113 protein-coding genes and 1 tRNA gene (2 of these 114 only partly in view) are annotated in these 113116 nt (G+C 59.7%); 76 read left to right on the forward strand and 38 right to left on the reverse strand.

All coding sequences use genetic code 11. The features are described from left to right. From IMCC20628_RS21570 to leuC, 6 genes are all read left to right on the forward strand, one after another. Nucleotides 1-419 carry the 3' portion of a transporter substrate-binding domain-containing protein gene (locus IMCC20628_RS21570; protein ID WP_245307973.1) on the forward strand. 361 nt of this gene lie to the left of the window's left edge, so only the last 419 of its 780 coding nucleotides appear in the window; its start codon lies off the left edge, out of view; its stop codon occupies nucleotides 417-419. 7 nt (nucleotides 420-426) lie between these two features. Beyond that, nucleotides 427-945, forward strand: a complete 519-nt coding sequence (locus tag IMCC20628_RS21575) for a GNAT family N-acetyltransferase (RefSeq protein ID WP_245307836.1) — start codon at nucleotides 427-429, stop codon at nucleotides 943-945. Then, nucleotides 942-1778 (forward strand): amino acid ABC transporter permease, encoded by an 837-nt coding sequence (locus IMCC20628_RS21580; RefSeq protein ID WP_047031914.1) that lies wholly within the window; start codon nucleotides 942-944, stop codon nucleotides 1776-1778. The genes IMCC20628_RS21575 and IMCC20628_RS21580 overlap by 4 nt, the downstream gene beginning before the upstream one ends. 159 nt (nucleotides 1779-1937) lie before the next feature. Next, the gene (locus IMCC20628_RS21585; RefSeq protein ID WP_047031915.1) at nucleotides 1938-2216 is read left to right on the forward strand and encodes a hypothetical protein; all 279 of its coding nucleotides are present in this window, start codon (nucleotides 1938-1940) and stop codon (nucleotides 2214-2216) included. A 47-nt stretch (nucleotides 2217-2263) separates the two neighbouring features. After that, nucleotides 2264-2389: a hypothetical protein gene (locus IMCC20628_RS25840; RefSeq protein WP_280949423.1), complete on the forward strand. Its 126-nt coding sequence runs from the start codon at nucleotides 2264-2266 to the stop codon at nucleotides 2387-2389. A 57-nt stretch (nucleotides 2390-2446) separates the two neighbouring features. Continuing rightward, nucleotides 2447-3856 carry a 3-isopropylmalate dehydratase large subunit gene (gene leuC / locus IMCC20628_RS21590; protein ID WP_047031916.1) on the forward strand — a complete coding sequence of 470 codons (1410 nt, stop codon included), beginning with the start codon at nucleotides 2447-2449 and terminating at the stop codon, nucleotides 3854-3856. Nucleotides 3857-4135: 279 nt separating this feature from the next. On the opposite strand, the gene IMCC20628_RS21595 is transcribed toward leuC, so the two are convergent. Then, nucleotides 4136-4573 carry a hypothetical protein gene (locus tag IMCC20628_RS21595; RefSeq protein ID WP_156174609.1) on the reverse strand — a complete coding sequence of 146 codons (438 nt, stop codon included), beginning with the start codon at nucleotides 4571-4573 and terminating at the stop codon, nucleotides 4136-4138. A 247-nt stretch (nucleotides 4574-4820) separates the two neighbouring features. Between IMCC20628_RS21595 and IMCC20628_RS21600 the strand changes: the two genes are divergently transcribed. The 7 genes from IMCC20628_RS21600 to creD all read left to right on the forward strand — a co-directional run bounded on the left by IMCC20628_RS21600 (nucleotide 4821) and on the right by creD (nucleotide 11370). Then, nucleotides 4821-5285: a GNAT family N-acetyltransferase gene (locus IMCC20628_RS21600; protein ID WP_047032865.1), complete on the forward strand. Its 465-nt coding sequence runs from the start codon at nucleotides 4821-4823 to the stop codon at nucleotides 5283-5285. Nucleotides 5286-5509: 224 nt separating this feature from the next. After that, nucleotides 5510-5905, forward strand: a complete 396-nt coding sequence (gene sdhC, locus IMCC20628_RS21605; protein ID WP_047032866.1) for a succinate dehydrogenase, cytochrome b556 subunit — start codon at nucleotides 5510-5512, stop codon at nucleotides 5903-5905. A 20-nt stretch (nucleotides 5906-5925) separates the two neighbouring features. Further along, a complete protein-coding gene (gene sdhD, locus IMCC20628_RS21610) occupies nucleotides 5926-6309 on the forward strand; it encodes a succinate dehydrogenase, hydrophobic membrane anchor protein (RefSeq protein WP_156174610.1) in 384 nt (127 codons plus the stop codon). A 12-nt stretch (nucleotides 6310-6321) separates the two neighbouring features. Next, on the forward strand, nucleotides 6322-8157 hold the full coding sequence (sdhA, locus tag IMCC20628_RS21615; RefSeq protein WP_197078499.1) for a succinate dehydrogenase flavoprotein subunit: 1836 nt from the start codon (nucleotides 6322-6324) through the stop codon (nucleotides 8155-8157). 140 nt (nucleotides 8158-8297) lie between these two features. Beyond that, entirely contained in the window at nucleotides 8298-9002 is a 705-nt protein-coding gene (locus IMCC20628_RS21620) for an FkbM family methyltransferase (protein ID WP_197078360.1), read from the forward strand. Beyond that, entirely contained in the window at nucleotides 8995-9774 is a 780-nt protein-coding gene (locus IMCC20628_RS21625) for a succinate dehydrogenase iron-sulfur subunit (protein ID WP_047031920.1), read from the forward strand. Before IMCC20628_RS21620 ends, IMCC20628_RS21625 begins: the two co-directional genes overlap by 8 nt. A 207-nt stretch (nucleotides 9775-9981) precedes the next feature. Continuing rightward, on the forward strand, nucleotides 9982-11370 hold the full coding sequence (gene creD, locus IMCC20628_RS21630) for a cell envelope integrity protein CreD (RefSeq protein WP_047031921.1): 1389 nt from the start codon (nucleotides 9982-9984) through the stop codon (nucleotides 11368-11370). Nucleotides 11371-11390: 20 nt separating this feature from the next. Here creD and IMCC20628_RS21635 read toward each other — a convergent pair whose 3' ends face one another. Both IMCC20628_RS21635 and IMCC20628_RS21640 read right to left on the reverse strand, forming a co-directional pair. Then, nucleotides 11391-12536: an aminotransferase class I/II-fold pyridoxal phosphate-dependent enzyme gene (locus IMCC20628_RS21635; RefSeq protein WP_047031922.1), complete on the reverse strand. Its 1146-nt coding sequence runs from the start codon at nucleotides 12534-12536 to the stop codon at nucleotides 11391-11393. Between the two features lie 129 nt (nucleotides 12537-12665). Then, nucleotides 12666-13646 (reverse strand): NAD(P)-dependent alcohol dehydrogenase, encoded by a 981-nt coding sequence (locus IMCC20628_RS21640; RefSeq protein ID WP_047031923.1) that lies wholly within the window; start codon nucleotides 13644-13646, stop codon nucleotides 12666-12668. A gap of 90 nt (nucleotides 13647-13736) precedes the next feature. On the opposite strand from IMCC20628_RS21640, the gene IMCC20628_RS21645 reads away from it, so the two are divergent. From IMCC20628_RS21645 to IMCC20628_RS21730, 18 genes are all read left to right on the forward strand, one after another. Further along, nucleotides 13737-14636, forward strand: coding sequence for a LysR family transcriptional regulator (locus IMCC20628_RS21645; protein WP_156174611.1), 900 nt, complete (start codon nucleotides 13737-13739; stop codon nucleotides 14634-14636). 151 nt (nucleotides 14637-14787) lie between these two features. Further along, complete coding sequence (locus tag IMCC20628_RS21650; RefSeq protein WP_047031925.1) at nucleotides 14788-15858, forward strand: NAD-dependent epimerase/dehydratase family protein; 1071 nt, start codon at nucleotides 14788-14790, stop codon at nucleotides 15856-15858. 112 nt (nucleotides 15859-15970) lie between these two features. After that, nucleotides 15971-17308 (forward strand): MFS transporter, encoded by a 1338-nt coding sequence (locus IMCC20628_RS21655; RefSeq protein ID WP_047031926.1) that lies wholly within the window; start codon nucleotides 15971-15973, stop codon nucleotides 17306-17308. A gap of 96 nt (nucleotides 17309-17404) precedes the next feature. Beyond that, the gene (locus tag IMCC20628_RS21660; protein ID WP_047031927.1) at nucleotides 17405-17746 is read left to right on the forward strand and encodes a carboxymuconolactone decarboxylase family protein; all 342 of its coding nucleotides are present in this window, start codon (nucleotides 17405-17407) and stop codon (nucleotides 17744-17746) included. Nucleotides 17747-17858: 112 nt separating this feature from the next. Then, entirely contained in the window at nucleotides 17859-18461 is a 603-nt protein-coding gene (gene msrA / locus IMCC20628_RS21665) for a peptide-methionine (S)-S-oxide reductase MsrA (protein WP_047031928.1), read from the forward strand. 252 nt (nucleotides 18462-18713) lie between these two features. Then, complete coding sequence (locus IMCC20628_RS21670; RefSeq protein ID WP_047031929.1) at nucleotides 18714-19238, forward strand: protease inhibitor Inh/omp19 family protein; 525 nt, start codon at nucleotides 18714-18716, stop codon at nucleotides 19236-19238. A 35-nt stretch (nucleotides 19239-19273) separates the two neighbouring features. Continuing rightward, nucleotides 19274-20455, forward strand: coding sequence for a cell division protein ZapE (gene zapE, locus IMCC20628_RS21675; RefSeq protein ID WP_047031930.1), 1182 nt, complete (start codon nucleotides 19274-19276; stop codon nucleotides 20453-20455). Nucleotides 20456-20610: 155 nt separating this feature from the next. Next, nucleotides 20611-21573, forward strand: a complete 963-nt coding sequence (mdh, locus tag IMCC20628_RS21680; protein WP_047031931.1) for a malate dehydrogenase — start codon at nucleotides 20611-20613, stop codon at nucleotides 21571-21573. 36 nt (nucleotides 21574-21609) lie between these two features. Then, nucleotides 21610-22806, forward strand: a complete 1197-nt coding sequence (gene sucC / locus IMCC20628_RS21685) for an ADP-forming succinate--CoA ligase subunit beta (RefSeq protein WP_047031932.1) — start codon at nucleotides 21610-21612, stop codon at nucleotides 22804-22806. 3 nt (nucleotides 22807-22809) lie between these two features. Beyond that, complete coding sequence (gene sucD / locus IMCC20628_RS21690; protein WP_047031933.1) at nucleotides 22810-23712, forward strand: succinate--CoA ligase subunit alpha; 903 nt, start codon at nucleotides 22810-22812, stop codon at nucleotides 23710-23712. Between the two features lie 9 nt (nucleotides 23713-23721). Beyond that, nucleotides 23722-24063 carry a DHCW motif cupin fold protein gene (locus tag IMCC20628_RS21695; RefSeq protein ID WP_047031934.1) on the forward strand — a complete coding sequence of 114 codons (342 nt, stop codon included), beginning with the start codon at nucleotides 23722-23724 and terminating at the stop codon, nucleotides 24061-24063. An 18-nt stretch (nucleotides 24064-24081) separates the two neighbouring features. After that, a complete protein-coding gene (locus IMCC20628_RS21700; protein WP_047031935.1) occupies nucleotides 24082-24492 on the forward strand; it encodes a nuclear transport factor 2 family protein in 411 nt (136 codons plus the stop codon). Nucleotides 24493-24555: 63 nt separating this feature from the next. Continuing rightward, entirely contained in the window at nucleotides 24556-27546 is a 2991-nt protein-coding gene (locus IMCC20628_RS21705) for a 2-oxoglutarate dehydrogenase E1 component (RefSeq protein WP_047031936.1), read from the forward strand. A gap of 54 nt (nucleotides 27547-27600) precedes the next feature. Then, nucleotides 27601-28836, forward strand: coding sequence for a 2-oxoglutarate dehydrogenase complex dihydrolipoyllysine-residue succinyltransferase (gene odhB / locus IMCC20628_RS21710; protein ID WP_047031937.1), 1236 nt, complete (start codon nucleotides 27601-27603; stop codon nucleotides 28834-28836). 74 nt (nucleotides 28837-28910) lie between these two features. Beyond that, nucleotides 28911-29366, forward strand: coding sequence for a hypothetical protein (locus IMCC20628_RS21715; protein WP_047031938.1), 456 nt, complete (start codon nucleotides 28911-28913; stop codon nucleotides 29364-29366). Nucleotides 29367-29377: 11 nt separating this feature from the next. Continuing rightward, on the forward strand, nucleotides 29378-29872 hold the full coding sequence (locus tag IMCC20628_RS21720; protein WP_052766585.1) for a hypothetical protein: 495 nt from the start codon (nucleotides 29378-29380) through the stop codon (nucleotides 29870-29872). Nucleotides 29873-29896: 24 nt separating this feature from the next. Then, nucleotides 29897-31303 carry a dihydrolipoyl dehydrogenase gene (lpdA, locus tag IMCC20628_RS21725; RefSeq protein ID WP_047031940.1) on the forward strand — a complete coding sequence of 469 codons (1407 nt, stop codon included), beginning with the start codon at nucleotides 29897-29899 and terminating at the stop codon, nucleotides 31301-31303. 33 nt (nucleotides 31304-31336) lie between these two features. Then, entirely contained in the window at nucleotides 31337-31807 is a 471-nt protein-coding gene (locus IMCC20628_RS21730) for a DUF2867 domain-containing protein (RefSeq protein WP_047031941.1), read from the forward strand. A gap of 94 nt (nucleotides 31808-31901) precedes the next feature. Here IMCC20628_RS21730 and IMCC20628_RS21735 read toward each other — a convergent pair whose 3' ends face one another. From IMCC20628_RS21735 to IMCC20628_RS21745, 3 genes are all read right to left on the reverse strand, one after another. Further along, on the reverse strand, nucleotides 31902-32228 hold the full coding sequence (locus IMCC20628_RS21735) for a hypothetical protein (protein WP_047031942.1): 327 nt from the start codon (nucleotides 32226-32228) through the stop codon (nucleotides 31902-31904). Between the two features lie 89 nt (nucleotides 32229-32317). Then, a complete protein-coding gene (locus tag IMCC20628_RS21740) occupies nucleotides 32318-33409 on the reverse strand; it encodes a TraB/GumN family protein (protein WP_047031943.1) in 1092 nt (363 codons plus the stop codon). Between the two features lie 205 nt (nucleotides 33410-33614). Further along, nucleotides 33615-34550: a tyrosine recombinase XerC gene (locus IMCC20628_RS21745; RefSeq protein WP_047031944.1), complete on the reverse strand. Its 936-nt coding sequence runs from the start codon at nucleotides 34548-34550 to the stop codon at nucleotides 33615-33617. Nucleotides 34551-34713: 163 nt separating this feature from the next. Between IMCC20628_RS21745 and IMCC20628_RS21750 the strand changes: the two genes are divergently transcribed. Further along, nucleotides 34714-35622, forward strand: a complete 909-nt coding sequence (locus IMCC20628_RS21750; RefSeq protein ID WP_082128272.1) for a 1-acyl-sn-glycerol-3-phosphate acyltransferase — start codon at nucleotides 34714-34716, stop codon at nucleotides 35620-35622. A 137-nt stretch (nucleotides 35623-35759) separates the two neighbouring features. Here IMCC20628_RS21750 and fsa read toward each other — a convergent pair whose 3' ends face one another. After that, the gene (gene fsa / locus IMCC20628_RS21755) at nucleotides 35760-36413 is read right to left on the reverse strand and encodes a fructose-6-phosphate aldolase (RefSeq protein ID WP_047032868.1); all 654 of its coding nucleotides are present in this window, start codon (nucleotides 36411-36413) and stop codon (nucleotides 35760-35762) included. A gap of 94 nt (nucleotides 36414-36507) precedes the next feature. Here fsa and IMCC20628_RS21760 point away from each other — a divergent pair, with 94 nt between their 5' ends. After that, nucleotides 36508-38712 carry a primosomal protein N' gene (locus IMCC20628_RS21760; RefSeq protein WP_047031946.1) on the forward strand — a complete coding sequence of 735 codons (2205 nt, stop codon included), beginning with the start codon at nucleotides 36508-36510 and terminating at the stop codon, nucleotides 38710-38712. Between the two features lie 170 nt (nucleotides 38713-38882). Here IMCC20628_RS21760 and IMCC20628_RS21765 read toward each other — a convergent pair whose 3' ends face one another. From IMCC20628_RS21765 to IMCC20628_RS21775, 3 genes are all read right to left on the reverse strand, one after another. Continuing rightward, on the reverse strand, nucleotides 38883-39335 hold the full coding sequence (locus IMCC20628_RS21765) for a thioesterase family protein (RefSeq protein ID WP_047031947.1): 453 nt from the start codon (nucleotides 39333-39335) through the stop codon (nucleotides 38883-38885). A 12-nt stretch (nucleotides 39336-39347) separates the two neighbouring features. After that, complete coding sequence (locus IMCC20628_RS21770; protein ID WP_047031948.1) at nucleotides 39348-40394, reverse strand: methyltransferase; 1047 nt, start codon at nucleotides 40392-40394, stop codon at nucleotides 39348-39350. Between the two features lie 231 nt (nucleotides 40395-40625). After that, nucleotides 40626-40838: a DUF2061 domain-containing protein gene (locus tag IMCC20628_RS21775; protein ID WP_047031949.1), complete on the reverse strand. Its 213-nt coding sequence runs from the start codon at nucleotides 40836-40838 to the stop codon at nucleotides 40626-40628. A gap of 129 nt (nucleotides 40839-40967) precedes the next feature. Between IMCC20628_RS21775 and IMCC20628_RS21780 the strand changes: the two genes are divergently transcribed. Further along, nucleotides 40968-41813: a helix-turn-helix transcriptional regulator gene (locus IMCC20628_RS21780; protein ID WP_047031950.1), complete on the forward strand. Its 846-nt coding sequence runs from the start codon at nucleotides 40968-40970 to the stop codon at nucleotides 41811-41813. Between the two features lie 17 nt (nucleotides 41814-41830). Here IMCC20628_RS21780 and IMCC20628_RS21785 read toward each other — a convergent pair whose 3' ends face one another. Continuing rightward, nucleotides 41831-42739 (reverse strand): LysR family transcriptional regulator, encoded by a 909-nt coding sequence (locus IMCC20628_RS21785; RefSeq protein ID WP_047031951.1) that lies wholly within the window; start codon nucleotides 42737-42739, stop codon nucleotides 41831-41833. Nucleotides 42740-42836: 97 nt separating this feature from the next. Here IMCC20628_RS21785 and IMCC20628_RS21790 point away from each other — a divergent pair, with 97 nt between their 5' ends. The 11 genes from IMCC20628_RS21790 (at nucleotide 42837) to IMCC20628_RS21840 (ending at nucleotide 52278) form a co-directional block, all read left to right on the forward strand. Further along, entirely contained in the window at nucleotides 42837-43493 is a 657-nt protein-coding gene (locus IMCC20628_RS21790; RefSeq protein WP_082128273.1) for a DsbA family protein, read from the forward strand. A 28-nt stretch (nucleotides 43494-43521) separates the two neighbouring features. Then, nucleotides 43522-44418: an MBL fold metallo-hydrolase gene (locus IMCC20628_RS21795; RefSeq protein WP_047031952.1), complete on the forward strand. Its 897-nt coding sequence runs from the start codon at nucleotides 43522-43524 to the stop codon at nucleotides 44416-44418. 2 nt (nucleotides 44419-44420) lie between these two features. Continuing rightward, the gene (locus tag IMCC20628_RS21800) at nucleotides 44421-44810 is read left to right on the forward strand and encodes a nuclear transport factor 2 family protein (protein ID WP_047032870.1); all 390 of its coding nucleotides are present in this window, start codon (nucleotides 44421-44423) and stop codon (nucleotides 44808-44810) included. A 120-nt stretch (nucleotides 44811-44930) separates the two neighbouring features. Continuing rightward, on the forward strand, nucleotides 44931-45386 hold the full coding sequence (locus IMCC20628_RS21805; protein ID WP_047031953.1) for a hypothetical protein: 456 nt from the start codon (nucleotides 44931-44933) through the stop codon (nucleotides 45384-45386). 125 nt (nucleotides 45387-45511) lie between these two features. Beyond that, on the forward strand, nucleotides 45512-46450 hold the full coding sequence (locus IMCC20628_RS21810; RefSeq protein ID WP_245307837.1) for a DMT family transporter: 939 nt from the start codon (nucleotides 45512-45514) through the stop codon (nucleotides 46448-46450). A 151-nt stretch (nucleotides 46451-46601) separates the two neighbouring features. Next, complete coding sequence (locus IMCC20628_RS21815) at nucleotides 46602-46991, forward strand: DUF4345 family protein (protein ID WP_156174612.1); 390 nt, start codon at nucleotides 46602-46604, stop codon at nucleotides 46989-46991. Between the two features lie 247 nt (nucleotides 46992-47238). Continuing rightward, nucleotides 47239-47799, forward strand: coding sequence for a F0F1 ATP synthase subunit delta (locus IMCC20628_RS21820; protein ID WP_047031954.1), 561 nt, complete (start codon nucleotides 47239-47241; stop codon nucleotides 47797-47799). Beyond that, nucleotides 47799-49328, forward strand: coding sequence for a F0F1 ATP synthase subunit alpha (atpA, locus tag IMCC20628_RS21825; RefSeq protein WP_047031955.1), 1530 nt, complete (start codon nucleotides 47799-47801; stop codon nucleotides 49326-49328). Before IMCC20628_RS21820 ends, atpA begins: the two co-directional genes overlap by 1 nt. Nucleotides 49329-49356: 28 nt before the next feature. Further along, entirely contained in the window at nucleotides 49357-50235 is an 879-nt protein-coding gene (locus tag IMCC20628_RS21830) for a F0F1 ATP synthase subunit gamma (RefSeq protein ID WP_047031956.1), read from the forward strand. A gap of 24 nt (nucleotides 50236-50259) precedes the next feature. After that, the gene (atpD, locus tag IMCC20628_RS21835; RefSeq protein WP_047031957.1) at nucleotides 50260-51801 is read left to right on the forward strand and encodes a F0F1 ATP synthase subunit beta; all 1542 of its coding nucleotides are present in this window, start codon (nucleotides 50260-50262) and stop codon (nucleotides 51799-51801) included. Between the two features lie 78 nt (nucleotides 51802-51879). Then, the gene (locus IMCC20628_RS21840) at nucleotides 51880-52278 is read left to right on the forward strand and encodes a F0F1 ATP synthase subunit epsilon (RefSeq protein ID WP_047031958.1); all 399 of its coding nucleotides are present in this window, start codon (nucleotides 51880-51882) and stop codon (nucleotides 52276-52278) included. A 76-nt stretch (nucleotides 52279-52354) separates the two neighbouring features. On the opposite strand, the gene IMCC20628_RS21845 is transcribed toward IMCC20628_RS21840, so the two are convergent. From IMCC20628_RS21845 to IMCC20628_RS21920, 16 genes are all read right to left on the reverse strand, one after another. Then, nucleotides 52355-52882, reverse strand: coding sequence for an N-acetyltransferase (locus IMCC20628_RS21845; protein WP_047031959.1), 528 nt, complete (start codon nucleotides 52880-52882; stop codon nucleotides 52355-52357). Next, the gene (locus tag IMCC20628_RS21850) at nucleotides 52875-53582 is read right to left on the reverse strand and encodes an amino acid racemase (RefSeq protein ID WP_047031960.1); all 708 of its coding nucleotides are present in this window, start codon (nucleotides 53580-53582) and stop codon (nucleotides 52875-52877) included. The genes IMCC20628_RS21845 and IMCC20628_RS21850 overlap by 8 nt, the downstream gene beginning before the upstream one ends. Next, nucleotides 53579-54115: an RNA pyrophosphohydrolase gene (locus tag IMCC20628_RS21855; protein ID WP_047031961.1), complete on the reverse strand. Its 537-nt coding sequence runs from the start codon at nucleotides 54113-54115 to the stop codon at nucleotides 53579-53581. Before IMCC20628_RS21855 ends, IMCC20628_RS21850 begins: the two co-directional genes overlap by 4 nt. 11 nt (nucleotides 54116-54126) lie before the next feature. After that, complete coding sequence (locus IMCC20628_RS21860) at nucleotides 54127-55377, reverse strand: divergent polysaccharide deacetylase family protein (protein ID WP_047031962.1); 1251 nt, start codon at nucleotides 55375-55377, stop codon at nucleotides 54127-54129. Between the two features lie 97 nt (nucleotides 55378-55474). Beyond that, a complete protein-coding gene (locus tag IMCC20628_RS21865; protein WP_047031963.1) occupies nucleotides 55475-56797 on the reverse strand; it encodes a S41 family peptidase in 1323 nt (440 codons plus the stop codon). Next, on the reverse strand, nucleotides 56787-58247 hold the full coding sequence (locus tag IMCC20628_RS21870) for a murein hydrolase activator EnvC (protein WP_052766586.1): 1461 nt from the start codon (nucleotides 58245-58247) through the stop codon (nucleotides 56787-56789). Before IMCC20628_RS21870 ends, IMCC20628_RS21865 begins: the two co-directional genes overlap by 11 nt. 107 nt (nucleotides 58248-58354) lie before the next feature. After that, nucleotides 58355-58837 carry a 23S rRNA (pseudouridine(1915)-N(3))-methyltransferase RlmH gene (gene rlmH, locus IMCC20628_RS21875; protein WP_047031964.1) on the reverse strand — a complete coding sequence of 161 codons (483 nt, stop codon included), beginning with the start codon at nucleotides 58835-58837 and terminating at the stop codon, nucleotides 58355-58357. Nucleotides 58838-59031: 194 nt separating this feature from the next. After that, a complete protein-coding gene (gene rsfS, locus IMCC20628_RS21880; protein ID WP_245307975.1) occupies nucleotides 59032-59445 on the reverse strand; it encodes a ribosome silencing factor in 414 nt (137 codons plus the stop codon). Between the two features lie 97 nt (nucleotides 59446-59542). Next, a complete protein-coding gene (locus tag IMCC20628_RS21885) occupies nucleotides 59543-60148 on the reverse strand; it encodes a nicotinate-nucleotide adenylyltransferase (RefSeq protein WP_047032875.1) in 606 nt (201 codons plus the stop codon). A gap of 35 nt (nucleotides 60149-60183) precedes the next feature. Next, nucleotides 60184-61467, reverse strand: coding sequence for a glutamate-5-semialdehyde dehydrogenase (locus IMCC20628_RS21890; RefSeq protein WP_047031965.1), 1284 nt, complete (start codon nucleotides 61465-61467; stop codon nucleotides 60184-60186). A gap of 83 nt (nucleotides 61468-61550) precedes the next feature. Then, nucleotides 61551-62672, reverse strand: a complete 1122-nt coding sequence (gene proB, locus IMCC20628_RS21895; RefSeq protein ID WP_047031966.1) for a glutamate 5-kinase — start codon at nucleotides 62670-62672, stop codon at nucleotides 61551-61553. A 2-nt stretch (nucleotides 62673-62674) separates the two neighbouring features. Next, nucleotides 62675-63724 carry a GTPase ObgE gene (obgE, locus tag IMCC20628_RS21900; RefSeq protein WP_047031967.1) on the reverse strand — a complete coding sequence of 350 codons (1050 nt, stop codon included), beginning with the start codon at nucleotides 63722-63724 and terminating at the stop codon, nucleotides 62675-62677. A 138-nt stretch (nucleotides 63725-63862) separates the two neighbouring features. Then, on the reverse strand, nucleotides 63863-64399 hold the full coding sequence (locus IMCC20628_RS21905) for a DUF3833 family protein (RefSeq protein WP_047031968.1): 537 nt from the start codon (nucleotides 64397-64399) through the stop codon (nucleotides 63863-63865). A 71-nt stretch (nucleotides 64400-64470) separates the two neighbouring features. After that, nucleotides 64471-65163: a GNAT family protein gene (locus IMCC20628_RS21910; protein WP_047031969.1), complete on the reverse strand. Its 693-nt coding sequence runs from the start codon at nucleotides 65161-65163 to the stop codon at nucleotides 64471-64473. 126 nt (nucleotides 65164-65289) lie between these two features. Continuing rightward, nucleotides 65290-65559: a 50S ribosomal protein L27 gene (gene rpmA, locus IMCC20628_RS21915; RefSeq protein ID WP_047031970.1), complete on the reverse strand. Its 270-nt coding sequence runs from the start codon at nucleotides 65557-65559 to the stop codon at nucleotides 65290-65292. A 79-nt stretch (nucleotides 65560-65638) separates the two neighbouring features. After that, entirely contained in the window at nucleotides 65639-66253 is a 615-nt protein-coding gene (locus tag IMCC20628_RS21920) for a 50S ribosomal protein L21 (protein ID WP_047031971.1), read from the reverse strand. Between the two features lie 327 nt (nucleotides 66254-66580). Between IMCC20628_RS21920 and IMCC20628_RS21925 the strand changes: the two genes are divergently transcribed. Both IMCC20628_RS21925 and IMCC20628_RS21930 read left to right on the forward strand, forming a co-directional pair. Continuing rightward, a tRNA-Ser gene (locus IMCC20628_RS21925) sits at nucleotides 66581-66670 on the forward strand. 644 nt (nucleotides 66671-67314) lie between these two features. Further along, on the forward strand, nucleotides 67315-69165 hold the full coding sequence (locus IMCC20628_RS21930; RefSeq protein ID WP_047031972.1) for an EAL domain-containing protein: 1851 nt from the start codon (nucleotides 67315-67317) through the stop codon (nucleotides 69163-69165). 110 nt (nucleotides 69166-69275) lie between these two features. On the opposite strand, the gene IMCC20628_RS21935 is transcribed toward IMCC20628_RS21930, so the two are convergent. Further along, a complete protein-coding gene (locus tag IMCC20628_RS21935) occupies nucleotides 69276-69752 on the reverse strand; it encodes a DUF305 domain-containing protein (RefSeq protein WP_047031973.1) in 477 nt (158 codons plus the stop codon). A 141-nt stretch (nucleotides 69753-69893) separates the two neighbouring features. Between IMCC20628_RS21935 and IMCC20628_RS21940 the strand changes: the two genes are divergently transcribed. From IMCC20628_RS21940 to otnI, 10 genes are all read left to right on the forward strand, one after another. Beyond that, nucleotides 69894-72299, forward strand: a complete 2406-nt coding sequence (locus IMCC20628_RS21940) for a heavy metal translocating P-type ATPase (protein ID WP_082128275.1) — start codon at nucleotides 69894-69896, stop codon at nucleotides 72297-72299. A 69-nt stretch (nucleotides 72300-72368) separates the two neighbouring features. After that, nucleotides 72369-72764 (forward strand): Cu(I)-responsive transcriptional regulator, encoded by a 396-nt coding sequence (gene cueR, locus IMCC20628_RS21945; RefSeq protein ID WP_047031974.1) that lies wholly within the window; start codon nucleotides 72369-72371, stop codon nucleotides 72762-72764. After that, the gene (locus IMCC20628_RS21950; RefSeq protein WP_047031975.1) at nucleotides 72761-73174 is read left to right on the forward strand and encodes a cytochrome c; all 414 of its coding nucleotides are present in this window, start codon (nucleotides 72761-72763) and stop codon (nucleotides 73172-73174) included. The genes cueR and IMCC20628_RS21950 overlap by 4 nt, the downstream gene beginning before the upstream one ends. A 139-nt stretch (nucleotides 73175-73313) precedes the next feature. After that, nucleotides 73314-73694, forward strand: coding sequence for a hypothetical protein (locus tag IMCC20628_RS25495; RefSeq protein ID WP_047031976.1), 381 nt, complete (start codon nucleotides 73314-73316; stop codon nucleotides 73692-73694). A gap of 67 nt (nucleotides 73695-73761) precedes the next feature. Further along, complete coding sequence (locus tag IMCC20628_RS21960; protein ID WP_047031977.1) at nucleotides 73762-73995, forward strand: hypothetical protein; 234 nt, start codon at nucleotides 73762-73764, stop codon at nucleotides 73993-73995. Next, nucleotides 73992-75506: a TolC family protein gene (locus IMCC20628_RS21965; RefSeq protein WP_047031978.1), complete on the forward strand. Its 1515-nt coding sequence runs from the start codon at nucleotides 73992-73994 to the stop codon at nucleotides 75504-75506. The genes IMCC20628_RS21960 and IMCC20628_RS21965 overlap by 4 nt, the downstream gene beginning before the upstream one ends. A 21-nt stretch (nucleotides 75507-75527) precedes the next feature. After that, nucleotides 75528-76895: a copper oxidase gene (locus IMCC20628_RS21970; RefSeq protein WP_047031979.1), complete on the forward strand. Its 1368-nt coding sequence runs from the start codon at nucleotides 75528-75530 to the stop codon at nucleotides 76893-76895. A gap of 39 nt (nucleotides 76896-76934) precedes the next feature. Next, on the forward strand, nucleotides 76935-77417 hold the full coding sequence (locus tag IMCC20628_RS25500; RefSeq protein ID WP_047031980.1) for a cupredoxin family protein: 483 nt from the start codon (nucleotides 76935-76937) through the stop codon (nucleotides 77415-77417). Nucleotides 77418-77456: 39 nt separating this feature from the next. Continuing rightward, nucleotides 77457-77744: a copper-binding protein gene (locus IMCC20628_RS25505; protein WP_047031981.1), complete on the forward strand. Its 288-nt coding sequence runs from the start codon at nucleotides 77457-77459 to the stop codon at nucleotides 77742-77744. 170 nt (nucleotides 77745-77914) lie between these two features. Then, complete coding sequence (gene otnI, locus IMCC20628_RS21985; RefSeq protein ID WP_047031982.1) at nucleotides 77915-78691, forward strand: 2-oxo-tetronate isomerase; 777 nt, start codon at nucleotides 77915-77917, stop codon at nucleotides 78689-78691. Between the two features lie 18 nt (nucleotides 78692-78709). Here otnI and IMCC20628_RS21990 read toward each other — a convergent pair whose 3' ends face one another. Next, on the reverse strand, nucleotides 78710-79903 hold the full coding sequence (locus IMCC20628_RS21990) for an MFS transporter (protein WP_047031983.1): 1194 nt from the start codon (nucleotides 79901-79903) through the stop codon (nucleotides 78710-78712). Nucleotides 79904-80124: 221 nt separating this feature from the next. On the opposite strand from IMCC20628_RS21990, the gene IMCC20628_RS21995 reads away from it, so the two are divergent. Both IMCC20628_RS21995 and IMCC20628_RS22000 read left to right on the forward strand, forming a co-directional pair. Further along, nucleotides 80125-81141: a fatty acid desaturase gene (locus IMCC20628_RS21995; RefSeq protein WP_047031984.1), complete on the forward strand. Its 1017-nt coding sequence runs from the start codon at nucleotides 80125-80127 to the stop codon at nucleotides 81139-81141. Between the two features lie 267 nt (nucleotides 81142-81408). Further along, on the forward strand, nucleotides 81409-81618 hold the full coding sequence (locus IMCC20628_RS22000) for a cold-shock protein (RefSeq protein ID WP_045650076.1): 210 nt from the start codon (nucleotides 81409-81411) through the stop codon (nucleotides 81616-81618). 249 nt (nucleotides 81619-81867) lie between these two features. Here the strand turns inward: IMCC20628_RS22000 and rpmF are convergent, their stop codons facing one another. The 3 genes from rpmF to mtgA form a co-directional block, all read right to left on the reverse strand. After that, complete coding sequence (gene rpmF, locus IMCC20628_RS22005; protein ID WP_047032877.1) at nucleotides 81868-82053, reverse strand: 50S ribosomal protein L32; 186 nt, start codon at nucleotides 82051-82053, stop codon at nucleotides 81868-81870. 285 nt (nucleotides 82054-82338) lie between these two features. Continuing rightward, a complete protein-coding gene (locus IMCC20628_RS22010; RefSeq protein ID WP_047031985.1) occupies nucleotides 82339-82986 on the reverse strand; it encodes a glutathione S-transferase family protein in 648 nt (215 codons plus the stop codon). 75 nt (nucleotides 82987-83061) lie between these two features. Then, nucleotides 83062-83727, reverse strand: coding sequence for a monofunctional biosynthetic peptidoglycan transglycosylase (mtgA, locus tag IMCC20628_RS22015; protein ID WP_047031986.1), 666 nt, complete (start codon nucleotides 83725-83727; stop codon nucleotides 83062-83064). Nucleotides 83728-84000: 273 nt separating this feature from the next. On the opposite strand from mtgA, the gene IMCC20628_RS22020 reads away from it, so the two are divergent. Both IMCC20628_RS22020 and IMCC20628_RS22025 read left to right on the forward strand, forming a co-directional pair. Then, nucleotides 84001-84918, forward strand: coding sequence for a polyprenyl synthetase family protein (locus IMCC20628_RS22020; protein WP_047031987.1), 918 nt, complete (start codon nucleotides 84001-84003; stop codon nucleotides 84916-84918). Between the two features lie 108 nt (nucleotides 84919-85026). Continuing rightward, the gene (locus IMCC20628_RS22025; protein WP_052766587.1) at nucleotides 85027-87495 is read left to right on the forward strand and encodes a response regulator; all 2469 of its coding nucleotides are present in this window, start codon (nucleotides 85027-85029) and stop codon (nucleotides 87493-87495) included. A gap of 84 nt (nucleotides 87496-87579) precedes the next feature. Here IMCC20628_RS22025 and ispG read toward each other — a convergent pair whose 3' ends face one another. Further along, nucleotides 87580-88827 carry a flavodoxin-dependent (E)-4-hydroxy-3-methylbut-2-enyl-diphosphate synthase gene (gene ispG, locus IMCC20628_RS22030; protein ID WP_047031988.1) on the reverse strand — a complete coding sequence of 416 codons (1248 nt, stop codon included), beginning with the start codon at nucleotides 88825-88827 and terminating at the stop codon, nucleotides 87580-87582. Nucleotides 88828-88932: 105 nt separating this feature from the next. Continuing rightward, complete coding sequence (locus IMCC20628_RS22035) at nucleotides 88933-89376, reverse strand: TspO/MBR family protein (RefSeq protein WP_047031989.1); 444 nt, start codon at nucleotides 89374-89376, stop codon at nucleotides 88933-88935. 269 nt (nucleotides 89377-89645) lie between these two features. Here IMCC20628_RS22035 and IMCC20628_RS22040 point away from each other — a divergent pair, with 269 nt between their 5' ends. Continuing rightward, the gene (locus IMCC20628_RS22040; protein WP_047031990.1) at nucleotides 89646-90428 is read left to right on the forward strand and encodes a DUF2189 domain-containing protein; all 783 of its coding nucleotides are present in this window, start codon (nucleotides 89646-89648) and stop codon (nucleotides 90426-90428) included. Between the two features lie 7 nt (nucleotides 90429-90435). On the opposite strand, the gene IMCC20628_RS22045 is transcribed toward IMCC20628_RS22040, so the two are convergent. Together IMCC20628_RS22045 and IMCC20628_RS22050 are read right to left on the reverse strand one after the other, a co-directional pair. Next, the gene (locus IMCC20628_RS22045) at nucleotides 90436-90765 is read right to left on the reverse strand and encodes a helix-turn-helix domain-containing protein (protein ID WP_047031991.1); all 330 of its coding nucleotides are present in this window, start codon (nucleotides 90763-90765) and stop codon (nucleotides 90436-90438) included. Between the two features lie 64 nt (nucleotides 90766-90829). Further along, nucleotides 90830-91675 carry a MurR/RpiR family transcriptional regulator gene (locus IMCC20628_RS22050; protein WP_047031992.1) on the reverse strand — a complete coding sequence of 282 codons (846 nt, stop codon included), beginning with the start codon at nucleotides 91673-91675 and terminating at the stop codon, nucleotides 90830-90832. A 129-nt stretch (nucleotides 91676-91804) separates the two neighbouring features. On the opposite strand from IMCC20628_RS22050, the gene IMCC20628_RS22055 reads away from it, so the two are divergent. From IMCC20628_RS22055 to IMCC20628_RS22100, 10 genes are all read left to right on the forward strand, one after another. Continuing rightward, nucleotides 91805-92599: an N-formylglutamate amidohydrolase gene (locus IMCC20628_RS22055; protein ID WP_047031993.1), complete on the forward strand. Its 795-nt coding sequence runs from the start codon at nucleotides 91805-91807 to the stop codon at nucleotides 92597-92599. A gap of 57 nt (nucleotides 92600-92656) precedes the next feature. Then, the gene (locus tag IMCC20628_RS22060) at nucleotides 92657-93184 is read left to right on the forward strand and encodes a TRAP transporter small permease subunit (protein WP_052766588.1); all 528 of its coding nucleotides are present in this window, start codon (nucleotides 92657-92659) and stop codon (nucleotides 93182-93184) included. Next, nucleotides 93181-94515, forward strand: coding sequence for a TRAP transporter large permease subunit (locus tag IMCC20628_RS22065; protein WP_047031995.1), 1335 nt, complete (start codon nucleotides 93181-93183; stop codon nucleotides 94513-94515). The genes IMCC20628_RS22060 and IMCC20628_RS22065 overlap by 4 nt, the downstream gene beginning before the upstream one ends. A gap of 43 nt (nucleotides 94516-94558) precedes the next feature. After that, nucleotides 94559-95611: a TRAP transporter substrate-binding protein gene (locus tag IMCC20628_RS22070; protein WP_047032879.1), complete on the forward strand. Its 1053-nt coding sequence runs from the start codon at nucleotides 94559-94561 to the stop codon at nucleotides 95609-95611. Between the two features lie 110 nt (nucleotides 95612-95721). After that, complete coding sequence (locus IMCC20628_RS22075) at nucleotides 95722-97086, forward strand: glutamine synthetase family protein (protein WP_047031996.1); 1365 nt, start codon at nucleotides 95722-95724, stop codon at nucleotides 97084-97086. A gap of 75 nt (nucleotides 97087-97161) precedes the next feature. Further along, the gene (locus tag IMCC20628_RS22080) at nucleotides 97162-98550 is read left to right on the forward strand and encodes an aldehyde dehydrogenase family protein (RefSeq protein ID WP_047031997.1); all 1389 of its coding nucleotides are present in this window, start codon (nucleotides 97162-97164) and stop codon (nucleotides 98548-98550) included. Beyond that, nucleotides 98547-99692 carry an iron-containing alcohol dehydrogenase gene (locus tag IMCC20628_RS22085; RefSeq protein WP_047031998.1) on the forward strand — a complete coding sequence of 382 codons (1146 nt, stop codon included), beginning with the start codon at nucleotides 98547-98549 and terminating at the stop codon, nucleotides 99690-99692. The genes IMCC20628_RS22080 and IMCC20628_RS22085 overlap by 4 nt, the downstream gene beginning before the upstream one ends. Nucleotides 99693-100111: 419 nt before the next feature. Continuing rightward, nucleotides 100112-100855, forward strand: a complete 744-nt coding sequence (locus tag IMCC20628_RS22090) for an autoinducer binding domain-containing protein (protein ID WP_047031999.1) — start codon at nucleotides 100112-100114, stop codon at nucleotides 100853-100855. A 182-nt stretch (nucleotides 100856-101037) separates the two neighbouring features. Then, the gene (gene pyc, locus IMCC20628_RS22095) at nucleotides 101038-104496 is read left to right on the forward strand and encodes a pyruvate carboxylase (RefSeq protein WP_047032000.1); all 3459 of its coding nucleotides are present in this window, start codon (nucleotides 101038-101040) and stop codon (nucleotides 104494-104496) included. 135 nt (nucleotides 104497-104631) lie between these two features. Beyond that, nucleotides 104632-105036 (forward strand): hypothetical protein, encoded by a 405-nt coding sequence (locus IMCC20628_RS22100; RefSeq protein ID WP_047032880.1) that lies wholly within the window; start codon nucleotides 104632-104634, stop codon nucleotides 105034-105036. A 15-nt stretch (nucleotides 105037-105051) separates the two neighbouring features. On the opposite strand, the gene IMCC20628_RS22105 is transcribed toward IMCC20628_RS22100, so the two are convergent. After that, entirely contained in the window at nucleotides 105052-105483 is a 432-nt protein-coding gene (locus IMCC20628_RS22105; protein ID WP_047032001.1) for a heme-binding protein, read from the reverse strand. A gap of 216 nt (nucleotides 105484-105699) precedes the next feature. Continuing rightward, complete coding sequence (gene phaR / locus IMCC20628_RS22110; RefSeq protein ID WP_047032002.1) at nucleotides 105700-106293, reverse strand: polyhydroxyalkanoate synthesis repressor PhaR; 594 nt, start codon at nucleotides 106291-106293, stop codon at nucleotides 105700-105702. A gap of 243 nt (nucleotides 106294-106536) precedes the next feature. On the opposite strand from phaR, the gene IMCC20628_RS22115 reads away from it, so the two are divergent. From IMCC20628_RS22115 to IMCC20628_RS22135, 4 genes are all read left to right on the forward strand, one after another. After that, nucleotides 106537-107712, forward strand: coding sequence for an acetyl-CoA C-acetyltransferase (locus tag IMCC20628_RS22115; protein ID WP_047032003.1), 1176 nt, complete (start codon nucleotides 106537-106539; stop codon nucleotides 107710-107712). Nucleotides 107713-107934: 222 nt separating this feature from the next. Then, nucleotides 107935-108660 carry an acetoacetyl-CoA reductase gene (gene phbB / locus IMCC20628_RS22120; RefSeq protein WP_047032004.1) on the forward strand — a complete coding sequence of 242 codons (726 nt, stop codon included), beginning with the start codon at nucleotides 107935-107937 and terminating at the stop codon, nucleotides 108658-108660. A gap of 96 nt (nucleotides 108661-108756) precedes the next feature. Continuing rightward, a complete protein-coding gene (locus IMCC20628_RS22125; protein ID WP_047032005.1) occupies nucleotides 108757-109467 on the forward strand; it encodes a glutathione S-transferase in 711 nt (236 codons plus the stop codon). 1446 nt (nucleotides 109468-110913) lie between these two features. Continuing rightward, a protein-coding gene (locus IMCC20628_RS22135; RefSeq protein ID WP_047032007.1) for a helicase-related protein crosses the window boundary here: on the forward strand, nucleotides 110914-113116 show its 5' portion. Its footprint extends 1019 nt past the window's final position; 2203 of the gene's 3222 nt are visible here — the first part of the coding sequence; its start codon is at nucleotides 110914-110916; its stop codon lies beyond the right edge, outside the window.

Below are 113116 nucleotides of genomic sequence, written 5' to 3' on the forward strand. Positions count from 1 at the left end.
GCGACGAGAGCCGGTTTGACGACGCGGTGTCTTTCGCAGCTTTCGAAAAAGGTCTCGTCGGCGCACAGCCCGGCACCACGCCGTTCTATGTTTCCGTCTATGACGTGCTCGACGGTGACGAAGCCAATCCGCGCATCAAGCTGATGGAAACTTTTGGCGCCACCGTTCAGGCGCTTAAGACTGGCGATGTCGACATGGTGCTGACCGACGGTGTCGCCGGCAAGGGCTATGTCGATGCCTCCGATGGTGGTCTCAAGCTGGTCGGCGGTCCGCTGGGCGCTGATGATTTCGGCTTCATCTTCCCGAAGGGTTCCGACCTGGTCGCTCCGGTCAATGCCGCGATTGCAGCGATGAAGGCTGACGGCACCATTGATGCGTTGAACAAGAAATGGTTCCTCGACTACAAGCTCGGCGGCTAGTCTGACCGTGTCGATCATCATCGACGGATACAGGCCGGGAGCGCTTGCCGGCGTTGTCGGCCTGCATATGGATTACTATGCGCAGGCCTGGGATTTCGGAGTGACATTCGAAACCAAGCTGGCGTCCGAGCTGGCGGAATTTCTTGCCCGCTTCGATCCCGAGCGTGACCTGTTTGTCGCCGCATGGCGCGGTGATGCGCTGGTCGGATCGATATCGATGGATGTCTCCGGCGGTGGCGCCGACGGGGCGCATCTGCGCTGGTTCGTGGTCTCCGGCTCCGAGCGTGGCAGCGGGCTTGGCAAACAGCTGATGAGCCTGGCCATCGATCATGCCGACCGCGTTGCGGCTGGCCGGGTCTGGCTCACCACCTTTGCCGGGCTCGAGGCGGCGCGCGCGCTCTACGAGCGCCATGGCTTCGGGCTCCGCTCGCAAAGCGACGCTGATCAATGGCATGGCGGTGTGCAGGAACAGCTGTTCACGCGCCCGGCGCCGGGCGATGCATCGATGGAAAATCCAAGCTCGTGACAGCAGCTCCGAAAAAGGCCGACAAGGCCGACTTCCCCTGGTGGTTGCTGGCTGCCGGCGCCATTGCGCTGTTTCTGGCAATCCAGATTGTTCTCAACGATCTCTACAGCCAGATTTTCTCGATTGTGTCGAAGGGCGTCTGGATCACGATCTTCGTGACGCTTGTCGGATTCACGCTGGCGACGGCGATCGGCCTGCTTCTGGCGGTGATGGGTCTGTCGAAATCACTGGTGCTCAGGCAGATCGCGCGGTTTTATGTCGAGATCATCCGCGGCATCCCGATCCTGGTGCTGCTGTTCTACATTGCCTTCGTCGGCGCGCCGGGCTTCGTGATCGCCTGGAACGGACTGATGACGCCGCTGATCGAGGCCGGGATTTTCGATCCGTTGCAGGTGCGCGATGTGTCGCTGATGTGGCGGGCGGTGATCGCGCTGACCATCGGCTATTCGGCCTTTATCTCCGAGGTGTTCCGCGCGGGCATCCTGTCGGTGGACTCAGGCCAGATCGAAGCTGCCAAGGCGCTGGGGCTGACCGGTGTGCAACGCTTCCGCTTCATCGTGCTGCCGCAGGCGATTCGCACCATCCTGCCGCCGCTCGGCAATGACTTCATCGCCATGATCAAGGATTCCTCGCTGGTCTCGGTGCTCGGCGTCGCCGACCTGACACAGATGGGCAAGATCTACGCCTCCGGCTCGTTCCGGTTTTTCGAAACCTATTCGATCGTCGCCTATGTCTATCTGCTGTTGACTGTCGGTTTGTCGCTCGGGCTCAGGGCTCTGGAAAAACGCTTGCGGCGGGCTGACGAGGAACGCGGCGGCGGCTCACATGGCTAATGCCTGTCGCGTTCAAATGGAATCATGTGAACCACAACCTACATGCTGTAACTGAGGAACACGAGCCTGTGATCGGCATGCCGGCCGCGGACCCTTGGCAATCCGCCCGGTTGCTCCCACATAGTCGGGAACCCGACGCGCGACCGAAAGGACATTTCCGTGAAACGCACACTTCTGATTGCCCTCATCAGTGCGATCCTGCTGCCGGCAGTCGCTTCGGCGGACTCCGAGCGCAGCGGCCGCAGGCTTGACGCCATCCAGTCGGGCCGGCTCTATGATCCGATCCTGACGCCGCAGATGAATCCGAGTTTCGAATTCAACGATTCCAACGCGGAAGCCCGGTTCCTGTTCGATCTGCGTAAGGGCCGCGTCAAGTCCGAGCGGATTCCGGAAAACCAGATGCGCTATTTCCAGATACAGCTCGACCGCGAGCGCTGAGCCGCTCAGATTGCCAAGGCTGCCAAACGCTGGTATTGAGCCCGACGATGGAAACGCTGTTTGAAATCCCGGCTCACAAGAGCATCGTGTTGCAGGACGCCAAGCGCCTGCCGGCCCGGTTTTTTGCCTGGATGTCCGGCGTCCGGTCCGGTCGAGCTCGTCTCCCGGCCTGATCTGCCGCTGCCGCGCCCGCCTTTCCCGTTTGCTTATACTTGCCAAGGACACCCCCCATGACCGCACCGCGCACAACCTACGACAAGATCTGGGACGACCATATGGTTGACCAGAAGGATGACGGAACCTGCCTGCTCTATATCGACCGCCACCTGGTTCATGAAGTGACCAGCCCGCAGGCGTTTGAAGGCCTGCGCACCACGCACCGCACCGTGCGTGCGCCGGAAAAGACGCTGGCTGTGGTGGACCACAATGTGCCGACTTCGCCGGACCGGGCGCAGGGCATCAAGAACGAGGAAAGCCGCATCCAGGTCGAGGCCCTTGCCACCAATGCGGCCGAGTTCAACGTCGAATATTTCAACGAGAACGACAAGCGCCAAGGCATTGTCCACATTGTCGGTCCCGAGCAGGGTTTCACGCTGCCCGGCACCACCATCGTCTGCGGCGACAGCCACACCTCGACGCATGGCGCCTTCGGCGCGCTGGCCCACGGCATCGGCACATCGGAAGTCGAGCATGTGCTGGCCACCCAGACGCTGATCCAGCGCAAGGCCAAGAACATGCTGGTCGAGGTCAATGGCGTGTTGCCCGCGCATGTCACCGCCAAGGACATCATCCTTGCCATCATCGGCGAAATCGGCACGGCCGGCGGCACCGGTTATGTCATCGAATTCGCCGGCGAAGCGATCCGTGCCTTGTCGATGGAAGGCCGGATGACGGTCTGCAACATGACCATCGAAGCCGGCGCGCGCGCCGGCCTGATCGCGCCGGATGAGAAGACCTATGAATACATCAAGGGCCGTCCGCGCGCGCCAAAAGGCAAGGCCTGGGACATGGCGCTCGACTACTGGAAATCACTGGTTTCCGACGAGGGCGCCCATTACGACAAGATCGTCCGTCTCGACGCCGCCAAGCTGCCGCCGATCGTTTCCTGGGGCTCCTCGCCCGAGGATGTGATCGCAGTCACCGGCGAAGTGCCGGATCCGGATCTGATCGAGGACGAAGCCAAGCGGACGTCAAAATGGCGGGCGCTGGATTACATGGGCCTCAAGCCCGGCACCAAGATCACCGACATCACCATCGACCGGGTTTTCATCGGCTCGTGCACCAATGGCCGCATCGAGGATCTGCGCGCAGCCGCCGCAGTTGTCGAAGGCAAGACCGTCAGCCCGAGCGTTGACGCGATGATCGTTCCGGGCTCGGGTCTGGTCAAGGACCAGGCCGAAGCCGAAGGCCTCGACGTGATCTTCAAGGCCGCGGGCTTTGACTGGCGCGAGCCGGGCTGCTCGATGTGTCTGGCCATGAACGACGACCGGCTCAAGCCCTATGAGCGCTGCGCCTCAACCTCGAACCGCAATTTTGAAGGCCGTCAGGGCTTCAAGGGCCGCACCCATCTGGTTTCGCCGACCATGGCGGCCGCTGCAGCCATCGCCGGCCATTTCGTCGACATCCGCGAGTGGGAATAGGCGGCGAGTGATTTGGATTGCGGGGACGACTTGCTTTCAACTGTAAGCCTGCCGTTCACCGGTCTGCGGCTCAAGGTATATCGTCCCCGGCCTTCCTGCTCGGCCTCTTGATTCTGCATTCTAAGTTTGATTCCCACCTCCTCCTTGAGGGGAGGTGGGCGACTGGCTTGCAACGCAAGACAGAGCCGGGGGGAGATATTTCTCTTGAAAACATCCCCGCGCCGGATTTCGATGTTACCGTGAGACCAAGCTTCGCCCGAGGCGCATGAAGGTCTATCCTTACGGCCTGATCACGCAGACGCCGCTACCGCTGCAGCCATTGTCTGTGTTCTTGTCGACGATGATCACTTTCGGTCCGGTGCTTGTCTTGCTGCCGGTCTTGCCTGTCTTGCGGGTCTGCCTGATGATGATCCGGGTGTTGTCATCGTCGCGGTCGATTCGGCTGCTTGGTGCGGGCACGGTCTTTCCGGTCTTGGCGCCAAGCTTGGGCTTGGGCACGGTAGAGCGGCTGCGGTCATCCTCATCGATGATGATGATGGTAACATCGCCCTTGCGCCATTTCTTCTGCTGATGGATGGATCTTGATTTGCCAGCAGGCGCCATCGGCTCATTGGCAAATGCCGGGGCAAGCACGGGCGCCGAAAGGCCCAGCCCGATCAGAAACGCCAGTGCTGCCCGAGCAGCGTGGCGGCGGCGTGGAGTCTGCATCTGGGTCATGACTGTGTCCTTGTACTGGTCGCGGTCGGTATGTGCTGCCGCAGTCTGGCGCCGGTGCTGTGAAGCAGCCAGCGTTTCAGATAAATTTGACTTCATTGTGCCGCAGAGCCGCGGCGGAGTCATCCATAGACGCCTGACATCGTTTGTTAACCTTAAGACCGGGCAGCGCCAGGTCGGTAACACACCTGTGGCGATGCGACTTTCGGCAGGCTTGACCGCAGCCGGACTTTCGATGAAACATGCCGCCATGAACATGCCAGACACGATCGACATCTCGCTGTTGCACCTCAAGGATGCACACCACTTCTCGCCACTGCTGGCTGCCTATGTGCAGTCACTCAAGCGCGGAGCGCCGCGTCGGCCTGATGATTATTATGCCGAGACGCTGCTGCAGGACCGGGTGGCGCAGGTTTTTGGCGCCCGGCTTGATGGCGAGCTGGTCGGTTTCGCCGTTTTTTACGATCTGCCGGATCCGGTCACCGGCATGCGTTGCGGTCAGGTTGATCATCTTTATGTCAGCCATTTGCACCGCAATGTGGGCATCGCCCAGGCCATGATCGACATGTTGGCCGAGGAAAGCGACTCGCGCGGCTGGTCGCGATTGGTACTCAATGCGCCGCGGCTGCCTGAAGACGGACGCAAGCTCTATGAAAAAATCGCCACAAAGGCTGATTTTTCCAGTTGGGAAGTCCGCTTCGATCATTCCGGCTGATCAGGCGCGGGTGTTCAGGGAGTGCGGTCAGTCAGCTTTGGCATATTAATCGATTGAAATGCTCTCTGGACTGATTAAATTCCCGAATTTTGTCAAAAGCTTGGCTTGAGAGGCTGGCGGGCTTTGACGCGGTGCAAATAAGGTCCTAAAACGCTGTCATGGTCACCGGCCCTGCTTCGCAGGTTCGAGTGACTTTCCTTGCGGGAAAGAAGGACAAGGTCCCGATGACCAATGTGACGCAGAACCGGCCATTGTCGCCGCACCTGAGTATCTACAAGCAAATACCGACCATGGTGATGTCGATCGTTCACCGACTCACCGGCATGGCGCTCTATGCCGGCACGCTGCTGGTGGCTTTGTGGCTGTTTGCGGCCGCCTCTGGCGAGGGCACCTTCGAATGGGTCAACGGACTGTTCGGGTCGATCCTCGGGCGGCTTGTGCTGCTCGGATACACCTGGGCGCTGGTGCATCATATGCTTGGCGGGTTTCGGCATTTCATCTGGGACACCGGCCGCGGATTTGATCCGCAGACCTCGACCAAAATGGCCTGGGCGACACTTGCCGGCTCGATCATCCTGACGGTCCTGATCTGGATCGCCGGCTATGCAGTCCGGTTCTAGGGCTTTAGAGGGATATGGATATGAAGGACATGCGCACGCCACTCTCCAGGGTCCGCGGACTCGGGTCGGCCAGAGAAGGCACGGATCATTTCTGGCGGCAGCGGCTGACGGCCATCGCCAATGTACCGCTGCTGATCTTCTTCGTCGGCTTTATCGTCATCTATAATGGCGAGCCCTATGCGGTGGTCGCCGGCGCGCTATCCAATCCGCTGGTTGCTGTGCTGATGGGCCTGGTGCTGATTTCCGGTCTCATTCACATGAAGCTTGGTATGCAAATCATCATCGAGGACTACATTCATGCCGAGGGCATGAAAGTGGCGCTTCTGATTCTCAATACGTTTTTCTCAATCGCGGTGGGCGCTGTGTCGCTGTTCGCTGTGCTCAAACTCGGCTTCGGAGGCTGACTGACCATGGTAATGACGTCGAGCGTCAACATTGGCGGACGCGACTACACGGTAGTCGATCACTCTTATGACGTGGTTGTTGTTGGTGCCGGTGGCGCCGGACTGCGCGCAACCCTCGGCATGGCCGAGCAGGGCTTCCGCACCGCCTGCATCTCCAAGGTGTTTCCGACCCGGTCGCACACGGTCGCGGCCCAGGGCGGCATCGCAGCCTCGCTGACCAACATGACGCCCGACAGCTGGCAGTGGCACATGTACGACACCGTCAAGGGTTCGGACTGGCTCGGCGATGTCGACGCCATGCAGTATCTGACCATGGAAGCGCCGAAGGCGGTCTATGAGCTCGAGCATTACGGCGTGCCGTTCTCGCGCACCGAAGATGGCCGCATCTATCAGCGGCCGTTCGGTGGTCACATGCAGAATTACGGCGAAGGCCCGCCGGTGCAGCGCACCTGTGCGGCGGCCGACCGCACCGGCCATGCCATCCTGCACACGCTTTATGGCCAGTCGCTGAAGCACAATGCCGAATTCTTCATCGAGTATTTCGCGCTCGATCTGTTGATGGAAGAAGACGGCCGCTGCACCGGTGTGGTTGCCTGGAACCTCGATGACGGCACCATTCACCGGTTTTCCGCCAAGATGGTGGTTCTCGCCACCGGCGGTTACGGTCGGACCTATTTCTCGGCAACCAGCGCGCATACATGCACCGGCGACGGTGGTGGCATGATCGCACGTGCCGGTCTGCCGCTTCAGGACATGGAGTTCGTGCAGTTTCACCCGACCGGGATTTATGGCGCTGGCTGCCTGATCACCGAGGGTGCGCGCGGCGAAGGCGGCTATCTGGTCAATTCCGAGGGCGAGCGTTTCATGGAACGCTATGCGCCATCGGCCAAGGACCTGGCTTCGCGTGACGTTGTTTCACGCTGCATGACGCTGGAAATCCGTGAGGGTCGCGGCGTTGGCAAGAACAAGGATCACATCTTCCTGCATCTCGATCACCTTGATCCGGCGGTGCTCAACGAGCGGCTTCCGGGTATCTCGGAAAGCGCCAAGATCTTTGCCGGCGTCGATGTGACCCGCGAGCCGATCCCGGTGCTGCCAACGGTGCATTACAACATGGGCGGCATTCCGACCAATTACTGGGGTGAAGTGCTCAATGCGACACCGGCTGAACCGGACCGGGTTGCACCTGGCCTGATGGCGGTCGGTGAAGCCGGCTGCGCTTCGGTGCATGGCGCCAACCGTCTGGGCTCGAACTCGCTGATCGACCTGGTGGTGTTTGGCCGCGCGGCAGCGATTCGCGCCGGCGAAGTGATCGATCGGGAATCGGCGATCCCTGCGGTCAATGAAGCATCGTTTGCGAAGATCATGACCCGGTTTGACGATATTCGTCACGCCGATGGCTCGACACCGACTGCCGTGCTGCGCGAGAAGATGCAGCGCACCATGCAGGAAGACGCAGCGGTGTTCCGCACGCAGGAATCGCTGGAATCAGGCTGCAAGCGGATGACGGCGATCTGGGGCGAACTTCCGGATGTGAAGGTCATCGACCGGTCGATGATCTGGAATTCGGATCTGATGGAGACGCTGGAGCTTCACAACCTGATGGCCAATGCCATCACCACGGTTTACGGCGCGGAAGCCCGCAAGGAAAGCCGCGGCAGCCACGCCCGCGAGGACTATGTTGGCGGGCCCTATGGCGGTCGCGACGACGAGAACTGGCGCAAGCACACGCTGGCCTGGCTGGATGACAAGGGCAATGTTACACTCGACTACCGCCCGGTCCACACCGAGTTGATTGCCGAAGGCATTGATCTTGCCAAGATCGCGCCCAAGGCACGGGTGTATTGAGCGAAGCGGTGGTATCGACACTTCCCATTCCGGCATTTGGCGCGCATGCTCCCAACGCATTGCAGGCCCTGGTGCTGGCAGTGGCCGGTTTGCCGCTGCTCAGGCGCGGGTTGTTCCGGCAGATGTTTTCCCCGCTTGTGATGGCGCTCGGCAAGGAGCCGATCGACATTGCGCGTGGAGGTATTCGCTACCGGCTCAGCCCTTCCATGAATGTGGCGGAGCGGGGGATCATGCTCAATCCGCTTTATCAGGAGGGCAGTTTGTGCTTCCTGCGCGAGCGGTTGCAGCAAGGCGGCCAGATGGTTGATTGTGGTGCCAATGTCGGACAGTTCAGTCTTGTTGGCGGACAGATCGTTGGCCCATCCGGCAAGGTGTTGGCGGTGGAAGCTTCCGTTGCCATGGCTACCCGTCTGGATGTGAATATCGTGCTGTCGAAAATGGAAGGGATCGTCACGGTGGCAAAGGTTGCTGTTGGTGACAAGGAAGGCGTGATCCCCTTCGAGGTCAACGAGAACGACGGCGCCTTGTCGCGCGCCAGCGCGACCGGTAGCCATATCGTTCCCATGCGACCGTTGCTGAAATTGGTCGAAGAGGCGGGGTTGTCGCGGATCGATTTGCTGAAGATCGATGTGGAAGGGATGGAGGACAAGGTCCTGATCCCTTTCTTTCGGGATGCCCCGACGCGGATGTGGCCGGATCATGTTATTATTGAAGACGAATTGTCAGATCAGTGGGACAAGGACATGTCGCAATTTCTGACAGAGCGCGGATATGTAGAAGCTGCCCGGCGCACCGCGGGCAATGCGTTCTTCTCTTTGCAAAAACAGGACAACTCGGATGGTTGAACTTACACTCCCGAAGAACTCGCAGCCGAAGCCGGGCAAGACCTGGCCGAAGCCGGAAGGTGCCAAGAACACCCGCGAATTCAAGATTTACCGCTGGTCGCCGGATGATGCCGAAAACCCGCGCATCGACACGTTCCATATCGATATGGATGATTGCGGGCCGATGGTGCTCGATGGTCTGTTGTGGATCAAGAACAAGATCGACGCGACGCTGACGCTGAGGCGCTCCTGCCGTGAGGGCATCTGCGGTTCCTGCGCCATGAACATCGACGGCACCAACACGCTGGCCTGCACCAAGGGTCTCGACGAGATCGACGGTGCGGTGAAGGTCTATCCGCTGCCGCATCTGCCGGTGGTCAAGGATCTGGTGCCGGATCTGACGCATTTTTACGCCCAGCACCGCTCGATCGAGCCTTGGTTGAAAACCGTCTCTCCGACTCCGGAGAAGGAATGGAAGCAGAGCCACGAAGACCGGGCCAAGCTTGATGGTCTTTACGAGTGCATCCTGTGCGCCTGCTGCTCGACCTCGTGTCCGAGCTACTGGTGGAATGGCGACCGCTATCTTGGTCCCGCCGTGCTGCTGCAGGCCTATCGCTGGCTGATCGACTCACGCGATGAAGCCACCGGCGAGCGTCTCGACGATCTCGAGGATCCGTTCCGGCTCTATCGCTGCCACACCATCATGAACTGCGCGCAAACCTGCCCCAAGGGTCTCAATCCCGCCAAGGCAATTGCCGAAATCAAGAAGATGATGGTCGAGCGCCGGGTCTAGGCCCACCTGGATCTGATTCAACAAAAAGGCCACCTTCGCGGGTGGCCTTTTTCGTCTCGTCGCCCGTGGTGGCCATTCTGACCGGGTTTTGGGCCAGCCGCCGTCATATGAACCCCAGTCTGCCCCGAAGTTTCCACTTTCGCACCGCCTGACGGCCATGATTGCGGTGAAAGTTGCGCCTCTCGAATTGTTTCAAGGGGACACATCATGTCAACGCAACCTCCTTCCGCAGTGCAGGGCGCGCTTCGCAGCCCGGGTGTAAAGTTCTTCGTCATCGGACTGATCGGATTCTTTCTTCTGATTCCGGCCTCGATGGTCTGGATGCTGGTCACCGAGCGGCAGGACCGCGCCGCTGGAGCGCAAGCCGAGGTGGCGCAAAGCTGGGGCGGCGAGCAAACGCTGGGCGGGGTGTTCATTTCCGTGCCCTACGAGACGCAGCAGGAGATGCACACCACCAAGGGCGTTGTTGTCCAGCAGGTCCGCAAAACCGCAATCTTCCTGCCCGAAGAAATCACCTACACTGTCGGGTCCAAGTCTGATGAACGCAAGCGCGGCATCTTCACCGTGCCGGTCTATGATGCGAGTGTTCAGGTCTCGGGCCGGTTCAAACGGCCCGCTCCCGGTGACATCGGTCATCTTGTTGATGCGGATATGGATTGGAGCGAGGCCGTTCTTGTCATGCCGGTGTCCGATCCCCGCGCCATTCGCGCCGGCGCCAAGGCCGAAATCGATGGCCGGTCCCGGACCATCGAGCCCGGAACCGCCTTGCCGAACCGCACGGTGCAGAAAGGCGTTCACATCGGCAAACTATTCGAAGACACGCCATCCGGCTTCAGCTTCCGGCTGGAGTTTGGCCTGAAAGGCTCCACCTCGTTTGCCGTTGTGCCGGGTGCGCGCACCACCCGTGTCGAAATCGCCTCGGACTGGGCCCACCCCAGCTTCAGCGGCGCTTATCTGCCTGACAGTTCAACAATTTCAGAGGACGGGTTTGCGGCTGACTGGACGGTGCCGCATCTGGCGTTGTCGATGCCGCTGGCGTTCGACGCAGGAATGGAGACCCGGTTCGGATTGAGTTCCGACCAGAGTCTTGGCGTGCGATTTTACCAGCCGGTCGATCACTACGCTTTGGTGGATCGGGCAATCAAATATGCGGTGCTGTTCATCGGCTCGATCTTTATCACCGTGTTTGTGCTCGAGACCCGTTCCGGCCGGGCGGTGCACGGCGCGCAATATGCTTTGATGGGTCTGGCGCTGGTGCTGTTTTACGTTCTGCTTCTGGCGCTGGCCGAGCATATCGGCTTCATGCTGGCCTATGGCGTGGCCGGGCTGGCGACCACGATACTGGTCTCGACCTATTGTGCCCGGCTGCTGGACAGCCGGTGGCTCGGAGCGTTGATTGCGGGGCTGCTGACCACCGTGTTCGGGCTGCTCTATCTGTTTCTGCAGATGCAGGATTTTGCCCTGCTGGCAGGCGCCATCTTCGCCTTCGTGGTGCTGGCGGCGGTGATGTTCTCCACTGCCTCGCTTGACTGGTCGGGCCGGGGCAGCGCCAACCCGGTGGCGCCCCCGTTGGGCGAGGGTGCGGCAGAGAGTTGAGATGGCTCTGCCTGCGCCACTCAGCCCAGTGCTTGCGCCAGATCAGCCATCAGATCGCCTGCATCCTCGATGCCTACCGATACGCGGATCAGACTTTCGGGAATGCCGGTGTGGGGTTCGATGGTGTGGCGGTGTTCGACCAGACTTTCGACGCCGCCGAGCGAAGTGGCGCGGTGAAACAGCTTGAGCTTGCCGACGACGGCGAGCGCTTCGGTTCCACCACCCTTGACCAGGAATGAGAACAGGCAACCGAAGCCGCCCTGCATCTGCTTAGCTGCAATCTCGTGGCCGGGATGGCTTTTGAGGCCGGGATAATAGACGTCGGCCACTTTGGGGTGGGCTTCGAGATACTCGGCGATTTTTTGCGTCGAGCGGCACATGCGCTCCACCCTGAGCGGCAAGGTACGCATGCCGCGCAGCAGCAGCCAGGCTTCGAATGGTCCGATCACGGCGCCGGCGTCGTGGCGGTCGGCCTTGATGTCGGTCCAGATCTTGGCCGCGGGTGCGGACGTGGCGAGCACGCCGGCGAGCACATCGGAATGGCCGTTGATCGCCTTGGTGGCCGAATGCATGACGATGTCGGCGCCGTGTTCCAGCGGCCGCTGCAGGATCGGTGTGGCGGCGGTGGAATCGACTGCCAGCAGACCGCCGGCGGCATGGGCGCATGTGGCCGCATGGGCGATGTCGACGGTCTTGAGCCAGGGATTCGAGGGTGTTTCGATGAATACGAGGTCCGGCATGTGCTCCGCGCAGGCCTGTTCGAGCGCGCCAGTATCGGCGGCGTCGACCTCGTGCAGGGCAATCTGGCGGCGGGCAGAAAAATCCCTCAGCCATTTGGTGGTGCCCCAGTAGATGCCGGATTGCACCAAGATCACCGCCCCGTTCGGCAAGGTGCGGAACAAGGCCGCAATCGCCGCCATGCCGGAGGGAAACAGCAGCGCTTCCTCGGCGCCTTCGAGCCGCGCCAAGACGGTTTCGGCGATGCGGACGATGTCGGAATTGTCGCGCAGATAGATATTGTCCGGATTGACCAGCGCGTAATCCTCGTCGCGCAGGAAGGTGGTCGACGGCTGCAGTGGCGGCACCACCCCGCCGGATGGCAGGTCAATGGCGCCGCCGGCCTGGGCTGCGATTGTGGAGGGCTTGAGATCATTGGGGAGCGTCATGCGAGATCTGTCTTTCCCTGGCCCCTGCGCCAGATTCCTGGGAGCGGGCCGCGTCCCGCCATTGCCCTCGTGTCTATGCACTCCCGAGGAGAAATTCAACGCTGTCGTGTCCGCTTTGTCTCTCCGGTCTCACGCCTGTTCCAGCGTGATCACCACATTGCCGTTTCGGCCCCGGCTTTCGAAATGGGCGTGGGCTTCCGCTGCCTGTTCGAGCGGAAAGCGCCGGTCGATAAGAGGGGTGAACTGTCGGCTTTCGGCGAGGTCTGCCAGAAAGTGCAGATCTTCGGCCCGTTCGGGCGCATAGCCGCCGATGGCCTTGCGGCCTCCGGACTTGCGGGCAAACACGCTGCCGAGCAATTGCCAGAGGCTGGCGGAGACCAGCAACAGCCTTCCGCCGGGCTTGAGCGACGCGCGATAGCCGGCATAGGTGGCGGTGCCGCTGGTGTCGAGAATGATGTCATAGGCGTCGCTGGCGTTTGCCGGATCATCGCGTGTGTAGTCGATAACGGTATCGGCGCCGAGGGTACGGACCATATCGAGGCTGGCGGTGGAGGCAATGCCGGTAACAATGGCGCCAAAGGATTTGGCGATCTGCACGGCCGCGCTGCCGACCCCACCGGCGGCGCCGATGACCAGAACCTCATCGCCCGGACTGATGCCGCCCTTGTCGCGCAGGAAGTTGAGCGCGGTGGCGCCGCCAAAGGACAATATGGCTGCCTGATCAAGCTCCAGGTTGTCGGGCGCGATGGCAATTGCCTTAGTCTGGCTGATCACGGCATAATCCGCATAACCACCGAAGCCAGCGCCGGGATAGGCAAAGACCCGGTCGCCGGGCTTGAAGCTTGTGACGTCTGCGCCAACGGCTTCGACGACGCCGGCAAATTGTGCGCCGAGGACCTGGCGGCGGGGACGAAACAGGCCGAACACCAGCCTGCCGATCAGGCCGAAGCCGGCCGGCATGTCGAGGCTGCGGGCGCGATAATCCGCAGCCGTGACGCTGGTGGCGTGGACCCGCACCAGCACCTCATCGGGCTTTGGATAAGGCTTGGGACGGTCGGTCAGGGTGAGGACTGCGGGCGGTCCATAGTTGCGATAGGTGATGGCTTTCATGGGAATGTTCTCCAGTTTCTGACCCGGATATACTCATGCGATCACGCAGAATAAATTGACCAGAGATGCCGATATGATATGCATTTTCGCATGGATTGGAAATCTGTCAATTTCGACTGGAACCGGGCGCGGGCGTTTCTGGTCACTGCCGAGGAAGGTTCGCTGTCGGCCGCGGCGCGGGCGCTCGGCATGGCGCAGCCGACGCTGGGGCGTCAGGTCTCCGCACTGGAGCAGGAACTCGGGGTGGCGCTGTTCGAGCGCGTCGGGCGCGGATTGACGTTGACGCCGAGTGGGCTCGACCTGATGGATCATGTCCGCGCCATGGGCGAGGCGGCGGCGCGGATGTCGCTGTCGGCCTCGGGCAAGGCGCAGGCCATCGAGGGCACGGTGTCGATCAGCGCCAGCGAAGTCGATTCGGCCTTCAGGCTGCCGCCGATCCTCGCAAAACTCAGGCAGACGGCGCCGGGGATCGATGTCGAGATTGTCGCTACCAATTCGGAAAGCGATCTGAGACGGCGCGAGGCTGACATCGCCATCCGCAACTACCGTCCGACCCAGCCCAATCTGGTGGCGCGAAAGATCCGCGACATTCATGGCCGGATCTATGCGTCACGCTTCTATCTCGAAAGCATCGGCAATCCGGCGACACCGGAGGGATTTTCCGGAGCGGATTTCATCGGTTTCAACCGCTCCGGCGAATTCATTGCCGCCATGACCCGGTTCGGGCTGACCTTGACGCAAGCCAATTTCCCGGTCGTGTCGGAAAGCCACCTGGTGCAGTGGAGCCACGTCCGCCACGGGCTCGGAATCGGCATCATGGCCGCCGACATAGGAGACGCCGAGCCGGATGTGATTCAGGTGTTGCCAGATCTCGATCCGATCGTCATTCCGATCTGGCTGGTCACGCACCGCGAAGTACACACCAGTCGGCGGGTGCGGCTGGTATATGATCTCATGGCCAGCGAGTTGGCGCGCCCCTTTGCCAGATAAGATGGAAGCACGCAGCAGCTGATTGTGGCATGCGGCCTTGCCTTTGCCGCGCCGGGACCACAGGTAGAGGTCGTGTGCTGCCTTGGGGCGGCGCGTTTCGCGCGGCAGGAAAATCCTGCCGCAGCTTCTGCAGCCGATTGGAAAAGACACCATGACCCAACCCGATTACACCACAGACCATCCCGTCCTTGTCACCGGGGCCACAGGATTTGTCGCGGGCTGGCTGGTCAAGCGTCTGCTCGAGGAAGGCTTTACCGTTCACGGGGCCGTCCGCGATCCTTCCAATGCTAAGAAGACCTCGCATCTGACAAAGCTGGCAGCCGAGCTTCCGGGGCAACTCAAGCTGTTCAAAGCCGATCTTCTCGATCAGGGCAGTTATGCCGAGGCCATGGCGGGCTGTTCGGTGGTGTTTCACACCGCCTCGCCATTCACCAGCAAGTTCGAGGATGCGCAGCGCGATCTCGTCGATCCGGCGGTCAAGGGCACCCGCAATGTGCTGGAGACAGCCAAGAGCACCGATAGTGTGCAGCGGGTGGTGGTGACCAGCTCCTGCGCCTCGATCTATGGCGACAATATCGATGTCGCCGCAGCGCCCGGCGGCGTCCTCACCGAAGAGGTCTGGAACACCACCTCGTCGCTGAGCCATTCGCCCTATTCCTTTTCCAAGGTGGAGGCTGAAACAGCCGCCTGGGATATTGCCAATGCGCAGGGCCGCTGGCAACTGGTCACCATCAATCCCTCGCTGGTGATGGGGCCGACCGTGTCGGGCGACTCGACTTCGGAATCACATAATCTGGTCAAGCAGTTCGGCGACGGCACCCTTAAGGCGGGCGCGCCGCCCCTGGAAATCGGCATGGTCGATGTCCGCGATGTCGCCGAAGCACATATGCGCGCTGGTTTCGTCAAGTCTGCACAGGGCCGCTACATCACCTCGGCGGATACCGTGTCCTTCCTTCAGGCGGGACAGATCCTGCGTGGCCATTTCGGCGACCGCTGGCCGTTCCCGACCCGCGAGCTGCCAAAGTGGCTGTTGTGGCTGATTGGTCCGCTGGCTGACAAGTTGCTGACGCGTGATTTTGTCTCCCGCAACATGGGTCATCCCTGGCGGGCGGATCATTCCAAGTCAGAGCGCGAACTTGGTCTTCAATATCATCCGATCAACACAGCGCTGATCGAGATGTTCCAGCAATTGATCGACACCGGCAGGGTCAAAAAGCGCTAGCCGCACCAGCCTGTCCGGCTCCGCGATGATCTGCGGCAAGCCGCGGAAAAACCGTCCGGATCACCGGTTAATGCTCTATCGCTGCAGGCCTGCAATGCGCTAGCTTGCGGCGATGATAGAGGTTCTCAAGCACCCGATTTATGCCCGGCTGTTTTCGGCGCAGGTGATTGCGCTGATCGGCACCGGCTTGCTGACCGTGGCGCTGGGTCTGCTGGCCTATGATCTGGCCGGAGACCGTGCCGGCGTGGTGCTCGGCACAGTGTTTGCCATCAAGATGATCGCCTATGTCGGTCTGGCGCCGGTGGCCAATGCGCTGGCCGGCCGCTGGCCGCGCAAGCGGGTGCTGATCGGCGCCGACATGGTCCGTGCCGCCGTGGCGCTGACCTTGCCGTTTATCGATTCGGTCTGGCAGATCTACGGTCTGATTTTTGTGCTGCAGGCGGCATCAGCAACCTTCACACCGGCGTTTCAGGCGACCATCCCCGACATCCTTCCCGACGAGCGGGATTACACCCGAGCGCTGTCGCTGTCGCGGCTGGCCTATGATCTTGAAAATCTGCTGAGCCCGGCGCTGGCGGGGTTTTTGCTGATCTTCATCAGCTATCACTGGCTGTTCGGCGGCACGGTTGTCGGGTTTCTCGGGTCGGCGCTGCTGGTTCTGACGACACCGGTTCCGGCGATCAAGCCGCAGGCCAAGGTGCGGCCGTTCCTCGACCGCTTGACCCGAGGCATACGAATATATGTGGCGACGCCACGTCTGCGCGGTCTGCTGGCGCTCAACCTCAGTGCCGCGGCTGCCGGCGCCTTCGTGCTGGTCAACACGGTGGTGATGGTGCGCGGCGAGTATGGCATGGGTGATCGTCAGGTGGCTTATGCGCTGGCCGCGTTCGGCGGCGGGTCGATGCTGGCAGCGCTGGCATTGCCGCGGCTGCTGGACCGGTTTGCCGATCGCCGCATCATGGTGACGTCCGGGTTTCTGCTGGCCGGCCTGACGCTCGGGCATGCCGTCTATCAGTTCAATCTCGGACAGCCTGGCTGGGGCGCGTTTTTGATCATCTGGGCTCTAAGCGGCCTGCTCTATGCGGCGATCCTGACGCCGTCGGGGCGGCTGTTGCGCAATTCGGCGCATGCGGAGGACCGGCCGTCGCTGTTTGCTGCGCAATTCACGCTGTCGCATCTCGGCTGGCTGATGACCTATCCGATTGCCGGCTGGGCCGGCAGTGCGCTTGGTCTGCCTATGGCGATGGCGATCCTCGGGGTAATTGCGCTAGCGGGCGCCTTGCTGGCCGTGGCAGTCTGGCCGGCTGATGACGCGAAGGTGGTTGAGCATGAGCATCGGGATCTGCCGCCCGACCATCCGCATCTGCGCGCCCATCCGGTCGCCGGCGCGCGTCACCGCCATATCTTCGTCATTGATGACGAGCACCGGGCCTGGCCAACCCACGGCTAAAGACAGTGAAATCGCCGATTTGACCGCGATCAAATCCGAGCATCGCCCGGGCTGGTATCAGTGATGTCTGACACTGAACAAAAACGGGGCGCGCACATGGCCGAAACCAACTGGAATTCCTTCATCGACCAGACCAATGACCGCATGGCGGCGCTGCGCAAGGCGATGCCGGAGCAAGCCAAGGGGCTTGGTCAACTGGCGCAAGCGGCGATCGCGCCCGGCGCGCTGGATTCCAAGACCAAGGAACTGATCGCGCTGGCCATCGGCATCACCGCGCGCTGTGACGGATGTCTGGCGTTTCATGCCAAGGCGGCGCACAAATATGGCGCAACCCGTGAAGAGATTGTCGAAACCATCGGGGTCGCCGTCTATATGGGTGGCGGACCCTCGATGATCTATGGTGCCGAAGCGCTGGATGTGTTCGACGCGGTCAGTTGAACGCATCTGCCTGCCGCAGACCGGCTTGGGGCCGCTTCACGGCTTTGTGCGGAACTGTGAGTTGTCATCAGCGCGCGCTGGACTAGGTTCTTGTCAGACAGAGGAGACTTCCATGATCAGACTGCTGCTATCGTCTGCCTTGATGACCTGCGCTTTGGCTATAGCACCTTCCAATGCCGAAGAGACCGGCGTTGCGGTGTTTGCCGGGGGCTGTTTCTGGTGCGTGGAATCGGATTTCGACCACGTCAAAGGCGTGACCGAAACGACATCGGGCTATATTGGCGGCAAGGCCGACAATCCGACCTACAAGTCTCATGTCGCAAATGGTGACCGGGAAGCGGTCGAGATCAAATATGATCCCGCTGTCGTCACCTATGCGCAGCTGCTCAAGACCTTCTTCCGGACCGTCAATCCGACCGATGATGGCGGACAGTTCTGTGATCGCGGCCACAGCTACACGACAGCTGTATACACCCTGAATGACGAGCAGGCGGATCAGGCCGAGGCGGCAAAGGCGGAAGCTGAAAAACTGCTTGGCAAGAATGTGGTCACCGCCATCGAGCCACCCGCAAGATTCTGGCCTGCGGAAGACTATCATCAGGACTTTTACACAAAGAGCCCGGTGCGCTACAATTACTACCGCCGAGCTTGCGGTCGCGACAACGAAGTCAAGTCCCTGTGGGGCGAAGAGGCGAATTTCGGCCTGGCCAAGTAACCGATATCGTCATGCTTGGCGCTGCGGCCGATGCTTTGCCCATGCGTGGAGAGGGGCGGAAATGGCCCCGAAGCGGCCTTGAAGGCTTTTGGAGCTGTACCCGATCAACGTTTTCCCAAACAAAATGGATGATATTGCCTCGTTGACGTGGTACCGGGGCGCGTAAAACTTGCGTTTACCATCCTATCACCATTTTATGCGTCTAATGGGACGAACTGCGAAGCGCCTGTTTCGCCTAACCGGAGCTATCTCATGAAAATGCACACCTTGCTGGTCGCAGTCGCTGTTGCCACAGTGCTTGGCGGATGCCAGCGGACATCATTCGGCGGTCTGAATACCCAGCAGCGGCCAGCCCCCTTGATGCCAGCGCCTGTGGGTGGCGTCCAATCGGGCCAGCTCGCGCCTCCGACGATGCCAGCGCAGACTGAATTTCCGACCGCGCCGACCGCACCGGATGCGTCGACGACGGCTCCGCAGGTTGCTGCGGCAAACGCTCCCGAGCTGACGCGCGAGGCTCTGATCGGCCGCTGGTCAGCGGGAACCGGTGGAACAACCTGTGATGTTTTCCTGTCGCTGACCAAATGGACCGGCGGCTATCGCGCAGCTTCGCGCGGTTGCGTCGGCAGTGCTGCGGCCATCTCGGCGTGGGACGTGCAGGGCAAACAGGTGATCCTGGCCGATTCAAGCGGAAATCAGGTTGCCCGGCTCTACCAGTCGGCAAACGAGCGCTATGATGGATCGACGTCATCGGGTCAGCCGATTTCGCTTTCCCGCTAAGAATAAGGCGCGACGCTACGCGATAGGCCCGGTTTATGACCTGGAAGAAACTGGATTCCGTTGCGAGCGCCTATGCGGCGCGCGTCAAAAGCGGTGAATTCTCCGAAGACCCTGCGCAAGTGCAATTGGCGCGGCGGCTGGATACGCTTGTACAAGAGGTGTCCAATCGCCGGCTGGCGAGCAAGTCGAGCGCGCTGGGCTGGATGTTCGGGCGCAAGCAGACATCTACAAAACCACCGCGCGGGCTTTATGTCCATGGCGCGGTTGGGCGCGGCAAGACCATGTTGATGGACATGTTTTTTGAACTTGTGCCGGCCAAACGCAAACGCCGGGCGCATTTTCACGATTTCATGGCCGATGCCCATGACCGGATTCATGCGCACAGGCAGAAACTGAAAAACGGTGAAACCAGAGAGGCCGATCCGGTGCCGCCGGTGGCAAACCAGCTGGTCGATGAAGCCTGGGTGCTGTGCTTTGACGAGTTCTCGGTCACTGATATTACTGACGCCATGCTGCTGTCACGGCTGTTCGAGCAAATGTTCAGCCAGGGCTGCGTGCTGGTCGCCACCTCCAATGTCGAACCGGAGCAACTCTATCGTGATGGTCTGAACCGGCAATTGTTCCTGCCATTCATCCAGCTTCTCAAGGATAATGTCGAAGTCATCAATCTTGACGCGTTGACCGATTACCGGATGGAAACGACGACCAGGCTGCCGGTCTATCACCGTCTGAGCGAAGGCGAAGGCGATAATGTCATGGACCTGGCCTGGACGCGGGCAACCGCCGGCAAGCTCACCGCCCCTGACACGGTTCGCGTCAAGGGCCGCGACGTGGCGGTGCCGCAGGCAGGCGCGGGTGCGGCGCGGTTTTCGTTTGATGATCTGTGCGAAGCGGCACTGGGCGCATCTGACTACGCGGCGATTGCCGATCACTTCCACACCGTGTTTGTCGATCGGGTGCCGGTGATGAACCAGGCCAACCGCAATGCGGCCAAGCGGTTCATCATCCTGGTCGACACCCTGTATGACCGCAAGATCCGGCTGTTCATTTCCGCCGCCGCCGATCCCGAGGGCCTGTATCTGGGCAAGTCCGGGACCGAGAGTTTCGAGTTTGACCGCACCGCGTCGCGCCTCAACGAGATGCAAAGCACCCTCTATCTGGAGACGAGCCGCGCAAGCGAAGCGGGGAATATGCTCAAAGCGGACAAAAAACTTTGACGTTTACGTAAGAATTTCAAAAGCTAACCGATTGAAAAGGCTCATGTCAAAAGATTGAGTTGCCAGTTTCCTTCAATAGGTCTATTCGAAATCGCGAAAACGGGACCAGGCGTTTTGCGGGTTCCAGAGCACACTGACCTGCGGAGAATTTCAATATGGCGCGCAACAAGATTGCTTTGATTGGTTCGGGAATGATTGGCGGCACGCTCGCCCACCTAGCCGCTTTGAAAGAACTCGGCGATGTCGTCCTGTTCGATATTGCCGAGGGCACGCCGCAGGGCAAGGCGCTCGATATCGCCCAGTCCGCTCCGGTCGAAGGTTTTGACGCCCGCATGTCCGGCGCCAATGATTATTCGGCCATCGAAGGCGCCGATGTCTGCATCGTCACCGCCGGTGTCGCCCGCAAGCCGGGCATGAGCCGCGACGATCTGCTGGGCATCAACCTCAAGGTGATGGAGCAGGTTGGCGCCGGCATCAAGAAATACGCCCCCAACGCTTTCGTCATCTGCATCACCAACCCGCTCGACGCGATGGTCTGGGCTTTGCAGAAGTTCTCCGGTCTGCCGAAGAACAAGGTGGTCGGCATGGCCGGCGTGCTTGATTCGAGCCGCTTCTGCCACTTCCTCTCCGAGGAATTCAATGTCTCGATCGAAGATGTCACCGCGTTCGTGCTGGGCGGTCACGGCGATACCATGGTGCCGCTGGCACGCTACTCGACGGTTGCCGGCATTCCCCTGCCGGACCTGATCAAGATGGGCTGGACCACCAAGGAAAAGCTCGAGGAAATCATCCAGCGCACCCGTGACGGCGGCGCCGAGATCGTTTCGCTGCTCAAGAACGGTTCTGCCTATTACGCACCGGCCTCTTCGGCGATCCTGATGGCGGAATGCTACCTCAAGGACAAGAAGCGGGTTCTGCCCTGCGCGGCTCATCTGTCGGGCCAGTATGGCGTGAAAGACATGTATGTCGGCGTGCCCTGCATCATCGGCGCCGGCGGCATCGAGCGGGTCATCGAGATCGAGCTCAACAAGTCCGAGCAGAAAGCCTTCGACAAGTCGGTGGAATCGGTCGCCGGTCTCTGCGAAGCCTGCATCGCCATCGCCCCGAATTTGAAGTAAGCGCGGCTTTGCAGCCCACTCAATCCAGGAGTTCCCATGAACATCCATGAATACCAGGCCAAGGCCCTCTTGAAGGGTTTTGGAGCGCCGGTGGCCGAAGGGGTCGCCATTCATTCCGCTGACGAGGCGGAAGCGGCGGCAAAATCGCTGCCCGGTCCTCTCTATGTCGTCAAGAGCCAGATCCATGCAGGTGGTCGCGGCAAGGGCAAGTTCAAGGAACTCGGCCCTGACGCCAAGGGCGGCGTCCGGCTGGCCTTCTCGATTGATGAAGCCAAGTCGCATTCAGCTGAAATGCTCGGCAACACGCTGGTCACCAAACAGACCGGCGACGCAGGCAAGCAGGTCAACCGGCTCTATATCGAAGACGGCGCCGACATCGAACGCGAACTCTATCTCTCGATCCTGGTCGACCGCACCGTCGGCCGCAATGCCTTCGTGGTTTCCACCGAAGGCGGCATGGACATCGAGGCGGTCGCTCATGACACGCCGGAAAAGATCATCACCGTCGCCATCGACCCGGAAACCGGTGTCACGGCGGCTGATCTGGCCAAGCTGAACAGCGCGCTGGAGCTTTCAGGCGAAGCTGCCAAGGATGGCGAAAAGCTTTTCCCGATCCTCTACAAGGCGTTTGTCGAAAAGGACATGGCGCTTCTCGAAGTCAATCCGCTGATCGTCATGAAGGACGGCCGGTTGCGGGTTCTCGACGCCAAGGTGTCGTTCGACAACAACGCCCTGTTCCGTCATCCGGACATCCTCGAGCTTCGCGATTTTAGCGAAGAAGACGCCAAGGAAATCGAGGCGTCGAAATACGACCTCGCCTATGTGGCGCTGGACGGCAATATCGGCTGCATGGTCAATGGTGCCGGTCTCGCCATGGCGACGATGGACATCATCAAGCTCTACGGTCAGGAGCCTGCCAACTTCCTCGACGTTGGTGGTGGTGCTACGACCGAAAAGGTCACTGCAGCCTTCAAGATCATCACCGCTGACCCGGCCGTCAAAGGCATTCTGGTCAACATCTTCGGCGGCATCATGAAGTGCGATGTCATTGCCGAAGGCGTGATCGCGGCGGTCAAGGAAGTCGGGCTCAAGGTTCCGCTGGTGGTTCGCCTCGAAGGCACCAATGTCGACCTCGGCAAGAAGATCATCAACGAATCCGGTCTCAACGTCATTTCAGCCGATGATCTGGATGACGCTGCGCAGAAGATCGTCGCCGCAGTGAAGGGGGCCTGATCCATGTCCATTCTGATTGACAAGAATACAAAAATCCTGGTTCAGGGACTGACCGGCAAGACCGGCACTTTCCACACCGAACAGGCGCTGGCCTATCACGGCACCAAGATGGTTGGCGGCATTCACCCGAAAAAGGGCGGATCCACCTGGGAAGGTTCGGGCGGCACCAAGCTGCCGATCTTCGCCTCCGTGGCTGAAGGCAAGGAAGTCACCGGCGCCGACGCGTCTGTGATCTATGTCCCGCCGGCCGGTGCCGCGGCAGCCATCATCGAGGCCATCGAAGCCGAGATTCCGCTGATCGTCTGCATCACCGAGGGCATCCCGGTGCAGGACATGATCAAGGTCAAGGCCCGCCTCGACAAGTCGAAATCACGGCTGATCGGCCCAAACTGCCCCGGCGTGATGACGCCGGACGAATGCAAGATTGGCATCATGCCGGGCTCGATCTTCATGAAGGGCTCCGTCGGCGTTCTGTCACGCTCGGGTACGCTGACCTATGAAGCTGTGTTCCAGACCACCAATGAAGGCCTCGGCCAGACCACGGCTGTCGGCATCGGCGGCGATCCGGTCAAGGGCACCGAATTCATCGACATGCTGGAAATGTTCCTGGCCGATGACGCCACCAAGTCGATCATCATGATCGGCGAGATCGGCGGCTCGGCTGAAGAAGACGCGGCGCAGTTCCTCATCGACGAAGCCAAGAAGGGTCGCAAGAAGCCGATGGTCGGCTTCATCGCCGGCCGGACCGCACCGGAAGGCCGGACCATGGGCCATGCCGGCGCCGTGATTTCCGGTGGCAAGGGCGGCGCGGACGACAAGATCGCGGCGATGGAAGCCGCAGGCATCACGGTGTCTCCGTCGCCTGCGCGTCTTGGCACAACGCTGGTCGAAGTCCTCAAGGGATAGAGCAAGCATATGCGCATGACCGACATTGCTTTCGGCATCACCGAGTGGGACGGCATCGAGCCGGTACGCCATTCCGGTGATGTTGGACATGCAATGTGGCGCACTCGCACTTTTGGTCCGGAGGATAACCCCGTCCGTGTTCGGATTGTGGATTATTCTCCGGGTTATGAAGCAGACCACTGGTGCGAAAAGGGACATATTCTGTTTTGCCTTGAAGGCGAGATGGATACCGTTCTTGCTGATGGTCGTGCGTTCAAACTGAAACCCGGAACAAGCTATCAAGTCGCCGACGGAGCGGAGCCACACCGCTCCAGTTCTGCCGGCGGCGCGAAACTGTTCATTGTCGACTGAACTTTTGAGGTCAACTCCATGAGCGACGCCGTGCGCGAAACGCTGGACCGCTACTACGCTGCGCTGAAAGCGGGCGACAGGGTGGCCCTGCGCGGCGTCGTGTCAGACGATATCGAGGTTCACTGTCCGGCGCCTGAGGGGCTTTTGCCCTGGGCCGGCGAGTGGATCGGGTTCGAGCGCTTCGAGGCGTTCATTGCGACCGTGGGCGATCATCTGGTGATCGACACGGTCGAACCGCTTGCAGTCCATGTCGCTGGCGACACCGTGATCACGGTGCTCAGGGGTGAATGGACGGTCAAGGCGACGGCACGCAAGGTGCGCACAGAAACAGTCAATATGTTCACGTTACGCGACGGCAAGATTGTCCGGTATCAGGTCTACAGCGACACCGCGGCGCTGGGGATCGGTTTGGGCAGGCTCGCGGCGTAAACGCGGCGCAAGCCACAGAGTCTAGGGAAAGGGCCGGATAGGGCCCGGGAAAAGGTGAAAACCATGGCACGCAACGACGAAGCCAACGACATCATGGCAGAGACCTCGTTCCTGTATGGCGGCAACGCTGCCTACATTGAGCAGATGTATGCGCGGTTCGAGGATGATCCGGGCAGCGTGCCGGCGGAGTGGCAAACATTTTTTGCCGAGCTGAAGGATGACCCGGATCAGGTTCGCAAGTCTGCTGCCGGGGCTTCCTGGACCCAGGCCAACTGGCCGGTACCGGCCAATGGCGAGTTGATTTCCGCACTTGATGGCGATTGGGGTTACGTCGAGAAAGTCGTCGCCGACAAGCTCAAGGGCAAGGCCGAGGCGGCAGGCAAGCCAGCTGATACCGGCGATGTGCTGCAGGCTACCCGCGATTCCGTCCGTGCCATCATGATGATCCGGGCCTTCCGCATGCGCGGCCATCTGCATGCCAAGCTCGACCCGCTCGGAATTGCCCAGCAGGCCGACAATGATTACAACGAATTGTCCCCGGAAGCCTATGGCTTCACCGAAGCCGATTACGACCGCAAGATCTTCATTGATCACGTTCTCGGGCTCGAATACGCAACAATCCGCGAGATGGTCGACATCCTGGAGCGGACCTATTGCTCGACGCTCGGTGTCGAATTCATGCATATTTCCAATCCGGAGGAAAAATCCTGGATTCAGGAACGCATCGAAGGCCCGGACAAGGGCGTCGAGTTCACCGAGAACGGCAAGAAGGCGATCCTGCAAAAGCTGATCGAAGCGGAAGGTTTTGAGCAGTTCATCGACGTCAAATACAAGGGTACCAAGCGGTTCGGCCTGGATGGCGGCGAATCGCTGATTCCGGCGCTGGAACAGATCATCAAGCGTGGCGGCAATATGGGGCTGAAGGAGATCGTCTTCGGCATGGCCCACCGCGGCCGGCTCAACGTGCTCACCCAGGTGATGGCCAAGCCGCACCGGGCGGTATTTCATGAATTCAAGGGCGGCTCCTACAAGCCTGACGAGGTCGAAGGGTCGGGCGACGTCAAGTATCACCTCGGCGCATCGTCGGACCGCGAGTTCGATAACAACAAGGTCCACCTGTCGCTGACCGCCAACCCGTCGCATCTGGAAATCGTCAACCCGGTGGTGATGGGCAAGTGCCGCGCCAAGCAAGACATGATGGCGACCGTGTTCGAGGGTGACATCATTCCGCTCAAGGAGCGCGTCAAGGTAATGCCGCTGCTTCTGCATGGAGATGCGGCCTTCGCCGGCCAGGGCGTGGTGGCGGAAATCCTCGGCCTGTCAGGCCTGCGCGGTCACCGTGTTGGCGGCACCGTGCATTTCATCATCAACAACCAGATCGGGTTTACCACCAATCCCGGTTTCTCGCGCTCGTCGCCCTATCCGTCGGATGTGGCCAAGATGATCGAAGCGCCGATCTTCCACGTCAATGGCGACGATCCGGAAGCCGTGGTCTACGCCGCCAAGGTGGCAACTGAATTCCGCATGACGTTCCACAAGCCGGTCGTCGTCGACATGTTCTGCTATCGCCGCTTTGGTCACAATGAGGGCGACGAGCCGTCATTCACCCAGCCGAAAATGTACAAGAAGATCCGTAGCCACGAGACGGTTGTGACGGTTTATTCGCGCCGCCTGATCGAGGAAGGTGTGATCACTGAAGGCGAATTCGAAAAGATGAAGGCCGACTGGCGCGCCCATCTGGAAGGCGAATTCGACATCGGCCAGAGCTACAAGCCGAACAAGGCCGACTGGCTCGACGGGCAATGGTCGGGGTTGCGTACCGCCGACAATCAGGATGAGCAACGCCGTGGCAAGACCGCGATGCCGCTCAAGCAATTGCGTGAGCTGGGCAAGAAACTCTCGGAGGTTCCGGAAGGCTTCAAGGCCCACCGCACCATCCAGCGGTTCATGGACAACCGCGCCAAGATGGTCGAGACCGGCGAAGGCATCGATTGGGCCTTTGCCGAGGCGCTGGCCTTCGGGTCGCTGGTGCTGGAAGGCACCAAGATCCGCTTTTCCGGCCAGGATGTCGAGCGCGGCACCTTCAGCCAGCGGCATTCGGTGCTCTATGATCAGGAGACCGAGGAACGTTATATTCCGTTGGCCAATTTGTCGCCGAACCAGGCGCGGTACGAGGTCATCAACTCGATGCTGTCGGAAGAGGCGGTGCTCGGCTTCGAGTATGGCTATTCGCTGGCACGACCGAATGCGCTGACCCTGTGGGAAGCCCAGTTCGGCGATTTCGCCAATGGCGCCCAGGTTCTGTTTGACCAGTTCATCAGCAGCGGCGAACGCAAGTGGCTGCGCATGTGCGGCCTCGTCTGCCTGTTGCCGCATGGTTATGAGGGTCAGGGTCCTGAACATTCCTCGGCCCGTCTCGAGCGCTTCCTGCAGATGTGCGCCGAAGACAATATGCAGGTTGCCAACTGCACCACGCCGTCGAACTATTTCCATATCCTGCGACGTCAGATGAAGCGCGACTTCCGCAAGCCGCTGATCATGATGACGCCGAAATCGCTGCTGCGCCACAAGCGCGCCGTGTCGACACTGGCGGAAATGTCGGGCGAAAGCTCGTTCCACAGGCTTTTGTGGGACGATGCGGAAGTGCTCAAGAACGAACCGATCAAGCTGGTCAAGGACAACAAGATCCGCCGTGTGGTGATGTGTTCGGGCAAGGTCTATTTCGATCTTTACGAAGAACGCGAAAAGCGCGGCATCAACGATGTCTACCTGCTGCGGCTCGAACAGCTGTATCCGTTCCCGGCCAAGGCATTGATCAACGAGCTTTCGCGCTTTCGCAATGCCGAGATGGTATGGTGCCAGGAAGAGCCCAAGAACATGGGCGCCTGGTCGTTCATCGACCCCTATCTGGAATGGGTGCTGGCCCATATCGACGCCAAGTATCAGCGTGTGCGCTACACCGGTCGGCCGGCTTCGGCATCGACGGCGACCGGATTGATGTCGCGCCACCTTGCGCAGCTTGAAGCCTTCCTCGAGGATGCGCTGGGGGATTAGTCCGCCCGCGCGCCACTTTTGAGACCTGTCTGAGAAAAGAACGGAAAAAACATCATGGCTACTGAAGTCCGCGTCCCGACCCTTGGCGAATCCGTCAGCGAAGCCACCATCGGCACCTGGTTCAAGAAAGTCGGAGACACCGTCAAGGTGGATGAACCGCTGGTCGAGCTTGAAACCGACAAGGTCTCGATCGAGGTGCCTTCGCCGGTATCCGGTGTGCTGAGTGAAATTCTTGCTCCGGATGGCGAGACCGTCGAGGTCAACGCCTTGCTGGCACAGATCACCGAAGGCGCCGTCGGAGCGGCTCCGGCCAAGGCTGAAGCGAAAGCCGAAGCGCCAGCTCCAAAGGCAGAGGCACCCGCCGAGAAGGCTCCGGCGCCTGCCGCCAAGAGCGACACGGACATGCCGGCCGCTCCCTCGGCGCAGAAGCTGATGACTGAAAAGAACATCGCGTCCAGCGACGTCTCCGGCTCTGGCAAGCGCGGCCAGGTGCTCAAGGGCGATGTGCTGGATGCAATCGGCAAGAGCTCGGCAGCCGCTCCGGCTACTGCCCCGCAGGCATCGCGTCCGGCCTCTTCGGCAACGGATGAAAGCCGCGAGGAACGGGTGAAGATGACGCGTCTGCGCCAGACCATCGCCCGCCGCCTGAAGGAAGCCCAGAACACCGCCGCGATGCTGACCACCTATAACGAGGTGGACATGAGCGCAGTGATGGAGATGCGCAAGAAGTACAAGGAGTTGTTCGAGAAGAAGCACGGCGTCAAGCTTGGCTTCATGGGCTTCTTCACCAAGGCCGTGACCCATGCGCTGAAGGAAATTCCGGCGGTCAATGCCGAGATCGACGGCAATGAACTGATCTACAAGAACTATTGCCATGTCGGCGTCGCTGTCGGCACCGACAAGGGCCTGGTGGTTCCGGTGGTGCGGGATGCCGACCAGATGAGCATTGCCGAGGTCGAAAAGGAAATCGGCCGTCTCGGCCGCGCCGCACGCGATGGCGAATTGTCGATGGCCGACATGCAGGGCGGCACCTTCACCATCTCCAACGGTGGCGTTTACGGCTCGCTGATGTCTTCGCCGATCCTGAATTCGCCGCAGTCGGGAATTCTGGGCATGCACAAGATCCAGGAACGTCCGATGGCTGTTGGCGGCCAGGTGGTGATCCGTCCGATGATGTATCTGGCGCTTTCCTATGACCACCGGATTGTCGACGGCAAGGACGCCGTGACCTTCCTGGTCCGGGTCAAGGACAGCCTGGAAGACCCCGAACGTCTGGTTCTTGATCTGTGATTGTGTAAGTATTGAACCTCAAATGCTCTGCATGCAGACACTAGACACAATCATGTAGACTATGGGGAGACATTATGACTGAAACAATCGAGTGGATCTCAATCAAGAAATTCAAGCCTGCGCCGATCGGCGCCATAGGTTTCATCGGAAACAATGCGGTTGCCATCGCGGCGTTTTATGATGACGCCGATGGCAACCAGGATGGCAAGGTCAGCCTGGTTGAGAAGATCGGTTCCAAGATCATGTTCGACTTGACCGGCCGGAATATTGCCGAGGTGGCGATGCAGGCGCGAGTTGAGCCTGAAATCATCTTGCGGGATGCGAATTTTGCCCAGCAAGCTGCGCGGATATATCTCAACTTCGCGTCTGGGCTTGTGGTTCAGGGTGTATACAAGGCGTATTTTTCGCGGAGCATCAAGATGATCGGCAGCGGAGTGGCGAAGACCATCACGAACGGAATGGTCAAGCAACTTGTTGTGCGCAAGGGATTTGAGACGGCAGTCAAGAATGCCTTCATGGCTGCTGGCTGATGAACAGGGGCATGGCTGTTATCGTGATGGCCGTGTCCGGGTTTGCGGTATCGCAAGCCGACGCCGCCTGTCCGCAAGCACTGGCGGTTTATGATGAAGCCGTGTCCGGGGCGGAGATTGCCTTTGCAGGGGCTTTGTCAGATGCCGACGGCATGCAGCACCGCTTTCGCCTCAGTTTCCCCGGGAATGGCATTACAATGGACGGCGTGGTGATGATGGCCGGAGAGCCTGACCGGCCCTGGGGCGTGATCTTGCATCAGTGCCCCGAGGGCGACGCAACCGGGGCCGAGATCGCGGCCTGCACCGTCTGGGAAGGTCCGCTCTATGTGGTCGACACCACAGGCGGTATTGGCTGGCTGCCCGTAGCGGACCCCGAGCATGCCGCGGGAGAGAGCCTGTTGCTGCCGGATTTCGGCGCGGCGGTGATGCACTCGCAGGCGTGGCAGAGCCAACAGATAACAGAGCTTCCCGGCGATGCATTTCGTTTGAAAGCCTGCCAGGAATGAATTTCGGATTATAAGGACAAGACCATGAGCTACGACGTCATCATCATCGGTTCCGGACCCGGCGGCTATGTCTGCGCCATCAAGGCAGCGCAACTCGGCCTGAAAGTGGCTGTGGTGGAAAAACGCGCGACCTTCGGCGGCACCTGTCTGAACATCGGCTGCATTCCGTCGAAAGCACTGCTGCATGCGTCGGAAATGTTTGCGCACGCCAATCACGGCATGGAAAATCTCGGCGTCGAAATCAGCAAACCGAAGCTCAATCTCGAGAAAATGATGGCGCACAAGGATGCGACGGTCAAATCCAATGTCGAGGGCGTCGCCTTCCTGTTCAAGAAGAACAAGATCGACAGCTTCATCGGCCACGGCAAGGTTTTGGGCGAGGGCAAGGTCTCGGTGACCGACGACGACGGCAAGGTGACCGAACTGGAAGCCAAGAACGTGGTGATCGCCACCGGCTCTGATGTTGCCGGCATTCCCGGCGTCAAGGTCGATATCGATGAAACCATCATCGTGTCGTCAACCGGCGCCATCGCGCTCGACAAGGTTCCCGAGCACATGGTGGTTGTCGGCGGCGGCGTGATCGGGCTGGAGATGGGTTCGGTCTGGGCCCGGCTTGGCGCCAAGGTCACCGTGGTCGAGTATCTCGACGCCATTCTGGGCGGCATGGACGGCGAAGTGGCCAAGCAGTTCCAGCGCATTCTTGCCAAGCAGAACATGACCTTCAAGCTTGGCGCGAAGGTCACCGGCGTTGAAAAATCCGGCAAGGGCGCCAAGGTCACCTTCGAACCGGTCAAGGGCGGCGATGCCGAGACCATCGATGCCGACGTAGTTCTGATCGCCACCGGCCGTAAGCCTTTCACCGAAGACCTGGGGCTTGAAGATGCCGGCGTGGTGCTGGACGAGCGCGGACGGGTTCGCACCGATCATCATTACCAGACCAATGTTCCCGGCGTGTATGCCATCGGTGACGTGATCGTCGGCCCGATGCTGGCACACAAGGCCGAGGACGAGGGCGTCGCGCTGGCCGAAATCATGGCCGGTCAGGCGGGCCACGTGAATTACGACGTCATCCCCGGCGTGGTCTACACGCAGCCGGAAGTGGCAGCCGTGGGCAAGACCGAAGAAGAGCTCAAGGCCGAAGGCATCAAATACAAGTCCGGCAAGTTCCCGTTTTCGGCCAATGGCCGGGCGCGGGCAATGCTCGCTTTGGACGGCTTCGTCAAAGTGCTGGCGGACGCTGAAACCGACCGGGTGCTGGGTGTCCACATCATCGGCTTCGGCGCCGGCGAGATGATCCATGAGGCCGCCGTGCTGATGGAATTCGGCGGATCTTCGGAAGATCTCGGCCGTACCTGCCATGCGCATCCGACCATGTCGGAAGCGGTGAAAGAGGCAGCGCTGGCGACGTTCTTTAAGCCGCTGCACATGTAATCCGGTGTTCCTGCTGCGGAAATTGCAGGCGTGATGAAGGCTCGTGAGATCGAGATTTCCCTGCCGCATCCGGCCTTGCCGGGTGCGGATTGGGCTGATTGCTTCGAGGCGCTGAGCAAAGACGACAATCTGCACGCCGAGGCGGCAGCCCGCCAGGCATTCGGGCGCTTGCCGTCATGGGTGGCGCCGCTGATGGTGCTGCGAAATCTCGTCGTCCGCCCGTTTGGCCTTAAGGGCGATCCGGATGCCGCAGCTCACGCAAGCCAGCGCATCGGCATGTTTCCGATCATCAGCAACAGTGCCTGCGAGATCATTCTCGGCTTTGACGACCGTCATCTGGATTTCCGCATTGTCGTGTCGACCCGTTCCCAACCGGCAGGCAGAACCGCCGTGCGGTTGATGACGCTGGTCAAACGCCACAACCGGTTTGGCCGCATCTATCTGGCGGTGATCATGCCGTTTCACAAACTCATTGTTGCAACGGCGCTGTCGCGCCTTCGCTGAATCCCATCCGGCCCTCAGCTTTGCACAGCGCACACAAAACCGCCCGGCAGAACCGGGCGGTTGGGGAAGCCATTTTGTGCGTAACGGGTTAGCTTTACGGATTGACTGCGGGAGCCGGGGCAGCGTCATTGGCAGCAGGGGCTGCTGGCGCAATTTCGACCGGTGCATCCGGTGCCGGGACAGGCTGCGCTGCATCGGGATCAGGTGCCACCTGCTCGCTGACTGCGGGAGCCGGGGTGGTGGTGCTTTCCATCCGGGCATCATCGGTGGAAAAATAGGCGAAGGCTCCGATGGCCAACACAATGAACAGGATGATCGCGGCGATCACGCCATTGTTGTTGCTTGATCGTACGACAGTTGTTTCGTGGATGCGCTCGCCGGGGCGGCTCGGGTCGACGGGACGGGGGTTGTATTCAACCATTTGACATCTCCTTTGTCTATCACAGGGCAAGAACGCCATGACAGGGAGATAGGTTCCGGCGGGCGCGGTGCGCCGGCCGTCACAGTTTGTTACTGAACGGAACTGACCGTGTAACCGGCGGTCTCGAGCAGCGAGACCAGTCCCTCGTCGCCGGGCAGGTGCAGCGCTCCTACGGCGATGAAAACATCGCCCTGTTCGAGGATCGGAGCTGCGCGCTCGGCCATGACATGATTGCGCATGCGCACGATGCGCTCCTCAAACTCGGCATAGCCGTCAATATCTTCTTCCGTACCATCCGGTCCGGAGGCCATGATCACCGGCATGATCAGCGCAATCTCGCCCTGGAGGTATAGTTCGGTCATGGTCGCCATGATGTCAGGCATCAAGTCGGCGAGCTTGATGGTTTCGACCAGGCCGCGGATGTGAAATTCCATCGGCAGATCGGCCATCGCCGCCATTTGCTCGCCGATGCTTTCCAGCCCGAGCACTGGCTTGCCAGCGGCTTTGGCGGTGTTGGCGATCTTGATGTCGAGGAATTCAGCGCCGGCGGATTTGCGCGCCAGCTCGCAGGGCGGCAATGCCACCAGACCGGCAATCATCCATGGTTTCATGCGCGAGACCAGCGCCAGCGGAATACCGCGGCGGGACAGTTCAGCCTCGACCAACTTGGCATCATCTTCGCTTAGCAATGACGTCAGCGTGCTGCCGTCGGTGAACATGGTCAGTTCCGGTTTTGACAGAAGTGCCGCCTGGGCCTTGACCGGATCGAGAATATCGACGGTTTCGATGACCACGGTCCCGGCTGCATCAAAGGCTATCTGGGCGGCGTCGGGCAACTGTGTCACCCGTGGATCGGTGACATGCATTGTGCCAAACAGCCAGGAAGTGTCGATCCCGGGTTTTTCGACCTTCCACAAAAACCCGGATCCGTATTTGGTTGCCGCGGCTTCGGCCCGGGCTTCGGCAAGCTTGCCGGGTGCGGAGAGAGCCAGCGCGGTGACCAGGCTTTTTCCGTCACAAGTGGCACTTTCGGTGGCGCCAGCCTTGGTAATGCTAAAGACAAGCCCGACAGCGAGCAGGATCAGCAGCATGAATGGCAAGGATGCGGCCAGGTAGAACATCACGCCCGGAAGTCGGGCGCAGGTGGTCCGAAACTGGGAGAAGGGTATCTGGTGGTGCATCGACTCGGCCGTTCGTTGTGATTTGCACAGCAACTCTAACCTCTCAAGCCCGACCATCCGGTTAATTCCGGTTGGCGATTCCTTGCATGGTTAATGCCGCGTTAACATGACCGCCCGGCCCGCATTATGCAGCCGGTTGCAGGATGATTTTGATGCAGAAATCGTCGCAGGACAGCGACAATTGGGCGGCGCACAACAAAGAATTTCAGGCGCGGGGATGGGCGCGGTCGTAAATCTCGATCAGGCGCCTCGAATCAACGCCGGTATAGACTTGGGTGGTCGACAGGCTGGCGTGGCCCAGCAATTCCTGAATGGTCCGCAAATCGCCACCGCCGGCCAGCAGGTGGGTTGCAAAAGAATGCCGCAGCGCGTGCGGCGTTGCGCTGTCAGGCAGGTCGAGTGCGCCGCGCAGGCGTCGCATTTCCTTCTGCACGATGGCCGGCTGCAATGGTCCGCCGCGAACGCCGCGGAACATCGGTGCATCTGCATCTGGCGTAAACGGGCAGAGTTTGCGGTAGACTGTAATTGCCTCCCGCGCTGCGGGTAACAGCGGCACAATCCGGGTCTTGCCGCCCTTGCCGGTGATTCTGAGCGTTTCTCCATCGTGTGGCAGATCATTGACGGTCAGCGACAAGGCTTCCGAAATGCGCAAGCCGCAGCCATAGAGCAAAGTTAAAACAGCTGCCGTGCGGGCGGCGACCCAAGGCTCGTCCGACAATTGCAGATCGGCGTCGACCACGCGCAGGGCATCTCGCGTGCTCAACGGCTTGGGCAATGATTTGGGCTGGCGCGGCGAGCGGGTCGCTGCGGCGCCGGCGGCGTTGGCCATGCCCTTGCGTTCGAGATGGCGCAGGAAGGACCTGATGCCGGCAAGCCCGCGCCCCAGTGTTCTGGCACCCGCACCTTCTCGCCGCCGCTCGGCCATGAAGGCGCGCAGATCAAGCGTGCGAAGATCCGCCAGATCGGAAATTTTGGGAGGACCGGCCAGATGCCGGGTCAAGAAACCCAGAAACTGGCGCACATCGCGTTCATAGGCATCTGCGGTTTTTGGCGACAAACGCCGCTCTTCGATCAGCTGAGCGAGCCAGTGTTGCTGCTCGATGACGACATCCGGGGCGGCGATGACAAGCGGTTGCTGCATGATAAATCCGTTGACTGGTGCCGCGCGTCTTCGCGGAACCATGACAGGACTATTGCATTAGAGGCTTAGCACGGAGTAAACGAGGACGTTCGCCGATGTCATCATGGCATCACATTGTGTTGCCATAGAACTGGCGAACGCGGAATCCAGAGGGGTCGAGTCCATGGCGTATGTGGCGGAGATTTCAGACCGTTTGCAGGTGCTTGCCCACGGACGTCCCGGGCATATCATTGACCAGCTGATCGCTGAACGCGGCGGCCGGCTGGTGAACCATCCGGCATGGCCGATGATTCGACCGTTCATTTATGCCACCTTGAAATATGGCGCTGCGGTGCGGATGGCTGATGCTATCGCGCCGATATCCGGACGTGCGGCTTTCCAGCATATGAGTGATTTGCTGCAGCTCGATATCCAGTCCCGGCGCGAAGACAGAATTCCAAAGCAAGGCAAATTCCTGCTCGTAGCAAATCACCCCACCGGCATTGCCGATGGCGTGGCGATGTTCGATTTTCTCAGCCTACATCGGCCCGACATGGTGATGTTCGCCAATCGTGATGCGGTACGGGTGAGCCCGCGTATGAACGAGATCATTATTCCAGTGGAATGGCGCGATGACTACAAAAGCCGCGACAAGACCCGCGAGACCCTGCAACTGACCAATCAGGCGGTTCAGGACGGCAAGGCGACGGTGCTGTTTCCGTCAGGCCGAATTGCATTCTGGCATGCGGGCAAGCTGACCGAACGGCCCTGGAAGGTTTCGGCGGTGACACTGGCGCGGCGGCATGGCCTGCCGATCGTTCCGGTGAATATCTCGGCGCGGAATTCCGGGCTGTTTTACTGGCTGTCGAAGCATTCGACCGAACTCAGGGACATGACCGTGTTCCATGAACTTCTCAACAAGAAGTGCCATACATTCCGGTTCACCGTAGGTGAGGCGATCCTGCCCGAGGATCTCGATTCCGATCCGGCCGAGGCCGTCAGGGCGCTTGAATATCATACCGTCCACGGCCTTGCGGCCAATCCGGACCGGGCCTTCGAGCCAGCACCTGCCGGCTGGACCCAGGCGGACTGAGGGCTGGCCCTCTCCTTCGCTCCCGCGGAATCCCGGCTCCAATCCTAATCCTGACCTCATTTGTTCAGCGGTATCCGGATGCAAAAACGGCCCGGAAAGACCGGGCCGTTTGAATTCTTGAGATCAGGTGCCGTTGATCAGGCGATGGACTGGCCGGTTTTCTTCCAGTCGGCCAGAAATGCTTCCAGACCCTTGTCGGTGAGCGGGTGCTTGACCAGCGCCTTGATGGTGGAGGCGGGGATTGTTGCCACGTCGGCGCCGATCAGGGCCGCTTCACGGACATGATTGACGGTGCGGATCGAGGCCGCGAGGATTTCGGTGTCAAAGCCGTAATTGTCGTAGATCTGGCGGATCTCGCGAATCACTTCCATGCCGTCGATGGCCATGTCGTCGAGCCGGCCGATGAAGGGCGAGATGAAGCTGGCGCCGGCCTTGGCGGCCAGCAGCGCCTGGTTGGCGGAAAAGCACAGCGTCACATTGGTCATGTGGCCGTCAGATGTCAGCGCCCGACAGGCCTTCAGGCCTTCGAGCGTCAGAGGCAGCTTGATGCAGATGTTGTCGGCGATCTTGGCCAGAACGGCGGCTTCCTTCATCATCGCGTCATATTCGGTGGCCGTGACTTCAGCAGAAACCGGGCCGTCAACGATCGAACAGATTTCCTTGGTGACTTCGACAATGTCACGGCCGGATTTCATGATCAGTGAGGGGTTGGTGGTGACGCCATCAATCAGGCCCAAATCGTTGAGCTCGCGGATTTCATTAACATCGGCGGTGTCGACAAAGAATTTCATTTCAGTCTCCCAAGCTGCATAGCCGGGCAGAACCGGCGCGCTGTTGATCAATCTGGGTTTCCTTTAGACCAAAGCGGGGGCAAGGTCACCTCACATGATCAAAGATTCGCGACAGAATTCAGGCGGACTGTTTCCGCGCAAGGTTGTTCCCGTGCTGATTCCGATGCCGGCCGAGCGCGCCTATTCCTATGCGCTGCCGGAAGGCATCGATGCGAGCCCCGGGCAAATCGTCCAGGTGCCGCTCGGGCCGCGGCTGGTGCCGGGCATTGTCTGGGATGGCGAGGCGGATGTGATCAACCCGGACAAGCTGCGCGAAATTGTCCAGGTTTTCGTTTGCCCGCCGATTGTCGAGCCGATGCGGCGCTTCATCGACTGGGTTGCGGCCTACACCTTGTCGCCGCCCGGGCTGGTGGCGCGGATGGCACTGAGGGCGCCGGCAGCATTTGATCCCGAACCGATGATCGACGCGTTGCGGCTGACCGATACACGGCCGGAACGGTTGACCGTGGCGCGGCAACGGGTGCTCGAACAGGCAGGCGACGGTCTGGCCTGGACCCGCAGCGGGCTGGCGCACGCCGCCGGCGTGACCGCGAGCGTCATCGACGGGTTGTCGGCGCAAGGAGTGTTCGAGCCGGTGAGATTGCCGCCGCCGCCGGTGGTGGCCGCACCGGACCCCGACTACAAGTCTGCAGCGCTGGAGCCGGGCCAGGCCGAGGTTGCGGGTGAATTGCGCAAGTCGGTGGCCGAAGGCGGTTTCAATGTGACGCTGCTTGATGGTGTGACCGGATCGGGCAAGACCGAGGTCTATTTCGAGGCAATTGCCGAAGCCGTGCGGCAGGGCCGGCAGGTGCTGATCCTGCTGCCGGAAATTGCGCTGACCAGCGCCTTTCTCGACCGCTTCCATCAGCGCTTCGGGGCGCGGCCGGCGGAATGGCATTCGGAACTGGCGCCAAGGATGCGCGAAAAGGTCTGGCGGCAGACGGCCGAAGGGCATGTCAGCGTTGTCGCTGGAGCCCGCTCGGCGCTGTTCCTGCCCTTTGCCGATCTCGGGCTGATCATTGTCGATGAGGAGCACGACCCGGCCTTCAAGCAGGAAGAACGGGTGTTCTACAATGCCCGCGACATGGCGGTGGTGCGCGCCCGCCTCACTGGCATCCCGGCTGTTCTGGCTTCGGCGACGCCGTCGATCGAATCCCGCGTCAATGCTGCACAGGGCCGGTACCGGCATCTGGTTCTGCCAAGCCGCTATGCCGAAGCGGTGCTGCCTGACCTGAAGCTGGTCGACATGCGCAAGCACGGGCCGGCGCGGGGCGGGTTCCTGTCGCCGGTGCTGCTCAAGGCGATGGCGGCGACGCTGGAACGCAAGGAACAGTCACTGCTGTTTTTGAACCGGCGCGGCTATGCGCCGCTGACCTTGTGCCGGGTCTGCGGTCACCGCTTCGAGTGCCCGCAATGTTCAAGCTGGCTGGTCGAGCACCGTTTTCGCAGCCAGTTGCAATGCCATCATTGCGGCCACACCGAACCGACTCCGAATGCCTGCCCGTCCTGCGGCACGCTGGATCATCTGGCCGCTTGCGGCCCGGGGATCGAGCGGATCGCCGAGGAGGCGTACAAGCATTTTCCCGATGCGCGCACCATCGTGCTGTCGTCAGACATGGCCGGCGGCACGCGGCGGCTCAGGATCGAGCTCGAGGCGATCGCCAAGGGCGAGGCTGATATCGTCATCGGTACGCAACTGGTCGCCAAGGGGCACAATTTTCCGCTGATGACGCTGGTCGGTGTGGTTGACGCCGATCTGGGCCTGTCGAATGGCGATCCGCGTGCTGCCGAACGGACCTATCAGCTGCTGTCGCAGGTGACCGGACGCGCCGGGCGCTCGGGCCACAAAAGCCTCGGCCTGATCCAGACCTTTCAACCGCAACATCCGGTAATGCAGGCCTTGGCGTCAGGCGATCCGGAAGCCTTTTACGAGCGCGAAACCGACGAGCGCAGCCGCGCGCATCTTCCGCCGTTCGGCCGGCTCGCCTCGGTGATCATCTCGGCCGCCACCAAGCCGGAGGCCGAAACCCATGCACGGGCGATGCGGGCGGCTGCGCCCACAGGGACGGGCATCATGGTGCTCGGACCGGCCGAGGCGCCGCTGGCGTTGATCAGGGGCCGCTACCGCTTTCGGCTGCTGGTGCATGGCGAACGCGGCAAGGACATGCAGGGATTCATCCGGCAAATGCTGGCGCAAGGCCCGAAGGCGCGCGGCTCGGTGCAGGTGCAGGTCGATATCGATCCGCAGAGTTTCTTGTAGCGGCTGGTGCTCAATGATGGATGGATGATTGCATGGCGGACAAATTGGCCGTTCGTGCCGTTCGCCAATTGGGTACTCCCGGCCTCCAAAGTGTTGTCATATCAATCGCACAACGCGTTAGCTGACGTCCCTCTCGACGAAGGTTCGCTTCCGGCCCTGAATGGATACCCCTATTCCAATCGGCGCAATGCTCGTCCGACCCAGTCTGGTGTCGGCTTCAGGATCGCATTGTGCAGATTTTCGCGAATGTCCTGGGGGAAGAGAGCCGAGCCATCCACGCGCGTGTCGTAGTGCAACAGCATGCATTCGACTGTCGCGCACTCGCGTGCGCCGGACCACATGGTGTGCCCGACATGCAGACGCTTGGCGTCCACCCCCAGTATGGCGGTTTCAATCGACAGGGTTGCCGACGCGCGCACCTCGCCGACATACCGCAAATGCGTTTCCAGCGTGTAGAGCGCGCAGCCGGTCCTGTCGAAATACTCGGTCCCGATGCCAAAGTGGTCCTGAAGCTTCCAGGTCGCGTTGCTGAACGGGACCTGGTAATAGGCCTCGTTCAGGTGGCCATAGGCGTCGAGCCAGTCCTTTTGAAGCGGTTCTTCGTGCAGGCGGAATGTCGACATGGCATCACCCGATCAAGAAGGTTTTGCGAAGACGACCAGCTTGGTCATCGCGGGAATCAGGTTGTCGACGTCTTTGACCTCGAATCCGATCTTTTTGCCGGCTTCTGTCAACCACCCGACAGAGAGCGAGCGGGCTTCGGGCGTGAACGCCATGTGCTGCAATTGCCACAGTGCTGCAAGGGCCGGGCCGCGCCGGTCCTCTTCGACCATGAAATCATGCACGATCAGTTTGCCGCCAGGCGACAGCGCCTCGAATGCCTTCTGCAAAAGCCCCTCGACGTCTTCACCCGGCACGCCGCTCATCAGATAGGACATCAGGATGGCGTCCTGGTTACCCGGCCACTGCACCTCGATGGCGTTGCCGGGAATGTAGCGCACGCGGTCGACCAGATCGGCCTCGGAGATGAAACGCCAGCCGATCTCGGCCACATTGGGGAAATCGATGATGGTCGCGTGCAGGTTTTCGTATTCCGTGCACAGGCTGATCGTCATCGCGCCGGTTCCGCCGCCGACATCCAGCAGGGAGGCGGCAGTGCTGAGATCCACCTTCCGGGCAAGCGTCCGACCCGGCCCGAGCGACCCGGCATGCTGGCTTTCGGAATAGACCGACGCCTGCTCTTCATCCGCCATCCAGTGCTTGTAGGAGGCAATCGCATCCTCGGATAAATCGCCTTTCATCACGGCGTTGAGCTGGAGCAGGAAGGGATACATCTGCTGGTCGATCTGATAGCGCAGGTAATCGCCGAAATCATATTTCGACTCCTTCGACAGAAAGCTCTGTGCCGCGGGAGAGTTCCGGATTTTCCTGTCATCTGCGATGGTGAGCAGGCCAACACTGGCAAGCGCCGTCGTCAGAATGGCAACACGATTGATCGGGATATCGGCGTCCCTGGCCAGTTCCTCGGCCGACTTGGGGCCATCCGCGAGCATCGAGAAAAGATCGACGTGGAGCCCTGCAAACAGGGCTTTGGAAGCCATGAAACCGAAGGCAATCGACGAGAGGTCCTCTGCGCTTTCGATCGGCTTTTCACAAGTCGTCACTGTATCCTGGGCCAGCATGCTGTCCTCCCCTGTTTCCGTCTTTTGTGATTATGCGCGGAGCATACACACCTGGTTCTGCGGCGCAACATGGGGCCTAGGTCTTGCCGGAGGGAGGCGCTTGAAGGCTGGTTTGGATTGATATTACAGCAAAAAATCAGTTCGCCGCCCGAGGCAGTCAGGGAGCGCGATGCAACATGCGGCCGTCTGACGGTTTTGCTCAGACAGGCAGCTCAGATAACCCAAGCACCCTCACGCATGCCGCTCGCCGATGCCCCATCTCACCCGCGCCCAGAGGCGTTCGTGAACGAAAAAGAACGCGAGGCCGCTGGTGGCGGTGGTCAACGCGAAACTGAGGGCGGTGAGCACGGAGCCGGTGTGAAACCAGGCCAGCGCGCCTGTCACCGCAAGGCCGATGACCTGCCAGGTGAGAGCTTTCGCGATGGTTCTGAGTTTCGTTTCCATGGTGTCTCCTGTGGGCATTGCTGCGACAGGGCCTTTCTACTCCGCTCGTGAACTCGCCGAAATTCTGTATCTTTGCAGCAAAAACGCGCGTTTGTTGATTAAAGACACCAAGCGTGTGAAAGTGCAGCAATGCACAAGAATGAACGATCAGAGCTGTTTCGCACCCGGTTGGCTGCCCGGCTGGCGCTCAACGGGATGAGCCGCAGCGCTTTGGCGCGGGCGGCTGGGGTCGATCGCTCGACCATTGCGCAATTGCTGGCCAGCGACGAGGTTCGGCTGCCGAATGCGCATCTGGCGGCGGAATGCGCGCAGGCGCTTGGCGTCAGCGCCGACTGGCTGCTGGGCCTGTCGGACCGGCCCGAATCAGCGGCCGAGGTGCTGTCGGCGAATTTCCGCATGGAAACGGCGCAGCGGACACCGGCGGACGAGCAGATCATCGCCTGGCACCAAGAAGCTGCCGGGCACAAGATCCGGCATGTGCCGGCGATGCTTCCCGACATTCTGAAGACCGAAGCGGTGCTGGAATGGGAATATGCCGCTTTTCTCGACAAGACCCCGGAACAGGCACGCGGCGCCATGCACGAGACGACCGAGTGGCTGCGTGCGCCGGGGTCGGACTATGAAATCTGCGTCTCGATCGACAAGGTGAGGTCGATGGCGCGGGGGCATGGCTACTGGGAAGGGCTTGATCGCGATGTCCGGGCCGAGCAGATCGAGTTCATGGCAGATGGCTGCGCCCGGCTGTATCCTTCGCTGAGGCTGTATCTCTACGATTCGAAAAAGGTGTTTTCTGCGCCGATTTCCATTTTCGGGCGGCTGCTGGCTGCGGTTTATGTCGGGCAGTTCTATCTGGTCTATCGTGACAGCAAGCAGGTGAGTGCGCTGACCGAGCATTTTGACACGCTGGTGCGCGAATCAGAGGTCGAAGCGCGCAATGCCGGCAAGATCATTCGCGAGATTTTTGACCAGGTCTGAGTTCCGGGGCGGCTCAATCACCGACTGACGCGTGCTTTTTCCGCGAGGATGAGCATTGCCACAAAGGCCGTCACCTTTGCGGGGCGAAAGCGCGATGGCGGGTAAACGGTGTAGATGCCGCCGTCCCGCAGGGTCCAGCCGGGCAGGATGGCCTGCAGGTTTCCTGCCAGCAACTGATCGTGGACCAGGTAGTCGGGTAGGACCGCGAGGCCAGCGCCTGCCTTTACCGCCTCGAGAAGGGCGGGCGTGCTGTCAATGGAAAGCGTGTTCTCCATTTGCACCGTCACATCGTCGCCTTGTGAGTTTTCAAACCGCCAGATATCGGGCTCTGTCATCATCGCATTGGAGACAAAATCGACCGCTTGAAGGTCGTCGGGATGGGCGATGTCCGGCAATCCGGACAGGTAGTCGGTTCCGCCGACCAGCAGTTGTTTAAATCCGCCGATCTTTCTGGCCTGCAGGGCCGAATCGGTCAGCCAGCCGACGCGGATAGCCAGATCCAGTTCGCCGGTCATCAAATCGCTGCGGCTTTCGCCCAGGTGGAAATCAACCTTGCAGAACGGGTGTTGGCGGCGAAAGGCTGCGACCACCGGCGTGACGATTGCCGTGCCGTAGTCGTTGGGCGCGGTCAGTCGCAGCGTCCCTGTCGGCACGGCTGTCATCTGTGACAGCTCCTCGAAAGCCTCTTCGGCCTCGGCAAGAATGGTTGCGCAATGGGCGTAGAAGTTTTGACCCGCCTCGGTCGGGCTGACCTTGCGCGTGCTGCGGATCAACAGCGTTGCCTGAATCTCCTGTTCCAGCTGGGTGATCTGGCTGCTGACCACAGCCTTCGTCACCTTAAGGCGCTCAGCCGCGCGGGTGAAAGACCCGGTTTCGACCACGGCGGCAAAATAGGCGAGGCGGTTGAGATTGTAGCCTTTTGTCATGGATTTGATTGTTAGCTTTATCCAAACAATATGTCAAAATCGTTTGTCTTTCGGAGATCGCTGAAATCCATCATGTTCTGGGTCAAGGAGACAGACCATGACCCAACAGACCATGACCAAGGCAATCACACTACACTATCTGTTCGATCCGCTTTGCGGCTGGTGCTACGGCGCGTCGGCGACCGTTGCCGAGCTTGCGCAGCATCCCTCCATCGATCTCCAGCCGCTCGCGACCGGTTTGTTTTCCGGCCGTGGTGCGCGGTCGATGGACGGCTTTGCGGCACAGGCCTGGCAGGCTGATCAGCGGATTGCAGAACTGAGCGGCCGCACTTTCAGCGAGGCTTACCGGCGCGATGTGCTGGGCGCAAAGGGTGCGATGCTGGATTCCACCATTGCGACACGAGCTGTGACGGCTGTCTCGATGGAAGCCCCGAAACGGGTGATCGAGGCGCTCAAGACAATCCAGGAAGCCCGTTATGTGGGCGGCAAGGATGTAACGTCTGCCAAGGTCGTTGCGGAACTGCTGAGCGGACTTGGCCTGACCCAATCCGCCGCCCTCGTGATCGAACCTGATGAAGCGCTTTTGCGTCTGCTTCAGGAGCGCACGGCAGAGGCCCACGCCACGATGGCAAAATTCCACGTTCAAGGTGTTCCTGCCCTGATCGTCGGGACTGGCGATGCACGCCAGCCGATGAACGCAAGCGCGCTCTATTCCGGAACCCAACCCATGCTGGCTGCCCTCGGGCTTGCCTGAAATTCCTCTCAAACGAAAGAAAAGTCCCATGTTTACCAGGAGAACTGTCATGAAACTTTCAGCAGCGGCTGGCGCCGCAACGCTCATGTCTTCAACCGGCTCGAATGCAAATGACGCGGGCCTTATCTGGACCCATTTTCCTGCCGGGGAGAATGGCTTCAACCGCGCCCCTGTTCTGGTGACTGGCGAGACTGAAGCCATTCTGATCGACGGTGGTTTCACACTTTCAGACGGTCGCAAGCTGGCTGAAAAGATCAAGGCCACTGGCAAGACGCTGACCACTATCTATGTCAGCCAGAGCGATCCGGATTTTTACTTCAGCCTGCGTCCGATCGTCGAGGCATTCCCCGATGCCCGCGTGATTGCCGCCAGTGTCACGATCGAAGCCATCAATGGCAATGTCGCCAAGAAGATCGCGACCTGGGGACCGCAGCTGGGCGAAAATGGTCCGCAATCGGTCGAAGATGTGGTGATGCCTGCCGCCTATGATGAAGCAACCTTGAGCGTCGATGGGCACGATATCGCGATCGTGGCGGCAGAGGGCCTGGCCAATCGCCGTTATCTCTGGTCCGAAGACCTGAAGGCCGTCTTTGGCGGTGTTATGGTCTTCTCCGGCGTCCACGTCTGGACTGCCGATACGGCAAAGAAGGAACAGCGTGCTGCCTGGGTCGCAAATCTCGACGCCATCTCGGCGCGCAATCCGGAGGTGGTCGTCCCTGGACACATGACGCCGGAAGCACCGCTGGGCATTGCGGCAATTGAATACACCAAAGCCTATCTGCTGGCCTTCGAGGAAGAACTGGCCAAGGCCGGCAATTCGGCAGAGCTTATTGCGGCCATGAAGGCCCGCTTCCCTGACCTGGGCGGTGCTGCCAATCTCGAGCTCGGTGCCAAAGCTGCCACCGGCGAAATGAAGTGGGGCTGATCATGGGTGCCAACCTCGATCTGGTCCGCGCGACCTACGAGGGCACATCGGAAGAGAACGGCCAGGCACTGCTGGCCGCTCTCGCTCCGGATGCCTCATGGACCGAAGCGGCAGGTTTCCCCTATGCGGGAACCTATGTCGGCCCAGACGCCATCATCAAGGGCGTGTTTCAACGTCTGGCCACGGAGTGGAGCGGGCATTCTGCAAAGGTCCACAGCTTCATGGAAGACGGCGACCGGGTTGCTGCTTTTGGCGAATACCAAGGCACCTATGTGGCGACCGGAAAGTCGATGCGGGCGAGCTTTGCGCACCTCTACGAAGTCAAGGATGGCAAGATCGTCAGCATGACCCAATTCGTCGACAGCGCCATGGTGCAGGCCGCAATGCGCTAGTAGGCGCAATCACCCACGACATTTTTGACCAGGGCTGAAATGACCGGCAGTACTGGTGCGATTCGGCGAAAAATGTAGATTGCAACTGTGTGAAACGGATGAAGCGCGAGGACTGCGATAATGAAACGGATGTTGATTGCGATTTTTTCAATGCTGATGGCCGGACCGGTTGTTGCCCAGGATGGCGCGCCGCGGATCGATGATATCGTCTGGTTCAATATCGACAGCTACTGCAGTTTCACGCGGGCTGATCATAGCTTCGATTACAATGATCCCGAAAGCTGGCGCTGGGTGCTGTTTACCAATTTTCCTGCAGAGGATGGTCTCGATCCGATCGAATCACCGTTCATGCGGATTGACGGACAGCTGACGCAATTGGCGCAGACCGGCATCCGGCCACTCGATGGCGGTGCGGTTCGCAGCTATCAGTCCCACCACGCGGATCCCTATCTGGTTGAAGTGAGCCTGCTCGAAGGCGAGAGGGGCATGGAAAGCTCGGCTTTTTCGGGGACGATCACCGTGTCGCGCAACGGTGCTTCGAGCGAGATTGCCTACAAGGGCGATTGCGGCGTCTGAGGCCCTTGCGGGAGCGGCGGTCAGACGGTGCATGAGGTTTTTGACAGAACCGGGTGCACGGTGCATGTGTTTACGACAGTCACGCGGGTTGCCCCTGACGCCGCGATCTTAACGAAGGCATTCCCTTGGATCCCATAGTCAATCCCCGCCCGGCGCGGCACGATGTTGATCGTGAAGCCATGCCGCCCGTGGCAATGGTCATGGCGCTGTGCACCTTCATGTGCTTTGCGGCTCTGGACACCGGAGCCAAGTATCTGGTGACGGCAGGTTATGCCGCGGTGTTCGTGGTCTGGTGCCGGTTTTTCAGCCATGTGGTGATATCCTTTTTCGCGTTTCAGGGATGGCGCCGGGCGGATATGTACCGGATGACGAATGCGCCCCTGCAGGTCCTGCGCGGTCTGTTGCTGCCGGCCACCACATTGTTCAATTTCATGGCCTTGCGCGAGTTGCAGCTGGCGCAGACCGTCAGCATTTTTCTCAGCGTGCCGATGATCGTGACTGCACTTGCCGGGCCGTTGCTGGGTGAATGGGCCGGGCCGCGGCGCTGGGCGGCGATCATGGTCGGCTTTGTCGGTGTGCTGATTGTAGTGCGACCGGGAACCGATGTGTTTTCGGTGGCCATCGTCTGGTCAATCCTCGCGGCGATCACTCACTCGATCTATTCGATCATAACCCGCAAGCTGGCACTGCAGGAGAGCCAGTCCAGCATGGTGTTCTATTCCAGCATCTTTGGAGCTTTGTTGATGGCGCCGCCGGCGCTGATCTACGGGCAGATGCCGGGCTCGGTTTTCGATTTCGCCGCTCTTGCCAGCCTCGGCGTGTTCGGTCTGGGCGGTCATGCGTTGCTGGTCAAGGCGAGCCGGCTTGCCAGCGCGTCGAAGGTGGCGCCATTCATCTACAGCCAGATTTTGTGGATGATCGCACTCGGATACTTCGTCTTTGGCGACGTTCCCGATGGCTGGACTCTGGTGGGGGCCGCGATCATCTGCATGAGCGGATTCTACATCATGAACCGGGAGCGGCAGATCGCCCGCAAGGAGCGCAAGCTGGCTGCACTCGACTGATAGCGCCGGTGCAACGAAGAACACTGTCGCTTTGGCGTGACGGCGCCACATGATAGAGCCTGATCAGGCTTGAGGTGGTTTGAAACGATGATGCGTCATTTTGGCGCTGCTCGAGTGTGGAAGCTGTTGGAGATGAAACGGAGATGCCGGGATGATTGAGTTTTATTGGCCGACGACACAGGGCGAATGGCTGGCCTGGAGTGCGGCATTTGTGACAATCGGCTTTGGCCTGCTGCTGCTGTTTGCACCACGGCTTTCGCTCAGGGTCCTGCGGCTTCGAACCGCGCCTGATCATCCCGAAGCTGTGTCGGAAGCCCGCGCCACAATGGCCGGGTTCTATCTTGGTGTGGGGGTCTGTGCGCTGTTGTTCGCCCAGCCGCTGATCTATCTGGCGCTGGGCGCTGGCTGGGCGTTTACAGCCTTCGGGCGAATCATTTCGATGATGTCGGACCGGGGCATGAACTGGTACAATCTGGTTTCCGTGGTGATCGAAATTTTGCTGGCGGCAGCTCCACTGCTATACGGGATGGGATTGATTTGAAGACAGTCGGCTTTTGGCGCTTGCTTAAACCGCAAGATTGGGTCAACTCATCCTAAAGCAGGGCCATATGCTGCGTCCGGCGTGTTGCGACTCCCCTCGCTCTATGCTAGACGGACCGCGCATTTCGGGAAAAACAAGTTTTCGAGCTTGGGGACCCCGAAATTTACCGAAACAAAATCAAAGGCTTGCCTTTCCGGATTCCGGTCGAGTGCAGGCTCTTGGATGCCAATGAGAGACAATCCAGCCCGTGGCAGATAACTCCCATCATATTTCCGGTGTCGCCGAACGCTATGCCTCCTCGCTTTATGAGCTGGCAGTTGAAGCCAAGTCGGTTGATGCCGTGGCCAAGGATCTTGACCGTTTTCAGGTCATGATCGATGGCAGCACTGATTTGCAGCGCCTGGTCAACAGCCCGGTATTTTCGGCTGAAGATCAATCCCGCTCGATCGTTGCGCTGATTAAAAAGGCGGGCATCACCGGCCTGGTCGGCAACTTCCTCAAGGTCGTTGCCAGCAACCGTCGGCTTTTTGCCGTACCGATGATGATCCGCGCCTATCATGAGACCGTTGCCCGCGATCGCGGCGAGGTCACTGCCGATGTGACAACCGCACATGCGTTGTCGGCGGCGCAGGAAAAAGAACTCAAGGCCACGCTATCCGGCGTGACTGGGAAAACCGTGACGCTTGACGTCACAGTCGATGCTTCGCTGCTGGGCGGTCTGATCGTCAAGATTGGCTCACGCCAGGTTGACACATCGCTTCGCACTAAACTTTCCACCCTTAAGCATACACTGAAAGAGGTTGGCTGATGGACATCCGCGCCGCGGAAATTTCCGCAATTCTCAAAGACCAGATCAAGAATTTCGGCAAGGAAGCCGAAGTCTCCGAAGTCGGTCAGGTCCTGTCCGTCGGTGACGGTATCGCCCGCGTTTACGGCCTCGACAATGTTCAGGCTGGTGAAATGGTCGAATTCCCTGGCGGAATTCGTGGCATGGCGCTCAACCTGGAAGCCGACAATGTCGGCGTCGTGATTTTCGGTTCCGACCGGGACATCAAGGAAGGCGACATCGTCAAGCGGACCGGCGCCATCGTTGACGTGCCTGTTGGTCCGGAACTGCTCGGCCGCGTTGTTGACGCGCTCGGCAATCCGATCGACGGCAAGGGTCCGATCAAGACCAAGATCCGCGCCCGCGTCGACGTCAAGGCGCCTGGCATCATGCCGCGCAAGTCGGTGCATGAGCCGATGGCGACAGGCCTGAAGGCAATTGATGCGCTGATCCCGGTTGGCCGTGGCCAGCGCGAGCTGATCATTGGTGACCGTCAGACCGGCAAGACCGCGATCATTCTCGACACGATCCTCAACCAGAAGGCCATTCACGAGAACGGCCCTGACGCTGAAAAGCTCTACTGCATCTATGTTGCGGTCGGCCAGAAGCGTTCGACGGTTGCACAGTTCGTCAAGGTTCTCGAAGACCGCGGCGCGATGAAGTATTCGATCGTGATTGCGGCGACCGCATCCGACGCCGCACCGCTGCAGTTCATTGCACCGTTCGCCGGTTGCGCAATGGGCGAATATTTCCGCGACAACGGCAAGCATGCACTGATCGCCTATGACGATCTGTCCAAGCAGGCTGTTGCCTATCGTCAGATGTCGCTGCTGCTTCGCCGTCCGCCCGGACGTGAAGCCTATCCTGGCGACGTTTTCTATCTTCACTCGCGCCTGCTCGAGCGCGCCGCCAAGCTCAATGAAGCCAATGGTGGTGGTTCGCTGACAGCTCTGCCGGTGATCGAAACCCAGGCCAACGACGTGTCGGCCTATATTCCGACCAACGTGATTTCGATCACCGACGGTCAGATCTTCCTTGAAACCGAATTGTTCTTCCAGGGCATTCGCCCGGCGGTGAACGTTGGTCTGTCGGTGTCCCGCGTGGGATCGGCCGCTCAGGTCAAGGCGATGAAGCAGGTTGCCGGTTCGATCAAGGGCGAGCTTGCGCAGTACCGCGAAATGGCGGCATTTGCCCAGTTCGGCTCCGACCTTGATGCCGCGACACAGCGTTTGCTCAACCGTGGTGCGCGTTTGACCGAGCTGCTCAAGCAGCCTCAGTTCTCGCCGCTCAAGACGGAAGAACAGGTTGCGGTGATCTTTGCTGGCGTGAACGGCTATCTCGACAAGGTTGCCGTCAAGCAGGTTGGCAGGTTCGAACAGGGCTTGCTGGGTTACATGCGCAGCGAAGGCAAGGATGTGCTCGAAACCATCCGCAAGGAAAAAGCTCTCAGCGACGACACCAAGTCGAATCTGAAGGCCGCAGTCGACACTTTCGCAAAAACCTTTGCTTAACGGCATTAAGACCGAGGACGGATAACGGATGCCTTCACTCAAGGATCTGAAAAACCGGATCGCCTCCGTCAAGGCGACGCAGAAGATCACCAAAGCGATGCAAATGGTCGCAGCGGCGAAGCTTCGGCGTGCCCAGGAGGCGGCCGAGGCCGCACGGCCTTATTCGCAACGCATGGCTGCGGTGATGTCCAACATCGCCGAAGCTGTGGGTAGTGGCGATGACGCGCCGCGTCTGATGACAGGAACCGGAAAGGACGACGTGCATCTGCTCGTCGTCTGTACCGCTGAACGTGGCATGTGTGGCGGTTTCAATTCGCAGATCGCCCGCTTTGCACGCGAACAGGTTCGCCGCTTGCTGGCTGACGGCAAGACTGTCAAGATCCTGTGCGTCGGCAAGAAGGGCTACGATATCCTTCGCCGCGAATATTCGGCTCTGATCATCGAGCGTGTGGATTTCCGCGAAGTCAAGCAGATGAGCTTTGCCCAGGCCGAACTGGTCGCGGACAAGGTCATGGATCTGTTCGAAAAGGGCGGCTTTGACGTTTGTACTCTGTACTATTCGGAGTTCAAATCGGTCATCAGCCAGGTCCCGACCGGACAGCAACTGATCCCGGCGACCACCGGAGCAGAGGCTGCCGACGCAAGCGCCTCGGCGATCTACGATTACGAGCCGGGTGCGGAGGAAATCCTCGAGGATCTGCTTCCGCGTTCGATCAAGGTGCAGATCTTCAGGGCGCTGCTCGAAAACGTTGCAGGTGAGATGGGCGCGAAAATGTCCGCCATGGACAACGCAACCCGCAATGCTGGCGAGATGATCGACAAATTGTCGATGAGCTACAACCGTCAGCGGCAGGCCCAGATCACCAAGGAACTCATTGAAATCATTTCGGGCGCGGAAGCGCTCTAAGGTACACGGAAGAGGGTAAGATACATGGCTAAGGCAGCTACCCCGGCAACCAAGCCCGCAGCGGCGAAAAAACCCGCAGCGGCTAAGAAGCCCGCAGCAGCGCGCGCATCACAGGCGAGCACAACTGCAACCGCAGCGGCGAAGGCCGGCGCGACCGGCCGCATCACCCAGGTGATCGGCGCTGTTGTGGACGTAACGTTCGACGACGGCACATTGCCGGCGATCCTGAACGCGCTTGAAACCACCAATGTGGGCAACCGCCTGGTGCTTGAAGTCGCACAGCATCTCGGTGAAAACGCAGTTCGCACCATTGCCATGGACTCGACCGAAGGTCTGGTTCGCGGGCAGTCAGTGCTCGACACCGGTGAGCCGATTTCGGTGCCGGTCGGCATTGAAACGCTCGGTCGTATTCTGAACGTGATCGGTGAGCCGGTTGACGATGCCGGTCCGGTCAAGACCAAGACCCGCCGCGGCATTCACCAGGACGCTCCGGCATTCAGCGAACAGTCAACAGAAGCTGAAATTCTGGTAACCGGCATCAAGGTTGTCGACTTGCTCGCACCTTATGCACGTGGCGGCAAGATCGGCCTGTTCGGCGGCGCCGGCGTTGGCAAGACGGTTCTCATTCAGGAACTGATCAACAACATCGCCAAAGCCCATGGTGGTTATTCCGTGTTTGCCGGTGTTGGCGAACGTACCCGCGAAGGCAACGATCTCTATCATGAGATGATCGAATCCGGCGTGAACAAGGAAGGCGGCGGCGAAGGCTCGAAATGTGCACTCGTCTTCGGTCAGATGAACGAGCCTCCAGGTGCACGTGCGCGTGTTGCCTTGACCGGCCTGACGATTGCGGAACAGTTCCGTGACGATGGCCAGGACGTGCTGTTCTTCGTGGACAACATTTTCCGCTTTACCCAGGCTGGTTCGGAAATGTCGGCGCTTCTGGGCCGTATTCCTTCCGCTGTGGGCTATCAGCCGACACTGGCTACCGATATGGGCCAGATGCAGGAACGCATCACGACCACCAACAAGGGCTCCATTACGTCCGTGCAGGCCGTTTACGTGCCGGCCGATGACTTGACCGACCCGGCGCCTGCTTCGACCTTTGCCCACCTGGACGCGACAACCGTTTTGAACCGGTCTATCGCTGAAAAGGGCATTTACCCGGCTGTGGATCCGCTCGATTCCAACTCGCGCATGCTTGATCCGTTGATCATCGGTGACGAGCACTACGAAGTGGCCCGTGCGGTTCAGGAAATCCTGCAGCGCTACAAGTCGCTTCAGGACATCATCGCCATTCTGGGCATGGATGAGCTGTCCGAAGAAGACAAGGTGACTGTGGCGCGCGCCCGTAAGGTCGAACGCTTCCTGTCACAGCCGTTCTTCGTGGCTGAAGTGTTTACCGGCGCGCCTGGCAAGCTGGTCGATCTGGCCGACACCATCAAGGGCTTCAAGGGCCTGGTGAACGGCGATTACGATCACCTTCCCGAGCCGGCTTTCTACATGGTCGGAACCATTGAAGAAGCCGTCGAAAAGGCTCAGCGCCTCGCCGCTGAAGTAGCCTGAACCTGAAATTGCCCGCGCATTCCGGCACTCGCCGGTTTGCGCGGTGCACCCGAACAGCACTGCGATAAAGTGAACGTCATGGCTGACAGCTTCAATTTTGAACTCGTATCCCCGGAACGGCTGCTTTTCTCGGCAACCGCGACCGAAGTCGTCATTCCCGGCACCGACGGTGAAATGACGGTGATGGCGCATCACGCACCAACCATGACCACGATCAAGCCTGGCGTGGTCACCGTGGTGACCGCCGATGGCAACACCGAACGTTTCGTGGTGTTTGGCGGCTTTGCCGACATCGTGCCTGAAGGCTGCACGTTGCTGGCCGAATCGGCAATGGCAGTGGGCGACATCGACCGCAGCGATCTTGCCCAACGGCTTCAGAATGCGCGCGAAGATGTGACGGACGCATCAAACGACGCCTCCAAGCAGAAGGCGCAGGAATATCTCGATCATCTGACCACGCTGGAAGCAGCGATCTAGATCCAGCGGTCATTCAGATGCGTTTTGTCAGGCGGCTTTCGGGCCGCCTTTTTCGTGGCGTAAAAGTCTGAAATCTTCAACGCTGGGTGAGCGTGGTGAACAATTCGGCATAGGCATCGGGATAGACCAGGGGTCCGGTCCAGCCTGCAAGCGCTCCCTTCTTCAGTTCCAACGCCAGAAACCGCGGCCCCTGACAGGCAATCTCGGCACCGTCGGCGGTCCGGGATTTGAAGCCGAACCGGCAATAGTAATCCGGTTGCCCGAAGACGAAGACCGAGTGCCAGTTTTTCTGCCGTGCCAGTCGCAAGGCATGGCGGACCAGTTCAGTGCCGATCTGCATGTCCCGCCAGGCTGGCAAGATGGCTAGCGGGTCCAGCGCCAGAGCCCGTTCCGGGCCGGCCACGGGGGTCAGCAGGATATGACCGACGACCTCGCCGTCGAGTTCGGCGACAATGGAAATTGCCTCCGCCGTGGCGGCCAAAACCGCTTCCGATACGCCTGCATTGGCATATCCAGAGGCTTCGAGAGCCGCAATGGCCGGCACATCAGCGGCATTGCTGTCGCGATAGATTGCCTTTGCGGCGATGCATTTGCGTTCAGACATAATATTCCTCGATCGATCGCCGCACAGCCGCCCTGGCGTGCAATCTGGTGGTATCATAGGCCGGGATGGTGTCGCTATCGGGTGGGACCATTAACGTGAGTTCCGGGCAGCCCAGAATGATTGCATCAGCGCCCCGATCGCTCAGCTTTCGGATCAAATCGTTCAGATAGGTCTGCAGTCCTGGCCGTATCACACCGGCACTGAGTTCAGTGTAGATGATCTGATCTAGTTGGACACGGTCTTCTCTCTCGGGGATGATGGTTGAAATGCCGAAGGTTCGCTCCAAACGATGACTATAGACATCGGTCTCCATGGTGGCGCGAGTGCCGAGCAGACCGACTTTACCAAATCCGTCCGCTGCAATTTCCGACCCGACGGGGTCGGCTATATGCAAGAGGTCAAGGCCCGATTCGGCGCTGATGGCGTCGCTGACCTGGTGTATGGAGTTGGCCGCCAAGACGATGAATTTGGCGCCGCCCGCCTTTAGTCCGCTCCCGGCCTCGGCAAGAACAGAGCGGATGGAGCCCCAATCATCATTGGCGCGGTATTCCCTGATTTGCTGGTAATTGACCGAATGAAGCAATACCCGTGCGGTGTGATCATCGCCGAGTTGTTTGCGCGCATATTCATTCATCAGGCGGTAATAGGTTGCCGTTGTCTTCCAGCCATTGATGCCACCCAACAGGCCTATCAGGTTCATCCCTTGCTCCCGGCCAGATGTCCAAAGGCTGCAACAACCTGATCATAGGCCTTGCGCTTGAATGGAACGATCAGCCCAGGCAATTCCTGCATCGGCTTCCATTCCCAGGCGTCAAATTCGGGTTTGTTGCCAACCGGCGGCGGATTGATCTGAATCTCGTTTTCATCGCCGGTGAAGCGCATGGCAAACCAGCGTTGCCGCTGACCGCGATACTTGCCCTTCAGGCCAATGCCGATCATCGGCTCGGGAAGATCATAGTCGATCCAGTCAGGAGCCTCGGCAAGCAGTTCGACCGAGCGCATGCCGGTCTCCTCGTAAAGTTCACGCAACGCCGCCTGACAGGGGTCTTCGTCGGCGTCAATGCCGCCTTGCGGCATCTGCCAGAGTTGCGGCGAACCGTCATACTCGGTGTTGCCTTCGGCAATACGGCGGCCAGCCCAGACAAGTCCGTCCTTGTTGAGCACCAAGATCCCCGCGCATAGGCGATAGGGAAGATCTTTTGCGCGCAGGTTGTGGGTTCGCTTTTCCGACATGGAGTTCCTGTTTATCTTTCCGGATCGTCCGCGGCCGCGGAAGCTGATACGATCTCGATACCCCGGGCTCTGGCTTCTTCTGCCCAAGTCGCGATTGCGTCAATGCTGACATCAAATGCGGAGGCCACGCCGATTGCGCTTCCGTTGCGCCGGGCGGTACGCTCCAGGTCGTCCAGCTTGGAAAGAATGTAGCCGCGCTCCTGGGTCCCGTCGAGCACCATGTCAGATGCGGCGAAAGGAATACCGAGTGTTTTGGCGAATTTGTCGGTCAGCGATCGCGCCGATGTGCCGTCATCGAGAAACATGATGCCGCGCTCAGCAACATCCCGCATGATCGGTTCCAGTGCATCAGGGTCCGCCAGGAAACGTCCACCCATGAAGTTGGTGATGCCGGTGTAATTGGTGATGCGGGCCATTGCTTCGTGCAGATCCGCCAGATTGGCCTGTTCTCCGGCCTCAACCGTCAACGTACCGGCGCCGGGGTCATTGGCCGGATAATCGAATGGCTCAAAGGGAATTTGCAACAGGATCTCATGTCCGCCCCGCCTGGCTTCCTGCATCCAGCGTTGCAGGCTGTTGCCATTGGATGCGAAGGCCAGGGTGATCTCCTCGGGCAGCGTCTTGATCGCATATTGGGTACCGGTCTGGCTGAGGCCAAGACCGCCGACGATGATGACCACGCGGGTGCCGCGCGTTCCCGACCAGGGCCGGGCATAAATATCAAAAGCGCGTTCGCCGTCAGGGCCGCGAACCGGCAGCGATCCTTCAGGTGCGGTCTCAAGTACCGCTGGGTCAGGCAAATGCGCCAGATGCGGGTTCTGACCGACCTGGCCAGGCGCCTTGAGCAGAACCGGGCGGTTGTCGGGGCGCTTTATCGGGCTGATCTTGACGATTTCCTCGCCATCGTCGCCCAGTGTGATCGCGACATCGGCGCCAGATTGACCATGCAGGTTGTTGAGCGATCCATCCTGTTCAAGCTCGCCTGCAAGCGCGTTGTTGTCGATGGAAGCTTCATCCGGGGAGGTATTGGTGGATTGTTCCGTGGTCTCGGGCCCTGCTTCGGGCTCAGTGGAGACCAGCGTCGGCTCTCCGGTGCCGATGCCGGCGCCTGACAGCGACATCCAGGCTGCTCCGCCGATGACGAGGCACAACACCGCGATCGACAACAACGGCCGCGACCAGGCACGTTTGGCCTTGGCAGGTTGTGGTCTGTTGGCCGGCTTGCGGTTTTGACCCAGCGGTTGATGGATATTGTCGCCCACGTTCTTCTGTCCGAATCCCGATGCGGCTTGATTGAATCAGTCCGCCGCCCCGCTTGCAAGCCAGAGCGGTGCAAACGGGGCGGCGGACACTAACAGGTCAGTTCTTGACCGCAGCCTCTTCCGGGCTCGGCGGGAAGGCGGCATCGGTCTTGACGCCGCGCAGCAGATCCAGCGCATAGCCGAGCTGGACATCGTCCTTCGGATCCGGCGGGACATAGGCGATCGAGCCGGAGCCCTTTTCGTCCTCGTTCTCGCCCTGGATATGACCGCGCAGTTCGCTTTCGCCTGATGGCTTCACGCGACCGCGCAGTTCTTCGGGAACAGGCTCTTCGACGCGGATATCGGGCTTGATGCCGGTACCCTGAATCGAGGTGCCTGAAGGGGTGTAGTACAGCGCCGTGGTCAGCCGCAGTGCGGTTTTGGCATCGAGCGGAATGATGGTCTGCACCGAGCCCTTGCCAAAGGATGTCGTGCCCAGAACGGTGGCGCGACGGTGATCCTGAAGTGCACCAGCGACGATCTCGGAGGCAGATGCGGACCCGCCATTGATCAGCACGATCACCGGCTTGCCGCCGGTTAGATCACCCGGACGCGAGTTGAAGCGACGGGTTTCTTCCGGGTTGCGGCCGCGGGTCGAGACGATTTCGCCACGATCCAAGAACGCATCGGAGACGCTGATCGCCTGGTCTAGCAAGCCGCCCGGATTGAGCCGGAGATCGAGTACAAATCCCTTGAGCTTGTCCTCGCCAATTTCTTCGGTGATCTTTTCGATCGCAGTGGAGAGATCGTCATAGGTCTTCTCGGTAAACGAGATCACCCGCAGATAACCGACATCCTCTTCGGCACGGAATCGCACGGCCTTGACCGCAATGATGTCGCGCACAACCTTGATCTTGATCGGCATGTCGGCGCCTTCGCGCAGAACCGTCAATTCGATTGCGGTGTTGACCGCGCCGCGCATCTTGTCGACCGCCTCGCCAAGCGAGAGGCCGCGGACAGCCTCGCCGTCAATCTCGGAAATGAAGTCCCCGGCGAGAACGCCGGCGCGCGCAGCGGGCGTGTCGTCGATCGGTGTGATCACCTTGACCAGTTCATCCTCCATTGTGACTTCGATCCCAAGTCCGCCGAATTCTCCGCGGGTCTGGGTGCGCATGTCATCGGCGGCATCCTGATTGAGGTAGCTTGAATGCGGATCAAGCGAGGACAGCATCCCGTTGATGGCGTTCTCAATCAGCTTGTCTTCTTCCGGTGGCGTGACGTATTGCGCGCGCACGCGCTCAAACACGTTGCCGAAGATGGCAAGTTGCCGGTAGGTCGCGGTTCCCGCCGCTTCGGCGGAGCCACCATAGGAATTGATCGCGCTGACAGCTGTTGCGCCCATCAAGACACCGACCGCCAAAAGTGTTACTTTACGTATCATTGCTTGCCTTTCTCGAAGACATCTCGTCTCTCCACCATGGATGCGGATCGACTGGTTGACCGTCTTTTCTAATCTCAATGTAGAGCGTAGGGCGCTCCGATGCCAGCGTCAAAGCTGCAGAACCGGCAATTCTCGTCTGTCCCATTTTTGCCAGAGGCTCGCCGGAAACCACAAACCGCCCGGCAGGGACTTCGATTTTTTCCATTCCAGCGAGAATCACATGGTGATTGTCACCTGTATCAAGAATGACGATCTGGCCATAGTTGCGAAATGGCCCGGCATAGGCAACCCACCCATCGGCTGGCGCGTAGACCGTCGCGCCCTTGTCCGTGGCCAGAACCTCACCCGTCGTTGTATGCCCGGTTCCGTCATCTGCGCCAAAAAAGCCGATGGTCTCGCCTGTGGCGGGATGAACCAGTGTTCCGGGCAATTTCGAGAATGCATATGCCGGCATAATGCGGTTTTTGTCGGGCACTGCCACCGCTGCGAAGGCGCGGGCCCGCTCCAATCGCTCGGCCAGTTCCTGCTGGCGGTCTTCTTCTGCCTTTCGGGCAGCGTCCGCGGCGGCTTTGAGCGAGTCAATCTCGTCGGCAAGACTGGCGATCACCGATTCGAGTTGGTCTGATCGAACCGAAAGTGCCTCAGCCCGTTGGCGTTCAAGCTCAATCCGTCGCTGGCTTTCAGCCAGCAAGGCGGTTTTCTCCGATGCAAGATTGGCCAGGCGCTGTTCCTCGGCGGCATTTTCGTCAAGTGCTGTTGCCAGCGATTGGCGTTCCAGTGCGATGGATTGGCGCAGGGCTGCCAATTCTTTCAAATCAGCAGCGAGAGCTTCAGTTTCGGAGCGGATTTCGGGCACGACGGCACCAAGCAAGATTGCACTTCGTACCGAGGAGAGGGCATCTTCGGGACTGACCAGCAGCGCCGGTGGCGGATCGCGACCGATTCGCTGCAGGGCGGCAAGTACTTCGGCGAGCACCGCGCGGCGCGAAACAAGAGACATCCGCACCGATTCCTGACGCTCCGACAGACCGGTCAATGCCTGTTCGCCGGCGGTGATCCGCTCATCCAGCGTGGCGCGCCGGGATGCGGTCTCGGCCATCTGCTGATCCAGCGACTTCTGGTCGCCGCGCAACGCGTCGATATCGCTCTCCAGCGCAGCCAGCGCCTTTGCTGCCAGTGCGGCCTGACCGGCGACCGATTGCAGTTCGACCCGGCTGGTCTTTTCCTGCTGTTCCAGTTCGCTGGCGACAGTGGCGGATTCAGGTTCGGTGGGGTCGGTCGCGCGGGCAGGGCCAGTGAACACGAAGCCAAGCAGGGCAAGCGAAACCAATGCAGGTGAAAAACGGGCAAAGGCCGGCAAGCCCGGTGCAGCCCAATTCAAGGGCGCGTGCGCGACAGCAGCAATCCGGAAAGGTCCGGACACATTCGGTTCGGATTGGAAACTCGACATCGGATCACCCTAACCAAGCCGGCGTTAATGCTCCATGAACCATAAGCTCGATGCGATCAATTCTTTGCGATCCATCGGGATTCACGTTGTCTGCGCGAACTGCAGGTTCAGGATCGATGATAGGGATGGCCGGCAAGAATGGTCACGGCGCGGTAAAGCTGTTCGGCGGCCATGATCCGCACCAATTGGTGCGGCCAGGTCATGCGGCCGAAGCAAATCACTGCGTCCGCCTTGGCGTGCAAATCCGGATCCAGTCCGTCAGCGCCGCCGATGGCCACAACCAGATCGCGGCGGCCTTCGTCGCGCAAGCGGCCGAGCTGATCGGCAAATTCCGCTGAATCGGGCGTCTTGCCGCGTTCATCGAGCAAAATCAGCGCCGCACCGTCGGGCATTGCCCGGACAAGCTGCGCGGCCTCCTCTCTCTTCCGCAAGTCGGCGGTGGAGGCGCGGCTTTCGGCCACTTCAATGGTGCGGGCGAAATCCAGCCCCAGCGCGTTGCCGGCTTTGGCAAATCGCTCGAGGTAGCGGCTGGAAAGCTCGTTTTCCGGGCCGGATTTGAGCCGTCCCACGGCAAAAAGTGTGATGCGCATCGTGACCGTGTTCCGGTTTGTACGGCCCTCGCGCGTCGAAGGCCGGATCGCTGCGGTCCTGTAAAGGGCAGCAGGAATTTTGCCTCAAACCGCTGGCAGTTCAAGGATGCGTGCAGCATGTGCTGGCACTGTATCAGGTTCCGCCGTGTCTGCGGGCGTCCGTGAAACCCGGCAGGCCGGTCAGAGCGTGCCGGTCAGTGCAGTTTTTCGTCCGTGACCTCTGGAGCCTGCCACATCTTTTCGAGATTGTAGAACTCCCGGATTTCGGGCCGGAAAACATGGATTATGATATCGTTGGCATCAATCAGCACCCAATCTCCGGTCGCCAGACCCTCGACCCGCGGATTGCCGAAGCCGGCGTCCTTGAGTTCGGTGATCAGTCGATCGCAGATCGATGCCACATGGCGATTCGACCGGCCTGATGCGACGACCATGTGGTCGCCCAACGCCGATTTGCCCGCGATGTCGATGGCTACGATATCTTCTGCCTTGGAGTCCGCCAGACTGTCGCGGACCAGCTGAAGCTGGCGCAAAGCGGCTCGGTCGCCACTTCCCGTCGCTTGTGAGAAATCGCCTTCGGCGTTTCCCTTTGTGTGTTCTGTTCTCAGAGTGGTTCCTTTCCTTGTCCTGAACAGTCCAACAACCGCCGCAACTGTCAACGCAGTCGCGACGCATCTCCAAGATAGTCATTGTCAGCGGCGTTTTTCAAGATGTGGAGCCCTGATTGTTGCCGCGCTCGCTGCGGATGGCGCTCGATGACAGCGAAGAGCGCGGGCCATGAATGAAGGTCCAGGCTGGGGCCTGGAGAAACGGCAGCACGGCGGCGTCGTCTTCATCAACGCGGGCGTGATGATAGGTCTTGGCCATTTTTGACGACAGATAGGCAAGGGTCGATCCGGGCCGGTCGATCACAGCGATGGGGAAGGTTTCGGCGATGCCGCGCCAGTTCTGCCAGTGATGGAAATGCTTGAGATTGTCTGCGCCCATGATCCAGACAAACCTGACGCCGGGATTGCGGGCCTTGACGAAAGCAAGCGTCTGCGCGGTGTAATGCAGGTTGTGAGCGGCTTCAAAGGCTGTGACCTTGACCTTGGGGCCAGGCGCTATGGCACGACTCAGCGCTACCCGTTCCTCGAGGCTTGCCAGTTCATTGTGGTTCTTGAGCGGATTGCCCGGTGTCACCATCCACCACAGCTGGTCGAGGTCGATTCGGCGCAAGGCGATTTCGGCGACCAGTTCGTGGCCCTGATGCGGGGGATTGAAGGATCCGCCGAAAAGGCCGACGGTCATGCCCTTCTCAACGTAAGGCATCTTGAGGAATGAGGAAGCCTTGGCGCGCGTCACCCTCAAGGCCGGATCTGGCCGGTACCGTGGACGCGATACTTGAAGGACGTCAGTTGCTCGACGCCCACCGGGCCGCGGGCGTGCATCTTGCCGGTGGCAATGCCGATTTCCGCACCCATGCCGAATTCACCGCCATCGGCGAACTGGGTGGAAGCATTGTGCAGCAGGATTGCCGAATCAACTTCCGAGAAGAAGCGGTCGGCCACATCTGGGTCTTCGGCAATCACCGCCTCGGTGTGGTTCGATGACCACTGGGCAATATGATTGATGGCGCCATCGATGCCATCGACGAAACGCGCGGCGATGATGGCGTCAAGATATTCGGTGCGCCAGTCATCTTCCGTGGCGGGTATTGACTGGGGCAGCAGTTCCATGACGGCGTTGTCGCCATGGATTTCGCATCCGGCGGCGGTCAGGTCGGCGAGGATATCGGCAGCAAGCCCGCGGTCAATGGCGCCGTCGAGCAGGAGGGTTTCAGCGGCACCGCAAATGCCGGTGCGGCGCATCTTGGCGTTGACCACGATGGCGCGGGCCATCGCAGGATCGGCGGACTTGTCGACATAGATGTGGCACAGGCCCTCGAGATGGGCAAAGACCGGCACACGGGCATCGGCCTGAACGCGTGCAACAAGGCTCTTGCCGCCGCGCGGCACGATGACATCAACCGCGCCATTCAGGCCGGTGAGCAATTCGCCGACGGCAGCGCGGTCGCTGAGCGGAATCATCTGGATGGCGTCTGCGGGCAGCCCGGCGCTTTCAAGCCCCTCAACCAGGCAGGCATGAATGGCGCGCGAGGAATGGAAAGAATCCGATCCGCCGCGCAAGATCACCGCATTGCCGGCCTTGAGGCACAGGGCGCCTGCGTCGGCGGTGACATTGGGGCGGCTTTCATAGATCACGCCGATAACGCCGAGCGGCGTGCGAACGCGCTCGATCCTGAGCCCGTTGGGCCGGTCCCATGCGGCGATGACGCTGCCGACGGGATCAGGCAGACCGGCGATGGCGCGAATGCCGCTGACGATAGCGTCAATGCGGCTGTCATCAAGCTTCAGCCGGTCGAGAAAAGATGATGCCATGCCAGTCGCCAGAGCGGCTTCGACGTCAATTGCATTGGCTGCCAGGATCTCCGGGCTGCGCGCGGAAATGGCGTCGGCCATGGCATTGAGCGCGGCGTTTTTCCGGTCGGTGCTGGCGATCGCCAAGGGTCGCGCCGCAGCCTTCGCGCGACGGCCGATATCGGCCATCAGGGCGGTGATGTCGGCTTGGCTATTGGTCTTTTCCAGCATGGCGGCTCTCCGGGCGCACGGTCAGGCGGTTTTCATACGCAATCGGCGTGACCTCGTAAAGCCGGGAGACGGCCTGAAGGCTGTCAGCTGATCACCATGTCGTCGCGGTGGATCATGGCGGCGCGGCCCGAATAGCCCAGGATGGCTTCGATCTCGGTGGATTTGCGCCCGGAAATGCGCCGCGCCTCGTCGGAATCATAGGCCGACAGGCCGCGGGCGATTTCGCGGCCGGCAGCATCGCAGATCGCAACCGGGTCGCCGCGGTGAAAGTCTCCCGAGACGGCGCGAACACCGGCCGGCAGCAGGCTCTTGCCGGAATGCAGTGCGGTTTCGGCACCTTGGTCGATGGTCAGTCGTCCGGCTGGGTCGAGCTGACCGGCGATCCAGGTCTTGCGTGCGGTTTGCGGCGTGCCCGAGGGCTGGAACCAGCTCGACCGGGCGCCCTTGTCGATGGCCGAGAGCGGATGGTCGGTTTTGCCTGAGGCAATGATCATGGCGCAGCCGGCACTGGTGGCGATCTTGCCGGCGTCGATCTTGGTCTTCATGCCGCCACGCGACAGCTCCGATCCGGCGTCACCTGCCATGGCCTCGATCTCGGGCGTGATCGCCTCGATGGTCTCGAGGTGCCGGGCGTCCGGATCAAGATGCGGCGGAGCGGTGTAGAGCCCGTCAATATCCGACATCAGCACCAGAAGATCGGCGCCGGTCATGGTGGCGACACGGGCGGCGAGCCGGTCATTGTCGCCATAGCGGATTTCGCTGGTGGCGACGGTGTCGTTCTCGTTGATGATCGGCACCGCGCTGTGGCGCATCAGTTCGGCAATGGTGGCGCGGGCATTGAGGTAGCGCCGCCGCTCCTCGGTGTCGCCCAGTGTCAGCAGGATTTGGCCGGCGACAATGCCGTGTGTCGACAGGCTCGCGGACCAGGCCCGGGCCAGCGCGATCTGGCCGACGGCTGCTGCGGCCTGGCTTTCCTCAAGCCGCAGGGCGCCCGGCGCAAGCCCGAGCACGGTGCGGCCCATGGCTATGGCGCCGGAAGACACCACCAGAACCTCGGCGCCGGTATTTTTCAGGGCTGCGATGTCAGCGCACAGCGATTCAAGCCAGGCGCTCTTCAAGCCGCTGTCGCGGTCGACCAGCAGGGCGGAGCCGATCTTGATGACAATCCGCTTGTGTGCGGAAACCGGTTTACGCATCGCCGTCATGATCAGCTGTCCGCGTCGCCCTTGGTGCCGGCAGCAGGAGCGCTGGCGGCGTCCTCTTCAGCCTTGGCGCCGACAATGATGTCGCGCAGCGCCCTGAGCGTGCCGGTCATGCCTTCGCTGGTGATGGCGGAGATCTCGAAAGGAGCCCGCCCGCAAGCCTTTTTGAGTGACCGGACCTTTTCAGCCCGCTGCGTGGCGTCGACCACATCAACCTGGCTCAGTGCCACGATTTCCGGCTTGTCAGCAATGCCGTGGCCATAGGCCTCGAGTTCGTGGCGGACTGTCTTGTAGGCTTGTCCTACGTCCTCTTCCAGCGCCGAGACCAGATGCAAAAGCACCCTGGTCCGTTCGACATGGCCCAAGAACCGGTCGCCGATGCCGACGCCCTCATGGGCACCTTCGATCAGGCCGGGAATGTCGGCGAGCACGAATTCGCGGCCATCGATGGTGGCAACACCCAGATTGGGATGCAGCGTGGTGAAGGGATAATTGGCAATCTTCGGCCGTGCCCGGGTGACGGCGGCAAGAAAGGTCGACTTGCCGGCATTGGGCAGGCCAATCAGGCCGGCGTCAGCAATCAGCTTGAGCCGCAGCCAGATGTTCTTTTCCTGACCTTCAAGGCCGGGATTGGCATGGCGCGGAGCCTGGTTGGTGGCTGATTTGAAATGGGCGTTGCCAAAACCGCCATTGCCGCCGGCAGCCAGACGGTAGCGCTGGCCGATCTCGGTGAGATCGCAGATCAGGGTCTCGTTGTCTTCCTCGAAAACCTGGGTGCCGGCCGGCACTTTCAGGGTGACGTGGTCACCATTGGCGCCGGTGCGGTTGCGGCCCATGCCATGGGTGCCGGTCTTGCCCTTGAAATGCTGCTGGAAGCGGTAGTCGATCAGCGTGTTGAGGCCGTCGACGGCCTCAATCCAGACATCGCCGCCACGACCGCCGTCACCGCCGTCAGGTCCGCCGAATTCGATATATTTCTCGCGCCGGAACGAGACGCTGCCGGCGCCGCCGTCGCCTGAGCGGATATAGACCTTGGTTTCGTCGAGGAACTTCATCTGGCTGTACCGATCCGGGCTTTGAACGCGAGCAGCCGGAAGGCGCGTGCCTCCGGCTTTAGGGCGCATCGATAAACGGCTCGGGCGGCGAGGTCAAAGCCTATTGCGACTGGTGGTAAAGGTGCCGGCCGTGACGCCTCAGGGTTTGATGGCTTTCGCGCCTGCCAATGTCGGTGCGAAATTGACTTTTACGCGGGCAATGGGAAGAGCGAATTTGGTGACAAGAGCGGTGTTGCGCAGTGTGCCGTCGTCCTCAAGCACCAGCTTGTCATGGAAGCGGACAATGTTGGGTTTGCTGCCGGGATTGAGATCGACGCGATAGGTGAAGCGGGCGGTGTTGCCTGACAGGCGAACGGTGGTTTCGCCGACGACATCTTCGCGCGTGCCGGAATAGGTGTCTGATCCGGTGCGGGTGAAAATCCAGGTTTTCGTGTCGCGTTCGCCATCGTCATAGCGAAAATCCTCGCGCAGCGTCAGCACCTTGCCGCGGACGTTGCCGGTCAGGTCGACCCGGAAGGAACGTTTGAGCCCGGTGATGGCGCCGAACGAGCCATAGGCATAGGTTTTGCCCTTGAAGAAATCCTCTAGCCGCAGGTCAGTGGCGTGAGCGGGTAACGAGAACAGGACGGAAAACAGCAGTGCAGCCAGAAGGCTGAAGCGGCGCAGAAGGGTCATGATGAGTTCCTTTCGGGGTCATGACCCTTCTACGTCAGCTCAGACTTGCCGGATTGGTCGAGCCGGCGGGTTTATGCCTTCTTCTTGCTTTCTTTTGACCAGCCGATCAGCGAGACCCAGGTCTTGCGGTCGAGCCGGTACCATTCGACGGCAGCACTGCCGGTGATCGCCAATATGCTGACCATGCCGCTGCCCTGAAACTGGAAGCCGCTTTTTTGCAGCACCCGGCGGGAGGCCGGGTTGATCACCCGGCAACTGGCATCGATATGGCTGATTTCGCGGGTCCGGAAGGCCATGTCGACCAGCGCGTGAACCGCCTCGGTGGCAATGCCGCGGCGCCAGAACGGCTCTCCGATCCAATAACCGATTTCGAGCGCTTTTCCGTCTTCGGAAGCGTCCAGCGAGCAACAGCCAAGCAGTTTGCCGGTTTCGGTTTCAGTGATGGCGTAGACGCAATTGCCATTCTCGCGTTTGGTCGTTGATCGCACAAAGGATTCGGCGTCAGCTCGCCCATAAGGATGGGGAATGCGTAACACCATGGTGGCGATGGCCGGATTGTCGGCGAGAATGGCAATTGCGTCGATGTCCTCGGCGTGGGGCGCACGCAAGACCAGGTTTTCGGTCAGAAGAACCGGGCAATCATAGGCAGCCGCCCTCCGCTCGAAACTTTCCGTATCGTTCGGGCTACTGCTGTCTCCGAGGCTGTCTCTGGGTGCCCTGGCGCTGGCGCCGGGACTGCTGTGGGGGTCTTGTCTCATGGTCATTCTCCGGTTTTGGACAAAAAGAAAGGGGAGATGGTGTCCCATCTCCCCTGTCCTTGTTCCGGTCGTCCGGAGGATGCCTATGCTGGCCGGGTCAATGAGACACCGGTTTGCAAAATGCGATCCGGCTTATTCCGCTGCTTCCGCTTTCGCGACAACAGATACATAGGTTCGGCCGTTGGCTTTCTTGCGAAAGTCAACATTGCCCGGCTGCACGGCAAAAATGGTGTGATCCTTGCCGAGGCCTACGCCTGTGCCGGGATGCCACTTGGTGCCGCGCTGACGCAGGATGATGTTGCCTGAAATGACGGTTTCGCCACCGAACTTCTTCACGCCGAGGCGCTTGGATTCCGAATCGCGACCGTTACGCGTTGAACCGCCAGCTTTTTTGTGTGCCATGGGTCTGCTCCTGTTCCGCCCTCAAGGGCGATTGTCTCACGTGCGGCTTTTGGCCGCCAGGGCCCGAACGGGCGGTTGATTACTTGGCGAGTGCCTTGGCCTGCTCGCGCCAATCGGAGATCTGGTCAGCGCTGAACGGCATGGCTTCGTCGATGGTGACGATGTCCTTGTCGCTCAACTTGGCGATCTGGGCAAATGTGGTGATGCCCTGCTCGTTGAGCTGACCGGCTGCGACCGGGCCGATGCCCTTGATCGTGGTCAGGTCATCGGACTTGCCCTTTGGCGCGGTGAACAGGGTTGCCGGCGCTGCGTCAGCCGATTTGGCTTCAGCCTTGGGTGCGGCTTCCTTCTTCGCGGCAGCCTTTTTCGATGGCTTGGCGCCACCGGTCAGGATGTCGATGATCTTGACGACCGTCTGATGCTGACGATGACCGCGCATGCGCTTGGAGTTCTGCCGGCGACGCTTCTTGAAGGCGATAACCTTGCGGGCGCGGCCCTGCTCGACAACTTCTGCAACAACCATGGCGCCTTCGACAAGCGGAGCGCCAACGGTTGCGCCGGCGCCTTCGCCGACCATGAGAATTTCGTTGAACTCGACGGTGTCGCCAGCGGCGCCCTCAAGCTTTTCGATCGTCAATACGTCATTGGCGGCGACGCGGTACTGCTTACCGCCGGTTTTAATGACTGCGAACATCTTTTGTCCTTTCGTGTTCGTCCGGCTCTCGCTTTTCAGCGGGCCGTCTTTTTGCCAGTCGGAACTGATCGGCCGGTCCGTTGCCGGAACAACCGGGTGAAGCCTGATGGAGTTCCAGTTATCTGGATTACCCAATCAAAGGCCAACGGCGCAGGAAGCCCCACGCCGCATTCGGTTCGCGAGATACGTGAGGCGGTGGCGTGAGTCAAGCCAAATTGGCTGTCAAACCCCGGTTTGAGAGGGAACAGGCAAACTTACCTCTTGTGCAAGCGGGCCACGCCGGTTATGGAGGCGACCGCGCACTGATACTGCGCCGACCAAAGACGCGGAGAGGTGGCTGAGTGGTCGAAAGTACCGCACTCGAAATGCGGCGTGGGGGCAACTCCACCGTGGGTTCGAATCCCACCCTCTCCGCCACATGGCTTTGTAGGTCATTGTTTTAAATGGCTATTTAGTAGAGCGAGAGCTCTAATCCCACATTTCGTACCACATTCATTTATGCATGGTGCGACATGTCGTTAGAGTCCGTTTTATGGCGTCTACGCGTTTGATGGCATCGTCCAGCCAGGCCGCTGTGGTAACTTGACCTCAGGTTTGTGAGCTACAAAGACCGTATTTCACTGTCAGACAATATGATTCTTCACCCACTCATCCGGCACATCACCTGGGTAACACAAAGAAAATTCCCCGGCAGCGGCGGAACTCATCATCCTGATGCATCAAAGACCCACCATGCACTGACTTTCAACATGGACCACTCAGGTGGGCCCGATTCGCAGTGTCCTTCACAATGCTTTTGCAGACTGATCAAGCGATTTTTCGACTCAGGCCGTTTAGTTGCATACGCTGAAATCTGATCCATGCAGCAATTCCCATGGCCGCGAGGGCTGTTCCGTCAGGTGAAAAACAAGTCTGACTTCTGTAGTTGCTGCAAGCCTGTGTTAACCACCGGGGAATGTTTCCGGCGATTTTGGCCCTAAAACGGCCAATCTGGAGTTTCTTAAGGAGAATAAACACTCGCTTCTGCGTTTGTAGGGAGATTGCACGCGAAGGATTAGTCCATGCAAGCCAGACTTGATGCCGCATTGTCGGCACTGCAGAATGACATACTTGAGGCGGTGGCCACAGGCGTGCCCTTTGCCGTGGTCGCGGATAGGCTGTGTCGTCGCGCCGAGGGGCTGGCCCCGGGTGCGTTTTGCACGATCGCTGGAATTGACGCGGAAGGGCTGATCCGTCCGGTCGCCGGGCCTGCTCTGCCCAAGTCCTATGGCGAAGCGCTCAATGGATGCTCCATCGGGCCTGCGGTCGGGTCCTGCGGCACCGCTGCCTATTTCGGCATCCCGGTTGAAGTTTCCGACATCGCCACGGACTACCGCTGGAAGGATTACCAGCATCTCGCCCTTCCGCTGGGGCTGAAGGCCTGCTGGTCCAGCCCGATCAAATCTCCAGGGGGGCGGGTGGTTGGCACATTTGCGTTCTACTATAGAGAGCCTCGCGGGCCGAACGACATGGAGCGGCAGCTCGTTGATACCTGCGTCCATCTCTGTTCCATCGCCATGGAGCGAGACGAGGTCAGCCGCCGTCTGCAACACCTTGCCTATCATGACCAGCTGACCGGTCTGTTCAACCGCTACGCATTTGATGAAACCATCACCCAGAACATGAATGAGCCGGCGCGCCGTTTCGGTTTGTTGCTGCTCGATATCGACAATCTGAAGCAGATCAATGACCGCATGGGCCATTCGGTTGGAGATGCCCTGATCTGCGAAGTCGGTCGACGGCTTGCCAGTTTGGGCAGCGGAATCAATGTTTATCGGCTGGGCGGCGACGAGTTCGCGGTTATTTGCCCCGAATGCAATGATGCCGGAAACATGGCCGAGCTCGCCGGCCGACTTCTGGGCCAGATGGACCTGCCTTACGAATGCGATGGCAACACCATCCTGTTGCAAGTCACCATCGGTGGCGTTCTCAGCAGCAGGGATGGTAGCAGCGCCGATATGCTGCGACAGAATGCCGATCTGGCTCTCTATCATGCCAAGCATACGGCCAGAGGCGGATATGTCCATTTTCACCCCGGTTTGCGCACCTCGATCCAGTGTCGCACCGAACAGATCGCGTTCCTGGACAAGGCGCTGGACGAGAACCGGGTCTTTGCCCATTTTCAGCCGATCATCTGCATGCAGCGCGCCAAAATCGTCGGGGTCGAATCCCTTGCCCGCATCCGCACCGATGAAGGCAAAATCATCAGCGCCGGCGCCTTTGCCATGGGACTGACCGATTCCAAGAATGCCTTTCGCCTGACCAGTTGCATGCTGGAACAGATTGCCAGCGCAATGCGCGGCTGGATCGATGAGGGACTGGAACTGCGCCATGTGGCGGTTAATCTGTCCACCATTGATTTCCAGCGCGGCAATCTCGAACAGCGTTTGTGTGCGGCTTTCGAGGCTCATAATGTGCCGCTGCACTACCTTCAGATTGAAGTCACCGAGAATGTGCTGATGGATGAGGAGGTGGCGAGCCAGGTTGCCCGTCTGCGTGCCAAGGGCATGCAGATAGCGCTTGACGATTTCGGCACCGGCTTTGCCTCACTCAGCCACCTCAAGGATTTCCCGCTCGACTATATCAAGATCGACAAGTCCTTCGTCGACAACTTGCTGACGGACACAGCCTGCAGCGCAATTGTCGAGGCGTTGATCAGCATGGCGCAGAAAATGCAGATCGGCATTGTTGCTGAGGGGGTCGAAACCCCCGAACAGGCTGCACGCTTGTTCGAAATCGGCTGTCCGCTGGCCCAGGGTTACCATTTTGCCCGCCCTGTCGATGGCGAGACTATCGCCACCTTGCTGCGGTCGTTTGATGGCAAGATCAGCACACCGGCGCTCGGCGCGGATCACATGCGCAATTCGGCCTGAGCGGCTTACTGGCAGAAGCCTGATGGTTTCGAGCTGGAACCGGCGTCCGGCGCTGCTTCCGTGAAATCAGACGACTCAGCGCAGCAATGTTTGGCGCGGTGTGTCTCTTTCTATTGGCTGTCAATTTCCGGGGTAGCAGCCGGGTGCCCATTCAGATCGGCGATCAGGGCTTCCATTTCGGCAATTTCGCGCTTCTGGGTCTCGATGATGCCGTCCGCCAGCTGGCGGACCCGCGGATCGGACAGGTTGGCGCGGGTGCTGGTCAGAATGGCGATGGAATGATGCGGGATCATGGCTTTCATCCAGGCTGTGTCGCCGACCGTATCCTGACTGCGCACCAGATAAAGCCCTGCCGCAAAGGCGATCACCGAGGCAGTGACAATCGCCATGTTGGCTTTGCGGTTGGTGTACATCGACAGCATGAATGCCAGCATGATGATCGCCATCACCCCGCCCATGTAAAGTGCCATCCACATCCGGGTCTGGCTGAACCAGATGTGACTGCTGTCCCAGGTGTTGAGGTACATCAGGGCGAACATCACCACGGTGGATGTCACGATCATTGCTATGAAGCGGGAATAGGCCATCTGGATCTCCGAATTGTTGCTGTTCCCGGGGTTAACGATCCTGCCGCGCTGGAAGGTTCCACAAATTGTCAAAAATATATCACTTGACCTTCCATTGACTGGAAGGATTACAGTCGTTCCAACTCAGCAAGGATTTGCGAAATGGAACACCAGACTCACAGCCATGACCATGGTCAATGTGCACATCATCACGACGCACCCACTGTCGACACCGACGCGCTTTTTCAGGCCGCCACCGTGCCGGTTGACGGCAAGGTGAAGGACCCGGTCTGCGGCATGGATGTTGCGCTCGACAAGGGCAAGCCCAGCCTCAGCTACAAGGGATCAGAGTTCCATTTCTGCTCGACCGGTTGCCATGACAAGTTCGAGCGCGATCCGTTTTTCTATCTGTCGGGCAACAAGGCGCGACAGAAGAAGGCGGAACCAAAGAACGCCATGTACACCTGCCCGATGGATCCTGAAATCGTCCAGGAAGGGCCGGGCACCTGCCCGATCTGCGGAATGGCGCTGGAGCCGATGGATGGCGTTGCCGATGGCCCGAACCACGAGTTGATCGATTTCACCCGGCGGCTCTGGGTCAGCGCCGGGGCGGCGATTCCGCTGCTGATTTTGACCATGGCGCCGATGCTCGGGCTGCCGATCCGGTTATGGCTTGGGGAGACGCTCACTCTCTATCTGGAATTCGTGCTGGCAACGCCTGTGGTGCTGTGGGCGGCACGGCCGTTTTTCCATCGTGGCTGGACCTCGATCAAGACCTGGAACCTCAACATGTGGACGCTGATTATGATCGGTGTCGGCGCTGCCTATCTGTATTCGACCATCGCCACGTTCCTTCCTGGCCTGTTTCCGGAGGGGCTGCAGATGCCCGGCGGCCACATGCCGGTCTATTTCGAGGCCGCGGTGGTGATCATCGCGCTGGTCTTTGTCGGCCAGGTGCTGGAACTCAGGGCTCGGGAACGAACCGGCGACGCCATTCGCGCGCTGTTGGATCTGGCGCCAAAGACTGCCCGGCGGATAACGCCGGAGGGCGACGAATATGATGCGCCGCTGGAAAATATCGTCGAGGGCGACCGGCTGCGGGTGAGGCCCGGTGAGGCGATCCCGGTGGACTCGATTGTCATCGAAGGCCACACGGCGGTGGATGAAAGCATGCTGACCGGCGAACCGCTGGCAGTTGAAAAGGGCGAGGGCGATGAGGTCACTGGCGGCACGCTCAACAAGAATGGCAGCCTGGTTGTCCGGGCAGCGCGGGTTGGCGACGAGACCAAGCTGGCGCGGATCGTTGCCATGGTGTCGTCGGCACAGCGGTCGCGCGCGCCGATCCAGGGGCTTGCTGACCGGGTTGCGTCATACTTTGTGCCGACAGTGGTGATTGTTGCCGTTCTTGCGTTCGTCACCTGGATGCTGATCGGGCCTGATCCGGCCTTCGTGTTTGCGATCGTCTCGGCGGTGTCGGTGCTGATCATCGCCTGCCCCTGTGCGCTGGGGCTGGCAACGCCGATGTCGATCATGACCGCGACGGGCCGTGGCGCTCAGGCCGGCGTGCTGATCAAGGATGCCGAGGCGCTCGAACGGATGGCCAAGGTCGATGTGCTGGTGGTCGACAAGACCGGCACGCTGACCGAAGGCAAGCCAGTGCTGACTGACGTTGTCAGCTTCGGGTCAATTGCAGAAAGCGACATGCTGGCGCTGGTGCGCGGTCTTGAGGCCGGTTCGGAGCACCCGCTGGCAGAAGCCATTGTTGACGGGATTGCCGAACGGGATATTGCGGCAGCACAGGTGTCCGATTTCGAATCTGTCACCGGCAAAGGCGTTGGCGGCAAGTCCGGCACGCAGCGGATTATGTTGGGCAACGCGGCAATGATGGATTTTGCTGGGGTCGATCATACTGAAGCCAACGACAAGGCCGATGCATTGCGCAGCCAGGGCAAGACGGCGATGTATGTGGCGATCGACGGCAAGTTGGCTGGCCTCGTGGCGGTCGCCGATCCGATCAAGCCGACGACAAAAGAGGCCATTGCGGCGCTGCATCGTGCCGGCCTGGCCATCATCATGGCGACAGGCGACAATGAGACGACAGCGCGGGCGGTTGCCGGTCAGCTGGGCATCGACGATGTCCGCGCTGGGGTGTTGCCGGAAGACAAGAAGGCGCTGGTCGATGAGTTGCACAAGGCCGGTCACAAGGTTGCGATGGCTGGAGACGGCGTCAATGACGCGCCGGCCCTTGCTGCGGCCGAAGTGGGCATCGCCATGGGAACCGGCGCCGATGTGGCGGTCGAAAGTGCGGGCATCACTTTGCTGCGAGGCGATCTTGGCGGCATCCTGCGGGCGCGCAAACTGTCAGAAGCGACGCTGCGCAACATCAAGCAGAACCTGTTCTTTGCCTTTGCCTACAACAGCGTAGGGATACCGATTGCCGCCGGACTGTTCTATCCGATCACCGGAACCCTGTTGTCGCCGATGATCGCGGCAGCAGCGATGAGCCTGTCCTCGGTGTCGGTGATCAGCAATGCCTTGCGGTTGCGACGGGTCAAACTTGATGCTTGACCTTCCATCAGGTGGAAGGCGTAGGGATGGCGCCATGAGGACACAGCGTTCCAATCCAGGAGGCAGGCAATGAATATCGGCGAAGCATCTGATGCGACCGGCCTGCCGGCCAAGACGATCCGGTATTATGAGGATATCAGCCTCATCAAGCCGGCGCGCGCCGCCAATGGTTACCGTGACTATGATGGCAAGGATGTGCATCGGCTGGCCTTCATTCAGCGCTCCCGAAGCCTCGGGTTTACCATCGATGAATGCCGCTCGCTGCTGTCGCTCTATGAGGACAAGGATCGCGCCAGTTCCGATGTGAAGGCGCTGGCGCTGGAGAAGATCACCGAGATTGACCGCAAGCTCAAGGAACTGAAGTCGCTGCGCAACACTCTCAAAGCCCTGGCGGATCATTGCCATGGCGATGATCGGCCGGATTGTCCGATTATTGATGAAATGGCCAAGGGAGTGGTGGCATGAACTGGCGGACCCTGGTTATTGCCGCCGTGGTGGTGGGGAGTGCGCTGTTTATCGGCCGCGCCCTTCTGGCGCCCACGCCAACTGCAACCGGCGAAGCGATGGCGAGCGTCGTCGTGCCCGATCTGTCGCCGGACGCGCAAGCGGGCGAAGTTCTGTTCAACCGCTCCTGTGCAACGTGTCACGGCGTCAATGCCGCAGGCCAGGATGGGGTCGCGCCGCCGCTGGTTCACAAGATCTACGAACCCAATCATCATGGCGACGCCGCATTCCATCTGGCTGCCAAAAACGGGGCGCGCGCCCATCACTGGCAATTTGGAGACATGCCGCCGGTGGAGGGGATCACGGATCCGGAGCTTGAGAAGGTCGTGGGTTATGTGCGCGAGCTCCAGCGCGCCAACGGAATAAACTGACGTTGTCCGGATGCACTGAAACAAAGACAGACATGACTTCACCGGCCTGTGATCGAACAGGTCATCATTGCTGCACAATTCTAGGCTTAGTCATTCGTAGATGAGTTTCTCGAACCGCCAAAGATCCCGTCACGGGCGCATGCTTCTGGTGTTGATGTTTGTTTTTACAAGCATCGTGCCGGGGTCTTTGCATGCTTTGGCCATGGCAGGGTCTCAGGCAGGCAGCGGCAGCGGACACCATGCAATGATGGGCCACATGTCTGGCGATCACCCCGCGGTCGCACACCATCAATCCCATGACGTGGCAGCTGATGTCGCGCAAGAACCTATCCCCGCGGATTCGGACACCGTCATAGACCGTTGCTGTCCCGCGACATGTTTTGTTGCCCTTTGCAGCTTTGATGTCGTGACTGCGGATCGCTTCGTTCCCGAGAGTTTCCAGCTCGAATCCACGGCTGAATTCATTGTCGTTGTCATGGCGTTGCCCGAGCGGCCGCCGCGAGCCTTAAGTGTGACCTGATCCGTCCAAGGGTCATCGACGCCGGAACTGACCGGCCATTCACACTCTCTATCGCAGTAGGACAATCATGTTTCGTTATCTCTTGGCGGCTGCCATGCCGCTGGCGCTCGCCGGCTGTACGGCGGCGAACAGGCCTGCCGACGTCTTTTCGGTCAATTCCCCGGTGGAATCAGACCTGGGTATTCGCAATACGCATCATCACACGGTCCTCAACGGATATACGCATCGCGTTCCGGTCGACCCGAAACCCTGGCGTCAGCAAAATGACGACCGGGCGCCCGGCGCGGGAGCCGGATCATGATCGCGCGGGGAGTGTTCAAAGCACGCCTTGTTCTGCCACTTGCAGCAATCGCTCTCTCGGGATGTGTAACCGATCAGGATCTTGCCGGATATTCGGCAAAAGACGCCGGGTTCGGGGTCGTTTCGGCCGCCGTTTCAATCGGCACCAAAGGCAAGGACACCATCTGGATTCAGAATCAGCAGCAGGCCAAGGCTGTTTCCGAGCGCGTCCAGGGTCTGGTTCACAAGAAAACCATAAATGCAGACACTGCGGTACAGGTGGCGCTGCTCAACAATCGCGGACTTCAGGCAGCCTATGCCGACATTGGCATGAATGCGGCTGAAGCCTGGCAGCAGGGCATGCTCGAAAATCCGACGGTCTCCATTGGCCTGCTCGGTATTGGCGCTCCGGAACTGGGCGCGTTCAGGGCCATCGAAGGCATGATCGCAACCAATATCCTGGCGCTGGCAACGCGCAAGGCGCGGGTCGATATCGCCGATACCCGTTTCAGGCAGGCACAGATGCGGGCGGTCGACGCAACGTTGAAGGTCGCCAATGACACGCGCCGGGCCTGGATCAATTCGGTCTCGGCGTTCGAGACTGTCGCCTATCTCAATCAGGCCAAGGTCGCTGCCGACGCGGCATCGGAACTGGCACAAAAACTGGGTGAAAGCGGCGCCATGGGCAAAGGCGGCCAGGCGCGTGAACACGCGTTTTATGCCGAGCTGACCGGACAAATGGCCGAAGCGCGGCTGGCGTCACGGCTGGCGAAAGAAGAGCTGACCCGGCTGATGGGCCTGTGGGGCAGCGAGGTCGATTACTTCGTCCCTGACCGCTTGCCGCGGCTTCCAAGTGGCGTCATCAAGCGCAACCGCATCGAGCAGGAAGCACTTGAAAACCGGGTCGATCTTCGCGTTGCGAAACTCGAACTGGAAGCTGTCGCCAAAAGCTATGGCCTGACCGAGGCCACGCGCTTTGTCACCGATCTGGAGATCATCTCCGGCGTTGAGGCCGAGCGGGAAATCGAGACTGAATACGAGATTGCCGGTGGCAATCTGGAGGAGACCAAAACCCGGAAAACGGTTGTTACTCCACAACTCGAACTGGAGTTCGTGATTCCGATCTTCGACAGCGGCAAAGCCCGTCTGCGCAAGGCCGAGCTCGCTTACATGCAGGCGGCCAATCAGCTTGCGGAAAAGGCCGTCAATATTCGGTCCGAGGCGCGTTCTGGCTACACAGCCTATAGCGCGACCCATGAGATCGCGCGGCACTACGTCAACGCCGTTGTGCCGCTGCGCACCACGATCGAGGCGGAATCCCTGCTGACTTATAACGGCATGATTTCCAACACTTTCGAGCTTCTCGCCGACACCCGCGCCAAGATTGGAACCCTGATGTTGGCGATCAACGCCAAGCGCGAGTTCTGGCTGGCCGATGTCAATCTGTCCGCTGCGATCTATGGCGGCGGAACCGGTGCGGGCAGCTCAGCTGCTGCACCATCCGTTGGCGATGCTGGCGGCGGCGGCCACTAACTTTCCGGAAAGGAAAAGACCATGATGAACAGACGTCAATTACTCGGCGCAAGCGCTGCCGGAGCGGCCCTTGTCTCCTCGACCGCCTGGTCGAAAACAACGAACATGGGTCTGCCCGATGCGGTGCTTATGGAAAGCCCGCTGACCCAGGCCCCGCTGATACCGTCCACCGGACCAGACTACAATCCGGTGGTGACACTCAACGGCTGGACCTTGCCGTTCCGGATGAACAACGGTGTCAAGGAATTCCATCTGGTGGCAGAGCCGGTGGAACGGGAACTTGCGGAAGGCATGACCGCCTATCTGTGGGGCTACAATGGCCAGTCCATCGGCCCGACCATCGAGGCCGTAGAAGGCGACCGGGTCCGGATCTATGTCACCAACAAGCTTCCGGAGCACACGACGGTGCATTGGCATGGGCTGATCCTTCCGTCCGGTATGGATGGCGTGGGAGGTCTCTCGCAACCCCACATCCCTTCCGGAAAAACCTTCATCTACGAGTTCGATCTGGTGAAGTCGGGGACCTTCATGTACCACCCGCACGCCGACGAGATGGTGCAGATGGCGATGGGCATGATGGGCTTCTTCATCGTCCATCCGAAGGATCCTTCCTTCATGCCGGTCGATCGTGATTTCCTGATCATGCTCAACGCCTTCGATATCGATCCCGGCTCCTACGTGCCGAAGATCATGACGATGAACGACTTCAATCTGTGGACATGGAACAGCCGGATTTTTCCAGACATCGATCCGCTGGTGGTGTCGAAGAACGATCGCGTCCGGGTCCGCGTCGGCAACCTGACCATGACCAACCACCCGATCCACATGCATGGCTACGATTTCGAGGTAACCGGCACCGATGGCGGCTGGGTCCGGCCCGAAGCACGTTGGCCGGAAGTGTCGATCGACATTCCGGTGGGCGCGATGCGGGCCTATGAATTTGATGCCAAGTATCTGGGCGACTGGGCCATCCATTGCCACAAGTCCCATCACACCATGAACGCCATGGGACATGACGTGCCGACTTTCATCGGTGTCGACAAATCGAAACTCACCAGGAAGATCCGGACCGTGCAGCCTGAATACATGCCGATGGGAACCGCCGGCATGGCCGACATGGCGGAAATGTCGATGGAACTGCCCGACAACACCATTCCGATGATGGCCGGATGGGGCCCCTACGGACCGCTGGAAATGGGCGGCATGTTCTCGGTCGTCAAGGTCCGCGAGGGCATCTCGGCTGGCGATTACAGCGATCCCGGCTGGTACGAAAACCCTCCCGGAACCCAGGCCTATGAGTGGACCGGCGAATTGCCGGAATTCGCCAAGGCGACAGACGCAGCCACAACAATCACGCCAGCGCCGGTGAAAGCCGGCAGCAATGGCTAACCCCTTCGATCCGAAGTGTTCACGAAAGGAACAATACCCATGAAAACTCTCCTGATTGCATCCGCGTCATTCCTGGCGATGACAGCACTGGCTGGTGCCAGTGGAACCCATTCCAGCGGTCATGACAGCATGATGGCCATCGGCAACCCCGGCAAGGCATCCGAAGTCAGCCGAACAATCGAAGTGACCATGAAGGAAACCGACGACGGCGAAATGATCTTCGAACCCAAGGAAATCAACGTCGAGAAGGGCGAGACCATCCGCTTCATGGTGATGAACAGGGGCGAACTGGAGCATGAGTTCGTGCTCGATGATCATGACGGCGTGATGGAGCACAAGGGGCTGATGGAGCGGATGCCCGAGATGGAGCATGACGATCCCAATTCCGTGCGTCTCGATCCGGGCATGGATGGCGAAGTCATCTGGAGCTTCGCGAATGCGGGACCGTTCGAATTCGCATGCCTGATCCCCGGCCACTACGATTCCGGCATGAAAGGCATGCTCACTGTTACCGGCCATTAAACCGATCAAGCCAATCTCAAGACCGACAGAGGTAATCCAATGCGCAAAATCGCAACTCTCGCCCTTGCTTCGATGATCGCCATGACTGGCGTCACTGCGGCCTTCGCAACCGAATACACCAAAGGCGTCGTCAAGAAAGTCGACATGAAGGCTGGCAAGGTGACCATCATCCATGAGGAACTGGCCAATCTCGAAATGCCGGCCATGACCATGGTGTTTCGCACCGTCGACCCGGCCATGCTGGAGCGGATGAAGCCAGGAGACAATGTTGAGTTCATCGCCGACCGGGTGAAGGGCAAACTGACCGTTACAGAATTAAAGCCGTAGCCGAACCAATTTTGCGGCACCAGGTGTGGCGGGATGAGCAATCGTCCCGCCACAGGTCTTTTGTGCGTTCCTCTCAGGCAGATCCGCGATGGGCGGTTGCGTGTGAGTGGGGACAGGCTAAAACAGACCTCCGGCGCCAACAACGGCGTCAATCCTGTTGAGGTCTGCTCATGCCGCGCTTCGCCGCCAACCTGTCGATGATGTTTACCGAGCACGCGTTTGCGGATCGCTTCCAGGCCGCCGCCGATGCCGGGTTCAGCGCGGTGGAATTCCTGTTTCCCTATGATCATCCGGCCGAGACCATTGCCAGATGGTGTGAGGCGGCACAGGTCGAGCAGGTGCTGTTCAACCTGAAGCCGGGCGATATGGAAGCCGGAGATCGTGGACTGGCCGCCCTGCCGGAGCGAAAGGCCGAGTTCCGCCAATCCGTCCAGACAGCGCTCGACTATGCAAGCGTCATCGGGACGCGGCGTCTGCACATGATGGCCGGCCTTGCTGATGCGGGCGATCCGCTGCAGCGCGCGGCCTATATCGACAGCATGGCCTTTGCCGCCGATGCGGCCGCGGAGCATGGCATCTGCATCCTGATCGAACCGATCAACCGGCGTGACATGCCGGGTTATTTCCTCAATGATTTCGGGCTTGCCGCAGATCTGCTCACCGAGCTTGATCATCCCAATGCCTGGCTGCAATTTGACATCTATCACCGCCAGATCATGCATGGCGACGTGCTCAAGGGGCTTGAACAGCTGATGCCGATGATCGGTCATGTGCAGATTGCCTCGGTGTCCGACCGGCATGAACCCGGATCGGGCGAGCTTGATGATTTCCGGGTCTTCGAGGCGCTGGATGATCTGGGCTACCAGGGCTTTGTCGGCTGCGAATACAGGCCCGAAGCCGAAACACTTGACGGGCTTGGCTGGATCCGGCGGACCCGCGCCACCTGATCCGGGGCTCGCCTTCGATCAGCCCTGTGGCCGATCGGCGTGCCGCATCAGGCCGGAGAAGACCAGCGGCAGGATGACAAACACCGGCAAGGCCATGTAGATCAGCGCGAAGCCGGTGTGCTCGGCGATGAAGCCGATGACCGAGGGCGCGAACAGAATGCCCGAATAGCCCATGAAGGTGACCACCGAGATTGCCAGTCCCTGCGGAAGGCCGGGCAGGTTGCCGGCGGCCGAGAAGGCGATCGGTACGGTGTTGGCAAATCCGAGGCCGGCGAGCGCAAAGCCGAAAATCGCGGCTTCCGCCGAAGGTGCTGCCCCGGCAAGACCGAGGCCGACCATGGCAAGGATGGCCGAGACCCGAAATGTGGTGACCGCGCCGAACCTGTCGCGCACAAAATCCCCGAGAAACCGCATCAGCGCCATGGCGGCCGAAAATGCTCCGAAGGCCAGTCCTGACAGGGCAGGGCTGGCGCCCAGTTCCTGCCGCAGATACAGCGCGCCCCAATCGAGGATGGCGCCTTCCGGTGTCATCATGATCAGGCAGATGATGCCGGTCAGCCACACGGTTGCGCCGGCAGCCAGCAGGCCAGGCCGCTTGGAAGGTTGTCCATGGATATGCGCCTCCTGCGGGTGCGGCGGATCGGCGAGGGCTCTGGGCCAGGCCAGAGCCACACCCACTAGAACCAGCGCGGAGGCGGCGAGCGCGTGAATGTGCTCCCCGTAGCCGGCAATCAACAATCCGCCAAGCCCGGCGCCGGCGACGCCGCCCAGGCTCCAGAAGCCATGACAGGAGGACATGATGGCGCGGCCCTGGCGTTTTTCCACCTCCACCGCATTGGCATTCATGGCGACATCCATGCCGCCGATGACGCCGCCAAATACAAACAGTGCAATCGCCGCGACCCATATCGACGGCGCAATGGTCACGAACGGCAGGCAGGCAATCGTCGCTGCCGCCAATGCCAGCATCACACGGCGAGACCCCCGTCCTGCAATCAGCGCTCCGACAGCCGGCATGGCACAGAGCGAGCCGATGCCGAAACACATGATCATCAATCCGAGATCACTCTCATCGAGGTTCAGCCGCAGTGCAAATTCGGGAATTTTCGGCGCCCAGCTTCCCACCAGGAAGCCATTGACGAGGAACATCAGGGAGACGGCAAAGCGCTGAGGGGAGAGGAGCGGCGCAGCAGCAAGGGTGGACGTGGACATGGTTTTTCCGTACTAAATCGATTTAAACGCCTTAACCTAATTCCCGGTAGAGGTAAATTAGGCCTGTGATCACACTCAGAGTGACGATGTGACACACCGTGAATTTTTACGGGTTTGCAGAAAAAGATGCCGTTTTCGACCTTGACGTGTTAATGCCGCGCAACTGGGAGCGCAAGGCTGGGTATTCACTTAAGCCGGCAGGAAAAAACAGGAGAATACGGATGGAGACAGCATCAGCGAGGGAATGGGTTGGGCGCTTGCGGCCCTACAGGCAGCCGGATGACCGGCGTAGCGCATTTGAAACATTCCTTACCTGCGGGCTTCTGGTCTTCTTCTGGGTGTTGATGTGGTTCGCGCTTTCCATCAGCACGCTTCTGACGCTGGCGCTGTCGATCCCGGCAGCCCTGATGATGGTGCGATTGTTCATCATTCAGCATGATTGCGGCCATGGATCGATGTTTTCGTCGGCCAAGTGGAATGATCGGGTCGGCCGTGCGCTGGGCGTGATCACGCTTACGCCTTATGATTACTGGCGCCGTTCTCATGCCATGCACCACGCGGCTTCTGGGAATCTTGATCGTCGCGGCATTGGCGACATTGATACGCTGACGGTGGAAGAATATCTCGCCCTGAGCAGTTTTGGTCGTCTGAAATATCGTCTTTATCGTCACCCCATAGTGATGTTCGGTATCGGGCCAGCCTTTATCTTCCTGCTGCAGCACCGCTTGCCGGTCGTTGCGCTGAAGGACGGGGTGATGTCCTGGGCAAGCGTCATGATTACCAACCTTGCCATTTTGACCACATGGGTGGCGCTCGGATTGCTGGTCGGCTTCAAGGCATTCCTGATCATTCATCTGCCGATCATGCTGATTGGCGCTTCTGTCGGCGTCTGGATGTTCTATGTCCAGCACCAATTCGATCCAACCCATTGGGAGCGGACACCGGAGTGGGAGCGGGAATCGGCCGCTTTGCACGGCAGTTCGTTTTATGACCTGCCCAAGCCGTTGATGTGGCTGACCGGCAATATCGGTATTCATCACGTGCATCATCTTTCGAGCCGTATCCCGTTTTACAAACTGCCTCAGGTTCTCAGGGATTTCCCTGAATTGGCCGACATCGGCCGATTGAGCCTGTGGCAGAGCTTCCGCTGCGTACGTCTGACGTTGTGGGATGAGGAGCGACGGCGGCTTGTTCCGTTCCGTTCGCTTCGCAACCGGACTGCGGCTGCCGCAGCTTGAGGATGACCGGCAATTGATGCTGGGCACCAGCGTTCGGGTTGAGCCATTTGGCCTATCCGAACGCTTGATTGCGCTTTCGCTTGTGCAGGTCAAAAAAACAGTGTAAGACTGAGCCATCGATTTTTGACCGGACGACTTGGTCGCGCACCGCCACAGGCGGAGACACGCTCAACACTTCAAATAAACTCGATGACTAACGCCTGCGCCGAGCGCTTTAAAGAGCGCTTGCGCCGGAAAATGCATTCATGGACATAAAGGACTCCCCCCATGAAAACCGGTACTGTCAAATTCTACAACGACCAAAAGGGCTTCGGCTTCATCGCACCTGACGACGGCAGCAAGGATGTATTCGTACACGCCACTGCACTTGAGCGTGCTGGCATGCGCGGTCTGGCCGAAGGCCAGAAGGTGACTTTCGACACCGCTGAAGACCGTCGCACCGGCAAGACCGCCGTTTCGACAATCCAGGCTGACTGAAAAGTCTCGTCTGAGATAGGCTGGCTCAGCTGGTCGCTGTGATTTGATTGCGCCCGGGAACTACGGTTCCCGGGCGTTTTCGTGTCCGCATGGTCGTTGAGAAGGTTCTCCTCGGCTGGCGACGACAGCGCCGCGCATCCATATGTGAACGCGACATGCTTTGGTTCTGCAAACGGAAACGCGAAAAGCCGGCCCCCGAAGGGCCGGCTTTCAAGCCAAGGTATCAAACCTCAGATGGTTCTGGAAAGCTTAGACGCTTTCTTTTGGCGTCAGAACCTGGCGGCCGCGATACATGCCTGTCTTCAGGTCAATGTGGTGCGGACGGCGCAGTTCGCCGGAATTCTTGTCCTCGACATAGGTCGGTGCCTTAAGGGCGTCAGCGGAGCGGCGCATGCCGCGCTTGGACGGGGTGGTTTTACGCTTCGGAACAGCCATGACGAACTCCAGTTCAATTTTCAGGCATGTCCAACGGTCGACCCAAGGGCCGAAACGGACACATGCCGATTTCGGAAATTTGCCGGGCTTATACATGGCATTTCGGGGTTTGACCAGCGGTGCGCGCTTTTTTTTGAGTCCGGGTCTGCCATCGCGCCTCCAGCGCCGCACATCCAATTGGATGCGCAAAGACAGCCTGTAATTTCTTGAACTGACGCATGGACGGCATCGTTCAAATGAATCCATTTGAATGCGATATGCAATATCAGTTTTGAGGCCCGATGGTCAGGCTTCGTCATGTTCAACAATCCATGGCTCTGCGCGGCCTGCAGCTTCCCACTCGCGCCAGGCAGGCAGTGCTTTCATCGTTGCCATGTATTCGGCCACGACAGCGCTGGTCTGGAAGGCATACACATCGAGCCGGTTGACCACCGGGGCAAACATGGCGTCGGCAACCGAAAAGCCGCCGAACAGGAACGGTCCGCCATTTTGTTCCAGACAATCGTTCCAGAGCGTTTGAATGCGGCTTACATCCGCCAGTATGGCAGGTGAGGCCTCAATTGGCTGACGTGCGCGCCGCATGTTCATCGGGCAGGCTGATCGCAACGCCTGGAACGACGACATCATCTCGGCACTCATCGCCATTGCCCTGCTGCGATGCGCCGGGCGATCCGGCCACAAAGCGGTTTCAGGGTGCTTGCGGGCGAGGTGATCGAGGATGGCCAGTGATTCCCAGACGGTGAGGTCACCATCGACGAGAACCGGAACCTTGCCGGTGGGCGAAAACGCCTTGAACGCGGGGTTTCCGCCGGCCATGTCGAACGGCACCAGTTTTTCCTCAAAGGCAATGCCGGCGACGCGCATGCCGATCCATGGCCGGAATGACCAGGACGAGTAATTCTTGTTGCCAATATAGAGCACCGGGTCGGCCATGACGCATATCTCCTGCTGGGTGGAGATCAATGTTTCGCATGAGCAGGCAGGCTGGAAAAGCCAAATCCCTTGAACTCAGTCATAAAGGCATTTGATGTAAGCGCCGGACTGCTGTGCCCGTTTTTCGATGACGCCCGCCAGCCGGTTCATGCTGCGCGAGGGGTTGGCGGCATTGCGCTTGATCGGGTTGGGGAGGGTAACCGCCAGCAAGGCAGACTGGCGGCGTGAGAGCTTTTCAGCCGGCACGCCGAAATAGGCCTGTGACGCGGCCTCGACGCCATAAATGCCGGGCGCCCATTCGGCGATGTTAAGATAGATCTCCATCAGCCGCCGTTTTGACCAGACTATGTCCATCCACATCGCCAGGGGGATCTCCAGCGCCTTGCGCAGCACAGACCGCGTGGGTGGCAGGAACAGGTTCTTGGCAGTCTGCATCGGAATGGTGCTCGCACCGCGCGTCGCCTCGCCCTCCAGCGCGTCATCTATGACGAGATTGAGCGCTTGCCAGTCGATGCCGGAATGCGTGCAATACTGGCCATCCTCCGACATCATCACCGATTGGACCAGCACCGGAGCGATCTTGTCGAACGTGACCCATTGGCGTTGATAGGAACGGCCGGTGATGATCTCGCCCAGCATCAATGTCGATACCGGATGCATCTGCGGCAGGGCATAAAGCGGCACCAGCAGATAGGGCAGAGCTATCGCCATGAGGACGAGAGCAAGAACCCAGACCAGCATCCGCCGCACCGGAGACCGGCGCGGGCGTTTGACTGATTCCCGCTTCGGTTGCGGTTTTGGCTGATTTTTCGGTTTTGGCACCTGGCGTGTCCTGAGCGAGAGACGCCGTCGGCGCCAACTTCAGGAAACTCCTTAACGAGCTTGGCCGCGTATTGCCAGAGCCGGGGTGTCGGAAGCACAGGCCTGCAGCAGCACCGTGCCGGGCGCCTATTCAGCCTGACCGGGTTCAAATAAACCGTTGCCGCCTGCCGCGTGTCATGGCAAGAGACCCCAATGACCAGCACTCACACAGACAGTTTCGAAGCACGGCTTGATGCCACAGCCAGGGACGTGGCGGCGACGCTGGAAACACTGCTGTCGCCAATGCATCTGAAGGGCGAGATCGCCCGGCCGGACCATCTGATGGCGGCTATGCGCCATGGCGTGTTGAATGGCGGCAAACGGCTTCGTCCGTTTCTGGTGTTGGAGAGTGCAAAGCTGTTGGGTGTGCCGCACGATGCGGCCATGCGAGTGGCTGCGGCGCTTGAATGCATCCACTGCTATTCGCTGATCCATGACGATCTTCCGGCGATGGACGATGACGACCTCAGGCGCGGCCAGCCGACGGTCCACATTGCCTTCGATGAGGCAACGGCGATCCTGGCCGGCGATGCGCTTCTGACCCTGGCCTTTGATATCCTGTCGGCACCTGAGACTGAACTGCCTGCGGAGATCAAATTGGCATTGATCAATCAGCTTGCCCGGGCGGCGGGTGTCGGCGGTATGGTCGGTGGACAGGCGCTGGACCTGCAAGCCGAGCAGGCAATGCCGGATGAAGCCGGCATCTTGCAGCTGCAGGCCATGAAAACCGGCGCGCTGCTGCGCTATGCCTGCGCTGCGGGGGCCATTGCCGCTGGAGCAGACAACGAAACCCTGACCCGCATGAACAGGTTTGGCGAAGTCATCGGGCTTGCATTTCAATTGGCCGATGATTTGCTCGATGTAACCTCGAATGCCGCGACCATGGGCAAGGCGACGGGCAAGGATGCCGGTCGCGGCAAGGCAACATTGCTGTCCTTGCATGGCAATGATGCAGTTCGGCGGCGGCTGGATATGCTGGTTGAGGAAGCGGCATTGCTGCTGGATCCGTTCGGTGCCAGGGCTGAGCCGCTGAAGCAGGCTGCAAAATTCATCGCCAGCCGCAACAGGTAGCAAGCTGGATCCGGTGATGGTAGAAAATTGCCAAAACCCAACGATTTTTCATAGATGTTTATTAACCAACTGACGGCATTATCCTGCAAAATGGGTACTGCCAAAACTATGACACAAGCAGACAAAAAACAGGATGAAACGGCTGTCGCGCGGAGATCGATCATCTCCCTGCGTATCGGCTATATCGTATCGCTGGCAGCGCTCGCGATTATCTGTGCGTTCTTCTTCACCGAGCAAAACAAGCGCAACAGATCCATCCAGCAAATTGGCGAGCTGTCGGAGAGTCTGGCGAAACTCGACCTGGAAATGCGCGCCATCGCAGACCGTAGCAACCGTCTGGCGCAGACTTACAGCGAGTATCAGGCCTATCAGGACCCGAGGCTTGTCAATGCAACGCTTACGGAAAAGCGGAAAATCCGTGATGCAATGCCGGTGGACCCAGACATCCTGTCTGCGCTTTCAAGCCTGGAGTTCCGTTTCGAGAAAACCCGCACGAGCCTCGAGAACCTGAGAAGAGAATGGCTTCAGGCACCAACTGATCTGATCCATGAGATCCAGGTAAAATCGCGGTACATGACCAATAAGGATCCACTTCTGAATCATGCACAGATGCTTGGATCCGAACGCATAAAAGCGGTGCGGACGAAGAAGGATATCTATTGGGCGGGTCGGGAAATCAATGGGCTCTATGAGGAAATCATCCGGCCGACCAATCTGTATGTGCAGGAACAGTTCCGCGATTATCTGGCCAGTCTGTCACTGGCGCAGGGTGCGCTGCTTCAGCGTTACCTTCTGGCTACCATGGGGCTTTTGCTGGTGCTTGGGCTCGGCGTCTTTGTGCCGATCGATCTGATTATCCGCCAGATGATCAAGCGACTGCAGGATAAAACCCGTGAGGTCGATGCGGCTTTGACCAAGGCGCAACTGGGTGACCGCGCCAAATCCGAGTTTCTCGCCACGATGAGTCATGAAATCCGCACACCGATGAACGGGGTGCTGGGTATGGCTGAACTGTTGACCCGGACCGAACTCGATACCAGGCAACGTACATTTACAGATGTGATCCTCAAATCAGGCAATGCGCTTCTGGAGATCATCAACGACATCCTCGACTTTTCCAAGATCGATGCTGGCCAATTGGTGCTGGATCCGAAACCGTTCAATCTTGTCGACACGGCCGAGGATGTGGCGACCTTGATGTCATCGCGCGTGGTCGAGAAGGACATCGAGCTGGTGGTTCGCATCGCGCCGGGTCTGCCGGACAAGCTGATCGGGGATCCTGGCCGGATAAGGCAGGTCCTGACCAACCTTATCGGCAATGCGGTGAAGTTTACCGAGCAAGGCCATGTCATGGTCGACATCAACTGGCGCGAAGCCGAGAAGGTCGGTCGAGCGGAGCGGCTGTCGATCTCCATTGCGGTTCGCGATACCGGGATCGGGATACCGGCCGCAAAGCTTGACGCCATTTTTGACAAGTTCAGCCAGGTGGATGGATCGTCAACCCGCAAACACGAGGGCACCGGTCTTGGCCTGGCGATAGCCACCCGATTGGTGGAGCTCATGGGCGGCAGGATTGAGGTCGAAAGTGAACTCGGCGTTGGGTCCACTTTCAGCTTTACCGTCGAAATGGATGTGGACGGGGAAACCAGTGTCAAAGCGGCACCATCATACCAGGCGCCCGGCCGCCGGGTTCTGGTCATAGATGACAATGCGATCAACCGCATGATCCTGACCGAGCAGATTCGCGACTGGGGATTTGATTGCGTGGCAGTGGAAGGCGGCGAGATTGGCCTCGATCTCTTGCGGCATGCCCGATCGAATCTCGGTATCGGCATTGATCTTGTGGTGCTCGATTTCCAGATGCCGGGCATGTCGGGTGCAGAAGTCGCCAAGGCGATCCGCTCCGATCCCCATATCAGCAACACGCCCATTCTTGTGCTGTCCTCAGTCGACCAGGCAGATCAACTCGAGGCGCTGAAGAATCTCGATATCTTCGCGCAGTTGACCAAACCGGTCCGCACGGCGCAATTGCGCAAGACCGTGCAGACGGCTCTGCATCAACTCGACATTGAACCTGATCAGAAAAAGGCCGTGCCGGTTCGAACTCAGGAATTTCAGAATTCGACCACGCGGATTAAGACCGCTGGCGAGGCGGACCCTGCCCCGGCAAGCCGGACAGAGCCACTGGTGCTGGTGGCCGAAGACAATCCGATCAACCAGATTGTCTTTCAGCAAACGCTGGACGGTATGGGACATGTTCACAGACTGGCCGTCAACGGACGCGAAGCCGTCCGCTTGTGGAGGGAACTGCGCCCGACGCTGGTGCTGATGGATGTCTCCATGCCGGAGCTCAATGGCCTGGAGGCAACGGCGGAAATCCGTACGATCGAAGCACGTGAAGGGCTTTTGCCGACGCCGATCATTGCGGTTACGGCGCATTCGCTCAAGGGCGATGAGGACCGGTGTCTTGCCGCCGGAATGGATGATTACCTGTCCAAACCGATATCGCCGGAAAAGCTGGGCGCCATGATTGATCGCTGGCTGCCAATCGCAATGACCAACGTGAACGCCGCCTGACATCCGGCAGACTTCTTGCGCCGGTGATCGACCGATCAGCGTTTGGATAAGCGGATCATTTCGCTCTGGATGTCGTGGGTTCCATCAAGCCTGGGTGCCTTTTCCAAAGCGCTTCTCGATATAATCTGCGACCATCACCTGAAAGTCTTCTGCGATCTTGGGGCCGCGCAGGGTGGCAGCTTTCTTGCCATCGATGAAGATCGGCGCTGCCGGGCTCTCGCCGGTACCGGGTAGCGAAATGCCGATATCGGCGTGCTTGGATTCGCCTGGCCCGTTGACGATGCAACCCATGACGGCGACCTGCAGCCCCTCGACGCCGGGATATTTGTCACGCCAGACTGGCATGTTGCGCCTCAGATCATCCTCGATGGTGCGCGCCAGTTGCTGAAACACGGTCGAGGTGGTGCGACCGCAGCCTGGGCAGGCGGCGACCACCGGCACGAATTGCCGGAATCCCATGACCTGTAACAATTCCTGGGCGACGATGACCTCGCGAGTGCGGTCGCCGCCGGGCTCGGGGGTCAGCGACACACGAATGGTGTCGCCGATGCCGGCCTGCAGAATGATGCCCATGGCAGCGGAGGAGGCGACGATGCCTTTTGATCCCATTCCCGCTTCGGTGAGGCCCAGATGCAGCGCATGATCGGAGCGGCGGGCGAGTTCGGTATAGACGGCGATCAGGTCCTGCACCTGGCTGACCTTGGCCGACAGGATGATGCGATTGCGGGCGAGGCCGGTTTCCTCGGCCAGAGCGGCGGAATGCAGGGCTGACTGGATGATGGCTTCCCGCGTGACATCGCGGGCCGAGAGCGGCGAGCCGTTGGCATTGTTCTCGTCCATCAGCTTTGTCAGCAGAACCTGATCGAGCGAGCCCCAATTGACGCCGATGCGCACCGGCTTGCCATGACGGATTGCCATTTCGACAATCTCGATGAACTGACGGTCCTTCTTGTCCTTGAAGCCGACATTGCCCGGATTGATCCGGTATTTGGCCAGAGCCTCGGCGCAGGCTGGATGATTGGCGAGCAGCGTGTGGCCGATGTAGTGGAAATCGCCGATCAAGGGCACGTCGAGGCCGAGCCGTTCGAGCCGCTCGCGGATTTTTGGCACTGCCGCAGCACTCTCGTCGCGGTCAACTGTGATGCGGACGATCTCCGAACCGGCGCGATGCAAGGCTGCGACCTGAGCCACGGTGCCGTCAATGTCTGCGGTGTCGGTGTTGGTCATCGATTGCACCACCACCGGCGCACCGCCGCCAAGCAGAACGCCGCCAACATCCACCGCGACGCTCGAACGGCGGGCCTGCGGGACAATAAAGGGGGAAATGGTCATGGGCGGCCTCGTTTTGCAGTCTGCCAAAGGCTCGAAGCCTTGCGGATGGTCACTTCCTAAAACGGCAACTGGCGAATTGAAAGCGGTTTGATGGGGAGTGTCCGGTCAAACCGGGTTGAGCCGCCAGACTGCGCGATTGAGTGCGGCTGCGGTGATAACCCAGGCCGCGTAAGGCACGAACAGCAAGGCTGCCAGCGGCGAGATCAAGCTGGCCATGGCGATATAGGCGAGAATGACGATGAGCAGCAGGCAAATGTCGATGAAGGCCAGATCCATGCGGTGACGGCCGAAAAACAGCCAGGACCAGGCGCCGTTGAAGATCAGTTGCAAAATCCAGAGCGCCATGACGATGCCAATGCCCCCGGCTTGCCAGACCAGCCAGCCGGAAACGCCGATGGCAATGTAAAGGATGGTCCAGACCACCGGAAATGCCCAATTCGGCGGTGTCCAGGACGGACGGCGCAATTGCCGGTACCACGGGCCTGGTTTGAAGAAGGCGCCGCTCGATGCGGTCGCAAGCACAAGCACGGCAAACACGATGGCGGACATTTCATATTCTCCGGTCGACTGGGCGGTGGCAGGAATAGCGAAGCTGCGGCCTGTAAGTGGGATCGTCGATCATTCAAAGGTAGTGTGCCGGCGCAAATTTGCCAGAGCCACCGATGTGAGGGCGTCATGTGCAGTTGCTGCCGTTTCGCCATTCCGCCAATCCGTTGGACGTGTGTCTGCAGGGGTATCGCTTGATCAGGATCATTGTCGGAAGGCTGCCTTTTCGACACAAGCAGGGCTAGAGGTGCAGGGCAGAGAGGGAGGATGACATGACAAACACCACGTCAGGGCTGGACCGCGTGCCGCCGATTCGTGAAATTTCGCTCAGCGATGTGAGCGCCAGCCTGAAGGAAGGATGGAGCGATTTTCGCGCATATCCCGGGTTTGGCCTGTTCTTCGGCGGTATCTACATGCTCGGCGGCTGGCTGATCCTTGGTTTTCTCACCCGTATCGGCGCGCCATGGATGATCATTCCGCTGGCCATCGGCTTTCCCTTGCTCGGTCCATTCGTTGCGGTAGGACTTTATGAAATCAGCCGCCGTCGGCAGCAGGGTGAACCGGTGACCCGCAAGGGGGTTCTGGCGCAGGTGTTTCATCAGCGCGAACGTCAGCTCGGCTGGATGGCCTTTGTGGTGATGTTCATTTTCTGGATCTGGGTTTACCAGGTCCGGTTGCTGTTCGCGCTGTTTCTTGGCTTCAAGTCGTTTTCCAGCTGGGACCGTTTTGTCGATATCGTGCTGTCGACACCGGAAGGCTGGGGGTTTTTGCTGGTAGGCACGATTGTTGGCGCCTTTCTGGCATCGGTGCTGTTTTCGACAACCGTGATCGCCTTGCCGATGCTGGCCGAGCGCGAGGTGGATTTCGTCACCGCCATGATCACCAGCATTGCTGCCGTGATGAAGAACCCGCTGCCAATGTTTGCGTTCGGATTTGTGGTCGGTGTCATTACGCTTGTGGCATTGCTGCCGGCATTTGTCGGGCTGTTGGTGGCCTTGCCGGTGCTCGGCCATGCAACCTGGCATCTTTACCGCAAGGTGACGGCGCCGACGTGAAAACGGGTCAGGTACAAGAAATCTGGCGGATGACCGGTTGGCAGAGGTCAGGCTTGCCGCCGCAGCAATCCTCAAGCAGGAATCCCAGGAGGCCGCTGATACCGGAGTGATCTGCATGGTAGCGCACATTGCGGCCGTCGCGGACGCGGCGAACCAGTCCGGCCTTGAGCAAAATGCCGAGATTGGTCGACATGGTGTTCTGGCGGACGCCGAGACGGTCGCCGATTTCACCTGACGCCAGTCCTTCGGGGCCCGCGGCGACCAGAAGCCGGAACACGGCCAGCCGGGTTTCTTGGCTCAAGGCTGAAAATGCATCCAAGGCGGTTTGCTGCTCCATGACCCAATGGATATTGGATGCAGCCGGTTTGCACAAGCGGCGGCTTAAAAGCCTCGGAACGGTTCTACCGCCCCGACGGGTTGTTCCAGTGGATATCTTCAAGTGTCTGCATGCGGGTGCGGGCGCTTTCCGATTGGGCGCACGAGACGCGGTCGATCAGTGCTTCGGCCAGCGCCAGCAGTGCAATGCTTGAATCCCAGGTCCGGTTGGTGTCGACGACGCAGGGAAGCACCACCCGAGCCGAACGGGCGATAGGTGACAGCCAGGGGTCGGTGATGAGCAGGATGCGGGCCTTGCGTTCGACCATCAATTCTCCAAGCCGGACCAGATCGGCCTGATAGCGGCGGATATCGAACAACACCACGACATCGCCGGGCCGCACGTCGAGCAACTGGTCGCGCCAGGTCGAGGTTTGCCCGCCAAAGTGTTTGACGTTGGGACGGATGATCCGGAGATGTGCGGCCATGTAAGCGGCGATGGAGTCGGAGAACCTGCCGCCCAGCAGGTAGCAGGTCGACTTGTGATCCGAAAGCAAGTCGCAGGCCGCCTCGAACTCGCTTTCGGGCACGGCTCTGACGGTCGCCTCGAGATTGGCAGCGATGTTTGCAAAACTTGCCTTCAGCGCCGGGTTGTCGGTGACCGGTCCGGTGCTGCGGGCGCGCTCCAGCGGCGACATCAACTGTGCCTGAACATCGGCGCGCAGGACGCGCTGGAACTCCGGATAGGAGTTGAAGCCGAGGCGGGCGACAAAGCGCAGCACCGTCGGCGCGCTGGTGCCGGCGAGCGCTGCGAGCTCGGCGATCGTCGACAATCCGATGCTGGGATAATTGGCAAGAAACGCGTGGGCGATTTTTTTCTCGGCGCCGGGCAAGGTGCCAAGTGCAGCCTGAACCTGTTCGCGTATGGCCATTGCGGGTTCCCCGATTTCGATCTGCGGAAGGTGTAATAAAAATTACAGGATTGACAACGATGGGGCAATCCTAATCAATGTTACGAATAGAGAAATCCTGTAATCGGCTGCCGGGGATCTGTTTGCAAAATGCATGACGACGTGCTGATCCAATCACCAGAAGGGCCGGCTTTTGCTGTCCGCCGTCCCGACGGGGCAAGCGAGATTGTGCTTGTCTGCGAGCATGCCTCCAAAGCCATGCCGAAATCACTGGGAACCTTGGGGCTGGATGCTGCGGCGCTGGACAGCCACATCGCCTGGGATATAGGGGCGTTGGGTGTTGCCGAGATGCTGTCGGACGGTCTCGATGCGACGCTGGTCTCGCAACGGTTCTCGCGGCTGGCCTATGACTGCAACCGCCCGCCGGAATCGCCAGGCGCCTACCCCGAGCGCAGCGAGATTTTCGACGTGCCCGGAAATGCGGGCCTCAGTGCTGCTGAAAAAACATATCGCGCTGATGCGCTGTATCATCCGTTTCACAACGCCGTAGATGCGCTGATCGACAGCCGTTTGGCGCAGGGGCGAAATGTGGTTCTGGTGACGATTCACTCTTTCACACCGGTCTATTTCGGCAAGCTGCGCGATGGATATCTGGGTATCCTGCACGATAACGACAGCAGGCTGGCCGATGCCATGCTGGCTGCGGCCGCGTCGGCAAGGACCGACAAGGTGAGCAGGAACTATCCTTATGGTCCGGAGGACGGTGTCACCCATACGCTCAAGCGGCATGGATTGACCAGACAGATCGCCAACGTCATGCTTGAGATCCGCAACGATCTCATTTCCGACGATGCCGGCCAGACCATCTGGGCCAAGCGAATCGGGGAGCTTCTTGAAATGTCGCTTGAGCGGCTGAACGCAGAAGGGGGGCATCATCGTGCATGAATGTACCTATCCGGCCGGCCAAAGCGGCCAGTCATGCTGTGCGGGGGACGTGCAGGCATGAGATTCCTTGAAAACTACATCCGCACCGTCGACGCCTTCAACCGGCGTGTCGGGCGATTTGCGATGTACCTGATCTTCGCGCTGATGGGCGTGCTGTTCTGGTCTTCGATCTCGAAATATGCCGGCTCTCCAGCATTGTGGACGCTCGAATTGGCCCAGTTCATCATGGTTGGGTACTACCTGCTCGGCGGCGCCTATTCGATGCAGATGGGTGATCATGTGCGGATGGACCTGATCTATGGCAGCTGGTCGCCGCGCCGCAAGGCGGCGATCGATTCAGTCACGGTGTTGTTTCTGATCTTCTATCTCTGCGTGCTGCTTTATGGCGGAATCTCGAGCACGACCTATGCAATCGAGTGGGGCGAGCGGGCGCATTCTGTCTGGCGGCCTTACATGTGGCCGGTCAAGGTCGTCGCTGTCATCGGCATTCTGCTGATGCTGCTGCAGACCACGGCCGAATTGTTTCGTGACATTCTTTTCCTGCGCGGCGTCAGCGTAAACCATGCAAGTGAGGCGGGCCTTTGAGCTACGAACTTATCGCGCTGTTCATGTTTGCCTCGATGATGGCGCTGCTCCTGACCGGGCAACGGGTGTTTGGCGTTATCGGCGCGGTCGCCGTGATTGCCGCTCTGCCGCTGTGGGGTACGGGTGGTGTCGAGATCGCGTTTACGCAATCGATCAAGCTTATGAAGTGGTATCCGCTGCTGACGCTGCCGATGTTCATTTTCATGGGCTACATGCTGTCGGAAAGCCGCATTGCCGACGATCTCTACCGGATGTTTCATGTCTGGTTCGGCCCGGTTCCGGGCGGGCTCGCCATAGGCACGATTTTCCTGATGGTGGTGATTTCGGCGATGAACGGCTTGTCCGTCGCCGGTATGGCGATCGGGGCAACGATTGCCCTGCCGGAACTGCTCAGGCGCAACTACGACAAGGTGATGATCACGGGTGTGATCCAGGGCGGGTCCTCACTCGGAATTCTCATTCCGCCCTCGGTGGTGCTGGTGCTTTATGGCATGATTGCGCGCCAGCCGGTCAGTCAGCTGTGGCTTGCGGGTGTCTTCCCGGGCTTGCTGATGGCCGGGCTGTTCATCCTTTATATTTTCGTGCGCTGCCAGTTGCAGCCGCATCTCGGACCGCCGCTTCCCAAGGAAGAGCGCGACGCTATCACCTGGAAAGAGCGGATCAGTCTGCTCAGAGCGGGCATCCTGCCGTTCATGATCTTCTTCCTGATGAACGGTCTGTTCCTGATGGGATATACCAGTCTGGTGGAAAGCTCGGCGGTGGGTGCGGTGTCTTCGATGGCGGCCGCGCTGATCAAGGGCCGTCTGAACCGTGAAGTGATGGAAAACGTCATGCGCAAGACGCTCGGCATTTCCTGCATGTTCATGTGGATCATTCTGGCGGCTCTGTGTTTCGGCGCGGTGTTTGATGGTCTGGGCGCGGTGCGCGCCATCGAGAATTTCTTCCTCGGGCAGCTCGGCCTCGAGCCTTGGCATGTGCTGATCCTCATGCAGCTGAGCTTCCTGCTGATGGGAACATTCCTTGATGATACAGCGATGCTGGTGATCGTGGCGCCGCTCTATGTGCCGCTGGTCAAGATCCTTGGCTTCGATCTGGTCTGGTATGGTGTGCTCTACACGATCACTTGCCAGATCGCTTACATGACGCCACCATTCGGCTACAATCTGTTCCTGATGCGCGCGATGGCGCCACCGGAAATCAAACTGCGTCATATCTATCAGTCTGTCATTCCCTTCGTTGCGGTCATGCTGCTCACATTGGTGATCGTGATGATGTTCCCGGAAATCGCATTGTGGCTGCCGGAGCAATTCCGCGGCAAACTCCGGGGCTGAAATGAGCAAATCCGAAGAAGACAAAACGAAAAAGGAGAACAGCATGAGCAATATCAAGAGGCGTCAATTTCTCACCAAGGCCGGTGTTGTCGCTGGCGCGGCCGCCGGAACAGCACTCGCGGCTCCCGCTGCCATTGCCCAGGAACCGATCCGCTGGCGCATGCAGACCTATGCCGGTGCGACACTCGGCCAGTTCGTCACCCAGCCTTTCGTTGATGCCTTCAACAAGGCCGCCAATGGCGAAATGGTGATCGAGCTGTTCTTCGCCGACCAGATCGTGCCGACAGGCGAATTGTTCCGCGCCATGCAGGCTGGAACCATCGATGCCGTGCATTCGGATGACGATTCCATGGCGTCGCCGGTGGAAGTGGGTCTGTTCGGCGGGTACTTCCCGTTCGCAACCCGCTCGATCCTCGATGTGCCGGTCTTGTTCCAGCAGTACGGCCTGGCCGACATCTGGCGCGAAGCCTATAATGGCACAGGCGTTGTCTGGCTTTCGGCTGCTGGCCAGGACCCGTGCAACTTCAACACCAAGAAGGAAATCAAGAGCGTTGCCGATCTCGACGGCCTGAAGCTCTACACCTTCCCGACGGCCGGCCGCTTCCTCACCCAGTTCGGTGTGGTTCCGGTGTCGATTCCTTATGAAGATGCAGAAGTCGCGGTTCAGACTGGCGAGCTCGACGGCATGTCCTGGTCGGGCATCACCGAAGACTACACCGTTGGCTGGGCCGACGTGACCGACTACTTCCTGACCAACAACATCTCGGGCGCCTGGATCGGCTCCTGGTTTGCCAATGAAGACAAGTGGAACGCTCTGCCGGAACATCTCAAGGCGCTCTACATCTCCTGCATGGAAGCAACCCACACCTTCCGCAACCAGTGGTACTGGGGCGGCGAAGCCAAGCTGCGCGCCACCGGCGACAAGCTGCAGCTTCGCTCGGTTCCCGCTTCCGAGTGGAAGCAGGTCGAAGATGCCGCCGTGAAGTTCTGGGATGAAGTGGCCGCGGAAAGCGAAACCAAGGCCAAGGTGATTTCCGTCTTCAAGGACTACAACAAGGTGATTAACAGCGCCGGCTTCCCTTACGGCGAAAGCTGAGCTGACAACCGCCAAGACTACCGCCTCCCGACTTGCTTCGGGGGGCGGTTTGGCGCTACAGCGCCTCTCATATCCAAGCCCTACGGGGACGCTTATCAGGATCAGATCACATGGCTGGAAACCTTTCCTTTGACGAATTGAAATCTGCCGCCAAATCAGGCGCCATCGATACGGTGCTGGTGTGCTGTGTCGACATGCAGGGACGGCTGATGGGCAAGCGTTTTCATGTCCAGAACTTCATCAATTCCAGCCATGAAGAAACCCATTGCTGCAACTACATGCTGGCGACCGACATCGAAATGGCGACGCCAGACGGCTATGCGACGACCAGTTGGCAGGCGGGCTATGGCGATTATGTGATGAAGCCCGATCTTTCGACCATGCGCCGCGTGCCCTGGCTTGAAGGCACCGCCATGGTGCTGTGTGATCTGCTTGATCACCATACCCACAAGCCGGTACCGCAGTCGCCGCGCCAGATCCTGAAGGTGCAGATCGCCCGGCTCAAGGAGCTCGGCTATGAAGCGATGATGGCGACAGAGCTGGAGTTTTTCCTGTTCGAGCAGAGCTTCCGCGAACTGGCTCAGTCGGGTTATCGCGAGTTGACCCCGATCAGCGCCTACAATGAAGATTACCATATCCTGCAGACCACCAAGGAAGAGGGCGTCATGCGCCCGATACGCAATCACCTCTTCGCCGCAGGCATTCCGATTGAAAACTCCAAGGGCGAAGCCGAGGCCGGTCAGGAAGAGCTCAATATCCGCTATGCCGAAGCGCTCGATTGCGCTGATCACCACACCATTGCCAAGCACGCGGTCAAGGAAATTGCCTGGGCGCAGGGGCGCTCGGTGACATTCCTGCCGAAATGGAAGGCCGACAAGGTCGGCTCGTCGTCGCATGTGCATATGTCGCTTTGGCAGGGCAAGACGCCGGCGTTCCGGGATGAAAATGGCGCGCATGGGATGTCGGAGCTGATGCGTCATTTCATGGCAGGCCTGATCGAATATGCCCCCGATTACACCTGTTTCCTGGCGCCTTATGTCAACAGCTACAAGCGCTTCATGAAGGGCACATTCGCACCGACCCGCACGGTCTGGTCGGTTGACAACCGCACCGCAGGTTTTCGCCTGTGCGGTGAGGGCAGCAAGGCGGTTCGCGTCGAATGCCGCATTGGCGGCTCGGACATGAACCCCTATCTCGCCCAGGCCGCCTTGCTGGCTGCTGGTATCAAGGGAATCGAAAACAAGCTGGAACTGGCGCCGCCGACAGGCGGTGACATCTACGAGAATGCAGAGGCCAAGCACATTCCCTCGACGCTGCGCACGGCCATCGAAACATTGCGCGGCTCGAAGATGCTGCGCGAGGCGATGGGGGATGCAGTGGTTGACCACTATGTCCGCTGCGCCGAGTGGGAACAGGAAGAATTCGACAAGGCAGTGACCGATTGGGAAATCGCCCGCGGGTTCGAGCGGGCCTGACCGTAACACCAAACACAAATGATCAACGGCTGGCACTGCACGGATACGTGGCGGGGCCGCCGAAGGAGACAAGCAATGAGCAGTTTGAAACTGATTTCGCCAGTTGACGGGTCGGTCTATGCCGAACGTCCGGTTATGGGCGTCGATGACGCGGCGGCAGCTGTCGCCCGGTCGCGCAAGGCGCAGAAGGACTGGGCCCGGCGGCCGCTGGAAGAGCGCATCGCGCTGGTTCGTGCCGGTGTGGCGCGGCTCAACGAAATGAGCGACGAGGTTGTGCCGGAACTGGCCTGGATGATGGGCCGCCCGATCCGTTATGGCGGCGAGTTTGGTGGCGTCAACGAGCGAACCAATTACATGGCAGAGATCGCCCAGCGGGCGCTGGCGCCGATCGAGATTGAGAACTCGGCACAGTTTGAACGCCGCATCGAGCACGTTCCGCATGGCGTCGTTTTCGTCGTCGCGCCGTGGAACTATCCCTACATGACTGCGATCAATACGGTCGCCCCGGCGTTGATTGCCGGCAACACCGTGGTGCTCAAGCATGCAACCCAGACGCTGCTGGTCGGCGAGCGCATGGTTCGCGCCTTCACCGAAGCCGGATTGCCGGAAGACGTGTTCATCAACCTGTTCCTGGATCATCAGGGCAGCGAGAAGCTGATTTCGGCGGGAAGCTTCAACTTCATCAATTTCACCGGCTCGGTTGGCGGCGGCAAGGCGATTGAGCGCGCTGCTGCCGGCACCTTCACCGGCCTCGGCCTGGAGCTTGGCGGCAAGGATCCGGGCTATGTCATGGAAGATGCCGATCTCGACTGGGCCGTCGATACGCTGATGGACGGAGCGATGTTCAATGCCGGGCAGTGCTGCTGCGGCATCGAGCGGCTCTACATTGCGCGTCCGCTCTATGAGGCGTTCGTCGAGAAGGCAGCCGCCTGGGTCACTGCCGGACTCAAGCTTGGCAATCCGCTGGAGCAGGACACCACCATCGGTCCGATGGCCAGTGTGCGCTTTGCCAAGGAAGTCCGGGCCCAGACTGCTGAAGCCATCACCGCTGGCGCGCGCGGGCTGATCGATCCGAAACTGTATCCGGCCGATGATGGCGGCGCCTATCTGATGCCGCAGGTTCTCGTCGACGTGACCAACGACATGCGGGTGATGCGCGACGAGAGCTTTGGCCCGGTTGTCGGCATCATGCCGGTCGACAGCGACGAGCAGGCGCTTGGCCTGATGAACGACAGCCCGTTTGGTCTGACAGCTTCGCTGTGGACCAACGATACTGAGCGTGCCGCCCGACTTGGTGACGAGCTTGAGACCGGAACCGTGTTCATGAACCGGGCTGACTATCTCGACCCGGCGCTGTGCTGGACCGGCTGCAAGGCCACCGGTCGCGGTGGTTCGCTGTCGGAAATCGGCTTCCAAAACCTCACCCGTCCCAAATCCTATCACCTGAGAAAGAAATCCGCATGAGCCCGCGCGCCAACTGGTCCTACCCCACCGCAATCCGTTTTGGCGCAGGGCGCATTTCGGAACTCGCTGAAGCCTGTACTGCAGCAGGCATGAAGAAGCCGCTCCTGGTCACCGACCGGGGACTGGCCTCGCTGCCGATCACAACCAATGCGCTTGACCTGATGGAGGCCGCCGGCCTTGGCCGGGCCGTCTTCGCCGAGGTCGACCCCAACCCGAACGAGAAGAACCTTGAAGCCGGCGTTGCGGTGTTCAAGGCTGGCGGCCATGACGGCGTTATCGCCTTTGGCGGCGGTTCGGGACTTGATCTGGGCAAACTGATCGCGTTTCAGGCCGGACAAACCCGTCCTGTCTGGGATTTCGAAGATGTCGGTGATTGGTGGACTCGCGCCAATGGTGATGCCATTGCGCCGATCATCGCGGTGCCGACAACAGCGGGCACGGGCTCTGAAGTCGGACGCGCCGGTGTGCTGACCAACTCGGTCACCCACGTCAAGAAAATCATCTTCCACCCGAAGTTGCTTCCGGCTGTCACCATCTGTGACCCGGAACTGACTGTCGGCATGCCGCGGATCATCACGGTGGGCACAGGCATGGATGCGTTCGCGCATTGCCTCGAAGCCTATTCGTCACCGTTCTACCATCCGATGAGCCAGGGCATTGCGCTTGAGGGTATGCGGCTGGTCAAGGAAAACTTGCCACTGGTTGTTGCCGACGGCTCGAATATCGATGCCCGCGCCGAAATGATGAGTGCGGCTGCGATGGGCGCGGTGGCGTTCCAGAAGGGTCTCGGCGCGATCCATGCGCTGTCGCACCCGATCGGCGCGGTTTACAACACCCATCACGGCATGACCAATGCGGTGGTGATGCCTCCTGTGCTTCGGATGAACCGTCCGGCAATCGAAGACCGCATCGCGCGCGCTGCAGCCTATATGGGCATCGATGGCGGCTTCGACGGGTTTTACGAATACGTGCTGAAGCTGCGTGCCGATCTGGGTGTCCCTGACAAGCTGGCCGAGCTTGGCGTTGGCCGGGACCGGATTGATGAAATGACAGCAATGGCTCTGGAAGATCCGAGCGCCGGCGGCAATCCGGTGACGCTGACCACCGAGAACACCAAAGCGCTGTTCGAAGCCTGCATCTGAAAGGTTTGGCTGCGTCGTGCAGAAAATAACAGCGGCACGACGCAGCAGTAATCTGGTGATCTTGCGTGGCAATTCGCTTGTCATCTCCGATGCTTCAGGCAGTCGCGCTCAAGTGGATCCAATTGTCTGCTAGCGTACGCGCGCTGCCGTGAGGGGTTACACGACGCATATTGTGCGTTTTAGTAAATGATGGCGCTGCGACTTTCAGATCCAATCGGCTTTTTGATATTCTTGCACGGGACAGTTTGTGGCATTTTTGCACGGGATCTGGGTAGTGCCGGTGCCTGTGGGGGTCTTGAAAAGAGCCCATGTTGCAATTACAAAATTTGCATCCGTTCAAACAGAATAAGCCGGGTTTTCTTGTGAAAATCGTTTGTAATGAATAAAAACCAAAGGTTTAATCCCCTGCGGAGGCAACTATGGGTATGAATGCTGTTCTGCAGTTTCTGGAAAACGAAAGCAACGGAGCGGCAGATGCTGACGCCATTCGTGCGCAACTGGGTGATGTTGTCAGAAAGCTTGGCTTCGACTTTTTTACCCTTGTTCGGCAGCCGGGCCCGGAGAGCGATGCTGAGAAGATCATGCTTGCAGGTCAATGGCCCAAAGGCTGGCCCGAAATCTATGTGAAGCGGAAATATGCGGCGATCGATCCGATTGTCCGTTATCTCGGGCATAGCCAACGGGGTTATCGCTGGCGCGAACCATTGCAGGTATTCCAGGATGATCCGCATCGCAAGCGGATGGAGCGGATGATGGTTGATGCGCGGCGCCACGGGCTGGAGGACGGATATGTGTTTCCGATCCACGGACGGCGCGGACTGGTCGGCGTGCTTGCGGTGGCAGGTCAGGAAATCGATCTGTCGCCGTCCCAGATGGCGTTGATGGATGCGGTGGCGAAGAAAGTGTTCTGGGAGCTTCTGGAGGCTTTGGATCCGGGCGCCTATGAGAGGATCAGCAAACCGGTTGTGGTGCAATTGACTCGCCGTGAGATGGAGACGCTTGAATATCTCGGCTATGGCATGACCTCCAATGAGATGGGCGCCACACTCGGTTTGTCGGCGCACACGGTTGATTGGTACATGAACGGCATTCAGGAAAAGCTGCATGCCAAAAACCGGCATCACGTGGTGGCGATTGCGTTCAGGCTCGGACTGATCTCCTAACGCGCGGCGTTTCCGATCGGTTGGTGCGGTCGTGAGCCCGCGGGGCTTGGAACGTCTCACCGCCATTTCCAGCCTCGGCGATGAGGCTCGATCCTATTTGCACTGCAATAAAACAGACGCTAATGATTGGATGCGGGGTTTATCCAGCCCCGGTCCCTTCGCCCAAACCCGGGAGCCTGTCTGTGCCGATTTCCAAAATTCTTGTCGCCAACCGATCAGAAATTGCCATTCGCGTTTTTCGCGCGGCCAACGAACTCGGCATAAAAACCGTCGCCATCTGGGCTGAGGAAGACAAGCTTGCGCTGCACCGGTTCAAGGCAGACGAATCCTATCAGGTCGGTCGCGGCCCGCATCTGGCGCGCGACATGGGTCCGATCGAGAGCTATCTTTCGATTGAAGAGGTGATCCGCGTTGCCAAGCAATCAGGCGCCGATGCGATCCACCCCGGCTACGGTCTGTTGTCGGAGAGCCCCGAATTCGTAGACGCCTGCGATGAAGCCGGGATCATCTTCATCGGCCCGCGTGCCGAAACCATGCGCCGCCTTGGCAACAAGGTCGCCGCCCGCAATCTCGCCATCGAAATCGGCGTTCCGGTGGTGCCGGCAACAGAGCCGCTTCCTGACGACATGGCGGAAGTGGCGCGGATGGCCGAAACGATCGGATATCCGATCATGCTGAAGGCATCCTGGGGCGGCGGAGGTCGCGGCATGCGCGCCATCCGTGATCCCAAGGACCTGTCACGCGAGGTCATCGAAGCCAAGCGCGAAGCCATGGCTGCTTTCGGCAAGGACGAGGTCTATCTCGAAAAGCTGGTCGAACGGGCCCGCCATGTCGAAAGCCAGATTCTCGGCGATACCCATGGCAATGCTGTGCATCTTTTCGAGCGCGACTGTTCTGTGCAGCGCCGCAACCAGAAGGTCGTCGAGCGGGCACCTGCGCCCTATCTGAGCGAAGATCAGCGGCAGGAACTGGCGGCCTATTCGCTGAAGATCGCCAATGCCACCGGCTATGTCGGCGCCGGTACGGTCGAATACCTGATGGATATCGACACGGGCGCGTTCTATTTCATCGAAGTCAATCCGCGCATCCAGGTCGAGCATACGGTCACCGAGGAAGTCACCGGCATCGATATCGTCAAGGCGCAGATCCACATTCTCGATGGCGAGGTGATCGGCACGCCAGGGTCCGGTGTGCCGGCGCAGGCCGACATCCGCCTCAATGGCCACGCGCTGCAATGCCGCATAACCACCGAAGACCCGGAACAGAATTTCATTCCCGATTACGGACGTATCACGGCCTATCGCGGCGCCACCGGCTTCGGCATCCGGCTTGATGGCGGCACCGCCTATTCGGGCGCGGTGATCACCCGGTTTTATGATCCGCTTCTGGAAAAGGTCACCGCCTGGGCTCCGACGGCGGAAGAGACCATCCGTCGGATGGACCGGGCGCTCAGGGAGTTCCGGATCCGTGGCGTGGCCACCAACCTGACCTTCCTGGAAGCGATCATCACGCACCCGAGTTTTCTCGACAACACCTATACGACGCAGTTCATCGACACGACGCCGGAACTGTTCGAGCAGGTCAAGCGTCAGGACCGGGCGACAAAGCTGCTGACCTATCTTGCCGATGTCACTGTCAATGGCCACCCGGAAGCAAGAGGCCGTCCGCGGCCGTTGGAAGACGCCGCCAAACCGCGCATCCCTTACAAGGATGTGCCGATTGTCGACGGCAGCAAGCAGAAGCTCGATCAGCTTGGCCCGAAAGGTTTTGGCGCGTGGATGCGCAATGAGAATCGCGTGCTGATCACCGATACGACGATGCGTGACGGGCACCAGTCGCTGTTGGCCACCCGCATGCGCACCAACGACATTGCCCGCATCGCCGACACCTATGCCAAGGTGCTGCCGAACCTTTTGTCGCTGGAATGCTGGGGTGGCGCCACCTTCGACGTGTCGATGCGGTTCCTGACCGAGGACCCGTGGGAGCGGCTGGAGATGGTGCGCCAGGGCGCGCCGAATCTGTTGCTGCAGATGCTGCTGCGCGGCGCCAACGGCGTTGGCTACAAGAATTATCCCGACAATGTGGTCAAGCATTTCGTGCGCCAGGCTGCCAGCGGTGGCATCGACCTGTTCCGTGTGTTCGATTGCCTCAACTGGGTCGAGAACATGCGTGTGTCGATGGATGCGGTGTGCGAGGAGAGCAAGCTTTGCGAAGCCGCGATCTGTTACACCGGCGATATCCTCAGTTCGGCACGGCCGAAATATGATCTGAAATACTACACCAGCCTTGCGGCCGAACTGGAAAAGGCCGGCGCGCACATCATTGCGGTCAAGGACATGGCCGGATTGCTGAAGCCGGCGGCGGCGCGGCAGTTGTTCACCGCACTGCGCGAAGCCACAGATCTGCCGATCCACTTCCATACCCATGACACGTCGGGGATTTCGGCTGCCACAGTGCTTGCTGCGGTCGACAGCGGTGTTGACGCTATCGACGCGGCGATGGACGCGTTGTCGGGCAACACCTCGCAGCCATGCCTCGGCTCGATTGTCGAGGCACTCCGTGGCCATGAGCGCGATCCCGAACTTGATCCAGAATGGATCCGCCGGATTTCGTTTTACTGGGAAGCGGTGCGCAATCAGTACGCGGCGTTTGAAAGCGACCTCAAGGGGCCGGCATCAGAAGTTTATCTGCACGAAATGCCAGGTGGTCAGTTTACCAATCTCAAGGAGCAGGCGCGTTCGCTGGGGCTGGAAACCCGCTGGCACGAGGTGGCGCAGGCCTATGCCGACGCCAACCAGATGTTCGGCGACATCGTCAAGGTGACACCATCGTCGAAGGTGGTTGGCGACATGGCGCTGATGATGGTCAGCCAGGATCTGAGCGTCGCCGACGTCGAGGATCCGGCCAAGGATGTTTCGTTCCCCGAATCGGTGGTGTCGATGATGCGCGGCGATCTGGGTCAGCCGCCGGCCGGCTGGCCGAAAGCCCTTCAGGACAAGGTGCTCAAGGGTGAGGATGCCTTCACGGCCCGTCCCGGCTCATTGCTGCCGGATGCGGATCTCGATGCCGAACGCAAGGAAATCGAGACCAAGTTGGAACGCGAAATCAGCGAAAACGAGTTCGCCTCCTATCTGATGTATCCGAAAGTGTTCACCGACTTTGCCCTGGTAAGCGAAACATACGGCCCGGTGAGCATGTTGCCGACACCTGCCTATTTCTACGGAATCCCGGTCGGTGGCGAGTTGTTCATCGAGATTGAGAAAGGCAAGACGCTTGTCGTTCAGAATCTGGCCGAAAGCGAACCCGACGACAAGGGCATGGTCACTGTGTTTTTCGAGCTCAATGGCCAGCCGCGGCGGATCAAGGTGCCGGACCGGGCGCATGGCGCATCGGGCTCGGCTGTACGTCGCAAGGCCGAACTGGGCAACGATGCCCATGTTGGAGCCCCGATGCCGGGCGTGATCTCGACTGTTTCCGTTGCTGCGGGACAGGAGGTCACCGCAGGTGATGTGCTGGTCTCAATCGAGGCAATGAAAATGGAAACCGCGATCCATGCCGAGCGCGACGGGGTGCTGGCCGAGGTTCTGGTCAAGACCGGCGACCAGATCGACGCCAAGGATCTTCTGGCTGTCTATGACTGAAGCATCCGCCCGATCCTGTGCCGGAAACAGCGCGGCGGGCTTGCGCATGACGGATTGATTTCGCATTGTCGTCCCGGATTACACTCCGGGGCGCGCATGAACACGCTGCCTGTTTATGTTATGAGGATTTCTGCCATGCTCGCCGCCATTCCGCTGATGATTGTGCCGCTGATTGTCTATAACCTGGTCATAATCGGGGTGATCGGCGGTGGTGTCGCCGGGCTTGGGTCGACCATCACATCGCTGTCGATGATGTCGGGCGCAACCTGGACCATGAGTCTGGGCGACTTGCTGATCGTTGTCTCGCTGGCGTTGTTGTTCATCGAGGTTTTGAAGGCGACACGAACCGGCCCATGGTCAGTGATTGACCACATGCTGTCGATGTTTGTCTTTGTTGCGTTCCTGGTGGAATTCCTGCTCGTTCGGGATGCCGCCACGCAGGTGTTTTTCATCCTGATGGTGATTGCATTCATCGACGTGATCGCCGGATTTTCCGTGTCGATTCGTTCGGCGGGCCGTGACGTTTCGATCGGGTTGTAACCCGGCGATCAGATGTCAGCCGGCGTCGGGCGTAAAGCCTGCGGCTTCGACGCCGGCGATTGCGGCAATCTCGTCATTGTCGGACGAATCGCCGGTGATGCCGACCGCGCCGATGATCGCGCCCTTGCGGTCCTTGACCAGCACGCCGCCGGGCACGGCAACGATCTTGCCGCCGGATACTGCTGAGAGGCCTTCAAGAAAATGCGGCCGGGTTTCGGCCTGGGTGTTGAGCCAGCGCGAGCCGACGCCGACAGCCAGCGCGCCATAGGCCTTGCCGCTGGCGATCTCGAAGCGCAGCATCGATGCGCCATCCTGTCGCTGGACAGCTTTGACATGACCGCCGGCATCGAGCACCACAACGGCCAGTGGCTTGAGACCCAGTTCCTTGCCCTTTGCGAGCGCTGCGGTGATGATCTTGAGTGCCTTGTTAAGCGTGAGGTCCGTCATGATGAATGCCTTTCAAATCAAAGTCAGAAACTGATCAGAGGCTTATAGGCACTGAACCGTGACCTGTGCCACTGATTTGGCATGATCGGGGCAGGAAATAATGCTTTTTATGGAGCGCAATCAACAGGCAACGGCCTGAGTCTCCCCGACTCCGCCGGGCTCTGAAGCAAGCCAGTCGCTGTGCAAGGCGCTGAGCCGCAGCCGGGCGATTTCAGATCAGCTGTCGATGGAGTTGATCTTGTCCTGAAGCGACTTGAGCTGGTCCTTGAGATCGTCGATGTCCTTGGAGGTGTCGGACTGTTTCGGGGTTTCCTCGGTCTTGGCCGAATGGGCGAGCGCGAAGGGCGAGAACATCTGCATCGCCTTCTGGAACATCTCGGTGTTGCGGCGAACCTGATCCTCGACTATCTGGATTGGCAGCTGGATGTTGCGGGCCACCGGATTGTCGCCAAAGGATTTGGTGATCTGTTCGCGGACCTGCTCCTGCTGTTCGGTCAAAGCTGACATGGAGTGCTCGAGATAGCTCGGCACCACCATTTGCAGTTGATCGCCGTAGATGGAAATCAACTGCCTCAGGAAGGACACCGGCAGCAGTGTGTTGCCGGTTTTGGATTCCTGCTCGAAAATGATCTGCGTGAGGACCGTGTGGGTGATGTCATCACCGCTCTTTGCGTCCAGGACGGAAAAATCTTCGCCCTTCTTGACCATGACGGCCAGATCATCAAGCGTCACATAGGTGCTGGTGCCGGTGTTGTAGAGACGGCGATTGGCATATTTCTTGATGGTGATTGGGCCACTTTTTTTCGCCATTCGTGCTCTCCTCAAAGGTCTCGCCAGACCAGAACCTCGTTTTGTCGAGCAGACTGTAGGCGAAAATGACCAGCAATGACAATTCCTTTGTGCATTGCGGCGAATGGAACCGGAAAACCTCAGACCATGGTCCTGATTTAACCGATTGCATGCGGAATTCGGCTTTCTGATATTTGACAGCGGCACTAAGCTCGGTCACGTTCAGGTCAACTACACACCACCACATGACAGGGAAAATCCATCATGAGTTCTATCGTTATCGCCAGCGCTGCCCGCACTCCCGTCGGGTCTTTCAACGGCGCACTGTCCTCCGTCCCCGCCCATGAGTTGGGCGCGGTCGCCATTCGAGCGGCGCTCGAGCGCGCAGGTGTTGCACCGGCGGAAGTCGACGAAGTCATTCTCGGTCAGATTCTGTCCGCAGGCCAGGGACAGAACCCGGCGCGTCAGGCGGCCATGGCCGCGGGTATCCCGCAGGAAGCCACCGCCTGGGGTCTCAACCAGCTCTGCGGTTCCGGCTTGCGCGCGGTTGCTCTCGGCATGCAGCAGATTGCATCGGGTGATGCAAACATCATCGTCGCCGGTGGCCAGGAATCGATGTCACTGGCGCCGCATGCCATGCATCTGCGCAACGGCGTGAAAATGGGGCCGGCCGGAATGGTCGACACCATGATGCTCGATGCACTGACCGATGCGTTTTACAATTACCTGATGGGCAACACAGCCGAGAATGTTGCCAAGCAGTGGCAGCTGACGCGCGAAGAGCAGGATACATTTGCAGTCAATTCGCAGAATAAGGCTGAAGCGGCGCAGAAGGCCGGCAAGTTCAAGGACGAGATCGCCGCAGTGACGATCAAGGGCCGGAAGGGCGATACCGTTGTCGAAGACGATGAGTACATCAAGCATGGTGTGACCATCGAGGGCATTGCCAAGCTGCGTCCGGCCTTCGACAAGGAAGGTACGGTCACCGCTGCCAACGCATCAGGCATTAATGATGGCGGCGCGGCAACGGTGCTGATGAGCGAAGCCGAGGCCTCCAAACGCGGTATCACGCCGATGGCGCGGATTGCCTCATGGGCCACTGCCGGCGTTGATCCGCAGATCATGGGCACCGGCCCGATCCCCGCTTCGCGCAAGGCGCTGGCCAAGGCCGGCTGGAGTGTCGGTGATCTCGATCTGGTGGAAGCCAATGAAGCCTTTGCCGCTCAGGCATGTGCGGTCAACAAGGAAATGGGCTGGGATCCGGCAATCGTCAACGTCAATGGCGGCGCCATTGCCATTGGTCACCCGGTCGGCGCCTCCGGCGCGCGCATTCTCAACACACTGCTGTTCGAGATGGTTCGTCGCGACGCCAAGAAGGGTCTGGCAACCCTGTGCATCGGCGGCGGCATGGGCGTGGCGCTCTGCGTCGAACGCGGCTGATCCGCCATGATGGAGTATTCCGGGCATATTGTTGGATGGTGCAAACCTCAAAGAAGATTCTCCATCCATACTGTCTGGCATACTCCGAGTTCACGAACTGACAAATACATGACGCATTGCATCCCCACTGAGACCGTTTAGCACACTGCGAAGCTGGTTTCGGTGGCGCAAGACGTTCTCGGGTCTGGAAAAAGATAAGAACCACCTTGGAGGAGGAACAACATGAGCAAAGTAGCAATTGTGACTGGAGGGTCACGTGGCATCGGAGCGGCGATTTCGGTCGCCTTGAAGGCGGCTGGTTACACGGTCGCCGCCAATTATGCCGGCAATGATGAGGCTGCGGCGAAGTTCACCGGCGAAACCGGCATCAAGACCTACAAATGGTCGGTCGCCGACTATGACGCTTGCGTTGCCGGTATTGCCCAGGTCGAAGCCGATCTCGGTCCGGTTGCCGTGCTGGTCAACAATGCCGGCATCACCCGCGACGGCATGTTTCACAAGATGACGCCGCAGATGTGGTCCGAAGTGATCAACACCAACCTCACCGGCCTGTTCAACATGACCAATCCGGTCTGGGGTGGCATGCGCGAGCGCAAATTCGGCCGCGTCATCAACATCTCCTCGATCAATGGCCAGAAGGGTCAGGCCGGCCAGGTCAATTACTCGGCCGCCAAGGCCGGTGATATCGGCTTTACGCGGGCTCTGGCTCAAGAAGGCGCGCGCGCCGGCATCACCGTCAACGCCATCTGCCCGGGCTATATCGGCACCGACATGGTCAAGGCCATTGACGAGAAGGTGCTCAAAGAGCGCATCATCCCGCAAATCCCGGTAGGCCGTCTCGGCGAGCCGGAAGAAATCGCACGGGCCGTGGTGTTTCTGGCTGCCGATGATGCAGGATTCATCACCGGATCGACGATTTCTGCCAATGGCGGCCAGTATTTCAGCTGATCGCGCCGGGTGACGGACAAGATTTGCGCCCGGCGGGAAACTGCCGGGCGCTTTCGTTGCGGGACCGGATTTTTCGGGTTTTTGGGAAGACGGATCATGGCTGACTACACGCTTTATTACTGGCCTATCCCGTTTCGCGGGCAGTTCGTCCGGGCGGTGCTGTCTTACGTTGGCGCATCATGGCAGGAAGCTGGATTTGATGAGACTGCCAGCCAAAGTGCTTTGGAGCCGAGCGCGCAACTGATCCCGCATATGGGGCCGCCGGTGCTGACCGATCACAGCTGCAATTTCCATATCTCGCAGATGCCTGCGATCCTGGCTTACCTGGGTGAAAAACACGGGCTGATGCCTGGTAATCCGGAGCACACCGCTCTCACTCACAAGGTCATCGCCGATGCCAATGATGTGCTTTACGAAATGACCCGTCACAATGGCGCGCAGATGTGGACCGACGCGTCGTGGAAGCAATTCCAGCCCCGCCTGTGTCGCTGGATGGATATTTTCGAAGATACCGGCCGCCGCAATGGTCTGACAGCCGGGTCAGGCTTCATGCTTGGCGCCGAAGCGCCCACACTGGCCGACCTGGTCACAGCCATATTGTGGGGGACGATGACTGCCAAGCTCGCGCCGCTGCGGGCCTTGCTCGACAGGCAGGCGCCAGCAATGGCCGGGCTGACTGATCGTGTCGCGGCGCTGCCTTCACTGGTGGACCTTCGAGACCGCAGCGATGCGCTTTATGGTGATGCGTGGTGCGGCGGTCAGATCGAGGCGTCGCTGCGCGCGGTGCTGTCACCGGTTTCCGCATAGGAGTGTTTGGCCGGGCAGACATCCAGGCGACTAAGGTTGTCGTCTTTTTGCTGACGGCGATGAATTCGTTAACAGATGCGACCGTGAGGCCGCCATAATGGCTGCAGTTTTCCGCTCTGGTAGAAGCTGCGGTCGGCAAATACACAAGATCTGGTAGGGAACAAAGCGGGAAATCAGCTTGAAAGCTGATACGGTTCCGGTTCGTTCCATGGCTGTTCCGGAAGTTAACAGGAATGGCCCGACCTCGATGTCTGTTAACGAAGCCTTTGGAATTGTTACTAAAATTCTAATGTTCCACTAGTGGAGCGAAACACGCACAAGATTCGCGATTACCTGAAATCAAAGGTTAACAGCGTACCGGATTCTACGCCGGACACTTCACCGACACATCTGCATCTGGTGGGCAGTTTGCCTGAAACTGGCAGATGTTGGGCAGAACAAAATGACAACACAGACAGGTCGGTGATTCGGTTCCGGTTCGTTCCGGGGCTGTTCCGAAGGTTAACGGGGTCGATCAGATATTCCAGGTTGGCTTAACGAAGTGTTTGGAATGATTAATAGACTCTCACCACTTCCGAAACCTGACAATCCGCGCCGGAGGCCGGAGAACGGGTGATTTCAAAGGTTAACGGCAGCCGCGGATTTGGCGCCAGATCCCGCACGGGCAATCTGCATCTGGTAGACGCTTGGTCTCAATCTGGCAGATATTGCGAAGAACAAAGCGCCAACACAGACAGGTCGGTGATTCGGTGCCGGTTCGTTCTGCGGCTGTTCCGAAAGTTAACAGGCTCGACGGCAGGCTTCGGCCGAAACTCATGAAGTGCTTGGAAAACCTAACAATTTCTGAACGGTTCAGGAGAAAAATTCGCACCAAAATACCGTGCAGGCAAGGCGAAACCTTCGGTTCAAAGATTAATTTCGAGAGTGAAAGCGATCGGTGACGTGTGCCAATGATGCCAAAATTAGTGGCATTGGGGCGAGAAGAAAACCACATATTGTGGTGAACAAACCGCCAACACAGATCGATCTGTGATTCGTAGCCGATTCGTTCTGCCACTGTTCCAAAAGTTAACAGCGATCATTAAAATGCGAGCTAATGCGTTCATGAACTGTTTGGAATTCTTAACAAATCAAGAACAGATCAGGGCCATGATGCGAGCCTGCGCCGAGCTCCGGCGACGGCTCGGCACAAAGGTTAACGGCAGCGGTTCAATCGCGGTCAGATGCGGTCGCGGCGATTCAGCATATGGTGGCTGGAAGGGGCTGCGTTGCAAGATGTTGCGGTGAACAAAAGCGGAATCGGGATGAGTCAGTGATTCGTCGCTGATTCGTTCCGCCACTGTTCCAAGTGTTAATTTGAATGGCACCGGACTGTTTGACATTTGCTCTGTTTACGCTGCTCTGATGTGTTAGATAACAGCCGTCTTGAGTTTGATACGGACACTTATGCCCGCTTTGCGCAGCCATCCTCCAAAACCTTTGATCCTGTCCGGGCGTGGCGTCACAGCCGTGCTGGGCCCGACCAATACCGGCAAGACCCACTATGCCATCGAGCGCATGGCGGCGCACTCTTCCGGGGTGATCGGGCTGCCACTGAGATTGCTGGCGCGCGAAGTCTATGGTCGCATGGTCGACAAGGTCGGCGTCAGCCACGTGTCGCTGGTTACCGGCGAGGAAAAGATCACGCCTCCTGGTGCGCGCTATTCGGTCTGCACGGTCGAGGCGATGCCGCAGGAAACCACTGCCGCTTTTGTTGCAATCGATGAAGTCCAGATCGCCGGCGATCTCGAGCGCGGGCATGTGTTCACCGACCGTATCCTGTCGCTGCGCGGCCGCGCGGAGACACTTCTGCTCGGCTCGGCGACGGCGCGCGGGATCCTCGAGCAATTGCTTCCTGGTATCGTTATTGTCGAACGGCCACGCTTGTCCGAGCTGCATTATGCCGGCTCGAAAAAGATCACCCGGCTGCCACGGCGTTCCGCCATCGTGGCGTTTTCGGCTGAAGAGGTCTATGCGATTGCCGAACTGGTGCGGCGTCAGCGCGGCGGCGCTGCGGTGGTGCTCGGCGCGCTTAGCCCGCGCACCCGCAATGCCCAGGTCGAGCTCTACCAGAACGGCGATGTCGATTATCTGGTGGCGACTGATGCCATCGGCATGGGGCTCAATCTCGATGTCGACCATGTTGCCTTCGCCCAGGACCGGAAATTCGACGGTCATTCGTACAGGCAACTGACCGCTTCCGAATTCGGCCAGATTGCCGGCCGGGCCGGACGACATTTGCGCGACGGGACATTCGGCGTCACCGGCCAGGTGCAGCCGTTGCCCGACGATCTTGTGCAGCGGCTTGAAAGCCATGTGTTCGAGCCGATCAAGATCCTGCAATGGCGTTCCAAGCAGCTGGATTTTTCCAGTTTGCAGATGCTGCAGGCGAGTCTGGAGCAAATTCCGGCGGTTCAGGGCCTGACCAGAGCGCTGCCGGCGGTCGACCAGAGGGCGCTTGAGCATCTGATCAATGATTTCGAGGTGCGCGATCTCGCCAGCACCCCGCAAAATGTCGCCACGCTGTGGGACGTCTGTTCGCTGCCGGATTACCGGCGGATTGCGCCGGCGCAGCACTCGGATCTGATCGCCACGATCTACCGTGATCTGATCCGCACCGGTTCGGTCAACGAAGATTTTATGGCAGAACAGGTGCGCAGAACCGATTCCACCGATGGTGAAATCGACACTTTATCGGCCCGGATTTCACAGATCCGGACCTGGACTTATGTTTCCAACAGACCTGAATGGCTTGCCGATCCGACACACTGGCAGGAAAAGACGCGCGAAATCGAAGATCGATTGTCCGATGCGTTGCATGAAAGGTTGACGAAACGCTTTGTTGACCGCAGGACATCTGTGCTCATGAAGCGCCTGAGAGAGAACGCGATGCTCGAAGCTGAAATCAGTGTAAACGGTGATGTCTTTGTTGAAGGTCACCATATTGGACAATTAGCCGGATTCCGGTTCATGGCCGATGCGTCGGCCGATGGGCCAGATGCGAAGGCGGTGATAGCCGCTGCGCAGAAAGCGCTGGGGCTGGAATTTGAAGCGCGGGCTGCCCGACTGCATGCGTCGGGCAATTCCGACTTCGCTATCGGGTCGGACGGCACGGTGCGCTGGATGGGTGATCCTGTGGCGCGTCTGGTCGCCGGCGATCATATCCTCAAGCCGCGATCGATCCTGCTTGCCGACGAGCAACTGGCCGGCGGCGCCCGCGATTTTGTCGCTGCGCGCATCGACCGCTTCGTCAATCACCACATCGCCACCGTGCTCAAGCCGCTCGATGATCTGACCCGCGCCGAGGACCTGGATGGGTTGTCACGTGGACTGGCATTCCGCCTGGCCGAAAGTCTGGGTGTTCTGTTCCGCCGCGATGTCTCCGAGATGATTAAGGATCTTGACCAGGGCGCGCGCGCCAGCCTGCGCAAATACGGTATCCGTTTTGGCGCCTACCACATTTTCATGCCTGCGCTGCTCAAGCCTGCGCCAGCCGAGCTGGTGACGCTGTTGTGGGCGCTGGTCAATGACGGCTTTACCAAGCCTGGTTATGGCGACGTGACGCCGCTCCTGGCAGCCGGCCGCACCTCGGTGGCGACCGATCCGGAGA

Source organism: Hoeflea sp. IMCC20628 (genome assembly GCF_001011155.1).
Classification (GTDB): Bacteria; Pseudomonadota; Alphaproteobacteria; order Rhizobiales; family Rhizobiaceae; genus Hoeflea.

Bases quoted from the DNA above. Each gene is read 5' to 3' on its own strand.
- IMCC20628_RS25840 (WP_280949423.1), top strand. From the start codon at position 2,264: ATGGAAACGCTGTTTGAAATCCCGGCTCACAAGAGCATCGTGTTGCAG.
- leuC (WP_047031916.1), top strand. From the start codon at position 2,447: ATGACCGCACCGCGCACAACCTACGACAAGATCTGGGACGACCATATG.
- IMCC20628_RS21595 (WP_156174609.1), bottom strand. From the start codon at position 4,573: ATGACCCAGATGCAGACTCCACGCCGCCGCCACGCTGCTCGGGCAGCA.
- IMCC20628_RS21600 (WP_047032865.1), top strand. From the start codon at position 4,821: ATGAACATGCCAGACACGATCGACATCTCGCTGTTGCACCTCAAGGAT.
- sdhC (WP_047032866.1), top strand. From the start codon at position 5,510: ATGACCAATGTGACGCAGAACCGGCCATTGTCGCCGCACCTGAGTATC.
- sdhD (WP_156174610.1), top strand. From the start codon at position 5,926: ATGAAGGACATGCGCACGCCACTCTCCAGGGTCCGCGGACTCGGGTCG.
- sdhA (WP_197078499.1), top strand. From the start codon at position 6,322: ATGACGTCGAGCGTCAACATTGGCGGACGCGACTACACGGTAGTCGAT.
- IMCC20628_RS21620 (WP_197078360.1), top strand. From the start codon at position 8,298: ATGGCGCTCGGCAAGGAGCCGATCGACATTGCGCGTGGAGGTATTCGC.
- IMCC20628_RS21625 (WP_047031920.1), top strand. From the start codon at position 8,995: ATGGTTGAACTTACACTCCCGAAGAACTCGCAGCCGAAGCCGGGCAAG.
- creD (WP_047031921.1), top strand. From the start codon at position 9,982: ATGTCAACGCAACCTCCTTCCGCAGTGCAGGGCGCGCTTCGCAGCCCG.
- IMCC20628_RS21635 (WP_047031922.1), bottom strand. From the start codon at position 12,536: ATGACGCTCCCCAATGATCTCAAGCCCTCCACAATCGCAGCCCAGGCC.
- IMCC20628_RS21640 (WP_047031923.1), bottom strand. From the start codon at position 13,646: ATGAAAGCCATCACCTATCGCAACTATGGACCGCCCGCAGTCCTCACC.
- IMCC20628_RS21645 (WP_156174611.1), top strand. From the start codon at position 13,737: ATGGATTGGAAATCTGTCAATTTCGACTGGAACCGGGCGCGGGCGTTT.
- IMCC20628_RS21650 (WP_047031925.1), top strand. From the start codon at position 14,788: ATGACCCAACCCGATTACACCACAGACCATCCCGTCCTTGTCACCGGG.
- IMCC20628_RS21655 (WP_047031926.1), top strand. From the start codon at position 15,971: ATGATAGAGGTTCTCAAGCACCCGATTTATGCCCGGCTGTTTTCGGCG.
- IMCC20628_RS21660 (WP_047031927.1), top strand. From the start codon at position 17,405: ATGGCCGAAACCAACTGGAATTCCTTCATCGACCAGACCAATGACCGC.
- msrA (WP_047031928.1), top strand. From the start codon at position 17,859: ATGATCAGACTGCTGCTATCGTCTGCCTTGATGACCTGCGCTTTGGCT.
- IMCC20628_RS21670 (WP_047031929.1), top strand. From the start codon at position 18,714: ATGAAAATGCACACCTTGCTGGTCGCAGTCGCTGTTGCCACAGTGCTT.
- zapE (WP_047031930.1), top strand. From the start codon at position 19,274: ATGACCTGGAAGAAACTGGATTCCGTTGCGAGCGCCTATGCGGCGCGC.
- mdh (WP_047031931.1), top strand. From the start codon at position 20,611: ATGGCGCGCAACAAGATTGCTTTGATTGGTTCGGGAATGATTGGCGGC.
- sucC (WP_047031932.1), top strand. From the start codon at position 21,610: ATGAACATCCATGAATACCAGGCCAAGGCCCTCTTGAAGGGTTTTGGA.
- sucD (WP_047031933.1), top strand. From the start codon at position 22,810: ATGTCCATTCTGATTGACAAGAATACAAAAATCCTGGTTCAGGGACTG.
- IMCC20628_RS21695 (WP_047031934.1), top strand. From the start codon at position 23,722: ATGCGCATGACCGACATTGCTTTCGGCATCACCGAGTGGGACGGCATC.
- IMCC20628_RS21700 (WP_047031935.1), top strand. From the start codon at position 24,082: ATGAGCGACGCCGTGCGCGAAACGCTGGACCGCTACTACGCTGCGCTG.
- IMCC20628_RS21705 (WP_047031936.1), top strand. From the start codon at position 24,556: ATGGCACGCAACGACGAAGCCAACGACATCATGGCAGAGACCTCGTTC.
- odhB (WP_047031937.1), top strand. From the start codon at position 27,601: ATGGCTACTGAAGTCCGCGTCCCGACCCTTGGCGAATCCGTCAGCGAA.
- IMCC20628_RS21715 (WP_047031938.1), top strand. From the start codon at position 28,911: ATGACTGAAACAATCGAGTGGATCTCAATCAAGAAATTCAAGCCTGCG.
- IMCC20628_RS21720 (WP_052766585.1), top strand. From the start codon at position 29,378: ATGGCTGTTATCGTGATGGCCGTGTCCGGGTTTGCGGTATCGCAAGCC.
- lpdA (WP_047031940.1), top strand. From the start codon at position 29,897: ATGAGCTACGACGTCATCATCATCGGTTCCGGACCCGGCGGCTATGTC.
- IMCC20628_RS21730 (WP_047031941.1), top strand. From the start codon at position 31,337: ATGAAGGCTCGTGAGATCGAGATTTCCCTGCCGCATCCGGCCTTGCCG.
- IMCC20628_RS21735 (WP_047031942.1), bottom strand. From the start codon at position 32,228: ATGGTTGAATACAACCCCCGTCCCGTCGACCCGAGCCGCCCCGGCGAG.
- IMCC20628_RS21740 (WP_047031943.1), bottom strand. From the start codon at position 33,409: ATGCACCACCAGATACCCTTCTCCCAGTTTCGGACCACCTGCGCCCGA.
- IMCC20628_RS21745 (WP_047031944.1), bottom strand. From the start codon at position 34,550: ATGCAGCAACCGCTTGTCATCGCCGCCCCGGATGTCGTCATCGAGCAG.
- IMCC20628_RS21750 (WP_082128272.1), top strand. From the start codon at position 34,714: ATGGCGTATGTGGCGGAGATTTCAGACCGTTTGCAGGTGCTTGCCCAC.
- fsa (WP_047032868.1), bottom strand. From the start codon at position 36,413: ATGAAATTCTTTGTCGACACCGCCGATGTTAATGAAATCCGCGAGCTC.
- IMCC20628_RS21760 (WP_047031946.1), top strand. From the start codon at position 36,508: ATGATCAAAGATTCGCGACAGAATTCAGGCGGACTGTTTCCGCGCAAG.
- IMCC20628_RS21765 (WP_047031947.1), bottom strand. From the start codon at position 39,335: ATGTCGACATTCCGCCTGCACGAAGAACCGCTTCAAAAGGACTGGCTC.
- IMCC20628_RS21770 (WP_047031948.1), bottom strand. From the start codon at position 40,394: ATGCTGGCCCAGGATACAGTGACGACTTGTGAAAAGCCGATCGAAAGC.
- IMCC20628_RS21775 (WP_047031949.1), bottom strand. From the start codon at position 40,838: ATGGAAACGAAACTCAGAACCATCGCGAAAGCTCTCACCTGGCAGGTC.
- IMCC20628_RS21780 (WP_047031950.1), top strand. From the start codon at position 40,968: ATGCACAAGAATGAACGATCAGAGCTGTTTCGCACCCGGTTGGCTGCC.
- IMCC20628_RS21785 (WP_047031951.1), bottom strand. From the start codon at position 42,739: ATGACAAAAGGCTACAATCTCAACCGCCTCGCCTATTTTGCCGCCGTG.
- IMCC20628_RS21790 (WP_082128273.1), top strand. From the start codon at position 42,837: ATGACCCAACAGACCATGACCAAGGCAATCACACTACACTATCTGTTC.
- IMCC20628_RS21795 (WP_047031952.1), top strand. From the start codon at position 43,522: ATGTTTACCAGGAGAACTGTCATGAAACTTTCAGCAGCGGCTGGCGCC.
- IMCC20628_RS21800 (WP_047032870.1), top strand. From the start codon at position 44,421: ATGGGTGCCAACCTCGATCTGGTCCGCGCGACCTACGAGGGCACATCG.
- IMCC20628_RS21805 (WP_047031953.1), top strand. From the start codon at position 44,931: ATGAAACGGATGTTGATTGCGATTTTTTCAATGCTGATGGCCGGACCG.
- IMCC20628_RS21815 (WP_156174612.1), top strand. From the start codon at position 46,602: ATGATTGAGTTTTATTGGCCGACGACACAGGGCGAATGGCTGGCCTGG.
- atpA (WP_047031955.1), top strand. From the start codon at position 47,799: ATGGACATCCGCGCCGCGGAAATTTCCGCAATTCTCAAAGACCAGATC.
- IMCC20628_RS21830 (WP_047031956.1), top strand. From the start codon at position 49,357: ATGCCTTCACTCAAGGATCTGAAAAACCGGATCGCCTCCGTCAAGGCG.
- atpD (WP_047031957.1), top strand. From the start codon at position 50,260: ATGGCTAAGGCAGCTACCCCGGCAACCAAGCCCGCAGCGGCGAAAAAA.
- IMCC20628_RS21840 (WP_047031958.1), top strand. From the start codon at position 51,880: ATGGCTGACAGCTTCAATTTTGAACTCGTATCCCCGGAACGGCTGCTT.
- IMCC20628_RS21845 (WP_047031959.1), bottom strand. From the start codon at position 52,882: ATGTCTGAACGCAAATGCATCGCCGCAAAGGCAATCTATCGCGACAGC.
- IMCC20628_RS21850 (WP_047031960.1), bottom strand. From the start codon at position 53,582: ATGAACCTGATAGGCCTGTTGGGTGGCATCAATGGCTGGAAGACAACG.
- IMCC20628_RS21855 (WP_047031961.1), bottom strand. From the start codon at position 54,115: ATGTCGGAAAAGCGAACCCACAACCTGCGCGCAAAAGATCTTCCCTAT.
- IMCC20628_RS21865 (WP_047031963.1), bottom strand. From the start codon at position 56,797: ATGATACGTAAAGTAACACTTTTGGCGGTCGGTGTCTTGATGGGCGCA.
- IMCC20628_RS21870 (WP_052766586.1), bottom strand. From the start codon at position 58,247: ATGTCGAGTTTCCAATCCGAACCGAATGTGTCCGGACCTTTCCGGATT.
- rlmH (WP_047031964.1), bottom strand. From the start codon at position 58,837: ATGCGCATCACACTTTTTGCCGTGGGACGGCTCAAATCCGGCCCGGAA.
- IMCC20628_RS21885 (WP_047032875.1), bottom strand. From the start codon at position 60,148: ATGCCTTACGTTGAGAAGGGCATGACCGTCGGCCTTTTCGGCGGATCC.
- IMCC20628_RS21890 (WP_047031965.1), bottom strand. From the start codon at position 61,467: ATGCTGGAAAAGACCAATAGCCAAGCCGACATCACCGCCCTGATGGCC.
- proB (WP_047031966.1), bottom strand. From the start codon at position 62,672: ATGACGGCGATGCGTAAACCGGTTTCCGCACACAAGCGGATTGTCATC.
- obgE (WP_047031967.1), bottom strand. From the start codon at position 63,724: ATGAAGTTCCTCGACGAAACCAAGGTCTATATCCGCTCAGGCGACGGC.
- IMCC20628_RS21905 (WP_047031968.1), bottom strand. From the start codon at position 64,399: ATGACCCTTCTGCGCCGCTTCAGCCTTCTGGCTGCACTGCTGTTTTCC.
- IMCC20628_RS21910 (WP_047031969.1), bottom strand. From the start codon at position 65,163: ATGACCATGAGACAAGACCCCCACAGCAGTCCCGGCGCCAGCGCCAGG.
- rpmA (WP_047031970.1), bottom strand. From the start codon at position 65,559: ATGGCACACAAAAAAGCTGGCGGTTCAACGCGTAACGGTCGCGATTCG.
- IMCC20628_RS21920 (WP_047031971.1), bottom strand. From the start codon at position 66,253: ATGTTCGCAGTCATTAAAACCGGCGGTAAGCAGTACCGCGTCGCCGCC.
- IMCC20628_RS21930 (WP_047031972.1), top strand. From the start codon at position 67,315: ATGCAAGCCAGACTTGATGCCGCATTGTCGGCACTGCAGAATGACATA.
- IMCC20628_RS21935 (WP_047031973.1), bottom strand. From the start codon at position 69,752: ATGGCCTATTCCCGCTTCATAGCAATGATCGTGACATCCACCGTGGTG.
- IMCC20628_RS21940 (WP_082128275.1), top strand. From the start codon at position 69,894: ATGGAACACCAGACTCACAGCCATGACCATGGTCAATGTGCACATCAT.
- cueR (WP_047031974.1), top strand. From the start codon at position 72,369: ATGAATATCGGCGAAGCATCTGATGCGACCGGCCTGCCGGCCAAGACG.
- IMCC20628_RS21950 (WP_047031975.1), top strand. From the start codon at position 72,761: ATGAACTGGCGGACCCTGGTTATTGCCGCCGTGGTGGTGGGGAGTGCG.
- IMCC20628_RS25495 (WP_047031976.1), top strand. From the start codon at position 73,314: ATGCTTCTGGTGTTGATGTTTGTTTTTACAAGCATCGTGCCGGGGTCT.
- IMCC20628_RS21960 (WP_047031977.1), top strand. From the start codon at position 73,762: ATGTTTCGTTATCTCTTGGCGGCTGCCATGCCGCTGGCGCTCGCCGGC.
- IMCC20628_RS21965 (WP_047031978.1), top strand. From the start codon at position 73,992: ATGATCGCGCGGGGAGTGTTCAAAGCACGCCTTGTTCTGCCACTTGCA.
- IMCC20628_RS21970 (WP_047031979.1), top strand. From the start codon at position 75,528: ATGATGAACAGACGTCAATTACTCGGCGCAAGCGCTGCCGGAGCGGCC.
- IMCC20628_RS25500 (WP_047031980.1), top strand. From the start codon at position 76,935: ATGAAAACTCTCCTGATTGCATCCGCGTCATTCCTGGCGATGACAGCA.
- IMCC20628_RS25505 (WP_047031981.1), top strand. From the start codon at position 77,457: ATGCGCAAAATCGCAACTCTCGCCCTTGCTTCGATGATCGCCATGACT.
- otnI (WP_047031982.1), top strand. From the start codon at position 77,915: ATGCCGCGCTTCGCCGCCAACCTGTCGATGATGTTTACCGAGCACGCG.
- IMCC20628_RS21990 (WP_047031983.1), bottom strand. From the start codon at position 79,903: ATGTCCACGTCCACCCTTGCTGCTGCGCCGCTCCTCTCCCCTCAGCGC.
- IMCC20628_RS21995 (WP_047031984.1), top strand. From the start codon at position 80,125: ATGGAGACAGCATCAGCGAGGGAATGGGTTGGGCGCTTGCGGCCCTAC.
- IMCC20628_RS22000 (WP_045650076.1), top strand. From the start codon at position 81,409: ATGAAAACCGGTACTGTCAAATTCTACAACGACCAAAAGGGCTTCGGC.
- rpmF (WP_047032877.1), bottom strand. From the start codon at position 82,053: ATGGCTGTTCCGAAGCGTAAAACCACCCCGTCCAAGCGCGGCATGCGC.
- IMCC20628_RS22010 (WP_047031985.1), bottom strand. From the start codon at position 82,986: ATGGCCGACCCGGTGCTCTATATTGGCAACAAGAATTACTCGTCCTGG.
- mtgA (WP_047031986.1), bottom strand. From the start codon at position 83,727: ATGCTGGTCTGGGTTCTTGCTCTCGTCCTCATGGCGATAGCTCTGCCC.
- IMCC20628_RS22020 (WP_047031987.1), top strand. From the start codon at position 84,001: ATGACCAGCACTCACACAGACAGTTTCGAAGCACGGCTTGATGCCACA.
- IMCC20628_RS22025 (WP_052766587.1), top strand. From the start codon at position 85,027: ATGACACAAGCAGACAAAAAACAGGATGAAACGGCTGTCGCGCGGAGA.
- ispG (WP_047031988.1), bottom strand. From the start codon at position 88,827: ATGACCATTTCCCCCTTTATTGTCCCGCAGGCCCGCCGTTCGAGCGTC.
- IMCC20628_RS22035 (WP_047031989.1), bottom strand. From the start codon at position 89,376: ATGTCCGCCATCGTGTTTGCCGTGCTTGTGCTTGCGACCGCATCGAGC.
- IMCC20628_RS22040 (WP_047031990.1), top strand. From the start codon at position 89,646: ATGACAAACACCACGTCAGGGCTGGACCGCGTGCCGCCGATTCGTGAA.
- IMCC20628_RS22045 (WP_047031991.1), bottom strand. From the start codon at position 90,765: ATGGAGCAGCAAACCGCCTTGGATGCATTTTCAGCCTTGAGCCAAGAA.
- IMCC20628_RS22050 (WP_047031992.1), bottom strand. From the start codon at position 91,675: ATGGCCATACGCGAACAGGTTCAGGCTGCACTTGGCACCTTGCCCGGC.
- IMCC20628_RS22055 (WP_047031993.1), top strand. From the start codon at position 91,805: ATGCATGACGACGTGCTGATCCAATCACCAGAAGGGCCGGCTTTTGCT.
- IMCC20628_RS22060 (WP_052766588.1), top strand. From the start codon at position 92,657: ATGAGATTCCTTGAAAACTACATCCGCACCGTCGACGCCTTCAACCGG.
- IMCC20628_RS22070 (WP_047032879.1), top strand. From the start codon at position 94,559: ATGAGCAATATCAAGAGGCGTCAATTTCTCACCAAGGCCGGTGTTGTC.
- IMCC20628_RS22075 (WP_047031996.1), top strand. From the start codon at position 95,722: ATGGCTGGAAACCTTTCCTTTGACGAATTGAAATCTGCCGCCAAATCA.
- IMCC20628_RS22080 (WP_047031997.1), top strand. From the start codon at position 97,162: ATGAGCAGTTTGAAACTGATTTCGCCAGTTGACGGGTCGGTCTATGCC.
- IMCC20628_RS22085 (WP_047031998.1), top strand. From the start codon at position 98,547: ATGAGCCCGCGCGCCAACTGGTCCTACCCCACCGCAATCCGTTTTGGC.
- IMCC20628_RS22090 (WP_047031999.1), top strand. From the start codon at position 100,112: ATGGGTATGAATGCTGTTCTGCAGTTTCTGGAAAACGAAAGCAACGGA.
- IMCC20628_RS22100 (WP_047032880.1), top strand. From the start codon at position 104,632: ATGCTCGCCGCCATTCCGCTGATGATTGTGCCGCTGATTGTCTATAAC.
- IMCC20628_RS22105 (WP_047032001.1), bottom strand. From the start codon at position 105,483: ATGACGGACCTCACGCTTAACAAGGCACTCAAGATCATCACCGCAGCG.
- phaR (WP_047032002.1), bottom strand. From the start codon at position 106,293: ATGGCGAAAAAAAGTGGCCCAATCACCATCAAGAAATATGCCAATCGC.
- IMCC20628_RS22115 (WP_047032003.1), top strand. From the start codon at position 106,537: ATGAGTTCTATCGTTATCGCCAGCGCTGCCCGCACTCCCGTCGGGTCT.
- phbB (WP_047032004.1), top strand. From the start codon at position 107,935: ATGAGCAAAGTAGCAATTGTGACTGGAGGGTCACGTGGCATCGGAGCG.
- IMCC20628_RS22125 (WP_047032005.1), top strand. From the start codon at position 108,757: ATGGCTGACTACACGCTTTATTACTGGCCTATCCCGTTTCGCGGGCAG.